The organism is Maritimibacter dapengensis (assembly GCF_019218265.1).
Taxonomy (GTDB): domain Bacteria; phylum Pseudomonadota; class Alphaproteobacteria; order Rhodobacterales; family Rhodobacteraceae; genus Maritimibacter; species Maritimibacter dapengensis.
In genome coordinates this window covers 511,332-599,431 of sequence record NZ_JAHUZE010000003.1, presented here as the reverse complement: position 1 = coordinate 599,431, position 88,100 = coordinate 511,332, and the positions used below count along the sequence as shown (strand labels likewise).

The window sequence follows — 88,100 nt, the reverse complement described above, 5'->3', positions numbered from 1 at the left end:
ACGAAGTCCGGGTCGATGTCATCCTCGCACAGCGCCATGTCCGCGCAGTTCTCGCGGTAGAAGATCAGCGGAAACTGTTCCTCGTCGCGGATACCGAGGATGACGAGCGCGGTCAGCCGCTCCGGGTCGGTCACGATCCCGTCCGTGCTCACCCCCTCGCGCGCCAGCTCCTCGACGATGAAGCGCCCCATATGCTCGTCCCCGACCCGGCTGATGAGCGCGGACTTCAGCCCCAGCCTTGCCGTCCCCGCCGCGATGTTCGTGGGCGAGCCGCCGATGTATTTCGAGAACGACCCCATATCCTCAAGCCGGCCGCCGATCTGGTCGCCGTAAAGGTCCACCCCCGCCCGGCCGATGGTGATGACGTCAAGTTTGGTCATGGCTCAGTACCCCGAATTGGCAAGGAAGCGACGCGACGCGGCGAGGTCGCCCAGAACCCCGGCCTGATTTCGCGGGTCGCGTTCCTGTTCGATTGTGATGTAGCCGCCATAGCCCTTGTCCGTGAGAAGGCGGCGAATGGCGGAATAGTCGATGTCGCCCTGCCCGATGGGGCACATGACACCCTGCGCGCAGGCGTCGAAAAAGCGGATTTTCTCACCCAAGATGCGCGCGTAGACGACCGGATCGATATCCTTGAAATGGATATAGTCGAGACGATCCCAGTAGCGCTCGAGCTCGGCCACCGGGTCCATGCCCGAATAGGCCAGATGCCCGGTGTCGAGGCAGAACCCGGCCAGATCGGGCGCAATGTCCTCCGCCACCCGCGCGATCTCGTCCGCGAATTCGATGTAGCCCCCGGCATGGGGATGAATGACAGCGCGCACGCCGAAACCGTCGCGGGCCAACGTGGCGATGGCGCGGATGTTGTCCATCATGCCTGCCCAAGCTGTGCCCTCGAGCCGCGGCGCACGATCCGGGTGTCCGGCTGCGAAATCACGCACGTCATGGCCCCAGTCCATGACGGTCAGATATGGGCCATCGACCCGCTGCCCGTCCAGCGACGCTGGCTTCGGCAGCGCGGTGATCAGGGCGCAGATCTCGCGCGTCTGGCGCAAAAGCGACTCGCGATTGGCAGGATCGACCAGATCGTCGAAGATCGTTCCCGCCACGATGATCAGCCCGCGTTTCCCCAGCGCCTCGGACACGCGCGGCACGTCCAGCGGCATGTAGCCATAGGGGCCAAGTTCGAGCCCGCCGAACCCGGCTTTCGCGGCTTGGTCCAAAACCGTCTCCCACTCCGGGAGGTGCGGGTTCGCGACGTCATCGACACCCCAGCAACAGGGCGCGCAGGTGATGGTGATCTGAGACTGGATCATTGGTCTTCGGCCGGCTGGACCGTCTCGAACACGAGCCGGTCGTGGAACTGTTCGTGAAAGGTGATGAAGTCCTTGGTGTGGTCCTGTTCCATGTGGAAATCGTGGGCGGCCCGGTCTTGCCACGTCTCGACGAACACCAGCCGCTCCGGCTTGTCGGTGCAGGCGAAGAAATCGTATTGCAGGCAGCCGGGTTCGGCGCGGGTGGCGGCCTGGGCCACGGGCGCACGGGCAAGGATCTGTTCTCGCCCCCCCGGCACGCAATCGATCGTGATGATGAACTTATACATGGCGCCGGCTCCCGAAGGGTCCGGGCGGGGCGCGCGGCGCCGCCCGGACCGAAGGTTAGCGGATGATCGTCGCTTGCAGCGCGTCGATGGACGACTGGATACCCGCGTTGGTGGACATGGTGAAATCCTCCATCTCCAGCGAAACCCAGTCGTCGTAGCCCATCATCCCGACGACCGAGAAAAACTCCTTCCACCACTGAAGATCGTGACCGGCACCGACCGCGACGTAGTTCCACGAGCGGTTGGCGACGTCGGTCACCTCCTTGAGTTCGAGGTAACCGTTCACGTCTGCAAGGCCGCGCTCGATGCGGGTGTCCTTGCCGTGAACGTGGTGAATGGCATCGCCAAGGGCGCGCGCCACAGCGATCGGGCAGGCCCCTTTCCAGAACAGGTGCGACGGGTCGAGGTTCATGCCCACCATCGGGCCGACTTCGTCGCGCAGGCGGAACAGGGTCTCGGGGTTCCACACCAGCATGGCCGAGAAATTCTCGAGCGCAATCTTCTCGACGCCGACCTTGGTCGCGTGCTCGACCAGACCGTGCCAGAACGGGAATGCGCGGTCCTCCCACTGGTATCGGTCCCGCTCCGGCATCTCGTCCGGCCAGCTCTTGGTATAGACGAGCCAATTGGGAACCACATCGCCGGGCGCGGCTTCGGGCAGGCCGGACATGGTGACGATCTTCTTCACGCCGATTTCGCCCGCGAGCGTGAAGGTGTCTTCCATTTCCTTGCGGTGGCGTTCGCCCATCGCGCCCGGATCAAGCGGGTTGGCCGAGCAGTTGAGCGCCGCGATCTCAAGCCCGCGGGTTTCGATTTCCTTGAGTTTCTGCTTGAGCAGACCCTTGTCCGCCAGAAGCTCATCGGCGCGGAAATGCGGGGCGGGCGACCAGCCGCCGCCGGTCATTTCGACTCCCTCGACGCCAAGGTCCACGCATTTGTCGAGCATGTCGGTGAAGGACAGATCGCCCATCACATCGGTGCAGATCGAAAGTTTCATGTCTCGGTTTCCTTTGCAGAGTCGGTTATTCGAAGTCGACCCAGGCAGCGTCCTGGTCGGCAGATTTCACGCAATTCTCGAGCCAGCGGACGCCCTCGAGACCTGCGTGGATGTCGGGGTAGTGATGGCTCGCAAGGAATGCGTCGTCGCCGCGCATTTTCGCGTCGATGGCTTGCGCGATCCAAAGGTAGATATTGGACCAGCTGTCCCCCAGCCCTTCGGTATGGAGCGCGCCCATACGGTCGGCGGCGAGGCTTTCGTCCTCGAGATAAGGCATGCCGTGATGCATGATCCGCTCGGGCTCGCCCTGCACCTGATAGATCAACTGATCCGGATGGCTGTCGGACCATGCGACCGATGCCTTGGACCCGACGAAGCGGTAACGTTGTGACCCCATGTTGCCGGCATCCACCGACGACACCCAGAGCCGCCCGCGCGCGCCATTGTCGTAGTGCATGAGCACGGTCGCGTGGTCTTCGAGCGGGGCGCGCGACGGGATGAATGCGGTGCGGTCGCACAGGAGCTTTTCGACCTTGATGTCGCCCAGCACGATCTCGGAGAGGTAATAAAGATGGGTGCCGATATCGCCCAGAACGAAGGTCGGGCCGGAGCGCTTCGGATCGGTGCGCCACTGAACGGCTTCGGGCGCGCCTACGTCGTCACCCGCGTTGAAGCCGTGGGTATAGGCCATGTCGACGATGCGGATATCGCCAAGCATGCCCTTCTTCACCATCGCTGCCATCTGATGCACCAGCGGGTGTCCGGTGAAGCCGTAGGTCACACCGACGATAAGGCCCTTTTCCTCGGCCAGCGCCTTGATCTCTTCGCTTTCCTTCACGGTGAAGAACAGCGGCTTTTCGCAGATCACATGGATACCCGCTTCAAGCAGGGCCTTGGTGATCTCGAAATGGGTAAAGTTCGGCGTCGCCACCGAGACCACGTCCACGCCGTCCGCGCGCCCGGTCTCGGCAGCGATCAGCTCTTGGTAGGTCGCGTAGCACCGGTCCTCGGCAACGCCCAGCTTGGTGCCGAAATCGCGGCCGCGATCCGCGTCGAGGTCAAAGGCCCCGGCGACCAGTTGATAGGTGCCGTCACGCAGCGCCCCGGTGCGGTGCTTGTAGCCGACCTGCCCGGTGCGGCCGCCGCCGACCATGCCCCAACGCAAGGGCCGCGCAATAGTTCTTTCGCCGTTGATCATCTGTTTGTCTTTCTTGAGAGAGGGTCTTCAAGCCGCAGCACGTGCTGACTTCGGGCCGTAAAGGTCGGGTTTTTCGATCATCGTGACGCGTTCGTAAGCGCCGCTGTCGACGGCGCGTAGGGCTGCATCGGCGACCAGGGTGGCGGCGTAGCCATCCCAGGCCGAGGGGCCGGTGGCCGTGCCTTGGCCGGCAGCCACGATCCACTCGCGGAACTCCTGATCATAGGCTTCGATGAACCGTTCGCGCCAATCTTCGGGGATCGCTTGGCGGATGCCGTGCTGATCGGTGATAACGGTCGCGGGGCGGTTCGGCAGGGCCGCGATACCTTGCTCGCAGGACACTTCGCCCCGGATGTCATAGCCGTATGCGATGTTGACCGAGATCTCGACATCGACGATCGCGCCGTCTTCCATGTGCAAAAGCACCATCGTCGGATCGCGCAGATCCTTGCCGCGTGTGGACCGGCGCGGCAGGCGCACTTCGACGCCCTTCACCTCGTCCGACAGAAGCCACCGGGAAATGTCGGCGTCATGCACCAGCGTATCGTTAAGCGGCATGTCCGAGGTATAAAGACCTTCGGGAACGCTCGCATTGCGATGCACGGATTTGTACATCAACGGCGCGCCCAGCGTGCCGCCGTCGATGACCGCCTTCAGACGCCGATAATCGGCATCGAAGCGGCGCATGAAACCGACCTGCACCAGCCGCCGACCAAAGGCCACTTCCGCCTCGATCACTTTCCGCGCGGCGGTCTCGGAGGTCACCATGGGCTTTTCGCAAAAGACCGGTTTTCCGGCAGCAATGCAGTCTAGAAGCTGCTCTTCATGCGCCGGACCCCATGAGCAGATCACTACGGCCTCGACCTGATCCGACGTGATCAGGGCCTTCGGCGTGTCGAACACCTGCGCCCCTTCGGGCGCCGCCTGTCGCGCGCGGTCGAGGTCGATGTCGGTCACCGCGACGACGGCTACACCCGAAAGCACCTGAGTCAGACGCCGGATATGGTCCTGACCGATCATCCCGGTCCCGATGACGCCGATGTTGAGAGCCATGATCCCCTCCTCAGTCGAAGTATTTGTCGATGTAGCGCTGCATCTCTGCGCGCATGAACGTGCCGCTCTCGTCGGCCTTTTCTTCCCAGGCGAAGACACAAGCCGTCATGATCCCGTCGAAGCCGATCTCGGCGAGCGTGCGGTAGAAATCGTCCCACGGCACCTCGCCCTGCCCGATGTTCAGATGCTGGTGCACGCGCGCGGTCGAGCCCGGCGGGTTGATGATGTAGCGCAGGCCGGAGCTGGCCTTGTGGTTGAACGTGTCCGCGATGTGGACATGTGCCAGCACATCCGCGCATTCCTTGAGCATCGCGACCGTATCGTCACCGAAATAGAAGGTGTGCGGCGTGCAGTAGAGGAACTTGACCCGGTCGCTGTTCACGGTGCGGATCAGATCGACCGACGGCTGAAGCGTCTCGACCCAGTCCTCGGGGTGCGGCTCGATGTGCAGGTTGATGCCCTCACGCTCGAAGATCGGCACCAGCTCGTCCATCGACCGCCACCAGGCATCTTCGCAGGCTTCGATCATGGACCCGGTATGACAGCAATAGCAGGTGCCCTTGTCCGGGTGCGGACCGCGGCCGAACTCGGAATTCATCGTGTCCACTTCCATCTCGACCGCGATCTCGATGGCGCGTTTCCAATGCTTCACGGCGGCCTTGCGCTCGTCCTCGTCGTTCGACGCCCAGCGATACATCGGCAGCAGCGTGGCGATGCCGACGTCGGCGTCTTTGAGCGCCTTCTTGAAGCTCTTGATGCGGTCCGGAAAGACGCGCGGGGCTTTGAACCACTCAAGGAAGTCGCCACGCGGCGACAGCTCGATCCAGTCGTAGCCAAGCTCTTTGACCTTCGACGGCAACTCTTCGAGCGAGAGGTGGCGGTGCATAAACGGGTCGAGGGCGATTTTCATATCCGGTCCTCCGGGTGTTGGTGTTGGGTGCCCGCACCGGCACGAAGCCGACGCGGGCGGGAGGTATATTTATTCGGCTGGTTCGACCTTGGGCGGATGCCCGTCGTGGGCTTCCATGTAGCCTTCGATCTCCTGTTCGAGATCGGCCATGTTCTGGCCGCCCGCCATGAGATCGGTGATCTCTTCGCGGGTCTTCTCGCCCTTGCGGAAGTCGGCGGCGATCGCGCCCCGGATCAGAACCGCGAAGTGGTCGCCCACGGTCATCGCGTGCATCACCTGGTGCGTGATGAAGATCACCGCGAGGCCGCGTTTCTTGGCCTCGTTCACAATCCGCAGAACGTGCGCCGCCTGTTTGACGCCGAGGGCCGCCGTCGGCTCGTCGAGGATCAGAACCCGCGCCCCGAAGTAGACCGCGCGCGCGATGGCGAGCGACTGACGCTCACCGCCCGAAAGGCCGCCGACCAGACGGTCGCCATCGTCGATCCGGGTGATGCCCATTTTCTGGACCTCCTCCACGGCGATCTTGTTGGCTTTCTTGCGGTCGTAGACCTTGAACGGCCCGAAACCCTTGGTCGGCTCCTGCCCCATGAAGAAGTTGCGACCCACGGACATGAGCGGATAGGTCCCGCCGAACTGGTGCACCGTAGCGATCCCGCGATCTTGGGCATCACGCGGCCCGGAGAAGATCACCGGCTCACCATCGACAAGGATCTCGCCACGGGTGGCGTTGTGCACGCCGGCGAGCGTCTTGATGAGCGTCGATTTACCCGCGCCGTTGTCACCGAGAAGGCAAAGCACCTCCCCTTCGCGGACCTTGAGCGAAATTTCATGGAGCACGTCGATCGGGCCAAAGCTCTTGTCGACGTTCTTCAGTTCGAGGACGACTTTTTTGTCGGACATGATTTCAGCCTTTCTTCTTCTTGACGGCGGTGAGCGCCTTTTTGCGGAAGGTCACGTTCATCCCGACCGCGACAAGGAGCATCACGCCGATGATGAGGTTCGCCCAGTTGCGGTCGATGTCGGTGAAATCGATGCCTTTGACGACGATGGCGAAGGTGATGGTGCCGACGAAGACACCGACGATGGAGCCAAAGCCACCGGTCAGAAGCACGCCCCCGACCACGACGCTGACGACGATGTTGAAGATGTCGTTCATCCCGCCCGAGACCTGAGCCGAGTTGAACAGGATCGCATGACACATGCCCACGAAGGAGGCCGCCGTTGCGGTGCCCACGAAGAGCAGGATCGTGATCCGGTCGACCGGAATACCGGCATTGCGGGCAGAGACCTTGTCGCCGCCGATGGCGAAGATCCAGTTGCCGTATTTCGTCTGGTGCATGATGAACCAGAAGACGGCCGCGATGATGATCCACCAGATGATGACGACCTGGTGGTTGCCGCCGAACATGAGGTCACCGAAGACCGTCTTGGCCCACTGTGGCGCTTGCAGCGGGACCGAAGCGGCACCTGTCAGCAGCTTGGACCCGGCAAGCACGATGCCTTGCATGGCGACCAGCGTGCCAAGTGTGATGATCAGGGTCGGCACTGACGTCCGCACCGCGAGGATACCGTTGAAGAGCCCTACGAGAACGCCGACCGTCAACGCACCGATGATGCCGAGAATGATCGGCAACTCGAAATACCCCGAGATGATCGCCGTCGTCATGGCACCCGCCGGGATCATCGCCCCGATCGAGATGTCGATTTCGCCTGAGATCATCAGGAGACCCAGGGCCACCGCGACGATACCGATGCGGGCGGCGTAATTGACCCAACTGGCTGCACCGAAGAGCTGGCCCAGATCCACGCCACCGAAGATGACGTAGAAAGCGAGCACGCCGATCAGGCTCAGGATCGAAGCAGCGGCGGGGCGGCGAAGGAGTGTTGCGACCGAGTCCATGATCTTCCTCACTTCTTCTTTGTTGCGTAGCTGAGCGCGAGGGCGCGGAAGCTGTCGTTGGTGAGAACCGCGGCGAGCAGGAGCGCACCGATGATGATGGAGCCGACGTTCGGGTCGAGCCGGGCGAAGAAGATGCCCTGGTTCACGACCGCGAAGGTCATGGTGCCAAGCACGATGCCGATGATCGACCCGGCCCCGCCCGTCAGGATCACGCCGCCGATGACGGCGCACATTATCGAGTTGAAAATAAACGGCTGCCCGCCCGCGACTTGCGCGCTTTGGTAGGTCATGACCTGCGCGATGCCCACGAATGCGGCCGCGAAACCCGACATCATGAAGAGCGAGACTTTGAGCTTGGCTGTGGGCACACCGGCATTGCGCGCGCTCTCCGCATCTCCACCGAGCGCGAAGACCCAGTTCCCGATGGGCGAGATGTGCAGGAAGTAGAAGAACACCGCGATGAACCCCATCCACCAGAAGATCGACACGTTGAACATGCCGCCGATGAAGGTGCCGAGCAGCGACTTGGTCAGCGGGTCGGGCACGTAGCCGACGCTGGTGGAGCCTTTGACGAGCACCGCAAGGCCCAGCGTCAGCCCCATGACGGCAAACATTATGCCGATGGTGACGATCAGCGACGGAATCGAAGTGCGGGTTACGATCATGCCGTTCACGAACCCGACGAGCAGGCCGACCGACAAAGCTCCGCCGATACCCACGATCGCAGGCAGCCCGAATTGCCCGGACAGGAGCGCGCAAGTCACCGAAGATGCAGGAACGACTGCGCCGACCGAGATGTCGAACTCGCCCGAGATCATCAAAAGACCGACGGGAAGTGCGATGATGCCGACCTCGGCGGCGATGTTGAGCCAGCTCGACCAGCCGGGAGCGCCCATGAACACCGCGCCACCGAGGATCGCGAAAAAGATGTAGACCACGACGAACCCGATAAGGGAGCCGGCCTCAGGTCGCCGGATCAGGCTTCCGATCGAGAAGCCCGAGGTGGCGGTGTCTGCTGGTGCATTTGCTGCGGGCGAAGACATAGATTCCGTTCCTCTTGAATCCGTGTGGCGGCGATCTGTCGGCGTGCAAGCGCGGTCGATCTGGCCTCGGTGGCCGCCCGATGACACCGGGCGACCGCTGGTCTTTGGGTGGTGCGCCGGGCGCCTTAGCGCGCGCCAGCCTCGACGCCTGCGATGACCTGCTCGACGTTCGAAGCATCGACGATGCCCGGACCGGTGAGGATTTCACGGGTCGGGATCGTGGTGCCGTAGGTCACATAGTTGTTCAGGATCGACACGGCGAAGAAGCCTTGCTGATAGCCTTGCTGGTCGATGGCGCACGCTTGCGTGCCGGCCTGGATGTTCGCCAGAACCGTCTCGTTGAAGTTCATCCCGCAGACGTGGACCGAACCGGTCTTGCCTGCCTGCTGGATGCCCGAGATGGTGGCCGACGTGTCACCGCCGCCGATTGCGAACAACGCGTCGATGTCGGGGTTCTGGATCAGGTGGGCGCGCACGGCCTGTGCGACTGCGGTCGCATCGCCGTAAGCGGTCGCGGGCAGTTGGAGCGTTTCGCCGTTGCCGCCGGTGGCAGCCAGACCGTCGATAAAGCCAGAGCAGAACGCCTCGATGTTGGCCGCGCCGGGCAGCGTGTTCACGCAAGCTCCGGTCTGGTGGCCCGCGTTTCCGAGGTATTCGCCGCCTGCGTAGCCCGACTTGTAGTCGACAGCGCCGACGTAGTTCAGAGCCCCGAGACGGTCAGCGGATTCGATGCCGCCAGCGTTGTAGATGACGAGCGGGATGTCGGCGGCGACAACGGCCTCGAAGGCCGGGTCCATCGCTTCGGGAACCCAGTTCGGGCCGACGATGGCGTCTGCGCCCTGGTCGATTGCCTGGCGGATCAACTCCGCAGCGTCCGGGCCGAGGTTGTCGTAGTTCTGCGGGCCGAGCCAGGTGACCGAGCCGCCCTGCATTTCAGCCACGGCACCGGCGTCTTCGGCACCTTTCTTGACGCGCGACCAGAACGGATCGTCCGGCTTGCCGCCGATGACGAAGATGTCGGCGGCCATGGCGGTGCCGGCGGTCAGGGCGATTGCAGCAGAGGCCAGCAGGCCACGCGCGATGCGCGAGTTCAATGTCATTTTGGATGTCCTCCCATTTCACTGCCCGGTCACTCCCCTCCTCAGGGGCTCCGGATGGCGGTTTGGTAACGGATGATTCAGAATTGTGAAATCCTTCTTGCCATTTTTTGAAACGAAAGTATCATTTTGTATCATATCAAAATGAACCATTGGCGGGCTTGATGTTGAAACAGCGGGTAACAATAGCGGACCTTGCACGGGAATCCGGCGTCAGCATTTCGACGGTAAACCGAATTCTCGCAGGCGCTGAAAATGTGCGCGGAGCGACGATCGAACATGTCCAGCAGGTGGCTGAGAAAATTGGTTTTTATGGCACGGGCGTTCTGTCCGCGCGTCGCGAGGACGCGTTGCCCCATTTTCGATTCGGCTTCTTGTTGCAGCAATCGACGCGTGACCTCTATCGCCTGTTTGGCGAAAAAGTCCGTGAAGCGGCATCGGCGCGGCGTGATGAGCGCATCGATTGTCTGGTGGATTTTGTCGACCGCCTGGAGCCTTCAAATATCGCAGGCCGTCTCCGCGCGCTAGGCAAGGAGTGTGACGCAGTGGCGCTGATTGCAGCTGACCACCCTCTGATCGGCCAGGCGATTCGTGAACTCCGCGACAATGGGACGAGTGTGGTGACCTACATCACCGATCAATCAGCTCCAGAGCGCGCGGGCTTTGTCGGCACAGACAACTGGAAGCTCGGTCGCACTGCTGCGTTCTTCATCACGCAGATGACACAGGGCCGCGGGCGCATTGCGGTCTTCATTGGCAATCATCGCTATCAATGCCAAGACGTCGCGGATGCCGCCTTTCGCTCATACATTCGCGAACATGCGCCGGATTTGATCGTCAACGAAAGCGAACCCACACACGAAGACAGCTCGCATGCCTACGAAATGGTCCGCGACCTGATCGCAAAGCACGAGGACCTTCGCGGTATCCTGATCGTGGGCGGCGGTATCTCTGGAGTGCTGCGCGCCTTACGTGAGGCACCTGAAGACCGCCGCAGCCAAATCAAGTTGGTCTGCCGGGACATTGGCCCCGAAACGCGCAAAGGTCTCACGGAAGGATTGATCACCGCTGCCCTGTGTCACCCAATGGACCAGACGTCCGAGACGTTGATCCAGACGATGATCGACGTCGCGACACGCGATGAACCTGGGCCGACGCTCCAAAAAACCATCCCTTTCGAGATCATAACGCAGGAAAATATCTGATCCCCCTGCACTCGGGGCTCACATCCTATCGCGCTATTGATCGACTTGGCACATCTCGCTGAAGCGCGAAGGCGTCCGTTGAACGGGGAGGAACTCCAAAGGAGCTTCTGCGAGAAGGTCTCAAATTGCGCAAGCGTGGCGGTCATAATAGATGACTCTCGGCAAAAGCGTTCATGGCGCCCCGGCAAAGGCCAAACCAGGACGAGTGCCGGGACTTCGTGTCGGACACCGCCAGACACACATTTCTAAGCGACCGGACTTTCAACGTGCTCTGGCAGCTGACTGCTTCAGCGCCGCCGTCTAATGCCGTGGTTTCTTTGCGTCGGGGCTCGTCGCCTGACGCGCCACGAGGCCTGCATCGAACCTCTTTGCTTCCTTGGTGGAACGGCCCTCTACGGGAAGCGCTCGATTCTCCGCCTGATTTAGAATTGCAAAACGCCTTTGAACCATCCAGCTATCGCTTCGGATTGTGCAACCTGTGCGCAATACGCGCCCCGGATTGGCTCGCGCCGTTATTATGTCGGTGGGGATGCAACCGGGGATCATTGAATGCCCAATGCGGACCCGCCCCAGCTCCCGAAAAAAGAGGTGGTCCCACGCCAGAGAAGCTTGCCGTTCCAAGTAGGAAAAGGCTATTGATTTCAAAGGCTGTGGGACCACCAGTCCAACAGGGAGGATGCCGCACCATTACCCCGGCACGGCGAGGGGTCTCTCGTATCGTTTGCCGTAAGGAAACAATACCACGTCTTCCACTTTTTTACTGTGCAATCGCGGCGTGAATAAGGCGGGAGTCCCTACCTGTGGCGGTCAGGCCACAAGCCGATAACCGCCCGATTCCGTCACGAGAAGGCGGGCATTGCCGGGGTCCGGCTCGATCTTCTGGCGCAAGCGATAGATGTGTGTCTCGAGCGTATGGGTCGTTACACCCGCATTATAGCCCCAGACTTCGTGCAGCAGCACGTCACGCGCCACCACGCCTTCCGACGAGCGATAAAGGAATTTCAAGATGTTGGTTTCCTTTTCGGTCAGCCGGATTTTCCGATCTTCCTCGGTGATGAGCATCTTCATCGCCGGTTTGAACGTGTACGGCCCAAGCTGAAACACCGCATCTTCGCTTTGCTCGTGCTGGCGCAGCTGTGCGCGGATCCGGGCGAGCAGCACGGGGAATTTGAACGGCTTGGTGACGTAGTCGTTCGCGCCCGCATCGAGGCCAAGGATGGTATCGGCATCGCTGTCATGGCCGGTCAGCATCAGGATCGGGCATTTGACGCCCTGTTTGCGCATCAGTTTGCACAACTCGCGGCCGTCCGTATCGGGCAGACCCACGTCGAGAATCACCAGATCATAGATCTGTTCCTTGGCCTTCTGCATCGCGTCCGCGCCATTCGCGGCTTCGAACACTTCGAAATCCTCGGTCATGATCAATTGTTCGGCGAGCGCTTCGCGCAGGTCTTCATCGTCGTCCACGAGAAGAATGTTCTTTTGGGTCGCCATAGCGGGTCCTCCATACCGTTTCATCAGACTTCGGAATGAGACACGAGTCCGACAATGTTTGTGGCAATACGTTCACGGCCTCGTGTCGGGATCACCCTAAATGTTTCACTTTCCCGTGGGAGCCGCCTATCTAGGGGGCTTGAAAGGGAAAAAATGTCGCTCGCACCGAACCAGACCGAACTCACCGCACGGGCCCGTGCAGACCTGCGCATGGGGCTTCCGGTCGTGCTTGAGGCCGGGTCTCGCGCCGCGTTGGTCACGGCTGTCGAAACGCTGACCACGGCGCGGCTGGACGACATGCGGGGCATCGGCACCGTGCAGCTCGCCATCACGCCGCGGCGTGCGGCGACGCTCAAGGCGCGGCCCTATTCCGACCTCGTCGCGCGCGTCGTCGTGCCGGACAGCGAGGGCGTGCGCTGGATCATGGGCGTGGCCGATCCGAAAGACGACCTCAGGGTGCCCATGAAAGGACCACTCTCGACTGAACGCGGCGGCGACGAACGGCTGGCCTCGACGGCCATCACACTTGCAAAATCCGCCATGCTTCTGCCCGCCGCGCTGATCGTCGAGGTGTCCGACGGCGCCGCGCTGGCGGCCAGGCATGGCCTCACACACGTCAACCTGACCCATGCGCCCGTCGAGCCGCCCCTTGCGACCTTGACCGAAGTCGTCTCGGCCCGTGTTCCGCTCGAGGTGTCCGAAGCCGGTCGCCTGCACATTTTCCGGCCGGAAGACGGCGGGGAAGAGCATTACGCAGTCGAGATCGGACGCCCGGACCGGGACAAGCCCGTGCTGTCCCGTCTGCACTCGGCATGTTTTACCGGCGACCTTCTGGGCAGCCTGAAATGCGATTGCGGCCCGCAGCTTCGTGCGGCACTTGCGGCAATGGGCGAGGCCGGCGCCGGTGTGCTGCTCTACCTGAACCAGGAAGGACGCGGCATCGGCCTTGCCAACAAGATGCGGGCGTATTCGTTGCAGGATCAGGGTTTCGACACGGTCGAAGCGAACCACAGGCTTGGCTTCGAAGACGATGAGCGTGATTTCCGCATCGGGTCCGAGATATTGAAGCGCATGGGTTTCTCTGAGGTCAGGCTCATGACCAACAACCCCGCCAAGGTCGCCATGATGGAGGCGCAGGGTATCGGCGTGACCGAGCGCGTTCCTCTCAAGGTCGGGCGCGGGAGCCACAACACCGCCTATCTCGACACGAAGGCTCGCAAATCGGGCCACCTGTTGTGAGCCACGACCTGTTCGTGACACGCTGGGGTGCGCGGTTCAGGGGGCGACACTTTCCCGTCGCGATCGGTCGCGCTGGCATCACGCCAGACAAGCGCGAAGGCGACGGTGCAACGCCTGCGGGAACCTGGCGGATGATGGAAGGTGGGTATCGAGCGGACCGGGTCGCCATGCCCCGTGCGCCGTTTCCAATGTCACCGATCGGGCCACGAGACCTCTGGTGCGACGATCCCGGCGACGTCGCCTACAACCACAAGGTCTGCGCTCCATTCGAGTCATCGCATGAGCGCCTGCGTCGTGCGGACGGGCTCTACGATATCTTTATCGTCACGGATTGGAATTGGCCCGGGGCCGAGCCGGGCAAAGGGTCGGCCATTTTCATCCATTGCTGGCGCGGTCCACGCAAACCCACCGCCGGGTGCCTTGCGTTCCGACCCGATCACCTGCGCCTTATTCTCGCACATTGGACACCGCGTTCCCGCGTGATCGTCAGGGCCTGACGAAGTCGTGCATCGCACGGTTGAGCGTCAGTCATAGACGCGGTCTCCGAAAATCGCCGAGCCGACGCGGACATAAGTCGCACCCTGTGCCACGGCACGTTCGAAATCGCCCGACATGCCCATGGACAACTCCTCGATCCCGTTGCGTTTGGCGATCTTTGCGAGCAGTGCGAAGTGCAAGGACGGTTCCTCGTCCACCGGCGGAATGCACATCAAACCTTCGATCCTGAGGCCGAGGTCGCGGCATTCCGCAAGAAACGCATCGACGTCCTCGGGCATGACACCCGCCTTCTGCTCTTCCTCTCCGGTGTTCACCTGGACGAACAACCGCGGACAATGACCTGTCTCTTCGGCCAGCCGCGCGATGGTACGGGCGAGCTTGGGGCGGTCGATGGTTTCGATCACGTCGAACAGCTCCATCGCCTGGCGCGCCTTGTTGGTCTGGAGCGGGCCAATCAGATGCAACACGACATCATTGTATTTTTCGCGCAGGTCGGGCCATTTGCCGGCGGCCTCCTGCACTTTGTTCTCGCCGAAAAGTCGGTGGCCGTCGTCCAGCACCGCGACAACGCGCCCGAGCGGCTGAACTTTGGACACGGCCACGAGCCGCGTCGCGCCGACCGCCCGGCCGACCCGTTTCTCTTCGTCACGAATTTTCTGAAGTACGTCGTTCAGGGCCATGTCTTACGTCCTCTCGTTCGAGAACGTTCAATCACGGCACCCCGAAAAAGAAAAGAGCGGGCGCAAGGCCCGCTCTTCCCTGTTCAAATCCCGTTGGGATTAGAAGCTCATCGACACGCCAGCGTAGACAACGTTGGCGAGCGGCGAGTTCACGCCGTTCGAGTGTGCGTAACCAGCTTCGATGGCAACGCCGCCGCCCAGGTCGTAGGCAGCTTCAACACCGTACTCGGTGTCGGAGTTGAAGAACGCCGAGATCGAGTAGGGGCCGGTTGCGTAGCCAGCTTCCACCGCCCAGGAGAACGGGGTCGGGTTACCGAAGTTGTAAGCAACTTCAGCAGCGCCGGTGAAGCCGGAGATGTCGGCCATCACGCCAGCCGAGATCGTGTGCGGCTGAGCCGGAACGTCCGAGCGGTCGTAGTCGTAAGCAACCCAGACGCCGTAGTCGCCGAAGTTGTACGTGCCTTTGGCGCCGAAGTCACCGTTGGTGGTGGCGGTCGAAGCCGGGGTGTGCATCACGCCGTAAACTTCGAGGTCGAAGTTGCCGAACGAGTTGGTGTAGGTCGCGGTGATGTCCCAATCGCCGGGAGTCGTCGCATCGTCGTCAGCGTTGGTGTCGTGAGCGACGGTGACTTTGCCCCAGGAACCGGACAGGTAAACGCTTGCACCGAGAACGACGCCAGCGCCGGTCGGGTAGTCGTTCGTGCCGAACTGTGCGTCACCCGGATCTTTTTGCATGATCGAACCAGCGGAGATGACGACAACGCCAGCGCCGGCTTCGAGGCCGCCGTCGGTGGTGGTCATCATGCCAGCGCGGAACGTCGCGTTGATTTCCGGCTGAAGAGCGCCAGTCGTGATGTTGTAGGCGAGACCGGTGTATGCGGTACCAGTGAAGCTTACGTCTGCAGCGGCGAAACCGGTGGTGCCCACCAGAACCGTCGAAGCAAGGAGAATCTTTTTCATTTCGTTTCCCTCGTTTATCTAAAGGTGCACCTCAATTCAGGGGAATCCGAATTGAGTATGCTGTTTCCTCGCTCTTTCGCGGTTCCGATGCAAGCACGGCAAACGCAAGGGCGAGAATGTGGTTTCGGATGGTGCAGACTTGCCACAGTCCCTGTGCGAGCCCCGAACCCCTCCCCGGCGCAACCCTCTGACAGGCCTATATATAGAGAGCATCCTTCCTAGGCGCGCTATCCATGTCCCGGGAAAACGCTTGCCCGCGCTATTTCGCTTGGGTAGGTAGAGGAAAACCAACGGAACGGGGCGAAGATATGCGTGACGGGCGGATTGTAGTGAAGGCGGTGCTGCTGACCGCACTGGTCGCATTGCCCGCATGTTCCGGCGGCGGATTGTTCGGGGGGCGCAGCAACGCGCCGGACGCCAGCACGACCGCAGAAATGTCGGAACGTCCGGATCGCGCCATTCAGCGGAGCGGCGGCAGCTCGGTTTTCGATCTCTTCACCAATGCTGACGATCCCAACACCACCGTCGAAGTGAACAAGTATCTCTGGAACGCCTCGCTCGACGTTCTGTCATTCATGCCGGTTCAGGCTGCCGATCCCTTCACCGGCGTCATCGTGTTCGGCTACGGTGTTCCGCCCGGCGGCGGCGGCGCGTATCGCGCGACGGTTCATGTCAGCGATCCGGCTCTCGATGCCCGCGGCCTGCATGTCGCGCTTCAGAACCGGGGCGGGCGTCCGGTTTCGACCGAAACACAGCACGCGATCGAGGATGCGATCCTCGGCCGGGCCCGTCAGCTACGCATTCAGGATTACGACTTGTAAGGCGCTGGACCCTAATCCCGCATCACATTACATCATGCGCCGGGCCCATCGCCCGGCGTTTTTGATTTGAAGGAACCGACCATGTCCCGCTACGACGCGCGCAGCATCGAACCGAAGTGGCAAAAGGCCTGGGACGAGGCCGGGAGCTTCGCCGCGACCCGCGATCCCTCGAAGCCGAAATACTACGTGCTCGAGATGTTTCCCTACCCGTCGGGCCGCATCCATATCGGCCACGTGCGCAACTACACGATGGGCGACGTGGTGGCGCGGTATAAGAAGGCGCAGGGTTTCTCGGTCCTGCACCCGATGGGATGGGACGCCTTCGGGATGCCCGCCGAAAACGCGGCGATGGCGACGGGCGGTCATCCGAAGGATTGGACCTACGCCAACATCTCGGAAATGAAAGAACAGATGAAGCCGATGGGCTGGTCGCTCGACTGGACCCGCGAATTCGCCACCTGCGACCCGGAATATTACGGTCAGCAGCAGGCGCTGTTCATCGACTTCCTCGAGAAAGATCTCGTCTACCGCAAGAACGCCGTGGTGAACTGGGACCCGGTCGACATGACCGTGCTCGCCAACGAGCAGGTGATCGACGACAAAGGCTGGCGCTCGGGGGCCGAAGTTGAGCGCCGCGAGCTTACGCAATGGTTCTTCAAGATCTCGGATTACTCCGAAGAGCTGCTGGACGCGCTGGACGGGTTGAAGGACTGGCCCGAAAAGGTGCGCCTTATGCAGGCCAACTGGATCGGGAAATCGCGTGGGATCGAAATCGACTTCGACCTGACCGCGCCGACGCAGGGCATCGAACAGATCACCTGTTACTCCACGCGCCCCGACACGATGCATGGCGCAAGCTTTATCGCCATTTCCCCGGATCACCCTCTGTCGAAGGCGCTCGAAGCGGACAACGCACAGCTTGCCGCCTTCAACGCCGAGTGTCGCAAAGGCGGCACCACGGAAGAAGCCCTGGAAAAGGCCGAGAAACGCGGGTTCGACACCGGTCTCACCGTGCGGCACCCGGCCGAGGATCGTGACCTGCCCGTCTGGGTCGGGAACTTCGTTCTCATGGACTACGGCACCGGCGCGGTCTTTGGTTGTCCGGCGCACGACCAGCGCGACCTCGATTTCGCGCGCAAATATGATCTGCCCGTGCGCAACGCATTCCATATGCCCGGCGACGAGACGGACGTGGGCAATGAGGCCCTCGTGCCGGACAAGACCGAGACCGTTGTTTTCGTAGACCACTTTGCCGGGCTTGGCGAAACCACGTCCCAAGACGCGATCGACAAGACAATTGATTGGTTCGAAGCCAAGGGCAAAGGCCGCGGTCAAGTGAAATACCGCCTGCGCGACTGGGGCCTGTCCCGCCAGCGCTATTGGGGCTGCCCGATTCCGGTCGTCCATTGCGACGCTTGCGGCGTTGTACCGGAGAAGAAAGAGAATCTGCCGGTCGAACTACCCTACGATGTAACCTTCGACACCCCCGGCAACCCGCTCGACCGTCACCCGACATGGCGCGACTGCGCCTGCCCCTCCTGCGGCAAGCCCGCGAAGCGCGAAACCGACACGATGGACACCTTCGTGGACAGCTCGTGGTACTTCGCCCGCTTCACCGCGCCGCGGGCGACGACGCCGACCGTGGCCGAGGATGCGGACTACTGGATGAATGTCGATCAATATATCGGCGGCATCGAGCACGCGATCCTGCACCTGCTCTATTCCCGCTTCTTCGCCCGCGCGATGCACATCTGCGGCCACCTGCCCGAGAAGTCGAAAGAGCCGTTCAACGCGCTCTTCACGCAGGGCATGGTGACGCACGCGATTTACAAGATAGATGAGCGCCGTCTTCGTCCCGTTTATGGAAGCGGTCCAGAATCTGACGAAAAACTTGAAAGTCAGTTTGCTAGATTGCGCCAGTACTTCTACCCGAGCCAAGTTATCGAGTTTAATGACGGAGGCGTCCTCAAGGCCGTCCATAAAGAAAGTTTTGAGGCGACAGGTCGCGATCCTAACGATTCTGATAACCTTAAAGATTTTTGGACCCGAGATAGAGATAACCCAATTGAGGTGATCCCTTCGGCCAAGATGTCGAAGTCGAAAAACAACGTCGTCGACCCGCTGGCGATCATCGACCAATACGGCGCGGACACCGCCCGCTGGTTCGTCATGTCCGACTCGCCCCCCGAACGGGACGTGGAATGGACCGCCTCGGGCGCGGAAGGCGCATCGAAACACCTCGCACGTGTTTTCCGACTCGCCGCCGAGATTGCCGACGGAGCCGACACCGGGACAGACGACGAAGCGCTCCTGCGTGACATGCACAAGACCATTCAGGCGGTGACGGACGGGATCGAGGGCTTCGCCTTCAACACCTCCATCGCCAAGCTCTATGCCTTCACCAACACGCTCGCCAAGGCCAAGGCCAGCGCCGAGACCCGTAAGGCCGCGATGCGTGTCATGGCACAGCTCATGTCGCCGATGACCCCGCATCTCGCCGAAGAAGTCTGGACGATGCTGGGCGGCGAAGGACTCATCGCCGAAGCCGACTGGCCCGAAGTGGACCCGGCCATGCTTGTGGAAGACAGCGTGACGCTGCCGATCCAGGTCAACGGCAAGCGGCGCGACGAGATTTCGGTGCCGAAGGACATGGACAAGGCCGAGGTCGAAAAGCTCGCGCTCGCCACTGAGGGCGTGCAACGTGCGCTCGACGGGGCTGCACCGAAAAAGGTGATCGTGGTGCCGGGGCGGATTGTGAATGTCGTCGCCTGACGGCACACTCGCCTCATGAAGCTCAAGACCGCCGAAGCCAACCGTCATTTCGCCAAACCGGCGCCCGACAAGCTCGGGACGCTGATCTTCGGCACAGACACGATGCGCGTTGCGTTGAAGCGGCAGCAATTGATCGAGAACCTGCTCGGCCCAAGTGCCGAGGAGGAAATGCGCCTGACCCGGATGCCCGCCGGCGACCTGCGCGGCGACCCGGCCGCACTCTCGGATGCGATCAAGGCGCAAGGCTTTTTCCCCGGCCCACGCGCAGTGTTTCTCGAGGATGCGACCGACGCGCTGGCCGACAAGATCACGCCAGCGCTGGACGAATGGTCCGTGGGCGACGCGCATGTGGTCGTCACGGCGGGAAACCTCAAACCGACCGGCAAGCTTCGCAAGTATTTCGAAAAGCACCCCAACGCCTATGCTGCTGGGATTTACGACGATCCGCCGAGCCGCGCCGAAATACAGGAAGAGCTCATGAAATCCGGGCTCGCCAATATCGACGGTGAAGCGATGCGCGATCTCGAAGGGCTGGCACGCGCGCTCGACCCCGGCGATTTCCGACAAACGGTCGAAAAGCTGTCGCTCTACAAGCTGAACGATCAGACCATTGTCACGCCTGCCGATGTCGAAGCCTGCGCGCCCGCCTCGACCGAGGCCGTGCTGGACGACCTGCTTCACGCAACCGCAGAAGGCCGCGCGCCGGAACTCGGCCCGCTTCTGGCCCGGCTCGAAGCGCAGGGCGTAAACCCCACGGCGCTCGCCATCGCGACGACCCGCCATTTCCGCACGCTCCACGCCGCCGCGTCGGACCCCGAGGGGCCGAACAAGGGGATATTCCGCATGCGCCCGCCGGTGCATTTCAAATCTCGCGACCGGATGGTGCGACAGGCGCAGCGATGGGGGATGCACCGGCTGGAAAGCGCGCTCGACATGATCGTGGAGGCCGACCTGACGCTGCGCTCGGCATCGAAAGCGCCGCAGATGGCACTGATGGAGCGCACGCTGATCCGCCTGGCCTTCATCGCGCAACGCGCGTGACGTCACCCTTGAAGTGACCCCTGCTCCCGTGCCTCCCTGCAAGCTGGGAGGATCATTCATGTATCAAGTCATCGGCAAGCTCTCCAACCGCGCGTTCCGCGTGGTCTGGATGCTCGAGGAACTGGACCAGCCATACGAGCTGCTCGTCACCAACCCGCACGAGGAGACCGCGACGGCGCATAACCCCTCAGGAAAGGTGCCGGTCCTGCTGGTGGACGGCGAACCGATCACGGATTCCGCGGCGATCCTGCAATTCCTCGCAGACCGCCACAAAAGGTTCACCTTCCCCGCAGGCAGCCTCGAGCGCGCGCGGCAGGACAGTCTCATCCACATGATCAACGACGAGATGGACGCGCTCCTGTGGACCGGGACCAAACATATGTTCCTGTTGCCCGAGGATCAGCGGATGCCCGACATCCGCCGCCCGCTCAAATGGGAGTTCGGGAAATCCGTGGATCACCTCGCGGCCGCGCTGGGCGACAAGGATTACCTCATGGGCGACGAAATCACCGTGCCCGACATCCTTGCCGCGCATTGCCTGAACTGGGCCTTCGGCGCGAAATACCCGGTCGAAAACGAGAAGGTGGTGGCCTACGGCAAACGGATGCGCGCGCGCCCCGCGTTTCGGAAGCTGAACGATGCCGCGAAAGGTGCGGGCTGAAGCCCGCGCAGGTCTTGCAAGGTCTGGCTTGAAGCCAGACCGTGCGCTGTGCCTCCGGCGGGGATATTTTCAGACCGGAAATACGGAGGACAGGGCTTGTCTCCCTGCCGCACGACCTGTCGCGAGACAGCCTGTGATAAGGTAGCCGCCCGTCGGGGCTTCCCAGTCCAGCATTTCGCCCGCTGCGAAGGTGTTCGGGATCGCCCGAAGCCGGAAGCCTTCCAGCGCCTCCGCCGATATTCCGCCCGCCGAGGAAATTGCCTCGCCGATCGGACGTAGGCCCTGATGGGCCACGGGGAGCGATTTGACGCGCGAAGCGAGGGCGTTCCGGTCGGCCCCGCCGAACTCCATGAGCAGCGCGATTCGCGCCGGATCGAGTCTCAGCGTTTTGCGCAGGTGGTTCGTGAGGCTGGCTTTTCCGCGCGGCCGCGCAAGACGACGCGCGACCTCGTCTTCCGTGAGGTCCGGGCAAAGGTCGAGGAAGAGATCCGCCCCCTCACGTACAGGACGCGAGACCGAATAAATCGCCGACCCTTCGAGGCCCCGTGACGAGATCACGAATTCTCCCCGCAGGGACATGTCCCCAGCCGTCAGGCGCGCCGCCTTGACCGGGGTTCCGAAATGCTTGCGCATATGTTCGGTCCAATCGACCGAGAGGCCCGCATTGGCCGGCGCGAACGGCGTGATATCGACGCCTCGCGCGGAAAGTATTGGCACCCATGCGGCGTCGGACCCGAGCCGGGGCCAGCTCGCGCCACCCAGCGCGAGGATGACGGTTTCGGCGTCGAGCCCGCGCGGGCCTTGCGGTGTTTCGAACCGCCATTCATCGCCTTCCAGCGCGACCCAGCGCCATCTGGTCCGAAGGTCGACGGACGCGAGGCCCTGCATCCATGCGCGCAGGAGTGGCGAGGCTTTCATGCTTTCGGGAAAGACGCGGCCCGAGGAACCTGTGAAGACAGGTTGTCCAAGCTCTTTGGCCCAGCGCGCGACGGCGTCAGGGCCGAAATCGGCCACGGCCCTATGCAGGAGCGGTGCGCAGCTGCCGTGGAAGTGGGTCGCGAACAGGTCCGGCGCTTCGTCCTTGGTCAGGTTCAGCCCGCTCTTGCCCGCCATGAGGAATTTCCGCGCGACGCTCGGCTTGGCTTCGACCAGCACGACCTGCCGTCCGGCCCGCAGGAGTCCCGAGGCCGCCATCAACCCTGCCGGGCCTGCACCGATCACCAGAGATTGAACGTGTTCGCTTTTCATCCCATGTCTTCTGCATGGGAAGCACAGCCGACACAACCGATCCGATCTGCCCGATCTGCGGTCGACCGATCCCGCCGGACGTGCCCCAGTCGCGTCACCACCTGATCCCAAGGCTCAAGGGCGGGAAAGGCGGTGAGACGGTTCTCCTGCATCACATCTGTCACAAGGAAATCCACGCCACTTTGTCGGAAGCGGAGCTTGCGCGGGTCTTCAACACGCCCGAAGCGCTTCTCTCGCATCCAAGAATCGCCAAGTTCGCCCGCTGGGTCGCCAAACGGCCGACGGATTTCCTGTCGAGAAGCGAGGGCAAGCGCCGCACAGGTCGCTGATATTGGCGATGTGCGCTTGTCCCGGGCGGGCAGATCTTTGCCCCGCCCCCTCAGAACAGGCTCTTGATCCCCGCGACATGCTCCGGCGTCGCGTTCAGCGAATCTTCCGCCAGGTCTCGCGCGGCGGCAAGCACGTCGCCCTCCACGATCCGGTCGATCAATCCCCACGACAATGCCTCATCCGCTTCGATCTTCTGCCCGGCCATCAGGATCATCTTGGCGCGGGCGGGGCCGACAAGATCGGCCAGACGCTTCGGATCGGAAGGCTGGGGCAGAAAACCGAGCTTCATGACCGGATAGAAAAACTTGGCACCGGGTGTGGCGATCCGCAGATCACAGGCAAGAGCCATTCCCATGGCGCCGCCTGCAAGCGTGCCGTTCAGCGCGGCAATCGTAAGAATCGGCGCGTCCGCGATTGCACCCGACAGCCGCTCCCAAACCCCATCGGTGGCAAGACCCGCACGCGCTTCGTCCAGATCGGCCCCAGCGGAAAATACCTTCCCCTCGCCGGTCAGGACCATGGCGCGCGCCGCGCCCGCAGCCTCCCCGGCGAAATCGGCCAGTTGTTTGAGCATTTCGCCGGTCAGCGAATTGGCCTTGTCGGGTCGCACAATCGTGGCGATCCAAAGCCCGTCGCCCCGCTCGAAGCGGATCATTCGATCAACCCCACAGAGCGTCGCACGTCCTCGTCGCGCAATGAGACCTCCTGCCCGAGCCACGCATCGCCGTCCGGTCCGCAGAGCCAGAGCAGGCATTTCGCGGGCCACTCCGCGGGAATGTGGTCGGACCAGTCGAGTTGGCTCACCGGGTTCACGCCCGACGCCTTGATCTCGCGCTGCATCTCGGTCGCGACCGTGCCCGGCGACAGGCCGATGGCGCGGATGCCGTGCCCCGCTTCTTCCTTGTGAAGCGCCTTGGTCATCATGTGGACCGCAGCCTTGGACGCGCAGTAATGGCTCCAGCCTTCGAGCGCCCCGTGCGCCGCACCGGACGAAATGGTGAGCACCGTTCCCTCACCTTTTTTCAACATCATCGGGAGCACCGCGCGCATGCCGTGATAGACACCCTTCAGATTGACGTCGATGGCGCGCCCCCAATCGTCCGGCTCGCTATCCGCCAACCGCGCGATAGGTTCGATGACACCCGCGTTGTTGATGAGCACGTCGACGCTTCCAAACCGGCTTGCCGCCTCGTCCACGGCCTCCTGCACACTTTCGAATCTGGATACATCGCATTCCAGCGCCATCGCGTTTTCGCCAATCGCATCGGCGAGGTCGGACAACGCATCGCCCGACCGGGCGAGCAGTGCTACATTCGCGCCTGCGTCGGCAAACACCCTGGCCGCCGCTTCTCCGATCCCCCGGCTCGCGCCGGTTATTACGACGGTCTTACCGCTCATATCCATATCGGACCTCCTGATCTCACGCCCATGGCTAACCCAAGCCAAGCCCGCCCGCTACCCCGCGCACTTGCGGGACGCGGCGTCGGCGTTTACGTGGAGATCATCTAATCAGGGGCGATCATGCAGGCAAATCTCGAAAAGCTCACCGAAAAGCTGCTCGCAGCTGCGAAACGTGCGGGCGCGGACGACGCCGACGCCATGGCGGTCGCTGGAACCTCGTTGTCCATCGATGTGCTCAAGGGCACGCTGGAGCAGGCCGAACGGTCCGAAGGCGTCGACATCGGCTTGCGCGTCATGATCGGAAACCGGCAGGCCAACGTGTCGGCATCCGACACGGCGGATCATACGATCAAAGAGATGGCCGAGCGCGCTGTCGCCATGGCCCGCGAAGCGCCCGAAGACCCGACCATCGGGCTTGCCGACCCAAGCCAGTTCGCGCGGGACTGGGACGTCGAGAGCCTCGAGATCGCCGACCCCTCTGACGAGCCCGCCCCGGACGCGCTCGAAGCAGATGCGCGGATCGCCGAAGAAGCGGCTCTTGCCGTGGACGGCGTGAGCCAGGTGCAAGCGACATCCTCGGGCTACGGCCGCACCGACATACATATCGCCACGTCCAACGGCTTTTCCGGCGGCTACGGGCGCACGACCCGCGCGGTGTCGTTGGCGGCGATTTCCGGCACCGGCGCTTCGATGGAGCGCGAGTTCAACGGCGAAAGCCGCATCTGGCAGAGCGACCTGCCTTCGGCGGAAGAGATCGGGCGTATCGCGGGCGAACGCGCGGCGGCGCGTCAGGGTGCGAAACAGCCGCCCACGGGCACCTACCCGGTGATCTTCGACGAACGCGTGTCAGCTTCGATCATCGGCCACCTGCTTCAGGCCGTGAACGGCTCGTCCATCGTGCGCGGCTCGTCTTTCCTGCGCGACAAGCTGGGCGAAGTCATCCTGCCCGCGCATCTGTCGTTGACCGAAGACCCGCGTCGCGCGCGCGCCACCGGGTCTCGCCCCTTCGATGGCGAGGGGCTTCCCACCGGCAACCGCGATATCATCCGGGACGGCGTGCTGACGGGCTGGACGCTCGACCTCGCCACCGCCCGCAAACTCGGTCTGCAAAGCACCGCAAACGCGGGGCGCGGCACCTCCGCCCCGCCCTCTCCAGGCGTCTCGAACGTTACGCTCACGCCGGGCGAGGCCACGCGCGAAGACCTGATCGCGCAGATGGGCACCGGGCTTTTGATCACCGGGCTTATCGGGTCGACCGTGAACCCGAATACGGGCGATTATTCCCGTGGCGCATCCGGGTTCTGGGTCGAAAACGGCGAAATCACCTACCCGGTCAACGAATGCACGGTTGCGAGCAACCTGATGGATATGTTCGCCCGTCTGATCCCGGCCAATGACGCCGAGCCGCACAAGTCACGCCAGGTCCCCTCGCTCCTGATCGAAGGGATGACCCTTGCCGGAAGCTGACATCGCATTGCTGGCGGAGGCGGCCCGCGCTGCTGGCAAGATCGCGACGCGATACTTCAAACGCGACCTCAAGGCCTGGGACAAACCCGGAAGCCAGGGGCCGGTGACCGAGGCCGACCTCGAGGTCGATACGATGCTGCGCGAAACCCTTGGCGCCGCGCGGCCGGACTACGGCTGGCTGTCCGAGGAAACGCCGGACGCGCCGTCGCGCCTGTCCGCGACGCGGGTGTTCATCGTCGATCCGATCGACGGGACCCGCGCTTTCATCGAAGGCAACCCGACGTGGTCCCACTCGCTCGCCGTCGCGGAAGACGGCGACGTCATCGCGGCGGCGGTCTATCTCCCGATCCATGACAAGCTCTATCTTGCCGGACGCGGCGAAGGCGCCACGCTGAACAACCTGCCAATCACCGCCTCCGACCGCGTGGATGTGACCGGCGCAGAAGTGCTTGCGGCCCGCCCGGCGATGGACCCGGAACACTGGCACGAAGGCACACCGCCAGAGCTCAAGCGGCAATTCCGCTCGTCCCTCGCCTACCGAATGGCCCTGACCGCGGAAGGGCGCAAGGATGCGATGCTCACGCTGCGCCCGACATGGGAATGGGACGTGGCCGCCGGCACGCTGCTGGTGACAGAAGCCGGCGGAGCCGCGACGGACAGAACTGGGGCACCGCTTCGTTTCAACAACCCGACACCGCAGGTGCGGGGGGTCGTGGCAGGCGGTCGTCACGTGCAATCCGGGTTGATCCAGAACCTCGCCTGACCGCGTGGGTGTTAGCGGAATACAACGCCGGTAACATACATGGAATAAGGGCTTTGCGGAAAGCCAAGTCAGCGGTAACATGGCCCAAACTTCCAGAGGCCACGTTCATGACCGACCTTCCCAAACGCCCCCTTACCCTGCGCGACGTGTCTGAGGCATCCGGCGTCAGCGAAATGACCGTGAGCCGCGTTCTGCGCAATCGCGGCGACGTTTCCGCCGCAACGCGGGACAAGGTGCTCGAGGCCGCGAAAGAGCTTGGTTACGTTCCGAACAAGATCGCCGGCGCGCTTGCCAGCCAGCGGGTGAACCTCGTCGCGGTCATCATCCCGTCCCTGTCCAACATGGTGTTCCCCGAGGTGATGTCGGCCATCTCCGACGTGCTCGAAGACACGCCGCTCCAGCCGGTCGTCGGCGTCACGAACTACAAGACCGACCGCGAAGAGAAAGTGCTCTACGAGATGCTGTCATGGCGTCCCTCCGGCGTGATCATCGCGGGGATCGAACATTCCGATGCGTCCAAGGCGATGCTGCGCGGTGCCGGTATCCCGGTGGTCGAGATCATGGACACGGATGGCACCCCGATCGACAACGCCGTAGGCATTTCGCACCGCCGAGCGGGCCGCATGATGGCCGAGGCGATCATCCGCAAAGGATATCGCAAGATCGGGTTCCTCGGCACCAAGATGCCGCTCGACCACCGCGCCCGCAAACGGTTCGAAGGCTTCACTGAAGCGCTCGCCAAGGCAGGCCACGAAATCTCCGATCAGGAATTCTACGAAGGTGGATCGGCGCTCGCAAAGGGCCGCGAAATGACCGAGGCGATGCTGAAACGGTCGCCGGATCTCGATTTCCTCTACTACTCGAACGACATGATCGGCGCGGGTGGCCTGCTCTATTGTCTCGAGAACGGGATCGACGTGCCGAATGACGTGGGACTCGCCGGGTTCAACGGCGTCGAACTGCTCAAGGGTCTGCCGAAACAGCTCGCCACGATGGACAGCTGCCGCGACGAGATCGGTCGCAAAGCTGCCGAGATCATCCTGTCGCGGGTCGAGGACGAGGACACGGCAAAAGGCGGGCAGAAGATCGAGCTGACCCCGACCATCGAACGCGGCGACACGATGCGCCCGCGTTCGACCGAAGCGGCCTACCCGGAATAAGTTGACGCGCGCCGCCCTTGCGGGCATCAAGCCCGCGCGCGGTCCCGTGGCTCAACTGGATAGAGCAGCCCCCTCCTAAGGGGCAGGTTGCAGGTTCGAATCCTGCCGGGATCGCCAGTCATCCCATGGTCGCGACGGTCAACACCGAGAAGAACATCACCAACGTCACCGGCAGCCAGATTTGCCGTTCAGGGGCCGACGGTGTGGCGCCGTTCGCCAGCACGGAGAGGCCGCTGATCCCAAGCGCGAGCCAGAGCGCCCAGCGCGGCGGCGTCCATCCGATGAACCCTGCGCTTCCGGCGACCATGGCGGACAGCGCCACGATGATCGCGATCTGCGACAAGGAGACGAGCTTGCGCGCACCGGTATAGCGGCCCGGAAAACGGCCGCCCATCGTCAGATTGCCCCACGGTGCGCCGAACAGCATCGCAATGTGAAAAGCCACGACACCTGCCGCGCACAGCAGATATGCGACCCCCGCTATCGTCACCCAATTCACGCCACGTCTCCTCTTTCCGGCGTTGCCCGAAACGCGCTCGGCGTCTGGCCCGACCACCGCTTGAACGCCCGCACGAAGGACGAAGCCTCGGAAAATCCGACAAGATATGCGGTCTCATTCACCGACACCTTTCGGGCGGCAAGGTACTCACGCGCCATGCGGAACCGCAACCCGTCGAGCACCCCGGCGAATGTCGCGTCTTCGTCTTTCAAGCGGCGATAGAGCGTCTGTCGGCTCATGCCCATGTCACGGGCCGCCGTTTCCGCATCGAGCGCGCCTCGGTGCAGGTTCGGAAGCGCCCAGCCTTCGATCCGCGCAATCAGGCTGTCGGACGCCTCAAGCTCGGCCAGAAGCGCATCCGCCTTGTCCGCGAAGATACCGAATACATAACCAGAATACGCATCGAACTCCTGCGTCAACCATTCCGGCGCGATGCAAAGTGCGTTGCGTGTGGCACCGAATGTCACCGGGCAGCGCAGGATGCGTTCGTAGGCCTCTGCATAGGCCGGCGCGTCGTGAGTCACTTCGATGGCACGGGCAAAGGGCCGATCCGGGAACTCGCGACGAAACTCGCTCTCGAACCGCGCAAAGGCCGCTTCCGAAAGCTCGGGGAACGCATTGGGGTCCGGGCGGTTGTCGACGATCCACACACCGCTCTCGTCCGGTTGAACGGTGAACCGCTCGCCGCCTTCCATCACGTCGACTTCGACCATCAGTCGGGCATATCGGTTCAACTCCGTCATCGCATCGGCCATGGAGGCCGAGGAATGCACGATCAGCCCCACGACCGACATGTCCGACAACTCGGTGTCGATCGCATGGTTCAACACGAACGCCCCGTCTCCGGTCCCGCGCTTGGCGACCTCGATGATCTCGCGATAGGTGGCGAGCGCGACACGCGCGTCCTGATCGGACAGGTCCGCCTCGACGAGCCCGACTGCCTCGAACATTCGCGCGCGCGGAATACCACGCGTCTCGGCGTAGTCGATCATAGACCGGGCAATACCGGCCGATACCGTGGGATGTTTCATGGCGCCCCTCATTAATGAGCGCATGTTAACTACATTTGGCACGAGCGGACAACGTTGTGGGACAGCCGGTCATGTTTCGATCCGGCACCTCGTTCTACTCAGGCTCCGAGAAACAGGAGACCTTGAAATGTTGGAACAAAGACACATCGGCTCGATCGCAGCGATCATCTGCGCGGGCACATATCTATTCGGCTTCGCCATGCTTGTGACCGTGCTTGCACCGGCCGGTTACGGTTCGGACGATATCGACGCGGCCACCGTGCTGGCATTCGCATCGGACCACTTCGCCCTCGTGGCGATCTGGAACCTTGCGATTTACGTGGTGAACGGCCTGGCACTCGCCTTCCTCGCGACCACGCTCGCGGCTCGGTTCCGCGCGCACCTTCCCGGCCTTGCACAATCCATCCTTGCAATCGGTTTGCTTTGGGCGACCCTCGTGACAGGGGCCGGCATGGTCGCCAATGTCGGACTTGAGGCCGCTCTGAGGCGTTACGCCACCGACCCCGAAGGTGCGGCGAATTTGTGGGAAGTCCTGCATACCGTCGAACTCGGTCTTGGCGGCGGCAATGAAATCGCCGGGGGCATCTGGGCCATCCTTATCGGCCTCGCCGCGCTCATTTCCCGCCGACTGCCCCGTGCCCTGGGCTGGGTGTCGCTCGTGATCGGTCTGTCCGGGCTGGCAACATTGTTTCCCATGCTTGGCGAGACTCCGGGCGCCGTTTTCGGACTTGGTTATATCCTGTGGTTCGGCTGGGTCGCGCTGTCGCTGGCGCGCCCTGCACGCACTTCGTTCTGAGGAGGACATCGCAATGCACGTTTTCAAACTGGCACTTTTCGGAATCGGCGCGATGATCGGGGCGCTTCTTTTGGCGGGGATGATCCTCTTCGCCACCACGATCGGCGAATACGAGGTGCAGGCGACGGTCGTCGACGACCCGGACCTGCCGTCCACGGAAATCCTCGGCCATGCGCTTCACATGCGCGAGACCGGTGAGCCCGACGCGCCCACGATCATCGTACTGCACGGCGGACCGGGCGGCGACTTCCGCTCGCTCCTCCCGCTCGCGGATCTGGGCGACCAGTATCGCGTCGTCTTCTACGACCAGCGCGGCGCAGGCCTTTCGGAACGCGTCGAAGCCGAGGCGCTGACGCTGGACGGTTATCTCGACGAACTGGATGCCGTCATCGACCACGCCTCGCCGGGCCGGGCCGTCACGCTCATCGGCCATAGCTGGGGGGCGATGCTAGCCTCGGCCTATCTCGGCGAACATCCCGACAAGGTGCACCGCGCCGTTCTGATCGAGCCGGGGTTTCTGAACGCGGACGAAGCCAACGATTGGATGGAGGAATCGCGCACCTTCATGTCCGGCCCGGGCTTTTTGTGGGATGCCGTCGTAACCGGGTTCGAGGCGATGCATGTCGATGGAGACGAGGATGCGTCGAACGACTACCTGATGGGCGAGATGGTCCACGGCTTCGCCAACCATCCCGACAACCCCTACCACTGTCCGGGCCAGGCTTTTGACGCGCCGGCCTGGCGGTTCGGTGCTCTGGCCTCGCGCACGGCGCAAAATACACCCGAAGCGGAGTTCGCACGACTGGCCAAGGGGGCCGGTTTCGACGGTCCGGTCCTGTTCATGGCAGGGTCCTGCGACACCTGGATCGGGCCGGAATTGCAGGCCCAACATGCCGAGAGTTTCGCGAATGCGCGGCTCGACGTGATCAAAGATGCAGGGCACGACGTGATCCATGACCAACCCGACGCGGCAGTCGCGGCGATCAGGGCGTTTCTGGACGAATGAAGGTCATTCCATTCGGATGACGGCCTTGTCGATGGCGAGCATATAGCCACGCCGCGCCACCGTTTTGACCAGCAGCTCGGCCATCATCTGATTGCCGAGCGAGTCGCGCAACCGTTTGATCCGGGTGGCGCCCGCAGCCTCTTCGCAATCCGAGGCATCGCGGCCCGAGATCACCGCCTCGAGTTCGGCGCCCGTCAGCAGGTCTTCGTCCATCCGGGCCTCGGCCAGAACAGCGAGCGTTTCCAGCGCCGCTTCGGTCAGGTTGAATTCCATGTCGTTGAGACTGACCGTTCGCGCATCGCGCCGGATGATGAGCGAACTGACCCGAATCCCCTGCCGCTCGATCGCTTCCATTCGCCGGTTCTGGGCGATGATGACCACGAGAAAAACCAGCGCCGCCACCAGCAGAGCGGTGGCGAACAGCATCAGCACGAAGATCACCACCCGGTAGCTCGTCAACGTATCCGAAAACGCGGTGCCGGATTGCGCCAGAATCTCCAGCAGCTTGATTTCGGACGCCCCGGTCAACGCGTCGTTCTCGACAAAAAGCTGCTCCACCCGCGCGTTGAAGGCGTTGGCGTCCGGCAGCGTTCGGAACAGGAACACGGCAGCGATGGCGAGGATCAGGACGATCGCCCCGACCCCGAGCGCGACGACGCGCATACCGGACGCACGCGCATCAGTAGCGAAGGAAAAATTCTCCGGCACTGGCCTTCCTCTGCTCTAGACCGTTCTGGTCGAAGATCGACAGGACATTCAGCAATGTCCAGCCGTCAGCCCCGATTCTTCGTGACACGACAGGGCGCGCATCCTGTGTCGACCCGCATACCCTGTCGGGCAATTGGATGACACCATAATGCAGTTTCAGCGGGTTGTCCTGTTTGGCCTTGTAGTCGGCGAAACAGGCCGCGCTTGCGGGAGAGGCGAGCGCCGTGGAAAGGGCGAACGCAAGAAGGAGGATCGAGTGTTTCATGCCCGCAAACTACTGATTTTCCGCGATGCTATCCAATAGCAAAGACGGTTTTCTCATCTGCTATCGGATATCAGCGGGCCGATATTGGCTAGCGATACGGACCTCGGACAGGGTTGGTTCATGACAAGACGCGAGGTCCCCCGCCCCGCACCCTTCCAACCCCGATCCGAAAGGACAAGACATGAAACTCATCCGCACAATCGCCCGCCCGGCCACCGCATTCGCGCTCGCCGCCTCACTGGCGCTTTCGCCGGTCGCAACGAAACCCGCACAGGCCGGAAACGAGGAACTCTTCATCGCCGGCGCGATCGGCACCGTGCTCCTGGGCACCATTGCCGCCGCGCAACTGAACAACAACTCGTCCGGTCATGTCCGGGTCTACACGCCGCCAAAACACGGCGGCCATCACGGCCACAAGCCGCGGGATCACGTCCAAAGACGGACGGCTGTTCCCTCCGGCTGCATCGTGCGGGCCGGCGGACGGCACCGGACATACTACGGTGTCCGCTGCGTGCATCGCCACTATCCGGCCGCGCATCGGCTCCCGAACTACTGCATGACCACGATTATCGACCGCAGCCGTGGCACGCGTCAGAACCTCTATGACGGCTCCTGCCTGCAACGCGCGGGCTTCCCGGTCGCAGGTGGTCGCGGTCACCGCCGCTGACCCTTTCGAGCAGGGGGCGACACCCAACCAGCTTTCAACGTCGCTCCTGATCAGGCGGGAGGCCTCCGGGCCCCCGCCTTTTTCATGGCCGCAGCCGCGCGTTCAGAAAGTCGATGTCACGCGCCAGCGCCAGTCTCGCGGCATCGGGATCGTATTCCGGGCGCGAGGTCTCCGCGAACCAATGCGCGGTATCAGGATAATCATGTGTCACCACAGACAACCCGCGATGCTCAATCCCGCGAACCATCGCCCGCCGCGCCGTCGGTTTCACGAAATCGTCCTGTTCTGCAAAATGGGCAAGCCATGCGGCCCGCACCTGCGAGAAATCCCCACTTCGCGCGGCATAATACATTACCACCGCGTCCACGTCCGCCTCGGCACGTTGCCCGAGCCACACCGCCCAATGCCCGCCCATCGAGAACCCGACGACACCGACCGGCCCTTCCGCCTCCTGTCGCAGGCGATCCAGACCGGCGAGAAGTGTGCGATACATCGGCACCTTGCGAGGCGCTCGGCGCAAGCGTGCGACCTCGGCTTCCGTCCGGGCGATGTGGCCGCCATAGAGGTCCGCAAGCCCCACGGTAAACCCGGCTTCGGCCAATGCCGCGCCGTAGTCCCGGAAGGCGTCCGTCAGGCCCCACCACGAATGGATGACCAGCACACCGCGAGGGTCCGGGCCTTGCCCCGGTATGATCTCGATCTCGCTCATGTCGGTATCTCGCCATATCGGAACCCGCATCGCCTTGACCCTGCGCAAAGGATCGGCAAATCAGGGCCATGACCCAACCTGATTTCGACATCGAACGCGCCGCCCATACCCGTGGCCTTGTCTATATCGCCGGCGTTGACGAAGTCGGGCGCGGGCCGATTGCAGGCCCCGTGACCGCCGCCGCGGTGATCCTCGATCCCGAAAACATCCCCGACGGTCTGAACGACTCGAAAAAGCTCACGGCCAAACGGCGCGACGCGGCCTATGACGTGATCATGGCGAGCGCACAGGTCGGCATCGCCCATTGCACGGTTGCGGAAATCGACGAGCACAACATCCTGCGCGCTGCACATATCGCCATGCTTCGGGCGGTCGCGGCCCTGCCCGTGGCGCCCGATCACCTGCTCATCGACGGCAACATGATCCCGCAAAATTGCCCCCTTTCGGCAGAGGCCGTGATCAAGGGAGACGGCAAATCACTCTCCATCGCAGCCGCGTCGATTGTTGCCAAAGTGACCCGCGATCGGATCATGGTGGATTTGGCGCAACAGCACCCTGGCTACGGATGGGACAGCAACGCGGGATATCCGTCAAAAAGCCACGTTTCGGCGCTTCAAAATCTTGGTGTGACCCCACACCATAGGCGATCTTTCAAGCCCGTCCACAATATCTTGTGTCGAGCCTAAATCGTAACCCCCTGATTTAAAAAAGAAATTGACTGCGAATCGCCGCTGACTCAAACTTATCCACAACGACGAGGCCGATAACGGCCCGGGGATAGAGGCAGACGCGATGACGAAATCAAACGCTTCGGAAGCGAATGGGCTTCCTGTGAATCAAATCCTTGACGGTGACTGCATCGAGGTCATGAACAGCCTTCCGGAAGGCTCCATCGACCTGATCTTCGCGGACCCGCCCTACAACCTTCAGCTCAAAGGCGACCTTCATCGCCCGGACAATTCCAAGGTCGACGCGGTCGACGACCACTGGGACCAATTCGCGAGCTTCAAGGTCTATGACGATTTCACCCGCGAATGGCTCAAGGCCGCGCGGCGTCTGCTGAAGCCCGATGGCGCGATCTGGGTGATCGGCTCTTACCACAACGTGTTCCGCATGGGCGCAGAGCTTCAGAACCAGGGCTACTGGATTTTGAACGACGTGATCTGGCGCAAGTCGAACCCGATGCCGAATTTCCGGGGCAAACGGCTCACCAACGCGCATGAAACGCTGATCTGGGCGTCGAAGTCGGAAGACGCGAAACCGACCTTCAATTACGAGGCGCTCAAGGAGCTCAACGAGGGCATCCAGATGCGCTCGGACTGGGTGCTTCCGATCTGCAATGGCGGCGAGCGGCTCAAGAACGGCGACGGCGAAAAGGCCCACCCGACGCAGAAGCCCGAAGCGCTCCTGCACCGCGTGCTGATCGGCACGACCAACCCCGGCGACGTGGTGCTCGACCCGTTTTTCGGCACCGGCACGACGGGCGCTGTCGCGAAGATGCTTGGCCGTGAGTTCATCGGCATCGAACGCGAAGAGGCGTACCGCAAGGTCGCCGCGGAACGGCTGTCCCGTGTCCGCAAGTTCGACCGCGAGGCGCTTGCCACGACGACCCCGAAACGCGCTCAGCCGCGTGTGCCGTTCGGCCAGCTCGTCGAACGAGGCATGCTGCGCCCAGGTGAGAGCCTGATCTCGCCCCGCGGCCAGATCGCCAAGGTCCGCGCCGACGGAACGTTGATCTCGGGCGAAGCGCGCGGTTCGATCCATCAGGTCGGCGCAGCCCTGGAAAGCGCGCCCTCCTGCAATGGCTGGACCTACTGGCAGTTCAAACGCGACGGCAAAACCGTGTCGATCGACGTGCTCCGCCAACAGATCCGCGCCGAAATGCACGACTAGAATTTCGGGGGCGACCCCGACACGAAGTACCGCCTGTGCCAGCGGCCAAGCGCTGCGGCACCACTTCAGCCCCGCCTCATGGCGGGGCTTTTTTTCGGTTGCATGTCCGGCGATCCGGTTCTCACACCCTCACCGCACCTGCGGCACGGGGAATTCCCCACGCTTGTAAGGCTCCCAATCCAAAATCTCGGGATAATAATCCGCCCGCCATTTTCGCACTTTCGGGTTCATCATCCGCCGCCAGAGCGGCGGCACCATCGCGACCCAGCCCATCAGGGCATAGCCGTAAGGCAGCTGCGGCGCGGTCGCTTCCTCGTACGTCTGCAACAACGGGAAACGGCGCGCGGGCTTGTAGTGGTGATCGGAATGACGTTGCAGGTTGATGAACAACCAGTTGGTCGCGCGGTGATCGGCGTTCCAGCTATGATGCGGGCGGACAGGCTCGTATTTCCCGTCTCCGAGGTATTTGCGTGTCAGCCCGTAATGCTCGACGTAATTGGTCAGCTCCAACTGCCAGACCGCCATCAGCGCCTGAAACAGAAACAGCGCAAGGCCGAGCCACCCGCCGGTGAGAAGCGCAAGCAGAATCGCAATCCCCTGTAGCGCCGCATAGCGCCAGAACGGGTTGGCCACGTCGAACACCGACAAATCGCGCCGGGCCAATAAAGCCTTCTCTGCCCTCCAAGCGCTCACCGGGCCTTCGCGCAACACCCGCAGGAAGTACCGATGAAACCCCTCGTTGTAGCGGGCCGTCACAGCGTCGCGCCGCGTGCCGACCCACGGGTGGTGAACCAGCAAATGCTCCGTGCGGAAATGCGAATAGAGCACAGTTGCGAGGAGCAGGTCGCCGAGCCATCGCTCGAAGGCATTGCGCTGGTGCAGTAGCTCATGGGCATAGACGATGCCGATGGACCCCGACATGACACCAACCCCAAGAAACACGCCGAATTTCTCGGCCAGGGTGAGGTGATCGGCCCCCGGCACATAGGCGATCATGCCGTAAAGCGTGACGACCTGCACTGGCAGCCAGATCCACGTGATCAGCTTGTACCAGATCAGCGCATCGTCCGGCGTCTCGAGGTCCGGGTTCTCGGAATATCGCCCCAACACCGCGTCGAGCGCGGAGAACGCCCACCATGTGCCCGCGACCGGAAGGATGATCGCCCAGCCACCGTAGGTAGCGGACAGGATGACGAGCGGGATAACGGCGAGGGACAGCCAGAAGGGTGCCGCATGGCGGAACTGTCTGACGTGGTCGGCGGAAATCATGCCGGTGCTCCTTGCCCCTCGGCGCGACTTTAGACGTCGCCTTTCATGCAGGCAACGGGATGGGTCAATCCAGCGCAGAGCGCGCGAGATCGAAGGCTTTGCGCATAACCGTGGGGAGATCGGACGGCGCGAGCTTCGGCGCGAAATGGCCGCGCTCCGGCACGCAATCCATCGGCAGCCGTGCGACCCGCAGGTCCAGACGCAAATGGAAATGGGTGAAGGTGTGGCGCACGTCCTCGCCTACGTCCCGCCAATCCGCGTCGACCGGCGGCGCTTCGATCGCAACCTCTCCCCAGTCCGCGCCGGGCCAGCCGAGCATCCCACCAAGAAGCCCCCGCTCGGGCCGGGTTTCGACCAGCCAAGCACCGTCTTCGCGCCGCCCGACATAGGCGATGCCGACACGTAAAGGCTTGGGCTTCTTCGCCTCTCGGCGCGGCAATTCGGCGGCGATCCCCTCGGCCCGTCCTGCGCAGTCGTCCCGCCACGGGCAAATGCCGCAGGCAGGCGATTTCGGCGTGCAGATCGTGGCACCGAGGTCCATGACCGCCTGCGCATAATCACCGGGGCGCAGATTGGGCGTCAGCGTCGCGGCCGCCTCGCGCAACGCCGGCTTGGATCCCGGCATCGGGTCGGTGATCGCGAACAGACGCGCCATGACGCGTTCCACGTTGCCGTCCACCACGGTCTCGGGCCGACCGAAGGCGATGGCCGCGATGGCCGCCGCCGTGTAGGGGCCGATACCCGGCAGCGCCATGAGCCCCTCCAACGTGTCGGGAAACACGCCGTCCAACTCGCCCGACACCACCCGCGCGCATTTCAACAGGTTCCGCGCCCGCGCGTAATAGCCAAGCCCTGCCCATTCCCCCATGACGCGGGCATCCTCGGCGGCGGCAAGGTCATGGACACTCGGCCAAAGCGCCAGAAAGCGGGTGAAATAGTCTCGCACGGCGGCAACAGTCGTCTGTTGCAGCATCACTTCGGACAGCCATACCGCATACGGGTCGGGCGCAATCCCCGACGCGCGGTCCCGCGGCCCCACGCGCCATGGCATGACGCGCGCATGGCGGTCGTACCAATCGAGGAGTTCGTCGGCCATCACTTGCCCGTCACGCATCTGTCAGCCCCTGTAACTTGGTTGCCCATGGCGCGGCCCGCGCCCAATGGTTAGTATCTGCCTCGATAGGGAGACGCCAGTGAGCGACACTTGGACCAAAAAGGACCGCCATATGCGCGGTTTCGAACGGACCAGCAAAATGTTGGGCGCGCGGATTCGCAAAGCTGGCGAGTCGCGTGGCTTCGCGGTGTCGCGGCTCATCACCCATTGGCACGAGGTCGCGGGCGACGCGGTGGCGCAAATCTGCCGCCCGGTCGAGGTCTCCTATGGCCGCGGCGGCTTCGGCGCGACCCTGACGCTTCTGACGACAGGGGCCAACGCGCCGATGCTGGAAATGCAGAAGGAACAGATCCGCGAAAAGGTGAATGCCGTCTACGGCTACGCCGCGATTTCGCGTATCCGTCTGACGCAGACGGCTCCGACCGGGTTCTCGGAGGGACAGGCCCAATTCCAGCCGCGCGAGCGGGAAGCCGAAAAGGCACCAGACCCCGAGATTCAAACCAAGGCGCACGCCACCACAGAGGGCGTGCAGGACGACAGGCTTCGGGCCGCGCTGGAAGCGTTGGCTGCGAACGTCTACACCCGAAATGCATCGAAAACATGAGGCAGACATCATGAACAAGCTCATCCCAATCGCGCTCGGCGCAGCAGTCGTCATCGGCGGCGGTGCGTGGCTCGCCACCAACCAGACCACGTCGCAAACCGCGATTTCCCCGATCAGCCCCGCCGTTGCGCAGGACGCGAACATGGAGCTCGCCCCCGACATGACGCTGGGCGAGGAAGACGCGCCGGTCACGCTGATCGAATACGCGTCGTTCACCTGCCCGCATTGCGCGGACTTCCACGAGCGCGTGTTCGAAGACCTGAAGACTGACTACATCGACACCGGCAAGGTGCAGTTCGTGCACCGCGAAGTCTATTTCGACCGTTTCGGCCTCATGGCCGCACAGATCGCGCGCTGTGGCGGGGAAGACCGGTATTTTGGCATCGCCGACATGATCTATTCGGGTCAGGAAGACTGGATCGGCTCCGGCCAGCCGGACGAGATCACCGAGAACCTGACCAAGATCGGCAAGGTCGCGGGCCTGTCCGAGGATGAAATCGGCGCCTGTCTGGCCGATGAAGAGAAGCAGAAAGCGATGATCGCGGCGTTCCAGACCAATGCCAGCGCGGACGAGGTCGAAGGCACCCCGACACTCATCATCAACGGCGAGAAATACTCGAACATGACCTATGAGGACCTGACGGAAATCCTCGACGGGCTTGTCGAAAGCTAAGCCGGGTCGAAAAGCGACAAGAGCTGGGCGTCCACGGGCGCCCAGTCATCCAGCTCCATCCTCACCGGCAGGACGAGCACCTTGCGCCGCATGTCTGTCGGCAGCCGGACAGCATCCTTTTCCGTCGTCACCATCTGCGCGCCCAGCGCCCAGGCTTCGCGCTCCATGCGGGTCATGAGCGCGGCGGTCAGCTCTTGATGGTCGGTCAGCGCATGGCGGGCGACAATCTCGGCCCCGGCGTCATGCAGAGTTGCGAAAAATCGTTCCGGGACCCCGATCCCCGCGAAGGCATAGACCCGCATCCCGGACCACGTCATCCCTGTCTGAAGCGGCACAAGTCTCCCAAAGGATTGGGCGATGCCTGTTTCGACAGAGGCAGCGAACCGTTCCTGCGCCTGTTTCGGGCCAATGGAAATCAGCAAATCGGCATGAGTTAGACCCTGTTGCAGGCTCGTCTTGAGAGGACCGAAGGGGCGCACACGACCGTTTCCGAACCCGCGCACCGCGTCCTCGACCAGGATGTTGAGCGTCGCGGAAACCGTGCCGTCCGGAACGCCTCCGTCAAGAACCACGACCTCGGCACCGGCGGCTTTTGCGGCGTTGATGCCCTCCAGCGCGTCAAGCGCAGTCCATGTCGGGGAAAAAGCCGCGATCAGCAGCGGTTCGTCGCCAACCTCCTCGGCCCTGTGCTCGCGTTCATTGATCCTCACGGCAGCACCATCGCCGCGTGTCACGACATGAACCTCGCGCCCCTGCCCGGCGAGCCGTTGTGCAAGCGCGATCACTGTCGGCGTCTTGCCGGTGCCGCCGGTCGAAAGACTGCCGACCGCCACGACCGGCAGAGGTGCGGGCCGCGATATGGCGCGCCGCGCGGACAACCGCGACAGCCAGGCGACAGGTCCGCGCATCAAACGCCTTTCCGATCCAGCGCCTCGATCGCGAGTTCCACGACCCGATCCGTCGCTTCCGCCCCGTTCGTCGTGACTTCCCAGGCCGCTGCCGCCATTTCGGCGACCTTTTCCGGGGACAGCAGCAGCTCCAGCGACCAGGCAAGGCTTTCCTGATCCACGACGGACCGCGCCGCGCCCGCATCCTGCAACCGCCCGTAACTTTCGCCCCAGGGCCCATGCGCCGGCCCGAACAACACCGCCGAGCCCAGCGCGGCCGCCTCGTATGGGTTGCGCACCGGTCCACCCGAAAAAGTGCCGCCCATGAACGAAACAGGCGCGAGCCGATACCACAGACCCATTTCATCGGGCATGTCCGCCACGAAAATCTCGACCTCCGGCTCGGGTTCGTCCTCGACCGATCTCAGCCCGACGACCCATCCCGCATCTTTCAACGCGGTCGCGATTTCCGGCCCCTTGCTCTTGTCCTCCGGCACGAGGATCAACAGAAGCCGGTGCGATCGACGGATGACGCGCTGGTGCACCATCTCGACCATCCTGATTTCGTCACCGCTGACGCAAGCGGCCAGCCAGACGGGACGCGCGGCCAGCTCTTCGGCAAGCATGTCTCGCTCTGCCTGCGAGCACGGCAAAGGCGCGATCCCCTCCTGCAAGAACCCTGTCATCTCGATCTTGTCCGGGTCGACCCCGAGCGCCTGAAGCCCTTTTGCGGCGTTGTCGTCTCCGGCAAGGACATGCCGGAAATGGTGCAACGTGCTGCGGCGGATGCCACGGACCCACCGAACGCCGGTCCGGTCCGGCACGCGCGCATCCATCAGGATCAATTCGCACCCGCGCCGCGCCGCTCCGTCGATCAGCCCCGGCTCAAACCGGTTTTCCGACCAAAGGCACAGGTCCGGCTGCCAATGCGCCAGAAACGCTTCGGCCCCCGAGGCATAGTCGTAGGGCGCATATTGCAGGATCACGGAGCTTGGAAGCCGCGCTTCGAGCGGATGCGTCGGATCATGCGCGGCGGTCGTGACCAGAACGTTCAGATCGTCGCGCTCCTCGAGCAACCGGTCGATGAGTTCCGGGAACCCCAGGGCCTCGCCCTCATTGCCGGCATGAAGCCAGACGAGCGGTCCGTCCGGGCGCGGCACTTCACTGCGGCCAAGCCGTTCGAAACCGCGGTCGGCATCCTCGACGCCCGCGGCCACGCCCTTGTCGAGCCGCGCACGTGCACGCGCCCTGCCGCGCAGTTTCTGCGCCGCGAGATAGACTGCCAGTCCGGGACGTTTCACCATGCCGTCACCCTGTTTCCCTTGAACCAGAGACTAGCCGAGCATCGGTGGCGCGAAAAGTCAGGCCGCGCGGGGCGAAAAACCTGCGCCCTTGATCGCGGCTTCCAGCGCAACGGGGTCGAGCGTGCTGTCCACCTCGACCTCACGCTTTTCGAAGTCAAACTCCATGACGGCGCCCTCGTCAGCGTCGAGAACGGCGTCTTCGATCTTGGCCTTGCAGTGACCACAGGACATGTCGGGAACAGAAAAACGGGTCATTACGATCTCCTTCTCTCGCTCCGACTTGGGCCGTCTCGCGGGTTTCGTCAACTGTGTTTCGGCGATCTGAACCGCGGCCTCTTGACCTTCCAGTGACTGGAAGCCCTATGTAGTGTCGCGAAGGAGACTCGCAATGACCGACATGACCGTGAAAGTCGAAGGAATGACCTGCGCCGCCTGCGTCGCGCGGGTCGAGGACGCATTGGGGGAACTGCCCTACGTTTCCGGGCCGTCCGTCAACCTCGCGGGAGAAACCGCGCGGTTCGACATTGACGACCCCGCGCATCTCGCCGAAACCGCCGCGGCGCTCGCGAAAGCGGGCTACCCTGTCGTGACCGACGAAGTCGATCTGCATGTCGAGGGCCTGGTCGACGCCGCCGCTGTATCGGCGGTGGAGAGCGCGCTCCTGTCGCGCCCCGGGGTCATATCCGCCTCCGCAAACCCTGCCAGTGACTCCGCCCGCGTGACCTTCGCAGCGGGGGCATTGCGCCCCTCGGAGATCGCGCAGGTCGTCACGGACACCGGCTATCCCGCCGAGTTGCGGTCGGGCGGGACGCTTGACCTCGACGCCCGCAAAGAAGCCGAAACGGCCCGGCTCGCCCGGCTCACCATCCTTGCCGCGCTCCTGACGCTGCCGGTGTTCGTGGTCGAGATGGGAGGCCACCTGATCCCCGCATTTCACGATTGGGTCCACGCCACCATCGGGATGCAGACCTCGCGCATCGGGCAGTTCCTTCTGACCCTCGTCGTGCTCGTCGGTCCCGGTCGCCGGTTCTATACCAAAGGTATCCCGCAGCTTCTGCGCGGCACGCCCGACATGAATTCGCTCGTCGCCGTCGGCACGCTCGCCGCGTTTGGCTACTCGACGTTAGCGACCTTCGTGCCGGCCATTTTCCCGGCTGGCACCGCGAATGTCTATTTCGAGAGCGCAGCGGTGATCGTGACCCTGATCCTCTTTGGCCGCTGGATGGAAGCCCGCGCCAAGGGGCGCACCGGCGAAGCGATCCGCGCGCTCATGAACCTCGCACCCAAGACCGCAATGGTGGAACGCGACGGTGAGACCCGCGAAATCCCGACGTCCGAGATCGCACCGGGCGACGTGATCCTCACCCGCCCCGGCGAGTCCATCGCGGTCGATGGCGAGGTGCTTTCGGGAACCTCTTATGTCGATGAAAGCATGGTCACGGGCGAGCCCGTTCCGGTCGAGAAATCGCCGGGCGACGCTGTGACCGGCGGCACGGTCAACACCACCGGCGCGCTCCGCATCACGGCGACGCGCGTCGGTGCCGACACGGTGCTGGCACAGATCGTGCGATTGGTCGAGCAGGCGCAGGGCGCGAAACTCCCGATCCAGTCTCTGGTAGACAGGATCACGCGTATTTTCGTGCCCGTGGTGATGTCCATCGCCGTCCTGACGGTCGCGATCTGGCTCATTTTAGGCCCCGACCCTGCCTTGTCGCTCGCCCTCGTTGCGGGCGTCGCGGTGCTCATCATCGCCTGCCCCTGCGCCATGGGCCTCGCCACCCCGACCTCGATCATGGTCGGCACCGGGCGGGGCGCGGAGCTGGGTGTTCTGTTCCGTCAGGGCGATGCGCTGCAAAAGCTTGAAGGCGTCAGGGTCGTGGCCTTCGACAAGACCGGCACGCTTACCCAGGGACAGCCGGAACTCACCGACATCGTGACACATGATGCGGATGAGACGGACGTGCTGCGCCTCGCGGCGTCCGCCGAGTCTCAGTCCGAACACCCCATCGCCCGCGCCATCGAGCGCGGCGCCGCAGCACGTGGATTGACCGCCCCCGCGCCGACAGATTTCCGTGCCCTGCCCGGCTTCGGGCTGAAAGCCGACGTCGAAGGCCACGCGGTGCTGATCGGGGCCGAACGGCTCATGTCCCGCGAAAAGATCGACACCGCGCCGCTCGCCGAGACGGCAGCGAAGCTCGCCGACCTCGGCAAAACGCCGCTTTACGTTGCCATCGACGGTGCGCTTGCCGCCGCTCTCGCGGTGGAAGACCCGATCAAGGAGACGACGCCAGCCGCCATTGCCACCCTGCACCGCATGGGGCTGGAGGTGGCGATGATTACCGGTGACGCCAAGGGAACGGCAGAGGCCATCGCGAAGCGTCTCGGCATCGACCATGTCACCGCCGAAGTGTTGCCGCGCGGCAAGGTCAAGGCGATCGAGGCACTGCGCGACGCCCACGGCACGACCGCTTTCGTGGGCGACGGGATCAACGACGCGCCTGCACTGGCGGCAGCCGATGTCGGCCTTGCCATCGGGACCGGCACGGACGTGGCCATTGGCGCGGCGGACGCGGTGCTCGTATCCGGCGAATTGTCCGGCGTCACGACCGCGTTCCACCTCAGCCGCCAGACCATGCGCAACATCCGGCAGAACCTGTTCTGGGCCTTCGGCTACAACGTCGTGCTGATCCCGGTCGCCGCCGGTGCGCTTTATCCGTTGCTGGGCGTGTTGCTCTCGCCGATGCTGGGGGCCTTCGCCATGGCGATGTCTTCGGTCTTCGTGCTGACGAACGCCCTTCGTCTTCGCTTCGTGAAGGTACCGACATGAACATTTCCGACGCCGCACAGGCTTCTGGCCTGCCCCCCAAGACGATCCGGTATTACGAGGATATCGACCTCGTGAAACCGGATCGGGGCGCGAATGGCTATCGCGATTTCTCGGACGTGGACGTGCACAACCTCACGTTCCTCGCGCGGTCCCGTGCGCTGGGATTCTCGATCGACGATTGCCGCAAATTGCTTGCCCTCTATCAGGACAAGTCCCGCGCTTCGGGTGAAGTGAAGAAGGTGGCCGAAGGCCATCTGGCGGAAATCGAAGCGAAGATTGCGGACCTCACTGCGATGCGCGACGCCCTCGCCCATCTCGTCCACTGCTGTCACGGCGACGACAGGCCGGAGTGTCCGATACTCGAGGGATTGGGCACGCGCCGCGCTGGGCAAATGTAAAGCACCCTTGACACTCTGCGGCCTCTCCCCATATGTAAAGGACACTTTACAAAAGGAGGTCCCATGCGACGCATGTTCATTCATTTGACGATCGGTCTCGCGCTATATGCGGGGCTGCTGATCCTGTCCCAAGGCGCGCTGGATGCGCGCGGAGATTTCGCGCCGACGGTGGGCAACACCGCCCTCGCATTACTGCCGATGATCGGCGCGGCCTATGTCGTTGTGACGGTGATCGCAACACTTCACCGGCTTGACGAGATGCAACGCAAGATCCAGTTCGACGCCTTCGCGCTCGCCTTTCTCGGCACCGCCGTCCTCACGTTCGGCTACGGGTTTCTCGAGGGCGTCGGCTTGCCGAAGCTTTCGATGTTCGTGGTCTGGCCGATCATGGCCGCGCTCTGGCTGATCGGGACATTTGTCGGACGGTACCGATACACATGAACAACCGGATCAAAGAACTCAGAGCCGAAAAAGGCTGGTCGCAGGCCGCGCTCGCAGAGGCGCTCGAGGTGTCGCGACAGACCGTGATCGCGCTGGAACGCGGAAAATACGACCCCAGTCTGCCGCTCGCCTTCGCCATTGCACGGGTGTTCGGCCAGTCAATCGAAGACATCTTCCAGCCATGAAAAAGGGCGGCCCATCAGGGCCGCCCTTTCCGTTCTTCCAAACGAACGCTTACTGAAGCGCCGCGTCGGTGATTTCTAGCGTATAGGCGCCTTCCGGCTCTTTCGTGATGACCGGGTCGGAGCCGCCCGCCATCAGCGTCGCCACCGTGCGGTCGTAATCCGCCACGTCCAGCGCGCCGTCGGAGCCAGCGGTCAGCTTGGCGATCTCGCCCATCATGCGGACCTGATGCTCTTCGGTCTGTGCGCCGGTCTCGTCATTGTCGAGCACGATCATCGCGGCCTCTTCCGGGTTCTCCTCGGCCCATTTCCAGCCTTTCATCGAAGCCCGCACGAAGCGCACCATCTTGTCCTTGAACGCGTCATCCGCGAGGTTTTCCTCGAGCACGTAGAGACCGTCCTCGAGCGTCGCGACGCCCTGATCCTCATACTTGAACGTGACAAGATCATCCTCGGAAATGCCCGCGTCGATGATCTGCCAGTACTCGTTGTAGGTCATGACCGAGATACAGGCCGCCTGCTTTTGCAGGAGCGGGTCGACGTTGAAGCCCTGCTTGAGGACTTCGACACCATCCTCGCCGCCCTCGGTCGGGATGCCCAGCGTGCTCATCCAGCTCAGAAACGGGTATTCGTTCCCGAAGAACCAGACGCCCAGCGTGTTGCCGGCGAAGTCGTCGGGGCTTTCGATGCCGGTTTCCTTGAGACAGGTGAGCATCATGCCCGACGATTTGAACGGCTGCGCGATGTTCACGACCGGCGCGCCCTGTTCCCGTGCGGCAAGTGCGGAGGGCATCCAGTCGACCATCACGTCGGCCCCGCCGCCCATCAGCACCTGAACCGGCGCGATGTCAGGGCCGCCCGGCTTGATCGTGACGTCAAGGCCCTCTTCTTCGTAGAACCCCTGTTCCTGGGCCACGTAGTAGCCTGCGAACTGGGCTTGCGTCACCCATTTGAGTTGCAGCGTGACCTCATCCTGCGCCAGCGCGGCGGCCGGCGTCAGGGCCAGTGCGGCGACGGCCGCTTTCATTGTTTTCATCATTGGTCTTTCTCCCGTTGGTAAGATTGTTTGCTCAACCTCTTTGTGACGGGTGCCAGAAGGTCACCCCTTTTTCTATCAGCGCAACCGCGCCGTAGAACGCGCTCCCGGCAATGGCCGCAACCGCGATTTCCGCCCAGACCATATCAAGCCCGAGCTTGCCGACCTCGGTGGAAATACGAAAACCCATCCCCTTGATCGGACTGCCGAAAAACTCGGCGACGATTGCCCCGATCAGGGCGAGGGTTGTTGAAATTTTCAGCCCGTTGAAGATGAAGGGCATGGCGGCGGGAAGCCGCAGTTTCGTGAGCGTCTGTAGATAGCTCGCGTGATAGGTCGACATCAGGTCACGTTGCATCGCGGTTGTGGCGGCCAGCCCCTCGACGGTGTTCACCAGCATCGGGAAGAACACCATGACGACGACCACGGCGGCCTTCGACTCCCAGTCGAATCCGAACCACATGACGAGGATCGGCGCAGTGCCGACAATGGGCAGGGCCGCGATGAAATTGCCGACGGGCAGAAGCCCCGCTTGCAGGAACTTGGACCGGTCGATCAGGACCGCTGTGATGAACGCCGCGCCGCAGCCGATGATATACCCCGTCATCGCGCCCTTGATGAAAGTCTGCACGAAATCTTCCCACAGGGTCGGAACGGAGGTCACGAATTTCGCATAGATCGCAGAGGGTGCGGGCAGGATCACGAGCGGCACGTTCAACCCGCGCACCAGCCCTTCCCAGACGACAAGAATGGTGATGCCGAAGATGATCGGAACCGCGAGCCCCACCGCCCGCGTGCCCGAAGCGCTCGAATTGGCGAGGCGCACGTTGAGCGCATAGGCGGCGGCCCAGAAGACGAGCGCGAAGATCAGCCAACCCCAACTCATGCCGCCATCCCCATGCGTTTGAGCGACCTGCGCTGTATGATCCCGATGATCCCGACCAGAAGCGCGGCGAGGATCGCGGCGGCGAAGAGCGCCGACCAGATCTGGATCGTCTGGCCGTAATAGCTCCCCGACAGCATCCGAGCGCCCAGACCCCGGATCGCACCGGTCGGCAGCTCGCCCACGATGGTCCCGACAAGAGCGGCGGCAATGCCCACCTTCAGCGAGGCGAAGAGATAGGGCATGGAGGCGGGAAGGCGGAGTTTCCAGAAGGTCTGCGACCGGCTGGCGCTATAGGTGCGCATCAGGTCGAGGTCCATCATCGCCGGGCTGCGCAGCCCTTTGACCATGCCGACAACGACCGGGAAGAAGCTCAGATAGGCCGAGATGATCGCTTTCGGGATGATGCCGGAAATGCCCATGCTGTTCAGAACCACGATGATCATTGGCGCGATGGCGAGGATGGGGATGGTCTGCGACGCGATGGCCCAGGGCATGACGCCCATGTCCATGGCTTTCGAATGCACGATCCCGACCGCAAGCAGGATGCCCAACCCGGTCCCGATCGCGAACCCGAGGAGCGTGGCGGAAAGCGTGTACCAGGCATGCAGGATCAGCGAGCGTTTCGAGAACGCCCGCCCGTTCAGCGCCATGTCTCCGGTCGAATCCCACAGCTCGGACAGCACCTGATGCGGGGCAGGTAGGCGCGGGCGCTCCTGTGACCAGGTGTCGAGCACAAGCTCACCGGTGGTCAGGGTGGTGTCGGCGCGAGCCGCCTGATCCTTGGCCCATTGCGCATTCATCGGGATCGCGGCGGCGTACCAGATCGCGACGATAGCTGCGACGACGGTGAGAATGGGGAGGATGGTTTTCATGCCGCGCGCCCCTTGAGCGGAGGTTCTCCAAGAGGCCCCGGCGCAAGGCCGGGGCGGGACAGCTTGGCCCAACCCGTCCCGGGCCTGACCCGGGACCTCTGCCCCTGCCGCCCCCTAGTCATAGCTGTGCCCTTCGCGCAGCCCCTCACGCACACGGTGGGCGACTTCCAGAAACTCTGGCGTGTCGCGGATGTCGAGCGGGCGCTCTTTCGGGAGGGGCGACTCGATCACGTCGGTGATCCGCCCCGGACGTGGCGACATGACGACGATCTTCGTGGACAGATAGACCGCCTCGGGGATCGAGTGGGTCACGAAAGCGATAGTCTTTTGCGTGCTTGCCCAGAGTTCCAGAAGTTGCTCGTTCAGGTGGTCGCGCACGATCTCGTCCAGCGCACCGAAGGGCTCGTCCATCAGAAGGATGTCGGCATCGAAGGCGAGCGCACGGGCGATACTCGCCCGCTGCTGCATCCCGCCGGACAATTGCCAGGGAAACTTCTTCTCGAATCCGGCAAGGTCCACCAGTTCGAGCACACGACGGACACGGTCGGCATGTTCGGATTTCGGGATGCCCATGATTTCGAGCGGCAATCGGATGTTGCCCGCGATGGTGCGCCACGGATAAAGACCCGCGGCCTGAAACACGTAGCCATAGGCCCGGTTCCGGCGCGCCTCGTCTGGTGTCATGCCGTTCACGGTGACGGTCCCGCCGGTCGCGTGCTCCAACCCCGCGATCACCCGCAGAAAGGTCGTCTTGCCGCAACCGGACGGGCCGATGAAGCTGACGAAATCGCCCTTCTCGATCCCGAGGTCCACGCCCTTGAGCGCATGAACCGGCCCATCGTTCGTCTGAAATGTAAGGTCGAGGTCTTTCGCCTCGATCACGGGTGTTGTCACGTCCCAAGTCCCCATAGCTTCGGCTCTGCGAATTCCACCGAATTCCCCGCCGGGTCACGCACGTAGATACTGCGCGGTCCGTGCGGCCAGTGGAAGTCGCTTTCGATACCAATCCCCTCGGCCGAGAGATGCTCGACCCACCCGTCCAGGTCTTCGCCCGGTACGGAAAAACAGATATGCCCCGGCCCGACCGCGCCATGCGGCGGCACCGGAAGTTTATCTTCGCCCGGCGGCACCAGGGTTTCCTCGGCCACGAAAGCCAGCACGACGCTGGTCCCGCAGGCGAAGAACACGTGGCGCGGATCGAGCCGGGTGATGACGTCCAGCCCCACGACCCCGGCGTAGAAACCCTCGGCCTTGTCGAGATCGTCGACATAGACCGCGGCTTCGAGAACGCCGGTGGGTGTCGCGGGGCTGGTCAAGCCTTACACCCCCGTCGCTGGAATGCCAGAGCGTTCGATGGGCTGCGGTGCGGTCAGTTCTTTCCACTTCGACAGCGCCTTGTTCACCGTGGCGTTGGGTTCGCGGGCGACGAATTTGCCGTGGCCCTGCTTTTCCTGCATCTCGCCATCCATGACCGCAACCATACCACGGGTCAGCACGTAGCGCGGCAGACCTTTGACATGCTTGCCCTCGAACACGTTGTAGTCGATCGAGGAGACCTGCTTGTCCGCCGTGATCGTCTTTTCCTTCTCCGGGTCGAGGACCATGATATCGGCATCCGCCCCGACGAGGATCGCTCCCTTCTTCGGGTAGCAGTTCAGGATCTTGGCGATGTTGGTCGATGTGACGGCGACAAATTCGTTCATCGTCAGGCGGCCAGTGCCAACGCCATAGGTCCAAAGCATGGGGATACGATCCTCCAAGCCCCCGGTTCCATTGGGAATTTTCGTGAAGTCACCGACACCGTAGCGTTTCTGCTCGGTGGTGAAGGCGCAATGGTCAGTCGCGACGACCGACAATGTGCCCGAACCGAGACCGGCCCAGAGACTGTCCTGATGCTGCTTGTTGCGGAAGGGGGGCGACATGACACGACGCGCGGCGTGGTCCCAGTCCTTGTTGAAATACTCGGACTCATCAAGCGTCAGGTGCTGGATCAGCGGCTCACCCCAGACGCGCTTGCCCTGCATCTTGGCGCGGCGGATCGCTTCGTGGCTTTCCTCGCATGAGACGTGGACGACATAGAGCGGCGCGCCGGCCATGTCGGCAATCATGATCGCGCGATTCGTGGCTTCGCCCTCGACCTGTGGCGGGCGGGAATAGGCGTGCGCCTCGGGGCCGGTGTTGCCTTCCGCCAGAAGTTTCGCCGAAAGTTCCGCCACAACGTCGCCGTTCTCGGCATGCACCATCGGCGTCGCGCCGAGTTCCGCGAGCCGCATGAAGGACGAATAGAGCTCATCGTCGTTCACCATCAGCGCGCCCTTGTAGGCGAGGAAGTGCTTGAACGTGTTGATGCCACGTTCTTTCACCACGGTTTCCATTTCGTTAAACACCTGCTCGCCCCACCACGTGACGGCCATGTGGAACGAGTAGTCGCAGGATGCGCTGGTGGACTTGTTGTCCCAACGTTTCAAGGCGTCGAGCAGGCTTTCACCGGGGTTCGGCAGGGCGAAATCGACGACCATCGTGGTCCCGCCGGCGAGTGCCGCGCGTGTGCCGCTTTCGAAATCGTCAGAGGAATAGGTGCCCATGAACGGCATTTCCAAATGGGTGTGCGGGTCGATGCCGCCGGGCATGACGTAACACCCTGATGCGTCAAGGGTTTCATCGCCTTTCAGCCCCTGGCCGATCTCGATGATCTTTCCGTCTTCGACCAGAACGTCGGCCTTGTAGGTCAGGTCGGCGGTGACGATCGTGCCGTCTTTGATGACTTTGGTTGGCATGTTGTCCTCTCCTGTTATTTCGCAGAGTGCGCCCGGTTAACCGCCGGGTCTGTGCATGCGTTCACATATGGAAGACATATGGAACACGTATGGTTCGCGTATGGATCGACGTCTGTGCTCCCGACGCGCCGGACTTCGTTAATGCAAAGTGCCATCCCCACCTCACACGCTCGCATAGCAGCCGATGGCATCGCCATGCACGCTGATGTCGCAGGGGCCGAACTTGCTCTCGACGGCGAGCGAGAACACGTCGGACCACGGAAGCCAGAACACCCTGTAGGGGCCCTTCGGCGTGGTGACGGCCCAGGCATGGTCGGTGATGCCGCCGGGGAGGTTCACCTCCATCAGCTTCGGTTCGATGAGCGCGGCCTTGAACTCGGCGAACCGCGCGGCGTTCAGGTCGTGAAACCCGGCATCCGCCGTTGCCGGGTCGTAGCCCGCAATCTCGGCGTCGAGCTTGCTCTTGATATGGGCGATCTCCTGGGCGTCTGCGGGGGTCGTCATAGAGAGCGCCCTCGCCTTGGCACGAGTCCCCGGCTCAGGGCCGGGGCGGGTGCAAAAAAGGCTGCGCGTCCCGGGCTTGACCCGGGACCTCGGCGGATCACTCCGGGATCGCGGCGGCAAGGTCGCGCCAGTGAGGATTGGACACCATGATCAACGCATCTTTCCACGCCCGTCGCCAGCGTTTCAGGCTGCGTTCGCGCTTGAGCGCGGCTTCGAAATCTTCGTGGGGTTCGAACCAGACCAAAGTCTTTATCTTGTATTTCGCCGTATGCGCGGACATCCCCGCGCGATGTGCCTCGACCCGGTCGCGCAGGTGCGCGGTGCGACCCACGTAGAGTGCGCCGCCCGGTCGGGAGGCCATTATATAGACCCATTGCGTCATGCGTGGACCGTAGGAAGGGCTGGTTAATAATCTGTGAAGGAGAACCGGTGAGGCCCCGGCTCAAGGCCGGGGCGGGTGCAAAGAAAACCACCCGTCCCGGGCTTGACCCGGGACCTCGGCGTAAGGTCGAGCGGCCACGCATCGGGGCCAGAGTGGGTATGGCGGTGGTTGGGATCAACCCACGATCTCCGCTGTTTCGAGGGCGGCGTGGAACATGACGTCGGCGCCCGCTGTGGCCCATTCTTTCGAGATGTCTTCGGCCTCGTTGTGGGACAGCCCATCGACGCAGGGACACATGATCATGGAGGTCGGGGCGACCTGGTTGATCCAGCAGGCGTCGTGGCCCGCGCCGGAGATGATGTCCATATGGCTGTAGCCGAGCCGTTCGGCGGCGTCGCGCACGGCACTCACGCAGCCTTCGTCGAATTGCACCGGATCGAAGCCGCCGACCTTTTCCAGTTCGATCTCCAACCCCATGTCGCTCGCGATCTTTTTCGCGCCCGCGTCGAGCCGTTTTTCCATGTCCTGGATCACCTCAAGCTCCGGGTGGCGGAAGTCGACGGTGAAAATCGCCTTGCCGGGGATCACGTTGCGGGAGTTTGGGTGCACCTCGATATGACCGGCCGCGCCGACCGCATGGGGAGCATGAGACAGCGCGATTTCGTCGACCAGATCGAGGATGCGCGCCATGCCGAGCCCTGCGTTCTTGCGCATGGGCATCGGGGTGGAGCCGGTGTGCGCCTCTTTCCCCGTCACCGTCACCTGCGTCCATGACAGGCCCTGACCGTGGGTGACGACGCCGATGTCTTTGCCTTCGGCCTCCAAGATCGGGCCCTGTTCGATGTGCAGTTCGAACATCGCGTGCATCTTGCGCGCACCGACTTCTTCGTCGCCGACCCAGCCGATGCGCTTCAGCTCATCTCCGAATTTCTTTCCTTCCGCATCTTCGCGGTCATAGGCCCAATCCTGCGTGTGCACGCCTGCGAAGACGCCGGAGGCGAGCATGGCGGGGGCGAAGCGCGTGCCCTCTTCGTTGGTCCAGTTGGCGATGACGATGGGATGCTTTGTCTTGATGCCCAGATCGTTCATCGAGCGCACCGCCTCGAGCGCGCCGAGCACACCGAGAACGCCGTCATACTTGCCGCCCGTGGGCTGCGTATCGAGGTGCGAGCCCATGTAGACCGGGAGCGCGTCGGGGTCTTCGCCGGGGCGGGTTGCGAACATGTTGCCCATGGTATCGACGCCCATCGAGCATCCCGCATCCTCGCACCATTTCTGAAACAACGCGCGGCCCTCGGCATCGGCATCGGTCAGCGTCTGGCGGTTGTTGCCGCCCGCCACGCCGGGGCCGATTTTGGCCATCTCCATGAGGCTGTCCCAGAGCCGGTCGCCATTGATGCGGAGGTTTTCGCCGGGGGCGTTGGTGGGGGCTGCCATGTCGCTCTCCTGTCCTTTTTGTCGCAGGGCGGGGAGGTGCCTGCACCGCAGGCCGCCCGCCCAAAAATCAGGCGGCAGGAAAACGAAAGGCGCCCGGAGAAGGGGTCGTCCGATCTGTCGATACGGGCGCGTGATCTCGCAAACCAGGCGCGCTACCGTTTCCCTGTCGTTTTGCCCGAAGCCTTATTTCCTTGGCGTCGTGGCGGTGTTCGTGTGTTTGACCATTCGGTTAAATCGAGGCTAGCACAGCCCCTCCCACTGTCAATTCACTGACCCCGCGAGATGCAGGTCAGCGGGTCGCCGTCCGGGTTGTTCGGATGCTCAAGCCATGTGCGTTTGTCGTCTTCGGCGGGGATCGTCATGCCGGTGCGCTGATCGACTTCACCGGGTTTCAGACGTCGCATCGTGATGCAGCCTTCGACCGGACAGACGTTGACGCAGAGGTTGCAGGCGACGCATTCGTCGTCTTTCACGCTGAAGGTCCGGTCCGGCCCCATCTCGATCGCCTGATGCGAGGTGTCTTCGCAGGCGGCGTAGCAACGACCGCACTTGATGCAGAGGTCTTCGTTGATCTCGGCCTTGGTGACGTAATCGAGGTTGAGATGCTGCCAGTCAGTGACGCGGGGCACGGCGCGGCCGATGAATTCGCTCGTCGTGGCATAGCCTTTCTGGTCCATCCACTGGTTGAGGCCCGAAATCATCTCCTGCACGATCTTGAAACCGTAGGTCATGGCTGCGGTGCAGACCTGTGCGTTCCCTGCACCGAGCGACATGAACTCCGCCGCGTCGCGCCACGTGGTGATGCCGCCGATGGCCGAGATCGGGATGCCCCGCGTCTCGGCGTTGCGGGCGACCTCGGCGACCATGTTCATGGCGATGGGTTTCACCGCCGGGCCGCAATAGCCGCCATGGGTGCCGTAGCCGTCGATCATCGGCTCGGGGCACATTTCATCGAGGTTCACGCTGGTGATCGAGTTGATCGTGTTGATCATCGACACCGCATCCGCGCCCCCCTGTTTCGCGGCGAGCGCGGGTTTGGTGATGTCGGTGATGTTCGGCGTCAGCTTGACGATGCAAGGCAGGTCGGAGTGCTTTTTGACCCATTCGGTGATCTGGCCCACGTATTCCGGCACCTGCCCCACGGCGGACCCCATGCCGCGTTCGGCCATGCCGTGCGGACAACCGAAGTTCAGCTCGACCCCGTCCGCTCCGGTTTCGCCGACCCGGTCGAGGATCTTGCGCCACGCATCCTCGTCCAGTGGCACCATGAGAGAGACGACCACCGCACGGTCGGGATAGTCGGCTTTGACGCGCTTGATCTCTTCGAGGTTGGTCTCGAGCGGGCGGTCGGTGATGAGCTCGATGTTGTTCAGCCCCAGAAGCCGCCGGTCCGCGCCCCAGATCGCGCCGTAGCGAGGGCCGTTGACGTTGACGACAGGGGGGCCTTCTTCGCCCAGCGTCTTCCACACCACGCCGCCCCAGCCGGCCTCGAACGCGCGGCGGACGTTGTATTCCTTGTCGGTCGGCGGGGCCGATGCGAGCCAGAACGGGTTGGGCGAGGTGATCCCCGCGAAAGTGGTTTTCAGGTCTGCCATTTGTCAGGCTCCTTCCGTCTGGAGAAGAATGAGGTTGCCCTCGCTGTCGTGGATCATCGCCCAGCGGGTCGTCGGATCCCACGGCGCTGCGTCCGGGCCGAGGTGGATGGGGACGCCGGCGGCTTTGAGCGCGGCGACATCGGCGTCCACGTCGTCGCAGTGAAGGACGAGGTCGGGCGTCTCGCGCGGGGTGATCGACGCGACCTTGGAGATCTGGAGCCGGGTGCGCGCGCCCGGAAGCGTCAAAAAGATCCAGCGGTCTTCGCCGTATTCCGCGTCCGTGTGGACCGAGAAGCCGAGCTTGTCGGTATAGAACGCGACCGCGCGGGCCTGATCCGTGGCGCCTATGGTCTGAAAGTGGATGTGGCTGGGCATGGGCCTGGCTCCGATCCGGGGATTACCCCATGAGGCTCGCGTGGATGTCTTCGGCGGCGTCGCGCCCCTCGGCGACCGCCGTGACGGTGAGGTCATCGCCACCCGCAGCACAGTCGCCGCCTGCCCAGATGCCGGGCCGCGTGGTGCGCCCTGCCCCGGACACCGCGATCTTGCGCCCGTCGATCTCCAACCCGTGACCGTCGCCGAGCGTCTGCCCGATGGCCTTGAACACCTGATCGGCGGGGAGCGTGAAGGTCTCGTCCAAAGGTTTCGCGTTGTCGTCGGTGTAGGCGAATTCGATCCCTTCGACGTGGTTGCCGCCGGTGATCTTCACCGGGGCCGCGTTGCAGACGATATGCACGCCCTTGGAGGCCGCGAGGTCCTGTTCGTATTCCGAGGCGGGCATCTTGTCCTGCCCGCGCCGATAAACCAGCGTGACCTCTTCCGCGCCGAGAAGCTTGGCCTGCGTCGCCGCGTCGATGGCGGTCATGCCGCCGCCGATGACGACCACGCGCCGCCCGATGGGAAGGTTGCGCAGGTTGTGGGACTGGCGCAGCTTGGCGATGAAATCCACCGCGTCCTCGACCCCTTCGAGCCCCTCGCCCTCGATCCCGAGGTCGTTGGTGTCCACCAGCCCGATCCCGAGGAAGACCGCGTCGTAGTCTTCGGAAATCTGCGACAGGTGGAGCGAATTGCCGAGCGCCGCGCCAAGCTTCAACTCGATCCCGCCGATACCCATGAGCCATTCGACCTCACGCGAGGCGAAGTCGTCGACGCTTTTGTAGGACGCGATGCCGAATTCGTTCAGCCCCCCCGCCTTTTCGCGCGCATCGTAGAGCGTCACGTCATGGCCATACATGGCGAGCCGATGGGCACAGGCGAGACCGGCCGGCCCGGCCCCCACCACCGCCACGCGCTTGCCGGTCGGCGCGGCGCGGGTGTAGGGCTGCGGCCCCTGCCACATCAACGTGTCGGTCGCGAAGCGTTGCAGGCGGCCGATCTGGACCGGCTCGCCCTCGGCGGTTTCGCGCACACAGACCTCTTCGCAGAGCGTTTCTGTCGGACAGACGCGGGCGCACATGCCGCCGAGAATGTTCTGGTCCAGAATGGTCTTGCCCGCGGCTTCCGGCGTTCCTGTCAGGATCTGGCGGATGAACAGCGGAATGTCGATCGAGGTCGGACAGGCTTCCATGCAGGGCGCATCGTAGCAGAAATAGCACCGATCCGCCGCGACCTGCGCCTCATGCGCGTCCAGCGGCGGATGCAGATCCGCGAAATTTTTCGACAAAGCCTCGTGCTCGAGTCGACCTGCCACAACACCTGGCGTCATCGGAGAATGTGCCATCCCTGTCTCCTTGCTTGGTTTTGTCACACGCTTGCACGGGTCAGAAATTTTATCAAATGGTAAATTTTAGCTGCGGCGCGGCAGAAACCGAAGGATGTTTGCGGTCTGAGCAGGTCGCGGTGGCGATGCTCAAATGATGTGCGTTTCGCGAAGGCAGGTGCGCGGACGAGGCGGACAGAAGCTCCGAGCGCAATGTCCGCATTGAGTCCTTGTTGTCTTCTTCTGCGGTGCGGAAGGTTATGATAGTCTAGGGCATGAACTCAGAACGTATCGACCGCGCAGAGCGAAAAATCGCGTCTTCCGCCGACGCCATCTATCGTGCCTTCCTTGAGCCATCTCTGCTTGAGAGGTGGCTGCCTCCAGAAGGGATGACTGGCAAGGTCCATGAGATAAGCGCGTTGAAAGGTGGCGGGTACGTCATGAGCCTCTATCACGGCGAGGCAGCACCAACAGTCCCCGGCAAGACAACAGAACATGAAGACAGATTTCGGGTTGTGTTCGATGAACTTACGCCCGGAAGGCAGGTCGTGCAGCGGGTTGTCTTCGACTCGACCGACCCAAGCTTCGCGGGTGCGATGAAGCAGACATGGACACTTGAGAGTGCTGGACAACAGACCACAGTGTTAGTCGCATGCGAGAATGTACCAGAAGGCATCCGACCCGAGGATCACGCAGTCGGTCTGAACTCCTCGCTTCAAAACCTCGCAAAGGTTGTCGAGGCGACCGACTGACAAGCCGTTGGATGTTGTAGTAAAGGTCGGCTTCGTCCCGCCAAGCGGTTATCCATCGCGCGGCTCGCATGGATATCTTCGGGAGTTGCCGTTCGACAGATCGTGGCATCCACGGGACACGAGATTCAATCTGCCTCATCGTCAAAAAAAAGCCCGCCAGTCGGCGGGCCTTTTGGTTTTGATAGGTGTCTGGAACCCGCCAGTCAGAGCTTTTCGATCAGCTCCGGCACGGCGGTGAAGAGGTCGGCGACGAGGCCGTAATCCGCGACCTGAAAGATCGGGGCTTCTTCGTCCTTGTTGATCGCCACGATGATCTTCGAATCCTTCATCCCCGCGAGGTGCTGGATCGCGCCCGAGATGCCGACGGCGACGTAGAGCTCGGGGGCCACGACCTTGCCGGTCTGGCCCACCTGCCAGTCGTTCGGCGCGAAGCCCGAGTCGACCGCGGCGCGCGAGGCCCCGACGGCGGCGCCGAGCTTGTCGGCCAGTTTCTCGATCAGTTCGAAGTCGTCTTCCGACCCGACGCCACGGCCACCCGACACGACGATGCCCGCCGAGGTGAGTTCCGGGCGGTCGCTTTCCGCCATCTTGTCCTCGACCCAGGAGCTGAGGTCGGACGCCGCCGGCGCGTCGATCGTCTCGACGTTCGCCGACCCGCCGTCACCGGCCGCGTCGAAGGACGAGGTGCGCACGGTGAAGACCTTCTTCTCATCCGAGGATTTCACGGTCTGGATCGCGTTGCCCGCGTAGATCGGGCGCTCGAACGTGTCGGCATCGACGACGCCGGAGACGTCCGAGATCACCATCGCGTCGAGCAGCGCCGCGACGCGCGGCATCACGTTCTTCGCATCCGTCGTGGCCGGTGCGCAGATGTGGCTGTAATCGCCCGCAAGCGACACGATCAGGTCGGCGGTCGGTTCGGCCAGACGGTGGCCCAGCGAGTCGCCCTCGGCGACCAGCACCTTTGCCACACCGTCGATCTTGGCGGCCTCGGCGCCCGCGTCGGCGGCAGCGGCCCCGGCGCAGAGCACGGTCACGTCGCCCAGCGACTGCACGGCGGCCACGGCCTTGGCGGTCGCATCGACCGAAAGCTCGCCCGCGTTGACTTCACCCAGAAGAAGAACAGCCATTACACCACCCCTTTCTCTTTGAGTTTCGAGACGAGCTCGTCCACGCTTTCCACCTTGATCCCGGCGGAGCGTTCGGGCGGCTCGGAGACCTTCACGACCTCGAGGCGCGGGCTGACGTCGACGCCGTAATCGTCGGCGGTCTTCTCATCCAGCGGCTTCTTCTTGGCCTTCATGATGTTGGGCAGGCTCGCATAGCGCGGCTCGTTCAGGCGCAGGTCGGCGGTGACGATGGCCGGCAGCTTGACCTCGATGGTCTGAAGCCCGCCGTCGACTTCGCGGGTGACTTTCGCGCTGTCGCCGTCGAGGTCGAGTTCCGAAGCGAAGGTCGCCTGACCCCAGCCCAGAAGCGCCGCGAGCATCTGACCGGTCGCGTTCATGTCGTTGTCGATCGCCTGCTTGCCGGCGATGACCAGCTTGGGCTCTTCCTCGTCGATCACCGCCTTGAGGATCTTGGCGACCGCCAGCGGCTCGATGTCGTTGTGAACGTCGTCGGCCGCAACCACGAGGATCGCGCGGTCGGCACCCATCGCCAGCGCCGTGCGCAGCGTTTCCTGCGCCTGCTTCACACCGATGGACACCACGACGACCTCTTCGGCCTTGCCCGCTTCCTTCAGACGGATCGCCTCTTCCACGGCAATCTCGTCGAACGGGTTCATCGACATTTTGACATTGGCGAGATCGACGCCAGACCCATCGGACTTAACCTTGGCCTTCACGTTGTAGTCGATCACGCGCTTCACGGGTACGAGTACCTTCATGAGCTACGACCTCTCCCTTTGCGCCCCTGGCGGGCATTGAGTCTGCTGCATGGTGTAGCGCCGGGCGGGGGATGGCAACAATCCCAAAGCGACATTTTGTTGCGCTGCGACGCAGCGTTTCGGCGGATTGTAATGATCTAAGGCCGGATTGAACCGCCCAAAGGTGACAAGACGCGTGAAAACCGACACAGTGGTTCAGCAGGATACGAGGATACGATCATGGTGACGCTTCCCGAACCCGACATTCTGATGGTCAGCGCGAAGACCCTCGTCGGACTTGCCGATGACTACGATATGTCCCGGCGTGGCGAGATTCCGCAGCTCTATGAAAAGTTCTTCGCGCTCCGGGGTGAGATGCAAACCGTCATCAGCCCGGTGCTTTACGGGGTGTCGATGGATGCGCGGCCAGACGGGTCGTTTCGTTACGGCGTGGGCGTCGAGATCGACGATGCCGACGCGCCGCAGCCGGAGGGCACCTGTCACATCCACCTGTCGGCGGGCACCTATGCGCGGTTCTGTCTGCGCACGCCGATGACCGAGATGCCGCAATACTTCGACAAGGTGTTCGCGGAATGGCTTCCGTCATCCGGTTTCGCGCCACGTGAAGGCGCGGTGTTCGAGCTTTATCCGGAGGACTCGAACCCGGACAACGGCACGATGAGTTACGAGATCTGGGTGCCGGTCACGAAAGGAACGTGAGATGGAAAAGGTGACGGGAATCGGCGGGTTCTTCTTCCGGGCGCAGGACACGAAGGCGTTGGCCGCGTGGTATCGCGACACGCTTGGGGTCAACCTCGTGCCCGAAGGCCCGGACGATGCGCCTTGGATCCAGGAGGCCGGACCGACCGTCTTCGCGCCCTTCTCTGCCGATACCGACTATTTCGGTCGTGACGATCAGGCGTTCATGCTGAATTTCCGGGTGAACGACCTCGACGCCATGCTGGCGCAATTGCGTGAGGCTGACATCGACATCAGCCGCGAAGAGGAAATGGAGGGCGTGGGCCGGTTCGCCCGTATCCACGACCCGGAAGGCAACCCGATCGAATTGTGGGAACCGGCGGGCGGCTAACCGTTCTGTTTCAGAAGCCTCTGCTTCTGGCGGTTCCAATCCTGTTTGGCTTTGTCGGCGCGCTTGTCATGAAGCTTCTTGCCCTTGGCGATCCCGACCTTCAGCTTCGCGATGCCCTTGTGGTTGAAGTAGAGCACGAGCGGCACGATGGTCATGCCCTTGCGTTGGGTGTCGTTCCAGAGGCGCGACAGCTCTTTCTTCGAGACCAGCAGCTTGCGGCGGCGACGTTCCTCATGCCCCCAGGTCTTGGCCTGCTCGTAGGGCGCGATATAGCTGTTCACCAGCCACAGCTCGCCATCCTCCACCGCCGCGTAGCTTTCGGCGATGTTGGCCGTGTTGGTGCGCAGCGATTTCACCTCGGAGCCCTGCAACTGGATCCCGCATTCGATGTCGTCCTCGATCGCGTAATCGTGCCGCGCCCGCCGGTTCTCGGCGATCACCTTGTAGTTAGGGTTGTCGTCTTTCTTGGCCATGGTCCCCCCATATAGGCGAGCCGGCTGGGCGAGGGAAGGTTGCCCACCCGGAATTCGACGCTAATCTCGCGGCCATGAAGCCGGTCATCCTTACCCACGACTACCCATTCCCGCCCGAACGTGTCTGGGCGCTCGCCACGGATTACGACGCGTTGAAGGAGGTCATGGACGGGCTCGTCACCTTCGAAGGCGTGCCCGAGGGGCGGACCGTGACGGGGCAAAAGATGGACGTCACGACCTCGCTCTTCGGTCGGCTTCCGCCGCAGCCTTATTACATGGAAGTCGTGGAATGCGACGACGACGCGATGGTGCTGCGCTCGTCCGAGCGGGGCATGGGCGTGCGGTCCTGGCAGCATACCGTGACGGTCGAGCCGACCGCAGAGGGCAGCCGCCTGACCGACCGGATCGAGATCGACGCAGGCTGGCGCACGCCGATATTCCGAGCATGGGCACGGTTCATGTACGGGCGGCGGCATGCGCCAAGGATGCGGATGCTATCGGCGGGTTGGGGCGACTGACGGGGACTGGTACGCGGAGGGTTTGGTTGGTGGGGGACCGCTGCCGGTGATGACGAGGATCTAGCTTGCACACGCAACAAACCCTTGCAAACGTCAACCAATGACTGATTTCGAAGAAAAGCTTGCGACAATAATTGGTAGACCATCAAGACACAGGCCTTTTGTTTGCGATGGCTTCCCTTCGGATTGCGCCACGTGGGTTGTAGGATACAACGCCGCGACTACAGGCGGCGACTGGTGGCAGTATTGGTCCTCGGACAGCGGTTTCGATCTTCAGTCATGGCGCAATGACTATGATGCTGAACGAGAGAAGCGCGGAAAAGGTCCTTCCGCTACGCGCCGCCGAATTGACCGTTTGAGGGCGTCAATACCAGACATCCTAGAGACCAACATTTTCGCTGTTCCATCAACAAGAATGGCAAATATGCCGGACAGCGACACAGCGGCCTTTGATCTAATGTTGGCAACATTGAAACCCAACACAATCATCGCACATGGCGTGCCAGCGGCAAATCATCTCGCCGGCTGGACTGATGGAAAGCTGATTAAGTGCCCTCATCTATCACGCGCGGGTTATGCAGTAGTTGATGCTGTCATCGCCGAGCTTCAAGCGAACTAGTTTTTCTTCGAAAGTAGCGAGTGCTGCGACTGCTTGGATTCGGTTCGTTAGGGCTTGATCGGAGCCTCTTTGCTACATGCACGCACGGCGAAAATGCGGACGAAGCCGACGTCAATCACCAACGCTTCGCACTTCCATGTCATCGTAAACGAAGGTCGCAGTAGGGCTTAACGCGATAGTGAAGGAATATACTACGGTCTCAGTCTCGCTCCTACAAAGACCAAACATCGCAACTCCCATTCTTCGGTCGGAAGCGTCACCTCGTTGAAGCCTGCAGTCAGCGAAAGATGCAACGCCAGTGTTTTCAATTTCAGACATGCGCTTGAAATAATAGGATGTTGTGGTGATGAGGTATTGGTGCTCGGCTGGTCGGTTTATTGCTACGAAGAGTAGCCAGGTCGTCAAAGAACCGGCCACAGCCGCGCCGAACATTTTCCAAAAAACTCGCATTCACGGCCCCAAGCATGACAGTCGGCAGCAAGTCGATCTTTAGAGCATCATTTCTGAAACGGCAAAGTCAGGAGTAGGCTCAATCCGGTCATCGCAACTGCTCCGATCACGCCTATGCGCTCACCAACTCAAAGGAACAAGAGTGCCCTACCCCAGCGCCATGCTCATGCGATAATTATGAAGTTCGACGCCCTGTCGTTCGACCTCGCGCCGCTGCTCCACGACGAAACCCCGCGCCTCGAAAAAGGGTCGGGCGGTTTCGCTGGCTTCGACGAAGAGTGCCGAGAGGCCGAGGGTGCGTGCCGCCTCTTCCAGCGCGTCGTAGAGCGCCGGGCCTGCACCGCGGGGGTGGGTGTAGAAGCAGTCGATGTGGCCGTCCCGCTCCAGCTCGATGAAGCCGGTTACGCCGCCGCTGTCCGCGACGAAGACCATCCGCCCGTCGGCTTCGCGGTCCGCGAATATCTCGGGCCGTGGCGCGGGGGACCATGCGGCGCGTTGGGCGGCGGTGTAATGCGCTGCGGCGGCCCCGTGGACCGCCGCGTGAAAGACCTCGGCCAGCGCCGGGGCGTCGTCCGGCCGGTAGCGCCGGACGCGGATCAGTTGATCAGCCCCGCATGGGTCATCGCCGCATCCATCGCCGCGCGGGTTTCGTCCGCGAGCGGCATGAGCGGCAGGCGCACGTCCTCTTCGATGAGGCCCAGCTTGGCCATGCCATATTTGGCACCGGCCACGCCCGGCTCCATGAACACTGCGCGGTGGAGCGGCATCAAACGGTCCTGAATGTCGAGCGCACGGCCATAGTCGCCTTCCAGCGTGGCTTCCTGAAGCTCTGAACACAGCGCCGGGGCGACATTGGCCGTGACCGAGATGCAGCCGACCCCGCCCATTGCGTTGAAGCCATGCGCGGTCGGATCTTCGCCGGACAGTTGGATGAAGTCGCGCCCGCAAAGGTCGCGCTGCCACGCCACGCGCGCAAGATCACCGGTCGCATCCTTCACGCCGATGATCATCTCGTGCTTGGCAAGCTCGGCCATGGTCGCGGGCGCCATGTCCACGGCGGAGCGACCCGGAATGTTATAGATGATGATCGGCAGGCCCACCTCGGCCACCGCAAGGAAATGGGCGATCAGCCCCTGTTGCGTCGGCTTGTTGTAGTAGGGCGTCACCACCAGCGCGGCATCCGCGCCCACGTTCTTTGCGAACTGGGTGAAATGCAGCGCCTCGACCGTGTTGTTCGACCCGGAGCCGGCAATCACCTTGAGCCGACCGGCGGCATGCTCGACCACGGTTTTCACGACAAGCTCATGCTCTTCGTGCAGAAGCGTCGGGCTTTCCCCGGTCGTGCCCACCGGGACCAGCCCGTGCGACCCCTGATCGACATGCCAGTCCACCAGACGTTTGAGCGCATCGACATCCACTTTGCCGTTCTTGAACGGCGTCACAAGGGCCGGGATGGAACCTTTCAGCATGTCACGCTCCTGTCTGTCGTTGAGGGCCGTTGATACCCTATGAGCCGCGCGGTGAGTCGCCCGGCGTGAAAACGCGCGGAAACTAGCCGCGATCCGCCGAAATGCCAAGAATGTGTGTTGAAGCGCTTTTTCGATGCGCTACCTATGCGCTCATGATGAGACGCGCCCTGACCGACGCCCGCCTTTTCCTTGCTGCCCTGCTCACGGCTATTGTGGCCGCAACGTCCGCCCCGGCGCAGGACGAAGGCGAGGTCGTGGCCCTGAAAAATGCGCTCGACCTGATGCGGGACGGAAAATGGGACGCGGCGCTCGTTGCGGCCGGGCCGGAAGAGTCGCTGCCGTGGGACGTGATCCAGTGGAACCGCCTGAGGGCGAGCCAGGGCAGTTTTGCCGAAACGCAGGCGTTTCTGGAACGACGCGGCGACTGGCCGGGGATCGACTTGCTGCGCGAACGGTCGGAGAAGACCATTCCAGAGGATGCGCGGCGGTCGGACGTGCTGGCGTTCTTCGCGGATGTGAAGCCCGAGACAGGTACCGGATCGCTGCGCTACGCCCGCGCGCTGTGGGAAAGCGGCGAGAAAGACGCGGCAATGGCAGAGGCGCGGCGCGCCTGGACCAACTTCGCGCTGACGAGCGAGGAAGAAGCGCTGTTCATGGTGGTCTGGCCAAAGACGCTGGCCGAATTTCACTGGCAGCGCATGGACATGCTGTTGTGGCGGGGGCTTGAAAGTCAGGCCGAGCGGCACATGGCTCGCATCGACACGGAGCACCAGATTCTCGCCCGCGCCCGGATCGGGCTCAGGGACGATAAACCCGGCGTGGACGGGATGATCGAGAAAGTGCCCGACGCGCTCGCCGACGATCCCGGCCTTGCCTATGAGCGGATGCTGTGGCGGGCGCGAAAGGGGCGCAACGACGACACGATCGAGCTGATTCTCGAACGGTCGGGGAGCGCGGAGAGCCTCGGAAAGCCGGACGAATGGGGATATCAGCGCCGAAACCTCGCCCGTTGGGCGATGCGGGAGGGGCGCTATGAGACCGCCTATGACCTCGCCGCAAATCACCATATCGACGAGGGGTGGAACCGGGAGGACAGCGAATGGCTCGCCGGTTATCTCGCGCTTCGGTTCCTCGACCGGCCGGAAGACGCGCTGAAGCATTTTCAGACCTTTCGCACGACGGTGGACACGCCGATCAGCCTGAGCCGCGCCGGGTACTGGGAAGGCCGCGCACATGAAGCTTTGGGCAATGCCGAAGCCGCCCGCGCGGCCTATGCCTTCGGGGGCGAGCACCAGACGGCGTTCTACGGGCTCTTGTCTGCGGAGAAGGCCGGGTTGCCGCTCGACCCGAAGCTGGCCGGGACCGAGGAGTTCCCCGACTTCCGGCAAGCGAGTTTCTGGGGCACGCCAATCATGGAGGCCGCGCGGCTCACATGGGCGGCGGGCGAGACTTACCTGACCGAACGCATGGTGGTGCATCTGTCCGAGCGTCTGGACCGGGCCGAAACCGGGGCCTTGGGCGACTGGGCGATGAGCGTGGATGCGCATCATGTCGCGCTGGTCATGGCCAAACACGCGGTGAACTTCGAGAAGGTGTTGGAAGCATCCTACTTCCCGGTCCCCGAGATCGGCCGCGGCAATCCGACGGTGCCCCGCGCTCTGGAATTGTCCATCGCGCGCCGGGAGAGCGAGTTCGACCACGAAGTTTCGTCCCATGCCGGGGCGATGGGGCTGATGCAGCTCATGCCCGGAACCGCGAAGGACATGGCGAACCGGGTCGGGGTGGATTACGTCCGCGCGAAACTCACGGCGGACAAGCAGTACAACACGCGGCTCGGCAGCGAGTACCTCGCGTGGTTGATGGAGCGTTATGGCAACAACCCGATCCTGATCGCGGTGGCTTATAACGCAGGCCCCGGTCGCGCGAATTCCTGGCAGAAAACGCTGGGCGACCCGCGCGACCCGGACGTGGATATCGTGGATTGGATCGAAATGATCCCGTTCAACGAAACCCAGACCTATGTTATGCGCGTGACCGAAAGCCTGCCGATCTACGAAGCACGGCGCGCGGGCGACGTGCCGGGTGGCCCGCTCAACTTCGTCTCAATGCTGAAGCGGCGGTAGATCTGCGGCTGACCTGACGCTCGCGCCAGACCGTGAACAGCCCCGCGCCCACGACGATGGCCGCGCCAATCACCGTTGGCAGGTCCGTGGTTTCTCCGAAAAAGCTAATCGCGATGATCGACACGAAGACGAGCTGGAAATAGGCGAAGGGCTGCACCGCGCTGGCCTCGGCCTGTTCGTAGCACTTGATGAGCAGGTAATGCCCAGACGCACCGGTGATGCAGAGCAGACCCATCCAGAGCCAGTCCTCCCGCGCCATCGGCTCCCAGTAAAACGCGCCAATCGCGGTGATCGCGACCATGCCGGTGACGCCCGTCCAGAAAAACGAGGTCGCCGCCGAATCGCGATGCGCGACATAGCGGGTGGCGAGGCCGTAGATCGCGAACAAAAGCGCAGCGAGGAGCGCGATGAGCGCCTCGGGCGCGAACACCGCAAGGCCGGGGCGCAGGATGATGAGGATACCGATGAAGCCGACCCCGATCGCTGCCCAGCGCCGTGGCCCGACCTTTTCGCCCAGCACGGGGCCCGACAGCGCCGCGATCATAAGCGGGTAAGAGGCGAAGAGCGCGTGGGTGGGGATCAGCCCGAGCACGACGAAGGCATAGACGGTCACGACGATCTCGAAGATCAGGAGCACGCCGCGGAAAGTCTGTAGAACTGGCTGGCTTGTGCGCGCGGCTGCGCGGATGCCGCCTTTGCTTCGCGCCGCGACCGCGATGACGAACAGCGCGAAGAACCAATAGCGGATCATCACGATCATCCAGACATTGTATTCTTCTGCGAGCAGGCGTGACACGCCATCCTGCACCGCGAAGACGAACACGGCGGCTATCATCAGCAAGATGCCCGCGCGGGTGTTGTTTTGGCTCATCGCAACCTCGCAACCGTCATGTGACGCTTGCGCCCGTATCCCGGCACGCGGGTGACGTCAAAGCCTGCGTCCTCCAGACCGCGCCTTACGAAGCCCGCCGCGGTGTATGTCGCCGCCGTGCCGCCGGGTGCGGTGTGGCGGGCGACTTGCGCCATGAGGTCAGGCGACCAGAGTTCCGGGTTTTTGGCGGGCGAGAAGCCGTCGAGGAACCAGGCGTCTGCTTGTCTATCCCATGCCGGGAGCGTTTCGCGCGCATCGCCTTCGATCACGTCCACGCTGAGCGGGCCGATTGTGAAGAACCGGATCCCTGCACCCCAGACGGCAAGCAAGGGGTCGGCCACGGCGCGCGCCTCGGGAAACGTATCCAACGCGCGGGCGATGTCATCGACCGCCATCGGGTAGGCTTCGAACGAGGTGTAGCGGATCGGGATGTTGCTTTCGCGCAGGGCCAGCACCATCGCCAGCATGTTTAGACCGGTGCCAAATCCCAGCTCCGCGACATGGAACCCCGGCACGCAGCGTTCGGGAAGGTCGTTTCCCCCCAGAAACACGTGCCGGGTTTCCGCCAGCCCGTCATGGATCGAGAAATAGGGATCGTCGAACCGGGTCGAGACCGGCACCATGCCGTCCCGCCACTCCAACTCCGCGCTCTGGTTCTCGCTCATGGTTTCGCCTATCGAAGGGTCCGAGACGCGGACGATGCAGGAGGGTCTCTGGCTTGGCAATGGTCGATGTGACGGTGCGCGGCGCGGGGGCCTTCGGGCTGGCCGTCGCCTGGGCCTGCGTGTCGCGCGGGGCCAAAGTGCGCGTGGTCGATCCCGGCGGGGTCGGGGCCGGAGCGTCGGGCGGGCTGGTCGGCGCGCTCGCGCCGCATGTGCCGGAGAACTGGAACGCAAAGAAGGCGTTTCAATTCGCGGCGCTCGACCGGGGCGAAGCGTTCTGGCGCGACGTCGAGGAGGTCGGCGGTCTGCCCTCGAGTTACGCGCGAACCGGGCGGCTGCAACCCATCGCCGACGATCACGCGCTGGCGCTGGCCGAGGCCCGTGCCGCGACCGCGCGGGAATTGTGGGAAGGCCGATATGTTTGGGAGATCGTCGAGGCGGGCGAATGGGCGCCCCTGTCACCCACCGGCAGGCTGATCCATGACACGCTCACCGCCCGGATGTTTCCGCGCAAGGCGGTCGCGGCCCTTGCCGCCGCGATCCGCGCGAAGGGGGGCGACGTTGTGCCCGAAGCCCCGGACGAAGGCGCGGTGGTCTGGGCCACGGGCGCGGCGGGGCTCGTCGAGATGACCGAGGCGCGCGGGCGTCTGGTGGGGGCGCCGGTCAAGGGGCAATCCGCGCTTCTCGATTTCGACGCGCGCGACCTGCCGCAGATTTTCGCGGACACGGTGCATATCGTACCCCATGCCGATGGGACGACCGCCATCGGTTCCACAACGGAACGGGACTTCGACGAGCCTAACACCTGCGACGATCAGCTCGACGAGGTGCTCGACCGGGCGCGCGCCGCGGTGCCGGCGCTCGCCGACGCGCCGGTGATCGAGAGATGGGCCGGGCTGAGGCCCCGAGCGCGGACGCGTGCGCCCATGCTGGGCGCATGGCCGGGGCGCGACGGCCATTTCGTCGCCAATGGTGGCTTCAAGATCGGCTTCGGGATCGCGCCTGAGGTCGGTCGCGTCATGGCGGCGCTGGTGCTCGATGCGCAGGACGAAATCCCGGACGGGCTCAGGGTCGAAGACAACCTTTGAGCCTTTGACACGCGCCGCGCTTTGTATACATTCCCGTGTATACATCGGAGGGTTCAGTGTGAGTGATCGTGGCAATACCAACGCGAAACGAGCGGCCTACGACCTGCGGCAGCGGATCATCAAGGGCGAATTGCCCGGTGGCACACGGTTGTTCGAGGTCGCTTTGGCCGAGGAACTCGACGTGTCCCGGACCCCTGTGCGCGAGGCGATGAGCCGGCTTGCGGAGGAAGGTCTGTTGGAGCGCGCGCAGAGCGGCGGCTTCGTCGTGCGGTCGTTTACCCATGCCGATGTGGTCGACGCCATCGAGCTTCGCGGCGTGCTCGAAGGCACGGCGGTTCGGCTTGCCGCAGAAGCTGGCGTTTCCGACGAACAAATCAGCCATGTCAATGAACTGGTCGGTCGAATCGACGCCTGTTTTGCCGTTTCCGGGCAGCCGGACCTGGACCTGTATTCCGAGCTGAACGCAGCATTTCATGACGAATTGTCGCGGCTTTGCCCCTCTCCCATCGTGCAGAGCGAGCTGGAGCGGGTGAAGTCGCTGCCCTTCGCATCACCCTCGGCGTTCGTGTTTCGGCAACGCGACCGGGACGGGATGATTCAGTCGCTGATCCTCGCTCAGGCGCAGCATCGGGCGATGATCGAAGCGATAGCAGGCCGTGAGGGTGCGCGGGCCGAGGCGCTGGCGCGCGAACACGCCCGAATCGCGCGGCGAAACCTCGAGGCCAAGGCGCTCGGCGCGGATTTCGCGCATCCGGCGATGGCTCTCGTCGTGGAGTAACACGCGGTCGCGCATACATTTTGCGGCAATTTTCGGCGAAAATCCCGAAAACCGCTTGCATTTTGCGCCGCGCATGGCATCCATGTATACAATTTTCATCCCAGGGAGGACATCATGGTCAAGAGCCTTGAGCAAGTCATGCAGGAGACGAACATCGTCGATCACCTGCGCAATTCCAAAATCGGCATGTACATCTATCCGGGTGTCGCGCCGGAATTCACCAACTGGCGTTCCGAGCAGAACGCTTGGCGTGACTCGGTCGTGGTTTATGACCAGTCGCACCACATGGACGAAGTCACCGTCGAAGGCCCGGACGCCGCCGCGTTTCTGAGCCACGTCGGTATCAACGACTTCGGCAACTTCGACATGGGCCGCGCGAAGCACTTCGTGCCCGTGACCCCGGCCGGCCACGTGATCGGCGACCACATCATCTTCCGCCTCGATGACAACAAGTACGTCACCGTTGGCCGCGCCCCGACCTCGAACTGGATCATGTTCCAGGCCGCGATCGGCAAGTGGAACGTCAAGGTGTCCTACGACCCGCGCTCGGATTCGCGCCCGGATGGCAAGGCGATCTACCGCACGCATTACCGTTTCCAGATCCAGGGCCCCGATGCCGACAAGATCTTTGAAAAGATCAACGGCGGCCCGGTTCCGGAGATCAAGTTCTTCCACGTCGACACGATCAACATCGGCACCCGCAAGGTTCAGGCCCTGCGTCACGGCATGGCCGGTGCGCCCGGTCTGGAAATCTGGGGTCCGTATGCCGACAAACACTACATCCAGACGACCATTCAGCAGGCCGCCCGCGAAGTCGGCGTCGAAATGCACTTCGTGGGTTCGCGCGCCTATTCGACCAACACGGTCGAGAGCGGCTGGATCCCTTCGCCGCTGCCCGGCATCTACACCGGCGACGGCATGATGAAAGAGTACCGTGAGTGGCTCACCGAGAACCACTACGAGGCGGCAGGCTCCATCGGCGGTTCGTTCGTCTCGGACAACATCGAAGACTACTACGTGAACCCGTTCGAGCTTGGCTACGGCTTCTACATCGGCTGGAAGAAAGACGACTTCATCGGCAAAGACGCCCTGACCAAGATGAAAGGGTCCGAGTCCAACCGCAAGAAGGTCACCTTCGAGTGGAACGCGGAAGACGTGATGAAAGTCATCGCTTCGTCCTTCGCTCCGGGTGAGAAGAACTACAAGTGGATCGACTTCCCGCAGCCGAACTACGCCTCGTCCACCGCGGACATGGTGAAACAGGGCGACAAGATGGTCGGCATGTCGATGTTCAACGGCTATTCCTTCAACGAGCGCTGCCTCTTGTCGCTCGGCGTGGTGGATCAGTCGGTCGAAGTCGGCGACGTTCTCGAGATGACCTGGGGCGAACCGGACGGCGGCTCCAAGAAAACCTCGGTCGAGCCGCATGAGCAGACGACGATTCGCGTTCGCGTCTCGCCGACGCCCTACTCGACCGAAGCTCGCGAAAGCTACGCAGACAGCTGGCGCACCAAAGGCTCCTGAGTCTGAAGACACCCGGACGCGGCTGGTGCGACACCCCGCCGCGTCCGATTTGCCGAACGGCTCAAGAGCGCCGCCGTTTATGGCATCAAAATAGCCTCAACTTATCGAGGTAGGCGCGAATGTGATTTGCTCGACCCCCTTTTGCTTCTAGGTTGCGGCGGCAAACCGCCCTAGTCTTGGGCCGGCAGATCAGAACCTTGGGAGGAAAAAGGAATGATTACCGCACTTCGTACCGCAGCCGCCGCCGCCGCGCTCACCGTGGCAGCCGCCGCGCCGGGCCTGGCCGAAACGGTCAAATTCGCGCACTGGGTTCCGCCCGCGCACACGCTTACGAAATCGACCATCGAGCCGCTTCAGGCCGCGACCGCCGACAGCGGTCTCCAGATCGACGTCTATCCGGGCGGCGAGCTTGGCGCTGGCCCGCTCGAGCAATATGTCCGCGTGGTTCAGGGCGTGGCCGACATCGTCTGGGGCCTTCAGGGCTACACCTCGTCGCAGTTCCCGCTGACCATGGTCTCCGAGCTTCCGGGCGCGAAGCCCGAGGGCATGACCGGCTACGACATGATCTGGAACGCCTATGAGGCAGGCCAGCTCGACGGCGAGTTTCCGGGCACCAAGCCGCTTGCGCTTTGGCTCTCGGAACCGAACGTCTTCATCATGAAGGACGTGGACGTGCGCACGCCCGCCGACCTCGAAGGTCTGAAGATCCGCGTCTCCGGCTCCGCAGCCGCAGCCGCCGTCGAATCCCTTGGAGCGACCCCGGTTCAGATGCCGGCCGGCGAGATCTACAACTCGCTTCAGACCGGCCTGATCGACGGCGTCATCACCGGCGCGTCGGCCATCGGCGACTTCAAACTCGATGAGGTGGCGAACAGCTACACGCTCAACGCGCCGCTTGGCCACATCTCGTTCTACGTCGTGATGAACCAGTCGAAGTATGACAGCCTGCCGGACGCGGAAAAGGCGGCAATCGACGCCATCGCGGGTCGTGAGCTTTCGAAATCCGCCGAAGAGGGCTGGTACGCCCGCGCCGAGTCGGTGATCGAGCAGATCTCGAGCATGGACGACAACACCGTCTACACGCTGACCGACGAAGAGCGCGCCGCGTTCGAGGAACTGACCTACCCGATCCGTGACGAAGTCGTCGCGAATGTGGGCGGCGAAGACGTCCTCAAGACCATGCAGGGCATGTAAGACTTGCTGGCACGGCTAAACAACTGGGCAGACAGGCTTATTCGCCTGACTGCCCTTATCGGCACGGTAGGCCTCGTGGTCGAGGTCACCGTCATTCTTGTCGATGTGATCGGGCGGTTCTTCGGAGCGCCCCTCACCGGTGCGCAGGACATCACCGCAATGGGCATGACCTTGATCGTGTTCGGTGGCATGGCGCTGTGCGACAAGATCGGGGGCCACGTCAACGTGGACCTCTTCGAAGGCACGATGCCGCGTTGGATGATCTGGGCCGGCGATTTTGCCTCGGCCATCATCGGCGCCGTGATTTTCGCCGGGATCGCCTGGACGACATGGCAGTCGATCTATCTGATGCGGTTCCAGATGAATATCGTGCAGACAACAAACATTATCGACCTTCAATTCGACTGGTTCAAAGGCGCCATCGTCGTGATGTCGATCGTCACGGCACTCGCCATGACACTTCGCGCCGTCCAGTTGATCGTGACGGGTGACAACGGGCAGGAAAGCAAGGGGCGCGCATGAGCGGGGAAATGATCGGGCTCATCGGGCTCATTTCGCTATTCGTCCTTCTCGGACTGCGTATCCCGGTGGCCTTCGCCATGTTCGCGGTCGGATTCGTGGGCGTTTCCATCCTGAACTCACCGCAGGCCGCGTTGAGCCAGCTGGCCTCGGACAGCTTCTCGCTCGCCGCGAAGGTCGAGCTCGTGGTGGTTCCGCTGTTCATTCTGATGGGGAACGTGGCGACCGAGACCGGGATGAGCCGGAAACTCTATGACGCGGCTTATGCCTGGATCGGGTCGATCCGGGGCGGGTTGGCTTCGGCCACCGTGGTCGCATGCGGTGGTTTCGCCGCACTGTCGGGGTCCTCGGTGGCTTCGGCCCTGACCATCGGGCGCGTGTCGCTGTCGGAAATGAAGCGGTTCGAATACGACGACCGGCTTTCGACCGGCGTCGTTGCGGCTGGCGGCACGCTTGGCATCCTGATCCCGCCCTCTACCGGTTTCGTGATCTATGCGCTCCTGACGCAGGAATCGATCGGGCGGCTCTTCCTTGCAGGTGTGCTTCCGGGTCTTTTGCTGCTGTCCATGTTCATCCTGACGATCCTCGTCATCACGTGGTTCAAGCCCGCGATGGGGCCGAAAGGTCCGTCCACGACGTTTACGGAAAAGATGCGGTCCACCGGCGGTGCGGCTCCGATCCTACTCGTGATCGTTCTGACGATTGGCGGCATCTACACGGGCATCTTCTCGCCCGTCGAAGCCTCGGCCGTTGGCGCGGGTCTCGTGATCCTGTTCGGGACGCTCATGGGCAACCTGAACTTCGCGAAATTCTGGAAGGCCGCGCAGGACAGCGTCGTGACCACCGCGACCGTGATGCTGATCCTGATCTCGGCGTACATGATCAAGACCTTCCTCGCGCTCAGCCACATTCCGCAATGGCTCGGCACCTATCTCGAGGGTCTGGCGATTCCGGTGATCGGCGTACTGGCGATCATGCTGGCGATTTACCTGATCCTCGGCTGCTTCCTTGAAGGGTTCGCGATGATGGTGCTGTCGATGCCGATCTTCTTCCCGGTTGTGCAGCAGCTTGGCATCGACCCGATCTGGTTCGGTGTGCTTGTCGTTCTGACACTGGAAATGGGCCTGATCTCGCCGCCGGTCGGATTAAACGTGTTCATCGTGAAATCCGTGGCGCCAGACGTGTCGCTCGCGAAGATGTTCCGTGGCGTGGCGCCGTTCTGGTTCGCGATGCTGGTGACGCTCATCCTGCTCGTCGCTTTCCCGCAGATCGCGCTGATCCTGCCCAACACGATGATCCAATGACCGCGATTCTGATCCCCGGTTTGCTTTGCGACCGGTTCTGTTGGGAGCCGATTCTGGACCATATGGATCAGGCGATGGTGGCAGATGTCTCGACGCAGGAAAGCATCGCGCAGATGGCGGCCGATTGCCTTGCCATTTCCGAGGGGCCGCTGGAAGTCGCGGGTCATTCCATGGGCGCGCGGGTCGCGATGGAAATCGCACGGATTGCGCCGGGGCGTGTGCGCAAGCTGGCGCTTCTGGACACCGGGTTTCACCCTTTGAAAGAAGGCGAAATCGACGCGCGCGCCGAGATCGTGGCTTATAGGCATGAGAACGGGATGGAGGCTTTGGCGGCGCGGTGGTTGCCGCCGATGGTGTATGAGCCGAACCAGACGCCGGAGCTGATGAAGGGTCTCACCGACATGGTGCTGCGCAAGGATGCCGAAGCGCATGAGCGGCAGATCCGGGCGTTGGTGACGCGGCCCGATGCGTCGTCCTATCTGCACGAAATCAAGTGCGAGACGCTCGTCGTCGTCGGGCGGCAGGACCAGTGGTCGCCGGTCGCTCAGCATGAAGAGCTGGTGAGCCGTCTGCCCAACGCACGGCTGGAGATCATCGAGGACGCGGGTCATTTTGCTCCGGTCGAGAAACCCGAGATCGTCGGGCCACTCATAGCCCGTTTTTTGCAGGAATAGAGCCTTGTTTTATCTCATGGAGAACATCCACCACCCCGACAAACAGGACGAACGCGACAGGCTTCGCCCCACGCATCGCGATTGGGTCGGAACGGGCGGAAACGGCCTGTGTTCCGTGCTGATCGGGTCGGCTTTGTGGGATGCAGACGGCAATGCGATCGGGCATTGGGGCGTGCTCGAAGCGGACAGCGAAGAGAACGCGCGCGCCTTTGCCGAGGGCGACCCGTTTTACACCGAAGGCGTGGTCGACACGCTCAGGCTCACCCGGCTTGCGGACGGGTTCCAGGCGCACCGGATTTCGGAGCGGATGAGCGGCTGAAACCGCCGGAATCCACGTATGTCTCACGTATGTATTGCGTATGGCATGCGTATGGCATCACGTGCGGTTCGCGCCCTGCCCTTATGCCTCGCCCGCTTCGTCAATCTTCTCCCGCAGGATCCGCAGAAACTCGGCAATCGCGTCGCTTGGTGGGCCGTCTCCGAACCGGGTGACGCCGATCGAGACACGGGAGCCGGGGAGGTCGACATCAACCGGTTTCAGCTCCGGGCGAAGCCGTTTCAACCCGGATCGCCCGTAGCACAGGAGCGCGATCGAGCCGCTCGCGACGATCATCTGTTCTGCGTTCGAGAATGAAAACATCTCGGCGGATTGCGCTGGGGGACTTGCACCGGCGTCACGGAAGGTTCGGTCGAAAAAGGCACGGATCGGGGTGCCGTGGGGCGCGACAATCCATTGTTCTCCGGCGAGCTCCTCGATGGAAACTGCGGCGCGATGGACCGGGTGATCGTGGCGGGCGATCATCAGGTAGTTCTCGAAATACAGGTGTTCTTCGACGAAACCGGGAACCGGTGACGGGGCGCGAAGCACACCCATGATCAGGTCAATCTCGCCGCGTTTGAGGGCGTCGGACAACGTGTCATAGCCGCCCGGCACGGCGACAAGGTGGACCAGCGGGTGGCGACGGGTGATTTCGCCAAACGCATCGAGCACCATGGATTGACCAGAGAAAGGCAGCATTCCGACCGACACGCGCCCCACGAGTTCATCTCCCGTAGCTTCGAGCCGCGTGGGTATGTCGGACAGGACCCCGGCGATCCGGTCCCACAGCGCAGCGAGGGCGCGCGCGGGCTCCAGCGCCTCCAGCCCGGTCTGTCGACGTGCGAAGAGCGGTTCGCGCACGTAATCCTGGCAGGCGGTCAGCGATTGGGAGACGGCAGGCTGGCTGATGCCGAGTGCCTGCGCCCCCGCTGAGGCGGTGCCATGACGGACCACGGCGGCGACCGCGCGCAGATGCCGCCATCGCACGAGATTGGGCAAGCGCAAGACACCTGTATTGCCCAGCGCGCCACGCTCCACCGCTTCCATATCCGCGAAGATGCGGCGGCATTGTGCGATCACGATGTCTCCCATCGCCGTCGGTTCGGAGCCGGCCCAGCCACGTTGAAACAGGGAGACCCCGAGGCGTTCTTCGGCATCGTGGAGCGAGCGCGAAAATGCGGGTTGCGACAGCGCGACGGAATCGGCGGCGTCGGACAACCTCCGATGCTCGGACAAGGCCCGGATCACCCGGATATGGCGCGCCGACAGGGGCGAAGTTTGCGGTTGCATAGGCACTATATAAGCGATTTGCGATCATTTATACAAACTGCGCATAAGCGGACTGCATCGGCGGCCCCTATATCTGGCGCATCACCGAATCCGGGAGGACACCGAATGTGCGCTAAGTCGCTTGAAGACCGGCTGAAAGACTACGACAGCCCCTTTGAAATGCTCTACGAGAACCAGATGGGGCGATACCCGTTTCCGATCGAACCGGAATACACCCATTGGGCCGAAGAGCAGCGCGCCTGGCGCGAGGGCGTGGCGCTCATGAACCAGAGCTTCCACATGACCGACCTTTACGTAAAAGGCCCGGACGTCATGAAGCTCCTGTCCGACATCTCGGTCAATTCCTATGCCAAATTCGGCAAGGGCAAAGCCAAGCAGATCGTCTGCGTCAACTATGACGGCTACCTGATCGGTGACTCGATCGTCTTCGGTCTGGAAGATGACGAAGTGAACATCGTCGGTCGCCCCATCGTGCCGAACTGGGTTCAGTATCACGCGGAAACCGGCGGATATGACGTCACCATCACCCGCGACGAGCGTAAGCTGGACGATCCCGACAACCGCCGCCTGACCTATCGTTACGAGGTGCAGGGGCCGCTTGCTCTCGACCTTCTCAACAAGGTGAACGAAGGCGGCGAGTTGACGACCAAGTTCTTCAACATGGGCGAGATCACCATCGCGGGATGCAAGGCGCAGACGCTGTCGCACGGCATGGGCGGTGCGCAAGGTCTTGAAATCTGGGGGCCGTTCGACGAGGGCGAAAAGGTCAAGGCCGCGTTGATCGAAGCAGGCAAGGAATTCGGCCTGCGCCTTGTCGGTAGCCGCGCCTATGCGTCGGCCGCAGCGGAATCAGGCTGGGTGCCTTCGGTGCTTCCGGCGATCTACACTGGCGAGAAGATGAAGCCTTACCGCGAGTGGTTGAAGGCCAACGCGTTCGAGGCGATCTCGACGCTCGGCGGGTCCATGAAGACCGGAAATGTCGAAGATTACTACATGACGCCGTGGGATGTGGATTATGGCCGCGTTGTGAAGTTCGATCATGATTTCATTGGCCGCGAGGCTTTGGAAAAGATGGCCGACGGTCCGCACCGCAAAAAGGTCACACTGGTCTGGGACCATGACGACGTGCAGAAAGTCTATGCCGGTCAGCTTGGTCACGAAGACCTGCCGACGAAGAACATGGATTTCCCGGCGGCGCATTATGCCTCCTACCCCTACGACCTTGCCACCAAGGACGGCAAGCCGGTGGGAATCAGCATCGCGCCCGCCTATTCCGCGAACGAACGCGCCTGGATCAGCCTTGCCGTTCTGAACCCGGAAGTGGCGGAAAACGGCACTGAAGTGACGGTAACGTGGGGTGAGCCCGATGGCGGTTCCTCTAAACCGACCGTCGAGCGGCACCGTCAGGCGGAGGTCCGCGCCGAAGTGCATCCTTGGCCCATTCACGAAGCGTCCCGCCTGACGTATCGTAGCCAAACTTGAGGAGAGGTCGATGTCTGTGGTTTCCCTGACGAAAAACAATGCCGCCCCGCTTGCCGAGTTGCTGGAAGGCGTTTCGATCGAAGTGATGCCGCGCACTGCGGCGAAAGTGGAGGATTTCACCGCGATCCTGCCCGCCGGCACGCGCGTCTACATCGCGCATATCGAGGGCACGCCGATCGAAGAGATGACCGACACCGCCAAGCGGCTTGCCGCAGGCGGGTTCGAGGTCATGCCGCATTTCCCGGCGCGGATCATGCGCGACGAGGCGCAACTGAAGGAGTGGATCGACCGCTACGTGTCGGAAGCCGGTGTGGAAACCGCGCTTCTGCTCGGTGGGTCGCCGACGACTCCGGTGGGTAAGATCGACAGCTCGATCCAATTGCTCGAGACCGGGTATTTCGACGGGTTCAAGAGGCTTCACATTGCCGGACACCCGGAAGGCAACAAGGACATCGACGCCAAGGGCACGACGACGAACGTGGACGAAGCGCTGCGCTGGAAGCAGGCCTACAAAGACCGCTCGGATGCCGAGATGGCGATCATCACCCAGTTCGCCTTTGCCGCGAAGCCGGTGACGGAATGGGCCGAACGGCTGGCCGATATGGGCATCACCATGCCGGTTCATGCCGGTGTCGCCGGGCCTGCGAAGCTTCAGACGCTGATCAAGTTCGCCATCGCCTGCGGCGTGGGTCCGAGCCTTGGCGTGCTTCAGAAGCGTGCGAAGGATCTGACCAAGCTGATGCGTCCGTTCGAGCCGACCGAAGTTCTGAACGATCTCGCCGTATACAAGGCCGAGAACCCCGACAGCCTGATCGACAAGATCCATTTCTTCCCGCTTGGCGGGATCAAGACGAGCGCGGAATACATGCGCGAGAATGGCGCGTAAGGTTCGAACGACAGAGAAATGACGGGAAACGGGGCCTCGCGGCCCCGTTTTTCATTTGCCCCGGTTCAGAAGGCGGTCGTGGTGCTGGCGCACCAGCAGCAGGCCGGGAACGAGCAAGAGCATTATGAACAGCATCACATAGGTCGTGCTGACGAAGGCCGCGTCGTAGCGGGGATAGACGGCCGCGCGACCGAGCGAAACGACGTGCATGAGCGGGTTCCAGTAGAGGATGTTCTGCACCGATTCCGGGAAGTCTTCATACATGAACAGCACGCCGGACGCGATGAAGAGTGGGCGTGAGGCGAATTTCCAGAAGTCACCGAGGACAGGGAGTTCGGCGAACAGGTAGCAGGTGAACACACCCCAGGCGAGCGATATGCCGCCGGCCAGCACGACCGCCTCGAGCATCAGCGGCACATCGAACCGCGGAGATTCCGGTGAGAAGAACGCGATAGCGTAGAGCAGGATGAAATAGACGATGAGCGCGGTCAGGAAATTCAGGAGAAAGCGTGCAATAATGGAATCGATCCATGTCACGGTTGGAAACTGGAGCAGAGATTTGTTGAACGTCAGCGCACCGGAAACCGGGCCTGCGAGTTGGTTGAAAATCGAGAACACCAGAAAGCCCGACGCGTAGAACATGATGAACGTCTTGCCGATTGGCGGGGTCCGCGCGAGCAGGCTGAAAGCGATCGTCATCACCATGATGAAGATCATGGGAGAGGCCAGCGCCCAGAGATAGCCGCCCGGGGATTTCCCGTATTTTTGCCCCATCTCACGCAGCATCAGTGCGAAGACCGACCTGAAAGTCGGGAACGAACGCATTCGGCCCGTCGAGCCGATCGGCTGGAGGGCTTTGGGAATCTCGATTTCGGGAGGTGCCGTCGCGCTCATGTGAGTGCAGTCCTACTGTCTGGCCTTGCAATGGTCTATTATGTAGAAGGGGCCGGAAAAACTCAATTGCGTGTGAAAGGTAGCGCTCTTGGCCGAGGATACGAGCTCGTCGCGAAAGAAGGCTGCGCCTGAGAAGGATGACGCGCCCGACGCGGACACTTCCGAGCGATCGGAAGCGACGACGACGGAGAATGACGCGAAGGCTCGGGCAAGGGCCGAACGGAAGGCCGCGATTGCCGCCGAGAACGCCGAGCTGACCGAAGAAGAGCGGCAGGAGCGGGCGCGCGAACGCACGCGGGCGCGGCCCATGCCCCGGGTCGTGGTGCGCCCCATGGCTCAGAAGGCGAAGACTCGGAAACGGCATTTCGGCCTCATATTGTCATTCTTCCTGATTGTTGCGCTGCCGGTTGCGGCGGTGACCTGGTACGTGTTCGAGCGAGCTGCCGACAAATACGCTTCGGATGTGGGCTTCACCGTCCGGCAGGAGGACGATGGCGGCGGTATGGCTCTCACCGGACTGGCTCAGTTCGCAGGGGCTGCGGGCGTCTCGGGGGCGCTGGATTCCGACATCCTTTACGAGTTCATCCAGAGCCAGGAGCTTGTCCGTCGGGTCAACGAGTCACTGGATCTCTGGACGCATTTTTCCCAGCACTACGAACAGGATCCGCTGTTCGCGCTGAAGCCCGGCGGCACGATCGAGGACCTTCACGATTTCTGGGGCCGCGTCGTGCATGTCGATTTCGACAGCAACACAGGGCTTATCGGGCTCGAAGTTCAGGCGTTCAGCGCAGACTTCGCGCAGTCGTTGGCCGATCAGATTTTGCAGGAGAGCCAGGCTCTTGTGAACGATCTCAACGCACAGGCGCGCGCGGATATGCTTCAGGCGGCGGAGGAGGATCTGGCAACTTCGGTCGAGCGGCTCAAGACGGCGCGTGAAGCACTGGTCAGGTTCCGCACCCGCACGCAGATCGTCGACCCGGAAGCGGACATTCAGAATCGCATGGGCGTGCAGAATTCCCTGCAGCAACAACTGGCGCAGGCATTGATCGACTATGATCTGCTCGTTCAGCAGGCCAGTCAGGAGGACCAGCGGGTCGTGCAGGCGCAGCGGCGGATCGACGTCATCCGTGAGCGGCTTCGGGAAGAGCGGCAGAATTTCGCCTCGGATCAGAGTTATGAGGGTGTCGAGGGCTATCCGACCCTGATTGCGGAATACGAAAGCCTTGCGGTGGACCGGGAGTTCGCGGAAGAGACCTACCGCGCCGCTCTGGCGCAACGGGATGCCGCCGTCGCAAATGCGACCCGCCAATCACGATATCTGGCGACCTATGTCCTCCCCACTCTACCCGAAACTGCCGAATACCCTCGGCATGGGCAGATCATCTTCATGGCGACGCTGTTTCTGACGCTTGGGTGGGCCTTGTTCGTCTTGATGTATTACTCGATCCGCGACAGGGGGTGACCGGATGATCCGGTTCGAGAACCTGTCGAAGACCTATTGGGTGAGAAATCGGCACAAGGTGGTCATCGACAACCTGAACCTGACCCTGCCGACCGGCAAATCGCTTGGCCTGCTTGGGCGCAATGGTGCGGGGAAATCGACCCTGTTGCAGATCATTTCCGGCGCACAGAAACCCACGACGGGGCGGGTTCTGACCGATGGCTCCATTTCCTGGCCGGTCGGACTCGCATCATCATTTCACAAGGACATGACCGGCGCGCAGAATGTCCGGTTCGTCGCGCGGATCTATGGCGTCGACAGTGACGAGCTTGTCGAGTTCGTGCGTCACTTCGCAGAGCTGGGCGACCATTTCTTCATGCCATTCAGCACCTACTCCTCCGGTATGCGATCCCGGATCACGTTCGGCACGGTGATGGGAATCAGGTTCGACACCTATCTGGTCGACGAGGTCACATCGGTCGGCGATGCGTCGTTCCGGCGCAAGAGTCGGGCGGTTTTCCTCGACCGGGTCAAGAACGCGTCGGCGATCATGGTGAGCCACAACATGGGTGAGCTTCGGGATTTCTGCGATGCCGGCGTCGTATTGAATGACGGCAAGATCGAATATTTCGATGACATCGAAGACGCCATCGAGGTGCATGAGAAACGTATGGCGCAATCCTGACGGGATGCCGCCGAACCGGGTTCCTTAACGGGTTCTGAAAATACCGAAAACTTGGCGATATTCTCCGCTGTGGCGTCACAATTGCGCTCCGCACCCTGCCCGTTCCGCCGGCCACAACACACCCGCTTGGGAAGCGGAGGTGTGGTGTGTCGATCAAGGTCGAGGGGCGGTTTTACGCGGGGCTTGGGGTTCTGGATGCCGGGATCGACCGTCTTGAATTCGTCGAAAACGGAAGTGGCCTGACACTGATTTCCGGGTCCGGGCGGAATGGTGGGTTGGCGACCTATGGCCTCGACGCGTTGGCGCCCCCCGTGCTCGTCGATTTGGAGGTTTTTGACGGCGGGTGGATTCAGGGTCTGTCGGATGTGTTCGCAGTCGTCAATGCACCCGACGGCGGGCTGGAGATCGTCGTCGGTTCTGCGGAGTTCGGCAAAGTTAGTGCCTTTTCTTTCACGGAGAACGGGCAGATTGGCACTCATGTCACCTACGACGGCTTGGGTGCGAGCTTTGGGCGCTCGTCCGCGATTTCGGGCGACGGTGGCATACTGGCATTCGTCAGTCAGGAGGGCGCGCTCGCCTGGGCGCGGCGGGACGCGGGCGGCGATCTTGTCGGGTTTGCCGATATCCCGGATGAAACGATTTCCTACGACAGTTTCGTCACCGCCGCGGCGCAAGTCACTCTAGGCGGCGCGGATATCCTCGTCGTGGGCGACGCGGGGAGCGACGGGATCAAGAGCTACGTGCTCGGTGCGGACACGGCAACGCTCGTCACGAATCTCGGCAAGGCAGACGGATCGGGTATGATGGACCCGACGCAGGTCGCCATTGTCGAAGTCCTGGGCGATAGTTTCGTCATCGCCAGTTCTGCTACGGACAATTCCGGGGCGCTTTCCGTTTTTCTGCTCGAGCCGGACGGGTCCCTGACCCGGACCGACCATGTCATCGACAATGGATTCACGCGGTTCGGCGGGGTCACGAGTTTGGCGACGGTCGAAGTGGATGGCAGGCAGTTCGTGGCCGCAGGTGGGGCGGATGACGGTGTAACGCTCTTCGTGGTCATGCCGGGCGGGACGCTTCAGTATCTGGAGACGATCGTGAACAACTGGGTCGGCGGCGGACCGGGCCAGGTCGCAATCGCGAATGTTTCGGCAATCGCGGCTGGTTTATTGAACGACCGAATCAGAATCATCGTGGCGAGCCAGGCGGAAAGCGGGCTGAGTGACCTGTCATGGGACGTATCGGGTCAGGGCGCGCAGTTCCTTGCGGACAACGCGGGCGAGGCAGTGACCGGTGGGGGTAGCGATGATCTTCTTGTCGGTCGCGCGGGAGACGACGCGATCTCCGGCGGTGGCGGTGACGATATTCTGGTCGACGGGAAAGGTGAGGATGTTCTGACCGGCGGTGCGGGCGCGGATGTGTTCGTTCTGCGCGATGACGGGCAACGCGACGTCATCATAGATTTCGATCCCTCGGTCGACCGGCTCGACCTTTCGTCATGGCCGTTTTTCTACGTCCCGCAAACCCTGACGATCCTACCGAACGCCGATGGTGCCGAGGTGACGTGGCGCGATGAGACGTTGATGGTGCGGTCCGCAAACGGCGGCACGCTGGCGGCCCATCAAATTCGTGGCGCCGTGATGACGACGCCGGACCGCCCGATGGATTTGTCGGGGTACAGCTTCCCCGACGACCCGACGGGGGGAGACGACGGGGGCGGTGGAGGAGATGATGATCCGGAACCGTATGATTTTAAGGACACCGACGGTGATGATCTGATCGACGGCACCGGCAACGCCGATACCATCCTGATTGGCGCGGGTGATGACGAAGTCCACGCCGGTGGGGGAAATGACCAGGTAGATGGCGGTTTTGGCAGAAACAGGGTCTTTCTTGATGCAGGCGATGACAGCTACGACGACCTGGGGCAGAGCGGGTCAGCCGATGGTGACAACGTTCATGGCGGGGCGGGCGACGATACCATCAGGACCGGCGCTTCCGCAGACGAGATCGACGGCGGCAGCGGAGATGACGTGATCCATGCTGGCGCGGGTCATGACGACGTGACCGGAGGGGCGGGATCGGACGAAGCCTATCTCGGGGACGGAAACGACAGGTATTTCGACAGCCTCGGCGAGGGGCCGGGCGAGAATGACATCGTCTTCGGCGGGGGCGGAAATGATTACATCGTCACCGGGGGCGGCAATGACCAGCTTTATGGCGAAGACGGTAATGACACGCTGGGCGGAAAGACCGGGCATGACCTGATCGACGCGGGGGACGGCGCCGATCAGGCCTATGGCGCTTCGGGTAATGACGAGATCTATGGTCGCGCAGGCGCGGACACACTCTATGGCGGTGCGGGCGACGATATCCTCGACGGTGGAGGCGACGATGACGCGTTGCACGGCGAGGCGGGCCTCGACCTGATCCGAGGCGGTGATGGCCACGACTGGATCCACGGTGGCGCGGATAACGACACGCTTGATGGTGGTGCGGGGAACGATGTGCTGATCGGAGACACGGGCGAGGACCGCTTGGAGGGTGGCGCGGGCGTCGATGTGCTCAACGGCAACGCCGGAGACGACATACTGGATGGTGGGGCAGGAAACGACCGCCTTTATGGCGGCGCTGGACATGACGAGATTCACGGCGGGCATGACATGGATCGGCTTTTCGGACATGGCGGCAATGATCGGATGTACGGCGACGCGGATCGCGACGTCATGTTCGGCCATGCGGGACGAGACAGGCTCTATGGTGGTGACGGCTACGATCGTGTGATCGGCGGGCAACATGACGATGTGCTTTTTGGGAATGCGGGTAACGACGTGCTGTTGGGTCAGGACGGGAACGACCGGCTATGCGGGCAACAGGACGATGACATTCTAAATGGAGGGGGCGGTCACGACAAACTCTATGGGGCATCCGGCAATGACCGGCTCATTGGCGGCGGCGGAAACGATCTGCTCGTCGCAGGAAGTGGTACGGATACTCTTATTGGCGGGGCTGGTCGTGACAGGTTCATCTTCACACAGACGAGCGGCGAAAACTTCGTTCGCGGGTTCAACTTAAGGCAGGATAGGCTCTTGTTTCGCGGGATCGACAAGAGTGACGTTTCGATCTCGAAGGCTGGTCCACATGTCACGGTCGAGTGGGATGAGGGGTCCGTCGTCCTTGTCAATCACGATGGACGCGGGTTTTGGTTCGACGATATCAACTTCAGCTAGCCGAGGTGATCGGCGACATGAAACGCGCTTATCAGGTCGTGACTGTTCATTACGCCCAGCAACTGGATCATGTCACCTGAATCGAACTTCAACTGCACACCCGACGAGGTCTGAAACGCGACATCCAGGATTCCGCGTGGATCCGTTGGGTTCGGTAGCAGATGCGGATCGAGGATGAGCCTGTCACATGTTGGATCGAAGTCCTGGATCACATCGGACCCATCGCCGCTTCGAAACACGAACCTGTCACTTCCAGCGCCAAGTTGGACGGTATCATCACCGGTTCCCGGGTTCACGAGGTCGTCGCCCGCGTTCGCGCGGATAATGTCGTTTCCAGCGCCGGCGATGATCTGATCCGACCCGGCGTGCGCGATGATGAGATCGTCGCCCGCGCCACCTGTCGCGAGATCGTCGCCGGTCCCGGCCTTGATCCGGTCATTGCCGTCTTGTCCGAAGAGCTGATCATCCCCTTCGCCCCCGAGGAGGAGATCGTTGCCATCCTGCCCCCGCAACAGATCGTTGCCGCCGCCTGAGCGCACGACATCGTCGCCAGCTCCTCCTGATACGGTGTCATGTCCGGCCCGCGTAACGATCAGGTTGTCGGCGTCGTTTCCGATGACCCGGTCATTGCCTCGCCCGGAAATCGCACGTTCGATCGTCACCCCGTTGGCGATGGTGAAGCCGCCCGCAATGCCATCGGCCGCAGAGAGAAAGCCGCCTCCCCCAATGCTGTAGTCGAGTTTGGCGGGGCGAAGGTCGATCACGCAGTCGAACACGCCGCCGTAACGGATGGTGTCGTAGCCTCCGGCATCCCAGATCGAGACCCAATAGGTTCCAGTTCCGTTCAGACCGGGCAGATCATAGGTGTCATCACCCGTCGCGTGGGTCATGTTCGCGCCGTAGGCCGCCTGTAGAACGGCGATGTCGAGCGCCATCGGCCCCGCTTCGACACCCCAGAGACCGTCTGCGCCGGGGCCGCGCCCGATGGTTCCAGTGTTCAGGCCTTCGTTGTAGGACATCACTGTGAAGACGCCCTGATTGAGATCGAAATCGCCATAGTCACCGAACGCGTTACTGACGCCGGACAGGACGCCGGATGAGCCGCCTTCGTCATGCGGGTGTGCGAGGCCGAGACCATGCAAGAGCTCGTGCACGATCGTGGCGAAACCGACACCGCCAATTTCAAGATCGCCTCCCGGTTCCCGATCCCATGCGGCACCGTTGAACATGCCGCGCCCGTGGCCCGGATAGTAAGGGGGGTTGAAGAAACCGAGCCTGTGCGGGGCCATTTGTTCGTCGGCGTCCAGACCCAGAACGAAATCCGCGCTGAAGAAACTGTCGACCTGTGTGAATGTTACTTTGGTAACCGCCTCGATAAGACGGAACGCCCGGGTCACCTGCTGGACCTCATATGCGTTCCAGCCCTCGCTATAGTAGACGGTGCCGCTATCGGATACGACGTAGTCGCGATTTTGGGCGAAATAGACACTGATTTCCGTGTCCGAGAGCGTATCACCCCAGTCGATCGCGGCTGTAGGGGTTTCGGCAACCCGGCCGGACGTTTCCGATCCGTCGCCCGAATCGGCATGACCCGAGGCATCGGTTGCATAAGCAACCGCGACAACAGGTTTTTCGGCGCGAAATTCGCTCATCTCCCGGCCCTGCAATGGACACCCCGTGAGCAATTTATCATTCATTTAGGTCAAATGGGACCTAACCGATCAGGCAGGGTTAACTGGTCAGAGCGGATGGTTCACGAATATCGGAAAAGCCGCGCCCGTCGCGTCGGATTTCAGGAACGCGCGGGCGGTGTCGAGCGCTTCGCGGATCGTCACATCCATATCGAGATAGCGATAGGTCCCGAGACGCCCGACGAAGGTGACATTCGTTTCGGCCTCGGCACGAGCCACATAGTCCGCCAGCATCGCTTTCTCCTCCACCAGCCGGATCGGGTAGTAGGGGATGTCATCGGGGCCGCATTCGCGCGAGAATTCCCGGTAGAGCACGGAGCCTTCGTGGCTTTCCCAAGGGCTGAAGTGCTTGTGCTCAGTGATCCGGGTGAAGGGCACGTCGCGGTCGCCGTAGTTCATCACCGCGCATCCCTGCCAGTCGCCCTTGGCCGTGAAGCGTTCGAAGTCGAGCGTGCGGTAGCCCAGACGCCCCTCTTCAAATCCGAAATAACCATCGAGCGGGCCGGACCAGACGATATGATCATGGTCGTCGCGCATGGAGGGGTCGTAGGGCGTTTCAAGTCGGACGGTGATGTTCGGGTGATCGAGGATCGCCTCGACCATCGGCGTGTAGCCGTCACGCGGCATGCCCTGATGCCGATGGAAAAAGTAATTGTCGTCGTAGTTGAAGCGCACGGGGAGGCGTTTGAGGATCGAAGCGGGAAGATCGGTCGGGGAGCAGCCCCACTGCTTTTCCGTGTAGCCCTTGAAGAACGCTTCGTAGAGATCAGGGCCGACGAAACGCAGCGCCTGCTCTTCGAACGTCTGGGGATCGGTGATGGTGGTGTCGGCCTGTTCTTCGATGAAAGCGCGGGCCTCATCCGGGCGCATGGTCTTGCCGAAGAACTGGTTGATCGTGTGCAGGTTGACGGGGAGCGAATAGACCGCGCCCTGCGTCGTGGATTTCACCCGGTTCTTGTAGGGTTCGAACGACATGAAGCGGTTGACGTACTCCCAGACCTCGTCGTCGTCGGTGTGAAAGATGTGGGGGCCGTAGACATGGACCATCACGCCTGTTTCGGGGTCTCGTTCGGTGTGGCAATTCCCGGCGACGTGGTCGCGCGCGTCGATCACCGTGACATCATGGCCCGCTTCCGCCATTTCGCGACCGATCACCGCGCCGGACAGCCCGGCGCCCACCATCAGGAATTTCATGCCACGCTCCTTGTTCGGGTCGATCCGATGTCTCACGCACGGGGCAGTCGTGCAAGCGGGGTTTGCCGCGGGAGGCGTTGCAGGCTAGATACCTCTGGTTTCAAGAGCATCGGATATCGGGATGAACGACAGGCAAACCGACTGGATGGCAGTCGAATGGCGGCCGGGGGCACTTCGGATCTGGGTGATGGACGACGCGGGTCAGGTAAAGGCGCGGTTGGACGGGACCGAAGACACGCGCGCACTTGGCCCCGAAGCGTTCGAGATCGCATTGGGCGGGCTGATCGCCGGTTATCTCGAAGATGACGCGCCGACCGAGATCCTAATCGCAGGCGACCCGGCGCGGCCCGGGTTCTGGTCGGATGATGTTGCGGGGCGCAAGGTGCCTTGTCGTCCCGTCGAGCCGGGAAGCGCGGTGCGGGTGGCGATGCGTGACGCGAGGCTCGATGTGCGGGTGGTGCCCGGGCTGGTGCAGGCCGCGCCCCCCGCGCTCATGCTGGCCGACACGCTTCGCGTGGCCGGATACCTTGCCGCGAACGAAGGGTTCGACGGGGTGCTGTGTTTGCCCGGTGCGCGCAGTCATTGGGTGCATGTGAGCGCGGGCGAGGTGGTGTCATTCCAGACCGTGCTGACCCGCGACCTGACCGAAGGGTCGCTTCGCGCGATGAACGTAGAGCCGATGGACGCGACATTGGGCGAGATCGGCCTCGCCTCGATGGAAGACGTGATGTCGCGGCCTGAGCGGATCGGGCAGAAAATAGGCTCTAACGCTGCTCAAGTTGCGCTTGGAAACACCAGCGCGGAGGATAGCCGCGAGGCGGTTCTCGGCGCGTTTCTTGGCCTCGAGCTGGCCGCGATGAAACCGTTCTGGCTTGGTCAGCAGGTGGCGCTAATCGGGCGCGACGGGATGCGGGACGCATATTCGCGGGCGCTTGAAGCGCAGGGCATTACGCCGATCGCGGCGGACGAAGAAGAGACGCTTTTGTCCGGGTTTCGCGCGGCGCGCTAGGCGCG

At 62.7% G+C, this 88,100-nt stretch carries 93 protein-coding genes and 1 tRNA gene (1 of these 94 only partly in view); 43 read left to right on the top strand and 51 right to left on the bottom strand.

Annotated features, from left to right (window positions below; translation table 11 throughout):
• The 11 genes from KJP28_RS15145 to KJP28_RS15095 all read right to left on the bottom strand — a co-directional run.
• Nucleotides 1-380 (bottom strand): PfkB family carbohydrate kinase (locus KJP28_RS15145; RefSeq protein WP_255552408.1); only part of this gene is annotated, 380 nt, incomplete at its 3' end.
• 3 nt (nt 381-383) lie between these two features.
• Entirely contained in the window at nt 384-1,316 is a 933-nt protein-coding gene (locus KJP28_RS15140) for a TIM barrel protein (RefSeq protein WP_255552407.1), read from the bottom strand.
• Nucleotides 1,313-1,603 carry a putative quinol monooxygenase gene (locus tag KJP28_RS15135; RefSeq protein WP_218393446.1) on the bottom strand — a complete coding sequence of 97 codons (291 nt, stop codon included), beginning with the start codon at nt 1,601-1,603 and terminating at the stop codon, nt 1,313-1,315. The genes KJP28_RS15140 and KJP28_RS15135 overlap by 4 nt, the downstream gene beginning before the upstream one ends.
• Before the next feature lie 55 nt (nt 1,604-1,658).
• Nucleotides 1,659-2,600 (bottom strand): sugar phosphate isomerase/epimerase family protein, encoded by a 942-nt coding sequence (locus KJP28_RS15130; protein ID WP_218393445.1) that lies wholly within the window; start codon nt 2,598-2,600, stop codon nt 1,659-1,661.
• Between the two features lie 25 nt (nt 2,601-2,625).
• Nucleotides 2,626-3,798, bottom strand: a complete 1,173-nt coding sequence (locus tag KJP28_RS15125; RefSeq protein ID WP_218393444.1) for a Gfo/Idh/MocA family protein — start codon at nt 3,796-3,798, stop codon at nt 2,626-2,628.
• Between the two features lie 27 nt (nt 3,799-3,825).
• A complete protein-coding gene (locus tag KJP28_RS15120) occupies nt 3,826-4,851 on the bottom strand; it encodes a Gfo/Idh/MocA family oxidoreductase (RefSeq protein WP_218393443.1) in 1,026 nt (341 codons plus the stop codon).
• Between the two features lie 10 nt (nt 4,852-4,861).
• Entirely contained in the window at nt 4,862-5,761 is a 900-nt protein-coding gene (locus KJP28_RS15115; RefSeq protein ID WP_218393442.1) for a sugar phosphate isomerase/epimerase family protein, read from the bottom strand.
• Between the two features lie 69 nt (nt 5,762-5,830).
• On the bottom strand, nt 5,831-6,661 hold the full coding sequence (locus tag KJP28_RS15110; protein ID WP_218393441.1) for an ATP-binding cassette domain-containing protein: 831 nt from the start codon (nt 6,659-6,661) through the stop codon (nt 5,831-5,833).
• Between the two features lie 4 nt (nt 6,662-6,665).
• A complete protein-coding gene (locus KJP28_RS15105) occupies nt 6,666-7,661 on the bottom strand; it encodes an ABC transporter permease (protein ID WP_218393440.1) in 996 nt (331 codons plus the stop codon).
• 8 nt (nt 7,662-7,669) lie between these two features.
• Complete coding sequence (locus KJP28_RS15100; RefSeq protein ID WP_218393439.1) at nt 7,670-8,704, bottom strand: ABC transporter permease; 1,035 nt, start codon at nt 8,702-8,704, stop codon at nt 7,670-7,672.
• 125 nt (nt 8,705-8,829) lie between these two features.
• Complete coding sequence (locus tag KJP28_RS15095; protein WP_218393438.1) at nt 8,830-9,804, bottom strand: substrate-binding domain-containing protein; 975 nt, start codon at nt 9,802-9,804, stop codon at nt 8,830-8,832.
• Nucleotides 9,805-9,965: 161 nt separating this feature from the next.
• Here KJP28_RS15095 and KJP28_RS15090 point away from each other — a divergent pair, with 161 nt between their 5' ends.
• Nucleotides 9,966-11,006 (top strand): LacI family DNA-binding transcriptional regulator, encoded by a 1,041-nt coding sequence (locus KJP28_RS15090; RefSeq protein ID WP_218393437.1) that lies wholly within the window; start codon nt 9,966-9,968, stop codon nt 11,004-11,006.
• A gap of 807 nt (nt 11,007-11,813) precedes the next feature.
• Here the strand turns inward: KJP28_RS15090 and KJP28_RS15085 are convergent.
• Nucleotides 11,814-12,500: a response regulator transcription factor gene (locus KJP28_RS15085; protein ID WP_218393436.1), complete on the bottom strand. Its 687-nt coding sequence runs from the start codon at nt 12,498-12,500 to the stop codon at nt 11,814-11,816.
• 153 nt (nt 12,501-12,653) lie between these two features.
• Between KJP28_RS15085 and ribA the strand changes: the two genes are divergently transcribed.
• Both ribA and KJP28_RS15075 read left to right on the top strand, forming a co-directional pair.
• Nucleotides 12,654-13,739: a GTP cyclohydrolase II gene (gene ribA / locus KJP28_RS15080; RefSeq protein ID WP_218393435.1), complete on the top strand. Its 1,086-nt coding sequence runs from the start codon at nt 12,654-12,656 to the stop codon at nt 13,737-13,739.
• On the top strand, nt 13,736-14,236 hold the full coding sequence (locus tag KJP28_RS15075; protein WP_336245345.1) for a L,D-transpeptidase family protein: 501 nt from the start codon (nt 13,736-13,738) through the stop codon (nt 14,234-14,236). The genes ribA and KJP28_RS15075 overlap by 4 nt, the downstream gene beginning before the upstream one ends.
• Before the next feature lie 27 nt (nt 14,237-14,263).
• Here KJP28_RS15075 and KJP28_RS15070 read toward each other — a convergent pair whose 3' ends face one another.
• Nucleotides 14,264-14,917, bottom strand: a complete 654-nt coding sequence (locus tag KJP28_RS15070; protein WP_218393434.1) for a YggS family pyridoxal phosphate-dependent enzyme — start codon at nt 14,915-14,917, stop codon at nt 14,264-14,266.
• Nucleotides 14,918-15,016: 99 nt separating this feature from the next.
• Nucleotides 15,017-15,877: a porin gene (locus KJP28_RS15065; RefSeq protein ID WP_218393433.1), complete on the bottom strand. Its 861-nt coding sequence runs from the start codon at nt 15,875-15,877 to the stop codon at nt 15,017-15,019.
• A gap of 308 nt (nt 15,878-16,185) precedes the next feature.
• Between KJP28_RS15065 and KJP28_RS15060 the strand changes: the two genes are divergently transcribed.
• The 4 genes from KJP28_RS15060 to KJP28_RS15040 all read left to right on the top strand — a co-directional run bounded on the left by KJP28_RS15060 (nt 16,186) and on the right by KJP28_RS15040 (nt 21,172).
• On the top strand, nt 16,186-16,698 hold the full coding sequence (locus tag KJP28_RS15060) for a DUF3576 domain-containing protein (protein ID WP_218393432.1): 513 nt from the start codon (nt 16,186-16,188) through the stop codon (nt 16,696-16,698).
• An 81-nt stretch (nt 16,699-16,779) separates the two neighbouring features.
• Nucleotides 16,780-19,470, top strand: a complete 2,691-nt coding sequence (gene leuS / locus KJP28_RS15055; protein WP_255552406.1) for a leucine--tRNA ligase — start codon at nt 16,780-16,782, stop codon at nt 19,468-19,470.
• Nucleotides 19,471-19,485: 15 nt separating this feature from the next.
• Nucleotides 19,486-20,511 (top strand): DNA polymerase III subunit delta, encoded by a 1,026-nt coding sequence (holA, locus tag KJP28_RS15045; protein WP_218393431.1) that lies wholly within the window; start codon nt 19,486-19,488, stop codon nt 20,509-20,511.
• 58 nt (nt 20,512-20,569) lie between these two features.
• Complete coding sequence (locus tag KJP28_RS15040; protein ID WP_218393430.1) at nt 20,570-21,172, top strand: glutathione S-transferase family protein; 603 nt, start codon at nt 20,570-20,572, stop codon at nt 21,170-21,172.
• A 69-nt stretch (nt 21,173-21,241) separates the two neighbouring features.
• On the opposite strand, the gene KJP28_RS15035 is transcribed toward KJP28_RS15040, so the two are convergent.
• Nucleotides 21,242-22,420, bottom strand: coding sequence for a TIGR03862 family flavoprotein (locus KJP28_RS15035; protein WP_218393429.1), 1,179 nt, complete (start codon nt 22,418-22,420; stop codon nt 21,242-21,244).
• Nucleotides 22,421-22,434: 14 nt separating this feature from the next.
• Between KJP28_RS15035 and KJP28_RS15030 the strand changes: the two genes are divergently transcribed.
• Nucleotides 22,435-22,749, top strand: a complete 315-nt coding sequence (locus KJP28_RS15030; protein ID WP_218393428.1) for an HNH endonuclease family protein — start codon at nt 22,435-22,437, stop codon at nt 22,747-22,749.
• A gap of 50 nt (nt 22,750-22,799) precedes the next feature.
• Here KJP28_RS15030 and KJP28_RS15025 read toward each other — a convergent pair whose 3' ends face one another.
• Together KJP28_RS15025 and KJP28_RS15020 are read right to left on the bottom strand one after the other, a co-directional pair.
• Nucleotides 22,800-23,405, bottom strand: a complete 606-nt coding sequence (locus KJP28_RS15025) for an enoyl-CoA hydratase/isomerase family protein (RefSeq protein ID WP_218393427.1) — start codon at nt 23,403-23,405, stop codon at nt 22,800-22,802.
• Nucleotides 23,402-24,154: an SDR family oxidoreductase gene (locus KJP28_RS15020; protein WP_218393426.1), complete on the bottom strand. Its 753-nt coding sequence runs from the start codon at nt 24,152-24,154 to the stop codon at nt 23,402-23,404. Before KJP28_RS15020 ends, KJP28_RS15025 begins: the two co-directional genes overlap by 4 nt.
• A gap of 117 nt (nt 24,155-24,271) precedes the next feature.
• Here KJP28_RS15020 and KJP28_RS15015 point away from each other — a divergent pair, with 117 nt between their 5' ends.
• The 4 genes from KJP28_RS15015 to KJP28_RS15000 all read left to right on the top strand — a co-directional run bounded on the left by KJP28_RS15015 (nt 24,272) and on the right by KJP28_RS15000 (nt 27,658).
• Nucleotides 24,272-25,618, top strand: a complete 1,347-nt coding sequence (locus tag KJP28_RS15015; protein ID WP_218393425.1) for a TldD/PmbA family protein — start codon at nt 24,272-24,274, stop codon at nt 25,616-25,618.
• Nucleotides 25,605-26,381, top strand: coding sequence for a 3'(2'),5'-bisphosphate nucleotidase CysQ (locus KJP28_RS15010; protein ID WP_218393424.1), 777 nt, complete (start codon nt 25,605-25,607; stop codon nt 26,379-26,381). The genes KJP28_RS15015 and KJP28_RS15010 overlap by 14 nt, the downstream gene beginning before the upstream one ends.
• A 107-nt stretch (nt 26,382-26,488) precedes the next feature.
• Nucleotides 26,489-27,541 (top strand): LacI family DNA-binding transcriptional regulator, encoded by a 1,053-nt coding sequence (locus KJP28_RS15005; RefSeq protein ID WP_218393423.1) that lies wholly within the window; start codon nt 26,489-26,491, stop codon nt 27,539-27,541.
• A gap of 40 nt (nt 27,542-27,581) precedes the next feature.
• Nucleotides 27,582-27,658: transfer RNA gene (locus KJP28_RS15000), tRNA-Arg, on the top strand.
• A 1-nt stretch (nt 27,659) separates the two neighbouring features.
• On the opposite strand, the gene KJP28_RS14995 is transcribed toward KJP28_RS15000, so the two are convergent.
• Nucleotides 27,660-28,040, bottom strand: a complete 381-nt coding sequence (locus KJP28_RS14995) for a hypothetical protein (protein ID WP_218393422.1) — start codon at nt 28,038-28,040, stop codon at nt 27,660-27,662.
• Nucleotides 28,037-29,071: an AraC family transcriptional regulator gene (locus tag KJP28_RS14990; protein ID WP_218393421.1), complete on the bottom strand. Its 1,035-nt coding sequence runs from the start codon at nt 29,069-29,071 to the stop codon at nt 28,037-28,039. Before KJP28_RS14990 ends, KJP28_RS14995 begins: the two co-directional genes overlap by 4 nt.
• Before the next feature lie 127 nt (nt 29,072-29,198).
• Between KJP28_RS14990 and KJP28_RS14985 the strand changes: the two genes are divergently transcribed.
• Nucleotides 29,199-29,867, top strand: a complete 669-nt coding sequence (locus tag KJP28_RS14985; RefSeq protein ID WP_218393420.1) for a DUF4386 family protein — start codon at nt 29,199-29,201, stop codon at nt 29,865-29,867.
• A 13-nt stretch (nt 29,868-29,880) separates the two neighbouring features.
• Nucleotides 29,881-30,873 carry an alpha/beta fold hydrolase gene (locus tag KJP28_RS14980; protein ID WP_218393419.1) on the top strand — a complete coding sequence of 331 codons (993 nt, stop codon included), beginning with the start codon at nt 29,881-29,883 and terminating at the stop codon, nt 30,871-30,873.
• Nucleotides 30,874-30,876: 3 nt separating this feature from the next.
• Here the strand turns inward: KJP28_RS14980 and KJP28_RS14975 are convergent, their stop codons facing one another.
• Nucleotides 30,877-31,536, bottom strand: coding sequence for a winged helix-turn-helix domain-containing protein (locus tag KJP28_RS14975; protein ID WP_255552428.1), 660 nt, complete (start codon nt 31,534-31,536; stop codon nt 30,877-30,879).
• Between the two features lie 16 nt (nt 31,537-31,552).
• Nucleotides 31,553-31,846 (bottom strand): hypothetical protein, encoded by a 294-nt coding sequence (locus tag KJP28_RS14970; protein WP_218393417.1) that lies wholly within the window; start codon nt 31,844-31,846, stop codon nt 31,553-31,555.
• 181 nt (nt 31,847-32,027) lie between these two features.
• On the opposite strand from KJP28_RS14970, the gene KJP28_RS14965 reads away from it, so the two are divergent.
• A complete protein-coding gene (locus KJP28_RS14965; protein ID WP_218393416.1) occupies nt 32,028-32,513 on the top strand; it encodes a hypothetical protein in 486 nt (161 codons plus the stop codon).
• 82 nt (nt 32,514-32,595) lie between these two features.
• On the opposite strand, the gene KJP28_RS14960 is transcribed toward KJP28_RS14965, so the two are convergent.
• The gene (locus tag KJP28_RS14960) at nt 32,596-33,222 is read right to left on the bottom strand and encodes a dienelactone hydrolase family protein (protein WP_218393415.1); all 627 of its coding nucleotides are present in this window, start codon (nt 33,220-33,222) and stop codon (nt 32,596-32,598) included.
• Nucleotides 33,223-33,290: 68 nt separating this feature from the next.
• Here KJP28_RS14960 and KJP28_RS14955 point away from each other — a divergent pair, with 68 nt between their 5' ends.
• Nucleotides 33,291-33,908: a ribonuclease HII gene (locus KJP28_RS14955; protein ID WP_218393414.1), complete on the top strand. Its 618-nt coding sequence runs from the start codon at nt 33,291-33,293 to the stop codon at nt 33,906-33,908.
• A gap of 106 nt (nt 33,909-34,014) precedes the next feature.
• Nucleotides 34,015-35,115 (top strand): site-specific DNA-methyltransferase, encoded by a 1,101-nt coding sequence (locus tag KJP28_RS14950; RefSeq protein WP_218393413.1) that lies wholly within the window; start codon nt 34,015-34,017, stop codon nt 35,113-35,115.
• A gap of 129 nt (nt 35,116-35,244) precedes the next feature.
• On the opposite strand, the gene KJP28_RS14945 is transcribed toward KJP28_RS14950, so the two are convergent.
• Together KJP28_RS14945 and mutY are read right to left on the bottom strand one after the other, a co-directional pair.
• Nucleotides 35,245-36,384, bottom strand: a complete 1,140-nt coding sequence (locus KJP28_RS14945) for an alkane 1-monooxygenase (RefSeq protein WP_218393412.1) — start codon at nt 36,382-36,384, stop codon at nt 35,245-35,247.
• A 64-nt stretch (nt 36,385-36,448) separates the two neighbouring features.
• Nucleotides 36,449-37,498, bottom strand: coding sequence for an A/G-specific adenine glycosylase (mutY, locus tag KJP28_RS14940; RefSeq protein ID WP_218393411.1), 1,050 nt, complete (start codon nt 37,496-37,498; stop codon nt 36,449-36,451).
• Between the two features lie 112 nt (nt 37,499-37,610).
• On the opposite strand from mutY, the gene KJP28_RS14935 reads away from it, so the two are divergent.
• Together KJP28_RS14935 and KJP28_RS14930 are read left to right on the top strand one after the other, a co-directional pair.
• Nucleotides 37,611-38,102 carry a DUF721 domain-containing protein gene (locus KJP28_RS14935; protein ID WP_218393475.1) on the top strand — a complete coding sequence of 164 codons (492 nt, stop codon included), beginning with the start codon at nt 37,611-37,613 and terminating at the stop codon, nt 38,100-38,102.
• Nucleotides 38,103-38,112: 10 nt separating this feature from the next.
• A complete protein-coding gene (locus tag KJP28_RS14930; protein ID WP_218393410.1) occupies nt 38,113-38,775 on the top strand; it encodes a DsbA family protein in 663 nt (220 codons plus the stop codon).
• Here the strand turns inward: KJP28_RS14930 and lpxK are convergent.
• The 3 genes from lpxK to KJP28_RS14915 are packed head-to-tail and all read right to left on the bottom strand — an operon-like array spanning nt 38,772 to nt 41,221.
• On the bottom strand, nt 38,772-39,683 hold the full coding sequence (gene lpxK, locus KJP28_RS14925; protein WP_218393409.1) for a tetraacyldisaccharide 4'-kinase: 912 nt from the start codon (nt 39,681-39,683) through the stop codon (nt 38,772-38,774). The two genes, KJP28_RS14930 and lpxK, sit on opposite strands and share 4 nt — an antisense overlap.
• Nucleotides 39,683-40,966 (bottom strand): 3-deoxy-D-manno-octulosonic acid transferase, encoded by a 1,284-nt coding sequence (locus KJP28_RS14920; protein WP_218393408.1) that lies wholly within the window; start codon nt 40,964-40,966, stop codon nt 39,683-39,685. The genes lpxK and KJP28_RS14920 overlap by 1 nt, the downstream gene beginning before the upstream one ends.
• Before the next feature lie 57 nt (nt 40,967-41,023).
• Nucleotides 41,024-41,221: a heavy-metal-associated domain-containing protein gene (locus KJP28_RS14915; protein ID WP_218393407.1), complete on the bottom strand. Its 198-nt coding sequence runs from the start codon at nt 41,219-41,221 to the stop codon at nt 41,024-41,026.
• 133 nt (nt 41,222-41,354) lie between these two features.
• Here KJP28_RS14915 and KJP28_RS14910 point away from each other — a divergent pair, with 133 nt between their 5' ends.
• From KJP28_RS14910 to KJP28_RS14895, 4 genes are all read left to right on the top strand, one after another.
• Nucleotides 41,355-43,793 carry a heavy metal translocating P-type ATPase gene (locus KJP28_RS14910; RefSeq protein WP_218393406.1) on the top strand — a complete coding sequence of 813 codons (2,439 nt, stop codon included), beginning with the start codon at nt 41,355-41,357 and terminating at the stop codon, nt 43,791-43,793.
• Complete coding sequence (cueR, locus tag KJP28_RS14905; RefSeq protein WP_218393405.1) at nt 43,790-44,191, top strand: Cu(I)-responsive transcriptional regulator; 402 nt, start codon at nt 43,790-43,792, stop codon at nt 44,189-44,191. Before KJP28_RS14910 ends, cueR begins: the two co-directional genes overlap by 4 nt.
• A gap of 63 nt (nt 44,192-44,254) precedes the next feature.
• Nucleotides 44,255-44,632, top strand: a complete 378-nt coding sequence (locus KJP28_RS14900; RefSeq protein ID WP_218393404.1) for a hypothetical protein — start codon at nt 44,255-44,257, stop codon at nt 44,630-44,632.
• Entirely contained in the window at nt 44,629-44,817 is a 189-nt protein-coding gene (locus KJP28_RS14895) for a helix-turn-helix transcriptional regulator (protein WP_218393403.1), read from the top strand. Before KJP28_RS14900 ends, KJP28_RS14895 begins: the two co-directional genes overlap by 4 nt.
• A 49-nt stretch (nt 44,818-44,866) precedes the next feature.
• Here the strand turns inward: KJP28_RS14895 and KJP28_RS14890 are convergent, their stop codons facing one another.
• The 12 genes from KJP28_RS14890 to KJP28_RS14835 form a co-directional block, all read right to left on the bottom strand.
• Nucleotides 44,867-45,853, bottom strand: coding sequence for an ABC transporter substrate-binding protein (locus tag KJP28_RS14890; RefSeq protein ID WP_418887935.1), 987 nt, complete (start codon nt 45,851-45,853; stop codon nt 44,867-44,869).
• Nucleotides 45,854-45,884: 31 nt separating this feature from the next.
• Nucleotides 45,885-46,736 (bottom strand): ABC transporter permease, encoded by an 852-nt coding sequence (locus tag KJP28_RS14885; protein ID WP_218393402.1) that lies wholly within the window; start codon nt 46,734-46,736, stop codon nt 45,885-45,887.
• Nucleotides 46,733-47,608: an ABC transporter permease gene (locus tag KJP28_RS14880; protein WP_218393401.1), complete on the bottom strand. Its 876-nt coding sequence runs from the start codon at nt 47,606-47,608 to the stop codon at nt 46,733-46,735. Before KJP28_RS14880 ends, KJP28_RS14885 begins: the two co-directional genes overlap by 4 nt.
• Nucleotides 47,609-47,722: 114 nt before the next feature.
• On the bottom strand, nt 47,723-48,517 hold the full coding sequence (locus KJP28_RS14875; protein WP_218393400.1) for an ABC transporter ATP-binding protein: 795 nt from the start codon (nt 48,515-48,517) through the stop codon (nt 47,723-47,725).
• Complete coding sequence (locus tag KJP28_RS14870; protein WP_218393399.1) at nt 48,499-48,924, bottom strand: VOC family protein; 426 nt, start codon at nt 48,922-48,924, stop codon at nt 48,499-48,501. Before KJP28_RS14870 ends, KJP28_RS14875 begins: the two co-directional genes overlap by 19 nt.
• Nucleotides 48,925-48,927: 3 nt before the next feature.
• Entirely contained in the window at nt 48,928-50,385 is a 1,458-nt protein-coding gene (gene hydA / locus KJP28_RS14865) for a dihydropyrimidinase (RefSeq protein ID WP_218393398.1), read from the bottom strand.
• A gap of 162 nt (nt 50,386-50,547) precedes the next feature.
• Nucleotides 50,548-50,889 carry a hypothetical protein gene (locus KJP28_RS14860; RefSeq protein ID WP_218393397.1) on the bottom strand — a complete coding sequence of 114 codons (342 nt, stop codon included), beginning with the start codon at nt 50,887-50,889 and terminating at the stop codon, nt 50,548-50,550.
• Between the two features lie 97 nt (nt 50,890-50,986).
• Complete coding sequence (locus tag KJP28_RS14855) at nt 50,987-51,271, bottom strand: GIY-YIG nuclease family protein (protein ID WP_218393396.1); 285 nt, start codon at nt 51,269-51,271, stop codon at nt 50,987-50,989.
• Nucleotides 51,272-51,445: 174 nt separating this feature from the next.
• Nucleotides 51,446-52,708: a Zn-dependent hydrolase gene (locus tag KJP28_RS14850; RefSeq protein WP_218393395.1), complete on the bottom strand. Its 1,263-nt coding sequence runs from the start codon at nt 52,706-52,708 to the stop codon at nt 51,446-51,448.
• Between the two features lie 266 nt (nt 52,709-52,974).
• Nucleotides 52,975-54,303, bottom strand: coding sequence for an NAD-dependent dihydropyrimidine dehydrogenase subunit PreA (gene preA, locus KJP28_RS14845; protein ID WP_218393394.1), 1,329 nt, complete (start codon nt 54,301-54,303; stop codon nt 52,975-52,977).
• Nucleotides 54,304-54,306: 3 nt separating this feature from the next.
• Nucleotides 54,307-54,678, bottom strand: coding sequence for a VOC family protein (locus KJP28_RS14840; protein ID WP_218393393.1), 372 nt, complete (start codon nt 54,676-54,678; stop codon nt 54,307-54,309).
• Nucleotides 54,679-54,700: 22 nt separating this feature from the next.
• Nucleotides 54,701-56,023: an NAD(P)-dependent oxidoreductase gene (locus KJP28_RS14835; RefSeq protein WP_218393392.1), complete on the bottom strand. Its 1,323-nt coding sequence runs from the start codon at nt 56,021-56,023 to the stop codon at nt 54,701-54,703.
• Nucleotides 56,024-56,277: 254 nt separating this feature from the next.
• Between KJP28_RS14835 and KJP28_RS14830 the strand changes: the two genes are divergently transcribed.
• Complete coding sequence (locus KJP28_RS14830) at nt 56,278-56,754, top strand: SRPBCC domain-containing protein (protein ID WP_218393391.1); 477 nt, start codon at nt 56,278-56,280, stop codon at nt 56,752-56,754.
• A gap of 203 nt (nt 56,755-56,957) precedes the next feature.
• On the opposite strand, the gene KJP28_RS14825 is transcribed toward KJP28_RS14830, so the two are convergent.
• Together KJP28_RS14825 and KJP28_RS14820 are read right to left on the bottom strand one after the other, a co-directional pair.
• Nucleotides 56,958-57,884, bottom strand: coding sequence for an electron transfer flavoprotein subunit alpha/FixB family protein (locus tag KJP28_RS14825; RefSeq protein WP_218393390.1), 927 nt, complete (start codon nt 57,882-57,884; stop codon nt 56,958-56,960).
• Entirely contained in the window at nt 57,884-58,642 is a 759-nt protein-coding gene (locus KJP28_RS14820) for an electron transfer flavoprotein subunit beta/FixA family protein (RefSeq protein ID WP_218393389.1), read from the bottom strand. The genes KJP28_RS14825 and KJP28_RS14820 overlap by 1 nt, the downstream gene beginning before the upstream one ends.
• Nucleotides 58,643-58,861: 219 nt before the next feature.
• Between KJP28_RS14820 and KJP28_RS14815 the strand changes: the two genes are divergently transcribed.
• Both KJP28_RS14815 and KJP28_RS14810 read left to right on the top strand, forming a co-directional pair.
• Nucleotides 58,862-59,341: a GyrI-like domain-containing protein gene (locus KJP28_RS14815; protein WP_218393388.1), complete on the top strand. Its 480-nt coding sequence runs from the start codon at nt 58,862-58,864 to the stop codon at nt 59,339-59,341.
• A 1-nt stretch (nt 59,342) separates the two neighbouring features.
• The gene (locus KJP28_RS14810; protein WP_218393387.1) at nt 59,343-59,711 is read left to right on the top strand and encodes a VOC family protein; all 369 of its coding nucleotides are present in this window, start codon (nt 59,343-59,345) and stop codon (nt 59,709-59,711) included.
• Here KJP28_RS14810 and smpB read toward each other — a convergent pair.
• Entirely contained in the window at nt 59,708-60,184 is a 477-nt protein-coding gene (gene smpB, locus KJP28_RS14805; RefSeq protein ID WP_218393386.1) for an SsrA-binding protein SmpB, read from the bottom strand. The genes KJP28_RS14810 and smpB overlap by 4 nt on opposite strands.
• A gap of 74 nt (nt 60,185-60,258) precedes the next feature.
• Between smpB and KJP28_RS14800 the strand changes: the two genes are divergently transcribed.
• Nucleotides 60,259-60,702 (top strand): SRPBCC family protein, encoded by a 444-nt coding sequence (locus tag KJP28_RS14800; RefSeq protein ID WP_218393385.1) that lies wholly within the window; start codon nt 60,259-60,261, stop codon nt 60,700-60,702.
• 100 nt (nt 60,703-60,802) lie between these two features.
• Nucleotides 60,803-61,321, top strand: coding sequence for a hypothetical protein (locus KJP28_RS14795; RefSeq protein WP_218393384.1), 519 nt, complete (start codon nt 60,803-60,805; stop codon nt 61,319-61,321).
• A 597-nt stretch (nt 61,322-61,918) separates the two neighbouring features.
• On the opposite strand, the gene KJP28_RS14790 is transcribed toward KJP28_RS14795, so the two are convergent.
• On the bottom strand, nt 61,919-62,329 hold the full coding sequence (locus KJP28_RS14790; protein WP_255552426.1) for a GNAT family N-acetyltransferase: 411 nt from the start codon (nt 62,327-62,329) through the stop codon (nt 61,919-61,921).
• A 38-nt stretch (nt 62,330-62,367) separates the two neighbouring features.
• Nucleotides 62,368-63,240 carry a 4-hydroxy-tetrahydrodipicolinate synthase gene (gene dapA, locus KJP28_RS14785; RefSeq protein WP_218393383.1) on the bottom strand — a complete coding sequence of 291 codons (873 nt, stop codon included), beginning with the start codon at nt 63,238-63,240 and terminating at the stop codon, nt 62,368-62,370.
• A gap of 155 nt (nt 63,241-63,395) precedes the next feature.
• On the opposite strand from dapA, the gene KJP28_RS14780 reads away from it, so the two are divergent.
• Nucleotides 63,396-65,363 (top strand): lytic transglycosylase domain-containing protein, encoded by a 1,968-nt coding sequence (locus tag KJP28_RS14780; protein WP_218393382.1) that lies wholly within the window; start codon nt 63,396-63,398, stop codon nt 65,361-65,363.
• Here KJP28_RS14780 and KJP28_RS14775 read toward each other — a convergent pair.
• The gene (locus KJP28_RS14775; protein ID WP_218393381.1) at nt 65,332-66,234 is read right to left on the bottom strand and encodes a DMT family transporter; all 903 of its coding nucleotides are present in this window, start codon (nt 66,232-66,234) and stop codon (nt 65,332-65,334) included. The two genes, KJP28_RS14780 and KJP28_RS14775, sit on opposite strands and share 32 nt — an antisense overlap.
• A complete protein-coding gene (gene mnmC2 / locus KJP28_RS14770) occupies nt 66,231-66,899 on the bottom strand; it encodes a tRNA (5-methylaminomethyl-2-thiouridine)(34)-methyltransferase MnmC2 (RefSeq protein WP_218393380.1) in 669 nt (222 codons plus the stop codon). Before mnmC2 ends, KJP28_RS14775 begins: the two co-directional genes overlap by 4 nt.
• A 59-nt stretch (nt 66,900-66,958) precedes the next feature.
• Here mnmC2 and KJP28_RS14765 point away from each other — a divergent pair, with 59 nt between their 5' ends.
• From KJP28_RS14765 to KJP28_RS14730, 8 genes are all read left to right on the top strand, one after another.
• The gene (locus KJP28_RS14765; RefSeq protein WP_218393472.1) at nt 66,959-67,984 is read left to right on the top strand and encodes an NAD(P)/FAD-dependent oxidoreductase; all 1,026 of its coding nucleotides are present in this window, start codon (nt 66,959-66,961) and stop codon (nt 67,982-67,984) included.
• 58 nt (nt 67,985-68,042) lie between these two features.
• The gene (locus KJP28_RS14760; protein WP_336245344.1) at nt 68,043-68,762 is read left to right on the top strand and encodes a GntR family transcriptional regulator; all 720 of its coding nucleotides are present in this window, start codon (nt 68,043-68,045) and stop codon (nt 68,760-68,762) included.
• A 114-nt stretch (nt 68,763-68,876) separates the two neighbouring features.
• A complete protein-coding gene (ligM, locus tag KJP28_RS14755; RefSeq protein WP_218393378.1) occupies nt 68,877-70,286 on the top strand; it encodes a vanillate/3-O-methylgallate O-demethylase in 1,410 nt (469 codons plus the stop codon).
• A 213-nt stretch (nt 70,287-70,499) separates the two neighbouring features.
• Nucleotides 70,500-71,480, top strand: coding sequence for a TRAP transporter substrate-binding protein (locus KJP28_RS14750; RefSeq protein WP_218393377.1), 981 nt, complete (start codon nt 70,500-70,502; stop codon nt 71,478-71,480).
• A 3-nt stretch (nt 71,481-71,483) separates the two neighbouring features.
• Entirely contained in the window at nt 71,484-72,002 is a 519-nt protein-coding gene (locus KJP28_RS14745) for a TRAP transporter small permease (RefSeq protein WP_218393376.1), read from the top strand.
• Nucleotides 71,999-73,303, top strand: a complete 1,305-nt coding sequence (locus KJP28_RS14740; protein ID WP_218393375.1) for a TRAP transporter large permease — start codon at nt 71,999-72,001, stop codon at nt 73,301-73,303. The genes KJP28_RS14745 and KJP28_RS14740 overlap by 4 nt, the downstream gene beginning before the upstream one ends.
• Nucleotides 73,300-73,977, top strand: coding sequence for an alpha/beta fold hydrolase (locus KJP28_RS14735; RefSeq protein WP_218393374.1), 678 nt, complete (start codon nt 73,300-73,302; stop codon nt 73,975-73,977). Before KJP28_RS14740 ends, KJP28_RS14735 begins: the two co-directional genes overlap by 4 nt.
• 4 nt (nt 73,978-73,981) lie before the next feature.
• A complete protein-coding gene (locus KJP28_RS14730) occupies nt 73,982-74,296 on the top strand; it encodes a YciI family protein (protein ID WP_218393373.1) in 315 nt (104 codons plus the stop codon).
• An 81-nt stretch (nt 74,297-74,377) separates the two neighbouring features.
• Here KJP28_RS14730 and KJP28_RS14725 read toward each other — a convergent pair whose 3' ends face one another.
• Entirely contained in the window at nt 74,378-75,586 is a 1,209-nt protein-coding gene (locus KJP28_RS14725) for a LysR family transcriptional regulator (RefSeq protein WP_218393372.1), read from the bottom strand.
• 105 nt (nt 75,587-75,691) lie between these two features.
• On the opposite strand from KJP28_RS14725, the gene KJP28_RS14720 reads away from it, so the two are divergent.
• On the top strand, nt 75,692-77,068 hold the full coding sequence (locus KJP28_RS14720; protein ID WP_255552405.1) for an aminomethyl transferase family protein: 1,377 nt from the start codon (nt 75,692-75,694) through the stop codon (nt 77,066-77,068).
• A 10-nt stretch (nt 77,069-77,078) separates the two neighbouring features.
• Entirely contained in the window at nt 77,079-77,954 is an 876-nt protein-coding gene (locus KJP28_RS14715) for a methylenetetrahydrofolate reductase (protein ID WP_218393371.1), read from the top strand.
• Nucleotides 77,955-78,005: 51 nt separating this feature from the next.
• Here KJP28_RS14715 and KJP28_RS14710 read toward each other — a convergent pair whose 3' ends face one another.
• A complete protein-coding gene (locus tag KJP28_RS14710; protein WP_218393370.1) occupies nt 78,006-78,848 on the bottom strand; it encodes an ABC transporter permease in 843 nt (280 codons plus the stop codon).
• A gap of 88 nt (nt 78,849-78,936) precedes the next feature.
• Between KJP28_RS14710 and KJP28_RS14705 the strand changes: the two genes are divergently transcribed.
• The 3 genes from KJP28_RS14705 (at nt 78,937) to KJP28_RS14695 (ending at nt 84,201) form a co-directional block, all read left to right on the top strand.
• Nucleotides 78,937-80,310, top strand: coding sequence for a KpsE/RkpR family capsule polysaccharide export protein (locus KJP28_RS14705; protein ID WP_218393369.1), 1,374 nt, complete (start codon nt 78,937-78,939; stop codon nt 80,308-80,310).
• A 4-nt stretch (nt 80,311-80,314) separates the two neighbouring features.
• The gene (locus KJP28_RS14700) at nt 80,315-80,974 is read left to right on the top strand and encodes an ABC transporter ATP-binding protein (protein ID WP_218393368.1); all 660 of its coding nucleotides are present in this window, start codon (nt 80,315-80,317) and stop codon (nt 80,972-80,974) included.
• 146 nt (nt 80,975-81,120) lie between these two features.
• Nucleotides 81,121-84,201, top strand: coding sequence for a calcium-binding protein (locus KJP28_RS14695; RefSeq protein WP_218393367.1), 3,081 nt, complete (start codon nt 81,121-81,123; stop codon nt 84,199-84,201).
• Here the strand turns inward: KJP28_RS14695 and KJP28_RS14690 are convergent.
• Nucleotides 84,198-85,853, bottom strand: a complete 1,656-nt coding sequence (locus KJP28_RS14690) for a M10 family metallopeptidase (protein WP_218393366.1) — start codon at nt 85,851-85,853, stop codon at nt 84,198-84,200. The genes KJP28_RS14695 and KJP28_RS14690 overlap by 4 nt on opposite strands.
• An 87-nt stretch (nt 85,854-85,940) precedes the next feature.
• Complete coding sequence (glf, locus tag KJP28_RS14685; protein ID WP_218393365.1) at nt 85,941-87,086, bottom strand: UDP-galactopyranose mutase; 1,146 nt, start codon at nt 87,084-87,086, stop codon at nt 85,941-85,943.
• A 121-nt stretch (nt 87,087-87,207) separates the two neighbouring features.
• On the opposite strand from glf, the gene KJP28_RS14680 reads away from it, so the two are divergent.
• Nucleotides 87,208-88,095: a 2-dehydro-3-deoxygalactonokinase gene (locus tag KJP28_RS14680; protein ID WP_218393364.1), complete on the top strand. Its 888-nt coding sequence runs from the start codon at nt 87,208-87,210 to the stop codon at nt 88,093-88,095.
• Here KJP28_RS14680 and modC read toward each other — a convergent pair.
• A protein-coding gene (gene modC / locus KJP28_RS14675; RefSeq protein ID WP_218393363.1) for a molybdenum ABC transporter ATP-binding protein crosses the window boundary here: on the bottom strand, nt 88,092-88,100 show its end. 1,077 nt of this gene lie beyond the right edge of the window; 9 of the gene's 1,086 nt are visible here — the last part of the coding sequence; the start codon falls outside the window, past its right edge; the stop codon is at nt 88,092-88,094. The genes KJP28_RS14680 and modC overlap by 4 nt on opposite strands.

What these genes read in the sequence shown, in the direction of transcription:
- leuS (WP_255552406.1), top strand. Translation starts at nt 16,780, where the DNA reads ATGTCCCGCTACGACGCGCGCAGCATCGAACCGAAGTGGCAAAAGGCC.
- KJP28_RS14700 (WP_218393368.1), top strand. Translation starts at nt 80,315, where the DNA reads ATGATCCGGTTCGAGAACCTGTCGAAGACCTATTGGGTGAGAAATCGG.
- KJP28_RS14885 (WP_218393402.1), bottom strand. Translation starts at nt 46,736, where the DNA reads ATGAGTTGGGGTTGGCTGATCTTCGCGCTCGTCTTCTGGGCCGCCGCC.
- KJP28_RS14960 (WP_218393415.1), bottom strand. Translation starts at nt 33,222, where the DNA reads ATGAGCGAGATCGAGATCATACCGGGGCAAGGCCCGGACCCTCGCGGT.
- KJP28_RS15100 (WP_218393439.1), bottom strand. Translation starts at nt 8,704, where the DNA reads ATGTCTTCGCCCGCAGCAAATGCACCAGCAGACACCGCCACCTCGGGC.
- KJP28_RS14775 (WP_218393381.1), bottom strand. Translation starts at nt 66,234, where the DNA reads ATGAGCCAAAACAACACCCGCGCGGGCATCTTGCTGATGATAGCCGCC.
- KJP28_RS15135 (WP_218393446.1), bottom strand. Translation starts at nt 1,603, where the DNA reads ATGTATAAGTTCATCATCACGATCGATTGCGTGCCGGGGGGGCGAGAA.
- KJP28_RS15060 (WP_218393432.1), top strand. Translation starts at nt 16,186, where the DNA reads ATGCGTGACGGGCGGATTGTAGTGAAGGCGGTGCTGCTGACCGCACTG.
- KJP28_RS15070 (WP_218393434.1), bottom strand. Translation starts at nt 14,917, where the DNA reads ATGGCCCTGAACGACGTACTTCAGAAAATTCGTGACGAAGAGAAACGG.
- KJP28_RS14980 (WP_218393419.1), top strand. Translation starts at nt 29,881, where the DNA reads ATGCACGTTTTCAAACTGGCACTTTTCGGAATCGGCGCGATGATCGGG.
- KJP28_RS15105 (WP_218393440.1), bottom strand. Translation starts at nt 7,661, where the DNA reads ATGGACTCGGTCGCAACACTCCTTCGCCGCCCCGCCGCTGCTTCGATC.
- lpxK (WP_218393409.1), bottom strand. Translation starts at nt 39,683, where the DNA reads ATGCGCGGACCTGTCGCCTGGCTGTCGCGGTTGTCCGCGCGGCGCGCC.
- KJP28_RS14970 (WP_218393417.1), bottom strand. Translation starts at nt 31,846, where the DNA reads ATGAAACACTCGATCCTCCTTCTTGCGTTCGCCCTTTCCACGGCGCTC.
- KJP28_RS14975 (WP_255552428.1), bottom strand. Translation starts at nt 31,536, where the DNA reads ATGCGCGTCGTCGCGCTCGGGGTCGGGGCGATCGTCCTGATCCTCGCC.
- KJP28_RS15085 (WP_218393436.1), bottom strand. Translation starts at nt 12,500, where the DNA reads ATGGCGACCCAAAAGAACATTCTTCTCGTGGACGACGATGAAGACCTG.
- KJP28_RS14725 (WP_218393372.1), bottom strand. Translation starts at nt 75,586, where the DNA reads ATGCAACCGCAAACTTCGCCCCTGTCGGCGCGCCATATCCGGGTGATC.
- KJP28_RS14930 (WP_218393410.1), top strand. Translation starts at nt 38,113, where the DNA reads ATGAACAAGCTCATCCCAATCGCGCTCGGCGCAGCAGTCGTCATCGGC.
- KJP28_RS14750 (WP_218393377.1), top strand. Translation starts at nt 70,500, where the DNA reads ATGATTACCGCACTTCGTACCGCAGCCGCCGCCGCCGCGCTCACCGTG.
- KJP28_RS14800 (WP_218393385.1), top strand. Translation starts at nt 60,259, where the DNA reads ATGAAGCCGGTCATCCTTACCCACGACTACCCATTCCCGCCCGAACGT.
- cueR (WP_218393405.1), top strand. Translation starts at nt 43,790, where the DNA reads ATGAACATTTCCGACGCCGCACAGGCTTCTGGCCTGCCCCCCAAGACG.
- KJP28_RS14990 (WP_218393421.1), bottom strand. Translation starts at nt 29,071, where the DNA reads ATGAAACATCCCACGGTATCGGCCGGTATTGCCCGGTCTATGATCGAC.
- KJP28_RS15020 (WP_218393426.1), bottom strand. Translation starts at nt 24,154, where the DNA reads ATGGATATGAGCGGTAAGACCGTCGTAATAACCGGCGCGAGCCGGGGG.
- KJP28_RS14920 (WP_218393408.1), bottom strand. Translation starts at nt 40,966, where the DNA reads ATGGTGAAACGTCCCGGACTGGCAGTCTATCTCGCGGCGCAGAAACTG.
- KJP28_RS15095 (WP_218393438.1), bottom strand. Translation starts at nt 9,804, where the DNA reads ATGACATTGAACTCGCGCATCGCGCGTGGCCTGCTGGCCTCTGCTGCA.
- KJP28_RS14945 (WP_218393412.1), bottom strand. Translation starts at nt 36,384, where the DNA reads ATGATTTCCGCCGACCACGTCAGACAGTTCCGCCATGCGGCACCCTTC.
- KJP28_RS14935 (WP_218393475.1), top strand. Translation starts at nt 37,611, where the DNA reads ATGCGCGGTTTCGAACGGACCAGCAAAATGTTGGGCGCGCGGATTCGC.
- KJP28_RS14820 (WP_218393389.1), bottom strand. Translation starts at nt 58,642, where the DNA reads ATGAAGGTACTCGTACCCGTGAAGCGCGTGATCGACTACAACGTGAAG.
- KJP28_RS14720 (WP_255552405.1), top strand. Translation starts at nt 75,692, where the DNA reads ATGTGCGCTAAGTCGCTTGAAGACCGGCTGAAAGACTACGACAGCCCC.
- KJP28_RS14965 (WP_218393416.1), top strand. Translation starts at nt 32,028, where the DNA reads ATGAAACTCATCCGCACAATCGCCCGCCCGGCCACCGCATTCGCGCTC.
- KJP28_RS14895 (WP_218393403.1), top strand. Translation starts at nt 44,629, where the DNA reads ATGAACAACCGGATCAAAGAACTCAGAGCCGAAAAAGGCTGGTCGCAG.
- smpB (WP_218393386.1), bottom strand. Translation starts at nt 60,184, where the DNA reads ATGGCCAAGAAAGACGACAACCCTAACTACAAGGTGATCGCCGAGAAC.
- KJP28_RS15030 (WP_218393428.1), top strand. Translation starts at nt 22,435, where the DNA reads ATGGGAAGCACAGCCGACACAACCGATCCGATCTGCCCGATCTGCGGT.
- KJP28_RS15040 (WP_218393430.1), top strand. Translation starts at nt 20,570, where the DNA reads ATGTATCAAGTCATCGGCAAGCTCTCCAACCGCGCGTTCCGCGTGGTC.
- KJP28_RS14880 (WP_218393401.1), bottom strand. Translation starts at nt 47,608, where the DNA reads ATGAAAACCATCCTCCCCATTCTCACCGTCGTCGCAGCTATCGTCGCG.
- dapA (WP_218393383.1), bottom strand. Translation starts at nt 63,240, where the DNA reads ATGCTGAAAGGTTCCATCCCGGCCCTTGTGACGCCGTTCAAGAACGGC.
- KJP28_RS14810 (WP_218393387.1), top strand. Translation starts at nt 59,343, where the DNA reads ATGGAAAAGGTGACGGGAATCGGCGGGTTCTTCTTCCGGGCGCAGGAC.
- holA (WP_218393431.1), top strand. Translation starts at nt 19,486, where the DNA reads ATGAAGCTCAAGACCGCCGAAGCCAACCGTCATTTCGCCAAACCGGCG.
- KJP28_RS14830 (WP_218393391.1), top strand. Translation starts at nt 56,278, where the DNA reads ATGAACTCAGAACGTATCGACCGCGCAGAGCGAAAAATCGCGTCTTCC.
- KJP28_RS14715 (WP_218393371.1), top strand. Translation starts at nt 77,079, where the DNA reads ATGTCTGTGGTTTCCCTGACGAAAAACAATGCCGCCCCGCTTGCCGAG.
- KJP28_RS14900 (WP_218393404.1), top strand. Translation starts at nt 44,255, where the DNA reads ATGCGACGCATGTTCATTCATTTGACGATCGGTCTCGCGCTATATGCG.
- mutY (WP_218393411.1), bottom strand. Translation starts at nt 37,498, where the DNA reads ATGCGTGACGGGCAAGTGATGGCCGACGAACTCCTCGATTGGTACGAC.
- KJP28_RS15125 (WP_218393444.1), bottom strand. Translation starts at nt 3,798, where the DNA reads ATGATCAACGGCGAAAGAACTATTGCGCGGCCCTTGCGTTGGGGCATG.
- KJP28_RS14875 (WP_218393400.1), bottom strand. Translation starts at nt 48,517, where the DNA reads ATGGGGACTTGGGACGTGACAACACCCGTGATCGAGGCGAAAGACCTC.
- KJP28_RS14740 (WP_218393375.1), top strand. Translation starts at nt 71,999, where the DNA reads ATGAGCGGGGAAATGATCGGGCTCATCGGGCTCATTTCGCTATTCGTC.
- KJP28_RS14950 (WP_218393413.1), top strand. Translation starts at nt 34,015, where the DNA reads ATGACGAAATCAAACGCTTCGGAAGCGAATGGGCTTCCTGTGAATCAA.
- KJP28_RS14890 (WP_418887935.1), bottom strand. Translation starts at nt 45,853, where the DNA reads ATGATGAAAACAATGAAAGCGGCCGTCGCCGCACTGGCCCTGACGCCG.
- KJP28_RS14815 (WP_218393388.1), top strand. Translation starts at nt 58,862, where the DNA reads ATGGTGACGCTTCCCGAACCCGACATTCTGATGGTCAGCGCGAAGACC.
- ribA (WP_218393435.1), top strand. Translation starts at nt 12,654, where the DNA reads ATGTCGCTCGCACCGAACCAGACCGAACTCACCGCACGGGCCCGTGCA.
- preA (WP_218393394.1), bottom strand. Translation starts at nt 54,303, where the DNA reads ATGGCAGACCTGAAAACCACTTTCGCGGGGATCACCTCGCCCAACCCG.
- KJP28_RS15110 (WP_218393441.1), bottom strand. Translation starts at nt 6,661, where the DNA reads ATGTCCGACAAAAAAGTCGTCCTCGAACTGAAGAACGTCGACAAGAGC.
- KJP28_RS15035 (WP_218393429.1), bottom strand. Translation starts at nt 22,420, where the DNA reads ATGAAAAGCGAACACGTTCAATCTCTGGTGATCGGTGCAGGCCCGGCA.
- KJP28_RS15015 (WP_218393425.1), top strand. Translation starts at nt 24,272, where the DNA reads ATGCAGGCAAATCTCGAAAAGCTCACCGAAAAGCTGCTCGCAGCTGCG.
- KJP28_RS14710 (WP_218393370.1), bottom strand. Translation starts at nt 78,848, where the DNA reads ATGAGCGCGACGGCACCTCCCGAAATCGAGATTCCCAAAGCCCTCCAG.
- KJP28_RS14765 (WP_218393472.1), top strand. Translation starts at nt 66,959, where the DNA reads ATGGTCGATGTGACGGTGCGCGGCGCGGGGGCCTTCGGGCTGGCCGTC.
- KJP28_RS15130 (WP_218393445.1), bottom strand. Translation starts at nt 2,600, where the DNA reads ATGAAACTTTCGATCTGCACCGATGTGATGGGCGATCTGTCCTTCACC.
- KJP28_RS14840 (WP_218393393.1), bottom strand. Translation starts at nt 54,678, where the DNA reads ATGCCCAGCCACATCCACTTTCAGACCATAGGCGCCACGGATCAGGCC.
- hydA (WP_218393398.1), bottom strand. Translation starts at nt 50,385, where the DNA reads ATGCCAACCAAAGTCATCAAAGACGGCACGATCGTCACCGCCGACCTG.
- KJP28_RS14825 (WP_218393390.1), bottom strand. Translation starts at nt 57,884, where the DNA reads ATGGCTGTTCTTCTTCTGGGTGAAGTCAACGCGGGCGAGCTTTCGGTC.
- KJP28_RS14780 (WP_218393382.1), top strand. Translation starts at nt 63,396, where the DNA reads ATGAGACGCGCCCTGACCGACGCCCGCCTTTTCCTTGCTGCCCTGCTC.
- KJP28_RS14690 (WP_218393366.1), bottom strand. Translation starts at nt 85,853, where the DNA reads ATGAGCGAATTTCGCGCCGAAAAACCTGTTGTCGCGGTTGCTTATGCA.
- KJP28_RS14835 (WP_218393392.1), bottom strand. Translation starts at nt 56,023, where the DNA reads ATGGCACATTCTCCGATGACGCCAGGTGTTGTGGCAGGTCGACTCGAG.
- KJP28_RS14850 (WP_218393395.1), bottom strand. Translation starts at nt 52,708, where the DNA reads ATGGCAGCCCCCACCAACGCCCCCGGCGAAAACCTCCGCATCAATGGC.
- KJP28_RS15005 (WP_218393423.1), top strand. Translation starts at nt 26,489, where the DNA reads ATGACCGACCTTCCCAAACGCCCCCTTACCCTGCGCGACGTGTCTGAG.
- KJP28_RS14915 (WP_218393407.1), bottom strand. Translation starts at nt 41,221, where the DNA reads ATGACCCGTTTTTCTGTTCCCGACATGTCCTGTGGTCACTGCAAGGCC.
- mnmC2 (WP_218393380.1), bottom strand. Translation starts at nt 66,899, where the DNA reads ATGAGCGAGAACCAGAGCGCGGAGTTGGAGTGGCGGGACGGCATGGTG.
- KJP28_RS14910 (WP_218393406.1), top strand. Translation starts at nt 41,355, where the DNA reads ATGACCGACATGACCGTGAAAGTCGAAGGAATGACCTGCGCCGCCTGC.
- KJP28_RS14955 (WP_218393414.1), top strand. Translation starts at nt 33,291, where the DNA reads ATGACCCAACCTGATTTCGACATCGAACGCGCCGCCCATACCCGTGGC.
- KJP28_RS14795 (WP_218393384.1), top strand. Translation starts at nt 60,803, where the DNA reads ATGACTGATTTCGAAGAAAAGCTTGCGACAATAATTGGTAGACCATCA.
- KJP28_RS15090 (WP_218393437.1), top strand. Translation starts at nt 9,966, where the DNA reads ATGTTGAAACAGCGGGTAACAATAGCGGACCTTGCACGGGAATCCGGC.
- ligM (WP_218393378.1), top strand. Translation starts at nt 68,877, where the DNA reads ATGGTCAAGAGCCTTGAGCAAGTCATGCAGGAGACGAACATCGTCGAT.
- KJP28_RS15115 (WP_218393442.1), bottom strand. Translation starts at nt 5,761, where the DNA reads ATGAAAATCGCCCTCGACCCGTTTATGCACCGCCACCTCTCGCTCGAA.
- KJP28_RS15120 (WP_218393443.1), bottom strand. Translation starts at nt 4,851, where the DNA reads ATGGCTCTCAACATCGGCGTCATCGGGACCGGGATGATCGGTCAGGAC.
- KJP28_RS15065 (WP_218393433.1), bottom strand. Translation starts at nt 15,877, where the DNA reads ATGAAAAAGATTCTCCTTGCTTCGACGGTTCTGGTGGGCACCACCGGT.
- KJP28_RS14860 (WP_218393397.1), bottom strand. Translation starts at nt 50,889, where the DNA reads ATGACGACCCCCGCAGACGCCCAGGAGATCGCCCATATCAAGAGCAAG.
- glf (WP_218393365.1), bottom strand. Translation starts at nt 87,086, where the DNA reads ATGAAATTCCTGATGGTGGGCGCCGGGCTGTCCGGCGCGGTGATCGGT.
- KJP28_RS15140 (WP_255552407.1), bottom strand. Translation starts at nt 1,316, where the DNA reads ATGATCCAGTCTCAGATCACCATCACCTGCGCGCCCTGTTGCTGGGGT.
- KJP28_RS14735 (WP_218393374.1), top strand. Translation starts at nt 73,300, where the DNA reads ATGACCGCGATTCTGATCCCCGGTTTGCTTTGCGACCGGTTCTGTTGG.
- KJP28_RS14855 (WP_218393396.1), bottom strand. Translation starts at nt 51,271, where the DNA reads ATGACGCAATGGGTCTATATAATGGCCTCCCGACCGGGCGGCGCACTC.
- KJP28_RS14680 (WP_218393364.1), top strand. Translation starts at nt 87,208, where the DNA reads ATGAACGACAGGCAAACCGACTGGATGGCAGTCGAATGGCGGCCGGGG.
- KJP28_RS14985 (WP_218393420.1), top strand. Translation starts at nt 29,199, where the DNA reads ATGTTGGAACAAAGACACATCGGCTCGATCGCAGCGATCATCTGCGCG.
- KJP28_RS15025 (WP_218393427.1), bottom strand. Translation starts at nt 23,405, where the DNA reads ATGATCCGCTTCGAGCGGGGCGACGGGCTTTGGATCGCCACGATTGTG.